Annotated in this window: 64 protein-coding genes, 4 tRNA genes and 2 pseudogenes; 23 read left to right on the top strand and 47 right to left on the bottom strand. The window is 40.8% G+C overall.

What is annotated here, in order from left to right; genetic code table 11:
* Nucleotides 1-225 precede the first annotated feature (225 nt).
* Complete coding sequence (locus tag KO534_RS00345; protein WP_215926012.1) at nucleotides 226-1,197, top strand: integron integrase; 972 nt, start codon at nucleotides 226-228, stop codon at nucleotides 1,195-1,197.
* Nucleotides 1,198-1,217: 20 nt separating this feature from the next.
* Here KO534_RS00345 and recD read toward each other — a convergent pair whose 3' ends face one another.
* The 3 genes from recD to recC all read right to left on the bottom strand — a co-directional run bounded on the left by recD (nucleotide 1,218) and on the right by recC (nucleotide 10,564).
* Entirely contained in the window at nucleotides 1,218-3,218 is a 2,001-nt protein-coding gene (gene recD / locus KO534_RS00340) for an exodeoxyribonuclease V subunit alpha (RefSeq protein ID WP_215926010.1), read from the bottom strand.
* A 6-nt stretch (nucleotides 3,219-3,224) separates the two neighbouring features.
* Nucleotides 3,225-7,025 (bottom strand): exodeoxyribonuclease V subunit beta, encoded by a 3,801-nt coding sequence (gene recB / locus KO534_RS00335; protein ID WP_215926022.1) that lies wholly within the window; start codon nucleotides 7,023-7,025, stop codon nucleotides 3,225-3,227.
* Between the two features lie 71 nt (nucleotides 7,026-7,096).
* Nucleotides 7,097-10,564 carry an exodeoxyribonuclease V subunit gamma gene (recC, locus tag KO534_RS00330; RefSeq protein WP_215926007.1) on the bottom strand — a complete coding sequence of 1,156 codons (3,468 nt, stop codon included), beginning with the start codon at nucleotides 10,562-10,564 and terminating at the stop codon, nucleotides 7,097-7,099.
* Nucleotides 10,565-10,657: 93 nt separating this feature from the next.
* On the opposite strand from recC, the gene ppk2 reads away from it, so the two are divergent.
* The 4 genes from ppk2 to KO534_RS00310 all read left to right on the top strand — a co-directional run bounded on the left by ppk2 (nucleotide 10,658) and on the right by KO534_RS00310 (nucleotide 13,844).
* Nucleotides 10,658-11,428, top strand: a complete 771-nt coding sequence (gene ppk2 / locus KO534_RS00325; protein WP_215926005.1) for a polyphosphate kinase 2 — start codon at nucleotides 10,658-10,660, stop codon at nucleotides 11,426-11,428.
* A 95-nt stretch (nucleotides 11,429-11,523) separates the two neighbouring features.
* Entirely contained in the window at nucleotides 11,524-12,330 is an 807-nt protein-coding gene (gene xthA, locus KO534_RS00320; protein ID WP_215926003.1) for an exodeoxyribonuclease III, read from the top strand.
* A gap of 17 nt (nucleotides 12,331-12,347) precedes the next feature.
* A complete protein-coding gene (locus KO534_RS00315) occupies nucleotides 12,348-13,010 on the top strand; it encodes an energy-coupling factor ABC transporter permease (protein WP_215926001.1) in 663 nt (220 codons plus the stop codon).
* A gap of 27 nt (nucleotides 13,011-13,037) precedes the next feature.
* Nucleotides 13,038-13,844 carry a sulfite exporter TauE/SafE family protein gene (locus tag KO534_RS00310; RefSeq protein ID WP_215925999.1) on the top strand — a complete coding sequence of 269 codons (807 nt, stop codon included), beginning with the start codon at nucleotides 13,038-13,040 and terminating at the stop codon, nucleotides 13,842-13,844.
* A gap of 52 nt (nucleotides 13,845-13,896) precedes the next feature.
* Here the strand turns inward: KO534_RS00310 and KO534_RS00305 are convergent, their stop codons facing one another.
* A complete protein-coding gene (locus tag KO534_RS00305; protein ID WP_215925997.1) occupies nucleotides 13,897-14,055 on the bottom strand; it encodes a YqaE/Pmp3 family membrane protein in 159 nt (52 codons plus the stop codon).
* 143 nt (nucleotides 14,056-14,198) lie between these two features.
* A complete protein-coding gene (locus KO534_RS00300) occupies nucleotides 14,199-14,429 on the bottom strand; it encodes an RNA-binding S4 domain-containing protein (protein ID WP_215925995.1) in 231 nt (76 codons plus the stop codon).
* Between the two features lie 240 nt (nucleotides 14,430-14,669).
* Here KO534_RS00300 and KO534_RS00295 point away from each other — a divergent pair, with 240 nt between their 5' ends.
* Entirely contained in the window at nucleotides 14,670-15,041 is a 372-nt protein-coding gene (locus KO534_RS00295; protein ID WP_215925993.1) for a glutathione S-transferase N-terminal domain-containing protein, read from the top strand.
* Nucleotides 15,042-15,049: 8 nt separating this feature from the next.
* Here the strand turns inward: KO534_RS00295 and KO534_RS00290 are convergent, their stop codons facing one another.
* The 7 genes from KO534_RS00290 to KO534_RS00260 form a co-directional block, all read right to left on the bottom strand.
* Nucleotides 15,050-16,291, bottom strand: coding sequence for a winged helix-turn-helix domain-containing protein (locus tag KO534_RS00290; protein WP_215925991.1), 1,242 nt, complete (start codon nucleotides 16,289-16,291; stop codon nucleotides 15,050-15,052).
* Nucleotides 16,269-16,931, bottom strand: a complete 663-nt coding sequence (locus KO534_RS00285) for an SDR family oxidoreductase (RefSeq protein WP_215925989.1) — start codon at nucleotides 16,929-16,931, stop codon at nucleotides 16,269-16,271. The genes KO534_RS00290 and KO534_RS00285 overlap by 23 nt, the downstream gene beginning before the upstream one ends.
* Before the next feature lie 9 nt (nucleotides 16,932-16,940).
* Nucleotides 16,941-17,696, bottom strand: coding sequence for a 3-deoxy-manno-octulosonate cytidylyltransferase (kdsB, locus tag KO534_RS00280; protein WP_215925987.1), 756 nt, complete (start codon nucleotides 17,694-17,696; stop codon nucleotides 16,941-16,943).
* A gap of 71 nt (nucleotides 17,697-17,767) precedes the next feature.
* On the bottom strand, nucleotides 17,768-17,980 hold the full coding sequence (locus tag KO534_RS00275) for a Trm112 family protein (RefSeq protein ID WP_215925985.1): 213 nt from the start codon (nucleotides 17,978-17,980) through the stop codon (nucleotides 17,768-17,770).
* The gene (gene lpxK / locus KO534_RS00270; RefSeq protein ID WP_354667890.1) at nucleotides 17,980-18,990 is read right to left on the bottom strand and encodes a tetraacyldisaccharide 4'-kinase; all 1,011 of its coding nucleotides are present in this window, start codon (nucleotides 18,988-18,990) and stop codon (nucleotides 17,980-17,982) included. Before lpxK ends, KO534_RS00275 begins: the two co-directional genes overlap by 1 nt.
* Entirely contained in the window at nucleotides 18,987-20,759 is a 1,773-nt protein-coding gene (gene msbA, locus KO534_RS00265) for a lipid A export permease/ATP-binding protein MsbA (protein WP_215925983.1), read from the bottom strand. The genes lpxK and msbA overlap by 4 nt, the downstream gene beginning before the upstream one ends.
* A 70-nt stretch (nucleotides 20,760-20,829) precedes the next feature.
* Complete coding sequence (locus KO534_RS00260; protein WP_215925981.1) at nucleotides 20,830-23,118, bottom strand: DNA internalization-related competence protein ComEC/Rec2; 2,289 nt, start codon at nucleotides 23,116-23,118, stop codon at nucleotides 20,830-20,832.
* A gap of 52 nt (nucleotides 23,119-23,170) precedes the next feature.
* On the opposite strand from KO534_RS00260, the gene KO534_RS00255 reads away from it, so the two are divergent.
* Entirely contained in the window at nucleotides 23,171-23,698 is a 528-nt protein-coding gene (locus KO534_RS00255) for a DUF2062 domain-containing protein (protein ID WP_215926018.1), read from the top strand.
* Between the two features lie 103 nt (nucleotides 23,699-23,801).
* Here the strand turns inward: KO534_RS00255 and KO534_RS00250 are convergent, their stop codons facing one another.
* Nucleotides 23,802-24,533, bottom strand: a complete 732-nt coding sequence (locus tag KO534_RS00250; protein WP_215925979.1) for a CPBP family intramembrane glutamic endopeptidase — start codon at nucleotides 24,531-24,533, stop codon at nucleotides 23,802-23,804.
* A gap of 115 nt (nucleotides 24,534-24,648) precedes the next feature.
* On the opposite strand from KO534_RS00250, the gene KO534_RS00245 reads away from it, so the two are divergent.
* Nucleotides 24,649-25,563: a LysR family transcriptional regulator gene (locus tag KO534_RS00245; RefSeq protein WP_215925977.1), complete on the top strand. Its 915-nt coding sequence runs from the start codon at nucleotides 24,649-24,651 to the stop codon at nucleotides 25,561-25,563.
* Nucleotides 25,564-25,599: 36 nt separating this feature from the next.
* Here KO534_RS00245 and KO534_RS00240 read toward each other — a convergent pair whose 3' ends face one another.
* Nucleotides 25,600-25,929, bottom strand: coding sequence for a DUF1801 domain-containing protein (locus tag KO534_RS00240; protein WP_252731838.1), 330 nt, complete (start codon nucleotides 25,927-25,929; stop codon nucleotides 25,600-25,602).
* Nucleotides 25,930-26,591: 662 nt separating this feature from the next.
* Here KO534_RS00240 and KO534_RS00235 point away from each other — a divergent pair.
* Nucleotides 26,592-28,949, top strand: coding sequence for a TonB-dependent receptor (locus tag KO534_RS00235; protein ID WP_215925975.1), 2,358 nt, complete (start codon nucleotides 26,592-26,594; stop codon nucleotides 28,947-28,949).
* 284 nt (nucleotides 28,950-29,233) lie between these two features.
* Nucleotides 29,234-31,534, top strand: a complete 2,301-nt coding sequence (locus KO534_RS00230; RefSeq protein ID WP_215925973.1) for a TonB-dependent receptor — start codon at nucleotides 29,234-29,236, stop codon at nucleotides 31,532-31,534.
* Between the two features lie 62 nt (nucleotides 31,535-31,596).
* Here KO534_RS00230 and KO534_RS00225 read toward each other — a convergent pair whose 3' ends face one another.
* From KO534_RS00225 to KO534_RS00205, 5 genes are all read right to left on the bottom strand, one after another.
* Entirely contained in the window at nucleotides 31,597-32,373 is a 777-nt protein-coding gene (locus tag KO534_RS00225; RefSeq protein ID WP_215925971.1) for a glutathione S-transferase N-terminal domain-containing protein, read from the bottom strand.
* A 115-nt stretch (nucleotides 32,374-32,488) separates the two neighbouring features.
* Nucleotides 32,489-33,583, bottom strand: a complete 1,095-nt coding sequence (locus tag KO534_RS00220) for a Gfo/Idh/MocA family protein (protein WP_215925968.1) — start codon at nucleotides 33,581-33,583, stop codon at nucleotides 32,489-32,491.
* Nucleotides 33,584-33,945: 362 nt separating this feature from the next.
* Nucleotides 33,946-35,526 (bottom strand): sensor domain-containing diguanylate cyclase, encoded by a 1,581-nt coding sequence (locus tag KO534_RS00215; protein WP_215925966.1) that lies wholly within the window; start codon nucleotides 35,524-35,526, stop codon nucleotides 33,946-33,948.
* A 230-nt stretch (nucleotides 35,527-35,756) separates the two neighbouring features.
* A complete protein-coding gene (locus tag KO534_RS00210) occupies nucleotides 35,757-38,798 on the bottom strand; it encodes an efflux RND transporter permease subunit (RefSeq protein WP_215925964.1) in 3,042 nt (1,013 codons plus the stop codon).
* On the bottom strand, nucleotides 38,798-39,844 hold the full coding sequence (locus KO534_RS00205) for an efflux RND transporter periplasmic adaptor subunit (protein ID WP_215925962.1): 1,047 nt from the start codon (nucleotides 39,842-39,844) through the stop codon (nucleotides 38,798-38,800). The genes KO534_RS00210 and KO534_RS00205 overlap by 1 nt, the downstream gene beginning before the upstream one ends.
* Before the next feature lie 145 nt (nucleotides 39,845-39,989).
* Here KO534_RS00205 and KO534_RS00200 point away from each other — a divergent pair, with 145 nt between their 5' ends.
* Nucleotides 39,990-40,568, top strand: a complete 579-nt coding sequence (locus tag KO534_RS00200; RefSeq protein ID WP_215925960.1) for a helix-turn-helix domain-containing protein — start codon at nucleotides 39,990-39,992, stop codon at nucleotides 40,566-40,568.
* Nucleotides 40,569-40,715: 147 nt separating this feature from the next.
* Here the strand turns inward: KO534_RS00200 and KO534_RS00195 are convergent, their stop codons facing one another.
* Nucleotides 40,716-42,329 (bottom strand): DUF6174 domain-containing protein, encoded by a 1,614-nt coding sequence (locus KO534_RS00195; protein WP_215925958.1) that lies wholly within the window; start codon nucleotides 42,327-42,329, stop codon nucleotides 40,716-40,718.
* Between the two features lie 305 nt (nucleotides 42,330-42,634).
* Nucleotides 42,635-44,818, bottom strand: coding sequence for a catalase/peroxidase HPI (gene katG, locus KO534_RS00190; RefSeq protein WP_215925956.1), 2,184 nt, complete (start codon nucleotides 44,816-44,818; stop codon nucleotides 42,635-42,637).
* Nucleotides 44,819-45,137: 319 nt separating this feature from the next.
* On the opposite strand from katG, the gene KO534_RS00185 reads away from it, so the two are divergent.
* Nucleotides 45,138-45,911, top strand: a complete 774-nt coding sequence (locus tag KO534_RS00185) for a substrate-binding periplasmic protein (protein ID WP_215925954.1) — start codon at nucleotides 45,138-45,140, stop codon at nucleotides 45,909-45,911.
* Nucleotides 45,912-45,984: 73 nt separating this feature from the next.
* Here the strand turns inward: KO534_RS00185 and KO534_RS00180 are convergent, their stop codons facing one another.
* Nucleotides 45,985-46,587, bottom strand: coding sequence for an HD-GYP domain-containing protein (locus tag KO534_RS00180; protein ID WP_215925952.1), 603 nt, complete (start codon nucleotides 46,585-46,587; stop codon nucleotides 45,985-45,987).
* 216 nt (nucleotides 46,588-46,803) lie between these two features.
* Between KO534_RS00180 and KO534_RS00175 the strand changes: the two genes are divergently transcribed.
* Nucleotides 46,804-48,366: an esterase-like activity of phytase family protein gene (locus KO534_RS00175; RefSeq protein ID WP_215925950.1), complete on the top strand. Its 1,563-nt coding sequence runs from the start codon at nucleotides 46,804-46,806 to the stop codon at nucleotides 48,364-48,366.
* 451 nt (nucleotides 48,367-48,817) lie between these two features.
* On the opposite strand, the gene KO534_RS00170 is transcribed toward KO534_RS00175, so the two are convergent.
* The 12 genes and pseudogenes from KO534_RS00170 to pbp4b form a co-directional block, all read right to left on the bottom strand.
* Nucleotides 48,818-48,904: transfer RNA gene (locus KO534_RS00170), tRNA-Leu, on the bottom strand.
* A gap of 46 nt (nucleotides 48,905-48,950) precedes the next feature.
* A tRNA-Cys gene (locus KO534_RS00165) sits at nucleotides 48,951-49,024 on the bottom strand.
* A 70-nt stretch (nucleotides 49,025-49,094) separates the two neighbouring features.
* Nucleotides 49,095-49,169, bottom strand: a tRNA-Gly gene (locus KO534_RS00160).
* 203 nt (nucleotides 49,170-49,372) lie between these two features.
* Nucleotides 49,373-49,936, bottom strand: a complete 564-nt coding sequence (gene pgsA, locus KO534_RS00155) for a CDP-diacylglycerol--glycerol-3-phosphate 3-phosphatidyltransferase (RefSeq protein WP_215925948.1) — start codon at nucleotides 49,934-49,936, stop codon at nucleotides 49,373-49,375.
* A gap of 79 nt (nucleotides 49,937-50,015) precedes the next feature.
* Complete coding sequence (gene uvrC, locus KO534_RS00150; protein WP_215925946.1) at nucleotides 50,016-51,848, bottom strand: excinuclease ABC subunit UvrC; 1,833 nt, start codon at nucleotides 51,846-51,848, stop codon at nucleotides 50,016-50,018.
* A gap of 14 nt (nucleotides 51,849-51,862) precedes the next feature.
* Nucleotides 51,863-52,507 (bottom strand): UvrY/SirA/GacA family response regulator transcription factor, encoded by a 645-nt coding sequence (gene uvrY, locus KO534_RS00145; RefSeq protein ID WP_215925944.1) that lies wholly within the window; start codon nucleotides 52,505-52,507, stop codon nucleotides 51,863-51,865.
* An 18-nt stretch (nucleotides 52,508-52,525) separates the two neighbouring features.
* Nucleotides 52,526-52,759: a hypothetical protein gene (locus tag KO534_RS00140; protein WP_215925942.1), complete on the bottom strand. Its 234-nt coding sequence runs from the start codon at nucleotides 52,757-52,759 to the stop codon at nucleotides 52,526-52,528.
* A gap of 369 nt (nucleotides 52,760-53,128) precedes the next feature.
* Complete coding sequence (locus tag KO534_RS00135; RefSeq protein WP_436836559.1) at nucleotides 53,129-54,352, bottom strand: exo-beta-N-acetylmuramidase NamZ family protein; 1,224 nt, start codon at nucleotides 54,350-54,352, stop codon at nucleotides 53,129-53,131.
* Nucleotides 54,353-54,395: 43 nt separating this feature from the next.
* The gene (gene murQ / locus KO534_RS23320) at nucleotides 54,396-55,397 is read right to left on the bottom strand and encodes an N-acetylmuramic acid 6-phosphate etherase (protein ID WP_436836560.1); all 1,002 of its coding nucleotides are present in this window, start codon (nucleotides 55,395-55,397) and stop codon (nucleotides 54,396-54,398) included.
* Nucleotides 55,398-55,487: 90 nt separating this feature from the next.
* A pseudogene (locus tag KO534_RS23315) lies at nucleotides 55,488-56,240 on the bottom strand (BadF/BadG/BcrA/BcrD ATPase family protein); the annotation flags it as partial.
* On the bottom strand, nucleotides 56,240-57,826 hold the full coding sequence (locus KO534_RS00125) for a sodium:solute symporter (protein ID WP_215925938.1): 1,587 nt from the start codon (nucleotides 57,824-57,826) through the stop codon (nucleotides 56,240-56,242). The gene KO534_RS00125 and the pseudogene KO534_RS23315, both read right to left, overlap by 1 nt.
* 215 nt (nucleotides 57,827-58,041) lie before the next feature.
* Nucleotides 58,042-60,489, bottom strand: a complete 2,448-nt coding sequence (pbp4b, locus tag KO534_RS00120; RefSeq protein WP_252731836.1) for a penicillin binding protein PBP4B — start codon at nucleotides 60,487-60,489, stop codon at nucleotides 58,042-58,044.
* 507 nt (nucleotides 60,490-60,996) lie between these two features.
* Between pbp4b and KO534_RS00115 the strand changes: the two genes are divergently transcribed.
* Nucleotides 60,997-63,978 carry a TonB-dependent receptor gene (locus tag KO534_RS00115; protein WP_215925936.1) on the top strand — a complete coding sequence of 994 codons (2,982 nt, stop codon included), beginning with the start codon at nucleotides 60,997-60,999 and terminating at the stop codon, nucleotides 63,976-63,978.
* Between the two features lie 70 nt (nucleotides 63,979-64,048).
* On the opposite strand, the gene KO534_RS00110 is transcribed toward KO534_RS00115, so the two are convergent.
* Nucleotides 64,049-65,095, bottom strand: coding sequence for a S66 peptidase family protein (locus KO534_RS00110; RefSeq protein WP_215925934.1), 1,047 nt, complete (start codon nucleotides 65,093-65,095; stop codon nucleotides 64,049-64,051).
* A 182-nt stretch (nucleotides 65,096-65,277) separates the two neighbouring features.
* Here KO534_RS00110 and KO534_RS00105 point away from each other — a divergent pair, with 182 nt between their 5' ends.
* The 3 genes from KO534_RS00105 to KO534_RS00095 all read left to right on the top strand — a co-directional run bounded on the left by KO534_RS00105 (nucleotide 65,278) and on the right by KO534_RS00095 (nucleotide 69,321).
* Entirely contained in the window at nucleotides 65,278-67,143 is a 1,866-nt protein-coding gene (locus KO534_RS00105; RefSeq protein WP_215925932.1) for a glycoside hydrolase family 3 protein, read from the top strand.
* A gap of 18 nt (nucleotides 67,144-67,161) precedes the next feature.
* Nucleotides 67,162-68,361 (top strand): acyltransferase family protein, encoded by a 1,200-nt coding sequence (locus KO534_RS00100; protein WP_215925930.1) that lies wholly within the window; start codon nucleotides 67,162-67,164, stop codon nucleotides 68,359-68,361.
* Nucleotides 68,362-68,469: 108 nt separating this feature from the next.
* The gene (locus KO534_RS00095; RefSeq protein ID WP_215925928.1) at nucleotides 68,470-69,321 is read left to right on the top strand and encodes a MurR/RpiR family transcriptional regulator; all 852 of its coding nucleotides are present in this window, start codon (nucleotides 68,470-68,472) and stop codon (nucleotides 69,319-69,321) included.
* On the opposite strand, the gene KO534_RS00090 is transcribed toward KO534_RS00095, so the two are convergent.
* From KO534_RS00090 to KO534_RS00065, 6 genes are all read right to left on the bottom strand, one after another.
* Nucleotides 69,318-70,088, bottom strand: coding sequence for a L,D-transpeptidase family protein (locus KO534_RS00090; protein WP_252731834.1), 771 nt, complete (start codon nucleotides 70,086-70,088; stop codon nucleotides 69,318-69,320). The genes KO534_RS00095 and KO534_RS00090 overlap by 4 nt on opposite strands.
* Nucleotides 70,085-71,194, bottom strand: a complete 1,110-nt coding sequence (locus KO534_RS00085) for a dipeptide epimerase (RefSeq protein WP_215925924.1) — start codon at nucleotides 71,192-71,194, stop codon at nucleotides 70,085-70,087. The genes KO534_RS00090 and KO534_RS00085 overlap by 4 nt, the downstream gene beginning before the upstream one ends.
* 14 nt (nucleotides 71,195-71,208) lie before the next feature.
* Nucleotides 71,209-72,600 (bottom strand): NlpC/P60 family protein, encoded by a 1,392-nt coding sequence (locus KO534_RS00080; protein WP_215925921.1) that lies wholly within the window; start codon nucleotides 72,598-72,600, stop codon nucleotides 71,209-71,211.
* Between the two features lie 96 nt (nucleotides 72,601-72,696).
* Entirely contained in the window at nucleotides 72,697-74,067 is a 1,371-nt protein-coding gene (locus KO534_RS00075; protein WP_215926024.1) for a hypothetical protein, read from the bottom strand.
* The gene (locus KO534_RS00070) at nucleotides 74,042-74,734 is read right to left on the bottom strand and encodes a M15 family metallopeptidase (RefSeq protein WP_215925919.1); all 693 of its coding nucleotides are present in this window, start codon (nucleotides 74,732-74,734) and stop codon (nucleotides 74,042-74,044) included. Before KO534_RS00070 ends, KO534_RS00075 begins: the two co-directional genes overlap by 26 nt.
* Before the next feature lie 388 nt (nucleotides 74,735-75,122).
* Nucleotides 75,123-75,214 (bottom strand) — tRNA-Ser (locus KO534_RS00065).
* 270 nt (nucleotides 75,215-75,484) lie between these two features.
* On the opposite strand from KO534_RS00065, the gene KO534_RS00060 reads away from it, so the two are divergent.
* From KO534_RS00060 to KO534_RS00035, 6 genes are all read left to right on the top strand, one after another.
* Nucleotides 75,485-76,153 carry a Bax inhibitor-1/YccA family protein gene (locus KO534_RS00060; protein WP_215925917.1) on the top strand — a complete coding sequence of 223 codons (669 nt, stop codon included), beginning with the start codon at nucleotides 75,485-75,487 and terminating at the stop codon, nucleotides 76,151-76,153.
* 84 nt (nucleotides 76,154-76,237) lie between these two features.
* A complete protein-coding gene (gene tusD / locus KO534_RS00055; RefSeq protein WP_215925915.1) occupies nucleotides 76,238-76,627 on the top strand; it encodes a sulfurtransferase complex subunit TusD in 390 nt (129 codons plus the stop codon).
* Nucleotides 76,624-76,989, top strand: a complete 366-nt coding sequence (gene tusC / locus KO534_RS00050; protein WP_215925913.1) for a sulfurtransferase complex subunit TusC — start codon at nucleotides 76,624-76,626, stop codon at nucleotides 76,987-76,989. Before tusD ends, tusC begins: the two co-directional genes overlap by 4 nt.
* Complete coding sequence (gene tusB / locus KO534_RS00045) at nucleotides 76,989-77,273, top strand: sulfurtransferase complex subunit TusB (RefSeq protein WP_215925911.1); 285 nt, start codon at nucleotides 76,989-76,991, stop codon at nucleotides 77,271-77,273. The genes tusC and tusB overlap by 1 nt, the downstream gene beginning before the upstream one ends.
* A 5-nt stretch (nucleotides 77,274-77,278) precedes the next feature.
* The gene (locus KO534_RS00040; RefSeq protein ID WP_215925909.1) at nucleotides 77,279-77,617 is read left to right on the top strand and encodes a TusE/DsrC/DsvC family sulfur relay protein; all 339 of its coding nucleotides are present in this window, start codon (nucleotides 77,279-77,281) and stop codon (nucleotides 77,615-77,617) included.
* A 294-nt stretch (nucleotides 77,618-77,911) separates the two neighbouring features.
* Nucleotides 77,912-78,529, top strand: a complete 618-nt coding sequence (locus KO534_RS00035) for a hypothetical protein (RefSeq protein ID WP_215925907.1) — start codon at nucleotides 77,912-77,914, stop codon at nucleotides 78,527-78,529.
* A gap of 141 nt (nucleotides 78,530-78,670) precedes the next feature.
* Here the strand turns inward: KO534_RS00035 and KO534_RS00030 are convergent.
* The 6 genes and pseudogenes from KO534_RS00030 to KO534_RS00005 all read right to left on the bottom strand — a co-directional run.
* Nucleotides 78,671-78,988 (bottom strand): annotated as a pseudogene (locus tag KO534_RS00030) (transposase); the annotation flags it as partial.
* A 283-nt stretch (nucleotides 78,989-79,271) separates the two neighbouring features.
* Complete coding sequence (locus KO534_RS00025; protein WP_215925905.1) at nucleotides 79,272-79,697, bottom strand: hypothetical protein; 426 nt, start codon at nucleotides 79,695-79,697, stop codon at nucleotides 79,272-79,274.
* Nucleotides 79,698-79,800: 103 nt separating this feature from the next.
* Nucleotides 79,801-80,226, bottom strand: a complete 426-nt coding sequence (locus KO534_RS00020; protein WP_215925903.1) for a hypothetical protein — start codon at nucleotides 80,224-80,226, stop codon at nucleotides 79,801-79,803.
* A gap of 113 nt (nucleotides 80,227-80,339) precedes the next feature.
* The gene (locus KO534_RS00015; protein WP_215925901.1) at nucleotides 80,340-80,732 is read right to left on the bottom strand and encodes a hypothetical protein; all 393 of its coding nucleotides are present in this window, start codon (nucleotides 80,730-80,732) and stop codon (nucleotides 80,340-80,342) included.
* A gap of 202 nt (nucleotides 80,733-80,934) precedes the next feature.
* On the bottom strand, nucleotides 80,935-81,699 hold the full coding sequence (locus tag KO534_RS00010; protein WP_215925899.1) for a hypothetical protein: 765 nt from the start codon (nucleotides 81,697-81,699) through the stop codon (nucleotides 80,935-80,937).
* Nucleotides 81,700-82,202: 503 nt separating this feature from the next.
* Complete coding sequence (locus tag KO534_RS00005) at nucleotides 82,203-82,655, bottom strand: nuclear transport factor 2 family protein (protein WP_215925897.1); 453 nt, start codon at nucleotides 82,653-82,655, stop codon at nucleotides 82,203-82,205.
* Nucleotides 82,656-82,728: the final 73 nt, after the last annotated feature.

Here is an 82,728-nt window from a genome sequence, read left to right as displayed (position 1 = left end):
TCAACAATATTAATCTCTTACAAAATGAGATGTTTAAACACGGCATTTTGTCGCATATATACATTCGTGATTTTTAACATGTTTCCTATGTCTTTGTATAGGTAAGTTTTCTTTTCGATTTCTATTAACACTTTTGTTGATATCCGACATTTTGCCAAGAACTTGCTGTTATGGGTGATAACAACTATAACTGTATAAATATACATATAAGATAAGGTACGATTTATGCCTAATTCACCCTCACCTTTTTTAACTATGTTCGCCGAAGAAATGTATAAAAAGCGTTATGCCAAACGCACAATAGAAACTTATATAAAGTGGGTCCGCAGTTTTATTCTTTTTCATAATAAACAACACCCATCCTATTTACATGACAACGAAGTAGAAGCATTTTTATCCCATTTAGTGCTCAATCAAGATTGCGCCGCCAATACTCAATCTTCAGCATTAAACGCATTGGTATTTTTATACCGAGATATCATAAAGCGGCCACTGACCTTAAAATTGAACTTTGTTAAAAGTAATAGGCAACAGAAACTGCCTGTAGTTTTAACAATTGATGAAACTCGTCGTTTTTTTGCAGTGATTAATGCGCGTCAAAAGCTTGCAGCTTCGATTTTATATGGCAGCGGTTTGCGTTTGATGGAATGTGTAAGGTTAAGAGTTCAAGATATCGATTTTGATTTTAAATCAATCAAAGTCTGGTTCGGTAAAGGCGGTAAACATCGAGTTGTCACTTTAGCTGATAATCTAATTCCTACACTTAGGCAACAAATATCACTGGTAAGACATTACCTAGAAGCTGACATACTTAACCCAGAGTTTGCAGGAGTCTGGTTACCTCATCGTTACAGAATAAAAAACCAATCGGCGAACAAAAATATCGGTTGGCAGTATCTTTTTCCATCCGCTCGATTATCGAAAGATCCTGAAAGTAAACTAATGCGTCGTCATCACATTGACGAATCAAGTGTACAAAGAGCTGTTCGAGATGCTGCACGTAAAGCGCAAATTGACAAAATAGTCACGCCGCACACCTTACGTCATTCCTTCGCTACTCACCTTTTACAATCAGGCGCAGACATTCGCACAGTGCAAGACCAACTAGGCCACGCCGACTTACGCACCACCCAAATCTATACTCATATTTTGCAACGCGGTGGAAATTCAGTAGTAAGTCCTTTATCTAGGTTATAACCCCATTTTTCCTGAAACCTTCACTCCAACAACCTTTCGGCCAATCCACTGCCCCGCAGACACTGCTGCCCCACACTCAAACTTAGTGCCTTACTCTCACCGTAAAGCGAAAACAATTTTTTAGCCCGAGTCAACCCCGTGTAAACCAACTCTCTATTAAGCCCACGCCCTTGATTGTTAGCGGTAATAGGTGGCAAACATAAATACACCGCTTCAAACTCGGACCCTTGGCTTTTATGAATAGTCATGGCGTATAAGGTTTCCAAACTAGGTAAGCGGCTAGGCAATAACCCACGCACGTCACCTTCGGGTGTCACAAACCACACTTTAGTTAAAGCCGAATTGTCAGGGTCTGGCATCACTATGCCTATGTCACCATTAAATAACTTAAGTTGATGATCATTTTTTGACAACATAACCGGACGCCCGATGTAGAAATCTCTACTGTTATCAATCAATCCTTGTTTATGGAGATCGTTCTCAATCAACGCATTTAACTGATTTACCCCCCAAAACCCGCTCTTTTGTGCACATAACACTTGTTGTTGATTTAAATAATTAAATGCCTGTTTAATTTCACCTTGATGTACAGCTTGAGTGTATTGTTGATAAATAGGTAACAAGTTAACAATCAACTCTTTGAGTACTTCGTTAGCGACTGTTTGTTGCGTAGTTTGTGTGGGTTGATACCAGTGAATATCAGTTAACATTTCGTTATTGAGTAACTCAAAGCACTGTGCAACCTGCCCTGCTTTGATGGTTTTGGCCAATTGACCGATACCACTGTTATCTTTAAATCTGTGGCTTTTAACTAGTTTCACAACATTATCGCGAATAACACTGTGTTGCTTAGCATCGGCAATGGTGGTTTCTGTGCTAGATAATGGGGCAACAGAGATTAAATTTGACAGTTGCTGCTGCATCATTTCACTGTATTTGCCTAGTGTTGCCTCTTCATTATCAATGTGAAAACTAGCGGCACAAATGTCAGATAACACACTCCCGGTTTCGACCGATGCCAGTTGATCTTGATCGCCTAACAATATGACTTGGGCATGGTTTGGTAATGCCTCGAATAATTTAGCCATAAGGGGCAAATCGACCATTGAGGCTTCGTCTAACACTAAAACATCTAAATGTAAGGGATGATTCGCATTGGCTTTAAAATAAGGACTTTGCGGCCTAGCGCCTAATAATCTGTGAATAGTTTGGCATTGTTCTGGTAGGTTTATTTGCAACGCGGGGGGTAATTTGAGTTTTGCTGCACTAATCGACTCGGTCAATCTAGCTGCCGCTTTCCCCGTCGGGGCCACAAGTTGAATGTTAAGACTCTTTGTTTTAACAGCACTGCCCTGAGCCGTCGCTAAACCTTGTAATAAGGCTAACAGTTTAGTCACTGTGGTCGTTTTACCCGTACCCGGCCCGCCTGTAATAAAGCTCAGAGATTGGCTGGCAGCTATACACACTGCTATTTTCTGCCAATCAAGTGAGGGGGTTTGGTTTACAATTTCCTGGTGTTTTTTAGGGGTATCAAACAAACTAAGTAATAATTGTTGCGCTTTAGGTAGTTCTAATTCGATTCTTTTTGCCGACTTTTCGCGAATAATAGCCGCCAATTGCGACTCGTACTGCCAATATCGCTGCAAATACAACTTACCGTTTTGTATTATCAGCGGTTTAACTTGTTGTTTATCTAACTTCACCAAATTTGTGGCCACGTTCACGTATGATTGCGACTTTTCGATGCTGTTTTCCATCATTTTTAATTCAGGAAAGACATAAATACCTAAAAACGGCTGACCTATCGCTTTTAAGTCAATACAGGTGTGTTGCGCTCCCGATTGGGCACTAACGTATGCTGCGAGTATGGTTAAACAATCTCGTTCTGGCGCGGCTAATGCTGCTTCTTCACCGTAGATGAAATCTGCAAAAGCGAGGTCAATCGCTCGAATTTTTGCCATTTTTAGCAATTGTTGTAGCGCGTTTTTTAGTGCTGGGTTAGTTAGGGTTTGCATTAACATTGCTTATTACCATAAATCCATTTGTTGCTGAGTCTGAGGCGCTTTATTAGGATGGCGCTCCTCACTTGACTGAAAGCCTTTGGTTTCACCCTTTATCGGTGGTTTGCCTGCAAACAAGTCATCTAATTCTTCGATCATTGCTTGTTCTGGTAATACAAAATACACACCATTACCTGGTATTGATTGGGTCATGCCGCGAATAAACAAATAATAAGCGCCTCCAATGTGAGTCGAATAGTCGTAATGACTTAACTTATATTTCAACCAACGATGTAACGCCAGAGTATATAAAATGGCTTGTAAGTGGTAATCGTGATCTGTCATGGCCAATTCCATAGCCGACTGGTGATAATCGTCATAACTATCGCCTAAATGGTTAGACTTGTAGTCTGCCACATAATACTTGCCGTCAAATTCGAACATTAGGTCGATAAAACCTTTAATCATGCCGTTAAGTTGTTCGAACTGATAGTCTCGCGAATATTGTTTAAAATACTGATTAATGATGTGATTAAAGTCGCTAACCTTTACTTGATGTAATGGCATGTGAAATTCCATTTCCACTTTTATTTGCTGAGGCGATAACTGGTCCAGAGCCAATGGCGCGTTTGAGGAGGTTGAGTCCACCGCTCCGAGGGTATTGTTCTGTGACAGTGCTGGGTCGCGAAACGGCGAAGCTAATACATCGGTTAGCCAGGTTTCGAGACAACCGTGCCACTGTTCGTCAATTCCAAACCAAGTCGATTGTTGCGTGATGATTTCACTTAATTGCCGTGGCTTTTGTAAATCGATGTGTTCTAACACGCCATGTAAAAACGACCCCGCATTGGCGCCGCGTTCAAAACTAAATGGACTGTGTTGCTCTGCTACCTCTTGCGGCAATTGTGGTACTAGCTCTTCTTCTTGAACGGTTGTTAAGAGGCTTGTGTCTTGACCTTCATCTTGCCCTGGCGCAGGCATATCTAAGTGTACTTGTTGACTACTGATAGCTGAATAACTGGTTAATCGCCAAGCTCTATCAACAGGTTTAGCAAGGGTTAAGGTCTTGAGCTCGATAGGCTGGATACTGGTAGTGTATGTATTTTCTTCACTTTGAAAAAGTTGAACTTGAGTAAAAGCCCGATAAGACATGTCGCAGTGATCCGCTAAGGCTTGAATACGCTGGGCTATGTGGTGATCGGTGATTGATTGTTGAGGATCAGCCTGTTCACTTTGACCTGCTTCAGTTTTTGCAGAAAGCAACAAACAACCTAGGGCTGATAGCCCAAACCCCGAAACTTTTTTGCTTTTACCTAATTGCACATTCCACACACCAATCGAGCAATAATACACCGCCCGCGTTACCGCTACGTAAAACAAACGAATGTCTTCTGCTAGTCGCTCAAAATCGGCTTTTTCGAGGTTTTGTTCCTTTTGTAAAAAATCAACTTCGAGTTGCTGTTGGTCGTTATGGTACAACGCTTGTTGTGCGGTTTTGTAGCTACTGGCAAAAGGAATAAAAACTAAATTAAACTCTAACCCCTTAGATGAGTGCAAGGTAATGATTTGCACTAAATTGGCGTCACTTTCCAAACGCATTTGTTGGCTGTCACTGTTATGGTCTGGCTCTAACAAACAACTTTCAAACCAGTGAATAAGTTGAGCTTCACCCACTAACTGCAAACTCTGTTGTTGCAGTAACTCGGTCAAATGGCGTAAATCTGTGACGCGCCTTAAACCATCGGCTTGATGTTTAATCAACCCTTGTTCTACATCAAAATACTGTAACACTTGGTTAATCGCTTTTATAACGCCTTGCTTTTGCCAAGTTTGATGCCAGTAATAACGTTGCTCTAACACATCTTGCCAACTGGATTCGTTGTTGAATAAATCATCCAACTGCTGGGCAGTAAAGGTAAACAACTCACTCATTAGCGCCGCTTTTAATAAACGTTCATCGGTAGGTTGGCTTAAGGCTTTAAGTAATCGAAATACATCTACGGCTATTTGCGTAGCAAATACACTCTTTCGGGCCAAGAACACACTGGCCACATTCACCCCAGCTAAAGCACTTTTAATCACTTGTGCTTCGTTTCGATTTCGCACTAACACGCAGCAGTCCCCAGCGGTAATAGCGCGGCCTTCAATTTGCGCTTGATTACTCTTGGCCAAGTGTAACCACTGAGCAATTTGATTGGCGGTGGCAATAGCGAGTTGCGAAGATGCATCGTTAGCCGATATTGGTAAGTTTTGCTCGCTACACAAGTGTTGAAAATCTAAACTTTCAATGACCTTACCTTGTACGGTTAAACCTGCAAAATCACGACCAGCTTCAACGGGGTAAAAAGGAATACTCCTTTCAAATAAAAAACCTTTACTGCTGCTTTGAAACAACTGGTTAATGGCATTAACTAGTTTCGGAGCCGAGCGGTAATTGGTGGCTAACGTAAAATGTCTGTCACTTGCTACCCATTCTTTGGCTTTGATATAGGTAAAAATATCGGCACCGCGAAACGCATAAATAGCTTGCTTGGGATCACCAATCATGATCCAACAAGGGGACTGCTGCTCTATCGGACTAATAGGGTACGACTCTGAATTTGCACCCTCCTCAGACACGCCATAGATACCTTGAAACACTTCGAATTGCACAGGATCGGTATCTTGAAATTCGTCTATTAAGGCGGCAGGAAAGTTTTTCCTAATGGTCGCAGCTAACGAGCCAGGTTGTTGTCTGCCCTGCTGTATTTTCTGATTGCCAGCTTGCACACTTAATGCTTGTTGCAACCCAGCTAATAAATCGTCTGGCGACAACAAGTGTAGCCTTTGTTTATGTGACTCAAGATTCGCCGACACTACCGACATAGCATGCTGACTGAAGGCTAACACTAAGTAATCTTGGCAATTAACAAGTTGTCTTTGTAGTTCTTCAAACTGGCTAAAATCTAAGTGAGATAAATCTTCACTGCCCTTTTTAGCGGCCTTTTGTATTTGTTCAGGCCCATAAAGTAACCAACCGGTTTTATCAAAATCAATTTGTAATGAATCGCTTTGACAAAAGACCTGCATATCTTGCAAGGTGCTCTGCTTTGCTAGTTTGGCTCGGCCATTTAAATTTGCCTTGCTAAGTTGCTGAGCAACATCATTCGACAGCCACCAGTTTTTAGTCAGTGTCACTTGTTTGGCATATCGCTCAACATTGGCAATAGCAGCGCCGATATCTTGTGTTTCAAAAGGTTTTGCGTGTTGGCTAAGCAAAGACCCAATATCTTTGAGCATGGCACTGGGCGTGGGCCAAAGCTTTAGCAACAATTCCAAGGTTTGCTGTGGCAAGGTCACCACATGCTTGCGCCAGTAATCTTCACTGGCCATTTGTAACCATTCGCTTTCATCCAGAATGAAGCTTTGTTCGTACATGGCACCACTTTCAAACGCATGCTCTGTCAATGCCTTGTGACAAAAGCCGTGAATGGTGTACACAGCGGCTTCATCCATTTGTTTACTGGCGAGTGCTAGCCGCTGACAATCTAATGTTATGTTGTTGCTTTGTTGGATAAGTTGCTGAATAAAGGGATCGTCACTGGTTTTAGCAAAAAACGCTAAATAGGCTTGGCGCAAACGTTGCCGTATACGCTCTTTTAGTTCTCCTGTGGCGGCATTGGTAAAGGTGACCACCAGTATTTGTTCGACTCCTAAGGGCTTACAACCGTGACCCAGTAACAACCGGATGTATAAATTGACAATAGTGTAAGTTTTACCCGTACCTGCACTGGCCTCAATTAACGATGCGCCGTACAAAGGGAAGGTTAAGGTATCCAGTGGCTGCATTTGCGGTGATGATATTGGGTTTATCTTGTTAGACATAGGGTTTTCATTAGCATCATTATCAAATAGCTGACTCATTTACTGTCTCCTAACTCAACCAAAGGTAACAGTAATTCATCGGCCACTTGACTGAATGGCTCGAAATGTACAGATAAATCAGGGCATACTCTTTGAATATGCGCTTCACTGCCCTCGCCTGCAGCAAAATCATTGCCATTGAATTCAGCAATAGTTTTAGTTAGGTCTTGGGTGTTGACCCATTGCCATGCCGCTTCGGGGTAAAAATGTAATAATTGGGTACTACCATTTTGCCAATACTTCAGCCAATGACCGAGTAATTGAATTGCTCGGTGTTGTTCAATACTAGGTAATGAATAAAGTTTATCGGTGCTAATAAAGTAGGCCTGACTCGCCTGATGACTGGTTCCTGATTTAGAGCCGTGTGCACACAAACACAGCCATTGCAGGTATAAAGCGATTCTGTCTTTTGCTCTTAGCTTGCCAGTACGCCATAGTATTAAGTTTCGCCCATCCAGATTACCGACACGGCCGGTTAACCTGATGTCGTTAATCAGTAATTCAATATCAAGACTTTCAGAGGTGTTATTCGATTCACTCACCTCACAAATTTGCTGTGCAAGCTGAGCACTTTGTTTAGTTAGCGGGCGCATGGCTAATGTACCCGTTTGCCCAGCAGGTAATTTGCCTTCAGCCTTTAGCTGCTCTAATAAGTTTGCATTGATCGCTCGTGTGTCTTTTAGCGGGCCTAGATGTTCAAGTTTTTCTGAGTCATCACTCTCGTCGGTATCTGAGCTAACAATATGCTCAAGGGAAACTTGCACCAATCGTTCATTTACTTGATATCTGTCTAAGCCGTCAAAAGCAAAAGGCTCTTCATCGCTATTTTGCTGACCTAATGGATAAAATCGCGTTTGCCAACGCTGTATAAAAAACGCTTTGGCTGGGTTTTGAAAAAACTGGATCAACTCCTCTAAATCAAGCTGTTTTGATTGTTCTGTCAAAGTCACTAAAGGCTCTGGGTTAAACAATAAATCAACGTAAGGTTGCTGAATTTGTTTGGCTATGGCTTGCTGTTTCTGATTAAAACTGATGTGACGCGTAGAATCATTTATAGATTGAGAATCCCTTTGATTAGTTTCGCTATTGACCTCGAAATAGGCCTCAGAAAAAGGCTGTAGTTTATGTTTGATCGTTAAGTATGTTAGCAAGTTCTTTTCGGTTGCTTCAGGAGCTAACCCTAACTGCCCAGTCAAACAAAAACCTTGTTGGCAATATTCGAGTAATTCACTGAGCAAAATTGAAGGAGCCAAAGGGCTATTGTCTTTTTGACTAAATCCTTGATAGCTAAAATACAACTGTTCTCGAGCCGATAATAACGCTTCTAAAAACAAGTATCGGTCGTCTAACCTGCGAGATCTGTCGCCCCGTTTAACCGGCGCAACACGCATTAAATCAAACCCCATAGGCACACTTTGCCTGGGGTAGTCGGCATCGTTCATGCCTAGTAGACATACCATTTTGAAAGGAATACTACGCATCGGCATTAAGGTACAAAAATTTACGTAGCCTGCTAAGAATCGTTGGCCGACGCCTTTTTCTTGTATATTTTGCTGTAACTCACTGACAAACACGTCTTGGTCAATATCATCTGTATATTGCTCAGTATGGACTAACATTTTTTCGAGAGTTTCTCTGAGCACTTGCATATCAGTTTGTTCGGTGTCGTCTGCTTCGTACAACTCAGACAATAAAACCAACCCTTGCTCAATTTTACCTTGTAGGTTTTGAGACTCTTGGCAAAAAGCTAATACCTTCAATAAGACTGCGGTAAATTGATAACACTTACCCAAAGCTACGGCTTGTTGACCTTCTATGTCTGCATAAGCCGAAACTGCTCCATAATTGCCTTGGTATAATTCAACGCTCGACATGGCATACCCGGCTAATAAACGCTGCAACCCAAACACCCAAGTATTTTGTTGTTCACTAGGCAGGTCCCAGCGCTGTTTGTCATTTTCGTCCCACCCCCAGCGCACCCCTGCATCGATTAACCAGTGTTGTAGCAACTCAAATTCTTGTGTGTCGATGGCGAATTTACGTTGAATCGCGGGTACTTCCAGTAAAGACAAGACTTCAGATAAAGTTAAACGACTTTGATGTAATTTCATCAATTGTAAAAAACTAGCTAACAGTGGCGAAACTTGGCCGACATTGCGATCTGATATGGCATAAGGTATCGATAATTGACTGTCAACGGCACCAAATACCCCTTCTATGAAAGGCGCGTAGGTCGCTACATCTGGCATCATCACTATCACATCTCCTGGATGCCAATGGGGATTGTCGTTAAAACGTTGCAATAATTGATCGTGTAATACTTCAAGCTCACGAACCTTTGAGTGGCAGGCGTGTATTTGCAACGAGATATCGGTTTCGGTTAGTTCAACTTTTGGGTACTGCTGCCCATTAGATAACAATTCGCTGGCGTCTAGTTCGTTAGCTGTTGCCCTAAACTGCAAGTTGTTGACGTCAGATTGGATATGCTCAAGTAAACTTGTAGCTTGGATATCAATAAAACAATCTTGCTGTTGTAACTCTAAGCCCAGCAACATATCTTGATAATCTCGACCTAACTTACCCCAAGATGCAAGCAGTGGATTGCCAATATCTAAAAAGTCCTCACCTTTCAAAGCTGCGTTATCAAGGGCCTTAAGCTGCGCTTTAGCCTGTGTTTTTTTATCGACAATATCGCCCCAGTAATGTTGGCTTGGGTTAAACCAAAAAATCAATACATCTCGTGATTCAGCAAGGGCACTGAGTACCTCTAGTTGCTGCATAGGCATGGCTGAAATGCCAAACACCATAAGGGGTTTTTGGTTGATTTTGTTATGAGGGCTACTGGCATTTTGCAAGGCTTCCAACAAAGTATGGTGCAGATTAGCCCTATGAAAACGCGATTCTCCCAAATTGTCAGAATGCTTTACTAAGGCTCGCCATAAAACAGGTTGCCAAGGATGAGACTCGCAAATTGATTTGTCGCTGCTATCAGGCAAGTCGTTTTGACCTGCTTCCCAATGTAAGATCCAGTCTGGGCGATAAACCAAATATTGGTCGTAGACGTCAGCAATTTTACAGGCCAATTGATACAACTTAAGGGGTTGGGATCCAGACAAATATTGTTTAATTGCCGTAAACTCCTCCTGTTGCAACATAGCAGGCAAAATCGACATGAGTTTCCATGTCATATTGGGTTTAGTAAAGGCTGATTGTTCGGGTAGGTCTGCTACATGTTGTTGATATAACTGCCAAATAAAACTTGATGGCAAAGGAAAGTCGATATTAGCTGCAATACCTAACTCCTCAGCTATTTGGATTTTTAACCACTGTGACATGCCTGGGCTTTGTACCAATATTTGCTCTGATTCAAATATTGAACTTCCCTGCTGTGCTGAATCCTGTAAACAACTAATTAAGCTTTCAGCTAAGCATTCCATTTTGTTGGACTGAACCAGATACAGCATAAATACGCTAGGCTTCTTGATGTGAATGATTGAGTGTTTTAGTCTATCAAACTTAAATTTAAAATACTTTTCTAACCAATATTTATCGAGTCCATGAATAAGTCTGAATATAAAAAACACTTAGATAGGTTACAAACCGAACTAGCCCACTTGCAGGAGTCGGTGCAACTTAACGGTCAGAAGATTGTGGTCATTTTCGAAGGTAGAGATGCTGCAGGTAAAGGGGGAGTAATTAAAACCATTACCGCCAAACTTAACCCTAGAATAGTGCGTATTGTTGCCTTAGGTAAACCCACTGAAAGAGAAACCACTCAGTGGTATTTTCAACGCTACGTGGCGCATTTGCCTGCAGCGGGTGAAATTGTGTTGTTTGATCGCAGTTGGTACAACCGCGCAGGTGTCGAGAAAGTCATGGGATTTTGTACTGAAAAAGAATACCAAGAATTTTTAGACACCTGTCCAGCCTTTGAAGACACATTAATAGCATCCGGTATTACCTTAATTAAATATTGGTTTTCAGTTTCAGATGAAGAGCAAGAAAAACGTTTTAACAAACGCTTGACTGATCCCATAAAACGTTGGAAGTTTTCGAATATGGACCTTGCCTCTCGAAGTAAGTGGGTGGAATATTCTCAAGCCAAAGACGCCATGTTTGCACATACCGACACCGAAAAAAGCCCATGGTTTGTCGTGGATGCTGATGACAAAAAAGCCGCCAGATTAAATTGTATTGACCACTTATTATCGAAAATTGATTATCAACCAATAACACACCCGAAAATAACATTGCCCGAAATCGATAAAAAAAATTACCAACGACCACCCCATAAACACCAAAGACACATTCCACAAAAATTTACCTAAATGCAGTTTAGCTTAGCAGCAGTTCTTGGTACCATGTTGTGCACTGGCAATATGTGTTGCCGAGCCTTTTTATTTATTTCCTTTGGATCCCTTTAATGAAAGTTATCTCTTTTAATATCAATGGCATACGTGCTCGCCTTCATCAATTGCAAGCATTAATCGACAAACATCAACCAGACATAATTGGCCTGCAGGAAATAAAAGTGCACAACGATCAATTCCCTGTCGCGGATGTCGAAGCCATGGGCTACCACGTTTATTTCCACGGCCAAAAAGGTCATTACGGCGTAGCTATGATGTGCAAAAAAGCGGCATTGGAGGTGCAATACGGTTTCCCTACTGATGACGAAGACGCGCAGCGTAGAATGATCATGGTAAGTTACCCCATGGAAAACGGCGAAACAGTACGAGTATTAAATGGTTATTTCCCGCAAGGTGAAAACCAAATGCACGAAACTAAATACCCAGCGAAACGAAAGTATTATCAAGATCTCATGGTTTACCTGAACGAATATCACACCCCTGATGAAAATGTGATTGTCATGGGCGATGTCAATATATCTCATACTGATTTAGATATTGGTATTGGTGAGCCAAATCGTAAACGTTGGTTGCAAACCAAAAAATGTAGCTTCTTACCCGAAGAGCGGGAATGGCTAAATACCCTTATTAACTGGGGATTTACCGATGGGTTTCGAGATATGTATCCGCAAGAGTCGCAAAAATATAGCTGGTTTGATTACCGCTCAAAAGGTTTTAACGATAATCGCGGACTGCGAATAGATTTAATTTTAGCGACCTCTAAGTTACACGCCAAGCTAATAGAGGCCGACGTAGACTATGAATTAAGAGGCATTGAAAAACCCTCTGATCATGCCCCAATATGGTCTGTGTTTAAGTAAACTAGGGTAAGATCATTGTGGAGCAAACTGCACATATTACTAACTTACAACTAGCCGCTATAGTAGTGAGTTTAGTGATTGGTTATTTAGTTACGAAAAAACTCATATTTTCGCGACTTCTATCAGATAAAAAATGCCAACACCTTGTGTTTGGTAGTGCCGCTAGCCTGTTTATTTTGTGGATGTTCAGAGCCGGTATTTACGAAGGGCTAACTGTGCATTTTTTATGGTTGTCTGCCCTTCCTTTGTTGTTAGGGTTTCGGTGGGCCATATTTAGTGCTTCGCTAGCACTACTGGGTGTTACCTTATTCGGCAAAGAGAGTGTCGATATGTTAGGGGTAAATTTCTTGTTAGGGGTTTTGGTCCCTATTGCCCTCACCTACGGAATTTATAGTTTTACTTTTCACAAGTTACCTAGGCACATTTTTATATACATTTTTCTTTGCGCCTTCATCCCTGGCGCTTTGTCGATAGGGTTAAAAATGTTGGTTTTAAGTGGCTACTTTTATCTTGATGGCTTATATACTTGGCAGATTATTCAAGACAATTATTTAGTTCTTAGTACCTTGATGCTATTTCCCGAAGCCATGTTTAACGGCATGACTATCACCCTATTGATAATCTACAAACCACAGTGGGTCTATACCTTTTACGATAAATTGTATTTAGATAAACAATAATCCCTAGGGACTCAACGAGACGTTTTAGTGACTACAGAATTTATCATTCAATTAGCGGTACTTGGTATGGTAGTAGGTTTTGCTGCTGGCTTATTGGGTGTCGGCGGCGGCGGTATATTAGTGCCTATGTTAACCACCATGTATTTGTCTGCCGACATTGTTCCTAGTCACGCTGTGCACCTTGCACTTGGCACCTCTATGGCTTCAATTATTACCACTACCTTCTCTAGCGCCTTTAGCCATTACAAAAATCATAACCTAGACTGGCACTATGTAAAATCAATGGTGCCCTTGATAATAGTGGGGGCCATATCTACCTCCTTTTTGGTTCCCATTATAAACACTACTGCCCTGGCGATATTCTTTTCACTGTTTATGTTGAGTATTTCCTTAAGGCTGTTTTTTAACAAACAACAAGTTCCAACCCAAAAATCCCACATACCGCCACAAGTAGCGGGCTTAGGAATTGGCAGTATTTCGACCTTAGTGGCAATTGGCGGCGCGGTGTTAAGCGTGCCTTATTTAATGAGTCGTGGAATCGAGATGAGACGTGCCATTGGAAGCTCAGCAGCAATTGGGTTTCCGATCGCTATTTCTGGCACTATTGGTTACGCCATTAACGGGCATATCAATGTGGAAGAGTTGGCCAATAATCAGGCGATCATTGGTTTTGTGCACATTCCTAGTGTCATTATTATTTCAATATGTGGTTTTATTATGGCGCCGCTTGGGGTGAAATTGTCGACTAGATTGCCAGTAATGGTACTTAAGAAGATATTTTCAGTGTTGTTAGTCTTATTAAGCGTAAGAATGTTATTGAATGTTTTACTGTAAGAATAAAACAGCAGCTCACGAATATCCGCAGCTGCCTCGTTATACCATCAAACTATTTGGTGCATACCCATAAAGCGTGAATTATGCCTGGTACATAAAATAATAAGCACAAAAGTATATTGATTAGTAAATCTTTACCTACGCCACTTTTTAGAAAGACCGCAATAGGTGGTAAAAATATAGCCAAAATAATCAGTATTAGTTTACTCATGGTGTTCCTCTTTTTTGTTTATTGTATTATTGAACTGGTTACATTCTGTTGGATTTTGTCCAAGTACACAATATCTAGATGTCGAAATGTTGTGCAGAGCTTATTTTTTGTACCTAAAAAAACATAGGATTACAGGGTAAAGCTCATTGCTTCAGAATCACCTTAAATCGTTCGCCTTCAAATTCGACAATGTCATCTGACATTATTTTTTTACGGCGTCTGGTTTCTATTTTGTCATTCACGGACACTCGTCCTTCATCGATAGCAATTTTTGCTTCGCCACCACTGGATACCAAGGCTTCAAATTTCAATATTTGATAAAGTGCTATGGGCTCCGCATATATTTCAATAGTTTTTGTTGTACTCTTTAACACTTTTTGTTTCGCCCTTATCTTTGTTTAGGTTCACTACCACAACTAATCTTTTAAATATTCGCAACGGATCTTATCAGTTACTTTATTCATGGACACTAGATACTGGTGCTAACTTTTATAGTTTAACATCCTGAATACCTTTGATTTTGATATACCCCGAGCCAGCAAAGTTTAAAGATGTACAGGTAAAGGTTATAATCGCGTTTGACTTTTATTTTCCATATTCACCGAGCTGTATAGATGAAACTATTGATTAACCTTATTCGTAACTTATTGGGTGGTTTAATTGCCGCAATTGACTTTGTCACCCGTGGTTCAAAACTAAAACGTAGTGCCCAAGCGCAACAACAAGTAGAGCTAGAATTACAAAAATTGTCTTTATATCAGTTTTTTGCGTGTCCGTTTTGCATCAAAACTCGTAGAGCCATGCATAAAATGAATCTGCCAATTGTTAAACGCAATGCCTCACAAGGCTCTCCTTTTAGAGAAGAGTTGCTTCGCGAAGGAGGCAAAGTGCAAACTCCGTGCTTACGTATTGAAAATGAAGACGGAACCCAATGGTTGTATGAATCTTCTGAAATTATTGCTTACCTTCAAAAGAGATTTGCCTAAAACCTAAATTAAAAGGCTTGCAGGCGTTTTTTAACGTCTGCTATTGTATTTCCCTGTAAGTAGACTTGACTCGTCACCTGACGAACTTGTATTTGATTTGCACTGTTAAATTCCATAAAACTTAGCAAGACTGGCTTCAATACCTCTATAAACTTTTCAGTTTTGTTGGTTTCTAAATGCAAATTTTGAATATATAGGACTTGGGTTTTACGATCTACCTTAGCGTCCATTCGCCCCACAAATTGCGCCCCCCATAACAAGGGTAAACTGAAGTAACCATACTGCCTTTTATGTGCTGGCACATAACATTCGATTTGATAATCAAAACCAAAGATATCGGAGAGTCGTTTGCGTTGGATCACTAGGTTATCGAATGGTGACAATATATGCACTTGATCGCGGCTAATCGAATGTTTCAGTAAGTCAGTGGCATTGGGGAGCGCATAATACGCTTTACCTCCAACAGTTATTGGCTGCAACTCTTTGTTTTCGAGCATTTGTTGGCAGGTTTCGGTTAGTTGACTGCGCATCCCTTTGCGTAAGTAACTAATTTGCTGGGCTGACGCAAAACCATGGGCACACAAATAACGCTCTATTAAATAACGCTCGTATTCTCTAACAGTAGGAACTGTGGTGTCTATTGAGGATGGTAACACTCGCTCAGTTAAATCATAAACCTTTTGAAAACCTAGCCTTTTTACAACCATTAACTCACCTTCAATAAAGAGTTGTTCTAAGGCCACTTTATCGGGTTTCCAATCCCACCAGCCACTACTCTTGTGGTTGCCTTTGTGTTCAAAATCGGCAGCACGCAGAGGACCTTCTTGCTTAATTCTTTGTAAGACTCGCTTTTCCGCAATAGGATTTTTATCGCGCCAATGTTTCTCGCCTGAAGCGACGGCGCGTTTTTTAGGTAATGAAAAACGGTAGTCTTGCATTGGCAGGTACGCAGCAGCATGGGACCAATATTCAAAGATTTGTTGCTGTGCAATGAGTTGTTCAAGAAATTCAGGTTGATAATTTTTAACGCGGCTCCACAAACAATGATGATGGGCCCGTTGGATCACTGAGATAGAATCTATCTGAACATAGCTGAGTTGTTTTAAGGTAGCGGTTACACCTGTGAGACCTTGCCCAAAGGGATTGTTTTTATGTAGCCCTTGACTAACAAGGGCTAACTTACAGGCCTGTTTCTGGGTGAGTTCAATAAGAGGTAAGATGACAAAGTTACCAAGGCAACACTTCGCCATTTGAATGCCAAAAGCTACCTGTATTGGTTAGGTTTAGCTCTTCAATTCGTTGCATCATTCGCTCTACGGCGACGCTACTAGCAATATCACCGCGATTATTCACCATATCGGTTTGCACGTAGCCAGGGTGTAACAGAGCAACCGCTACTTCTTGTGCCTTTAAATCATGAGCCAAGGACACTCCCGCTATATTTAAAGCAGCTTTAGACATACGATAACCATAACGTCCTCCAGAAGTATTGTCGGTTACCGACCCCATTCTGCTAGTAATTAATGCTACTTTTGCTCCCTTAACCAATTGTTGTCTAAGCATCTGAGTCACCAACAATGGCCCCATTGCGTTCACTCTAAATTGATACTCAAGGGTAATGGGTGACATATGTTCTAACGACTCGTTTGCCAATACTCCTGCGTTATTGATCAATAGATCGATTTTTAGATCACTAAGTGAAGACAGTGTTTTTTCTAGACACTCTGGGCTACCTACATCAACCTTATCTATCACCTTTGCATTCGATTGACTGAGTTCATCACTGGTATTACGACAAAGCCCATAAACTTTGTCTCCGTTGGCCAAGTATTGTTTTACAAACTCTAAACCAATACCTCGATTGGCTCCGGTTATCACGACAGTTGCCATAAAAATTCCTTATTTTTGACTCGCTATTAATTTTACCAAATCTTCTGGGGTGTCAATACCAATAGGTGGTGTGACTCTGGCTTCTTCCACATGTATTTTTTCACCATGCCACAACACTCGAAGTTGTTCGAGAGACTCTATTTGTTCAATACCAGAAGGAGACATATTCACATATTGTTTTATAAATCCGGCGCGATAGGCATAAATACCAATATGTCTAAAGTAAAAGTCACCTATTTCATCGATGCAATCAGAATCTAGAAAACGTGCTCTGTCATAAGGGACAGTCGATCGAGAAAAGTACATGGCATAACCTTGCTTATCCATCACCACTTTAACAGTATTAGGGTTAAAAGCGTCTTCAACATCGGTGATGCGAACTGCTAATGTCGCCATTTCAGCTTGTTGATGACTATGCAGATTCTCTGCTACCTGTAGGATATTCTCGGCGGGGATAAACGGCTCATCGCCTTGTACATTAACAACTAACTCATGGGACAACATGTTTTGTAAATCCACTACTTCCGCCAAACGTTCAGTGCCGGATTCGTGATGTGCGCCTGTCATACAATATTTACCACCAAAATCACTCACGGCTTTGGCAATTCTTACATCATCTGTAGCCACCACAATATTGCTGGCGCCAGACTCTTGCGCACGTTCATGTACATGTTGCACCATTGGTTTACCTTGTATTTCTACTAAAGGTTTGCCAGGAAAACGAGTAGAGGCGTAACGTGCAGGTATTATGACACTAAATTGCATACTTAAATCTCTTCAAAATATATAACCGTAGAAAGCTAAAACAACTTTATAAGATGCTATAAATATAAGGCCTACAAAAATGTTAAGTGTTTTAACAGCAGTTCCATTTCATCACTCGACACTTGTTTGGCTTCAGATTCCAATAGCACCGGAATATTTTCACGGATTGGATAAACTAAGCGGTCAAATTTACAGATAAGCTGAGCCTGCTCATTCTGGTACAATAATTTACCCTTACATACGGGGCAGGCTAAAATATCTAATAATTTTTTATCAAAGGCCATTATTTTCTCTTACTTTGTTTTTTATTCGCGGCAACAAGCTTTAATTTATGCAAAAGTTGCGATTCAAATTGTTTAGTTAAACTAGCACTAACAGGTAAATACCAGCAATCATCATGTGCTATCTGGGTACATTTTACAGCATCTTTTTCTGTCATTATCACAGGACCATCAGGTATATCACTTTCTCTAAAAACATGATGATCTACGAAACTAATTTGCTCCTTTATCTTGACTTGCTTTTTTTGTAAAAGAGAAAAAAAGCGCTGCGGGTTGCCAATTCCTGCTAGTGCAATGATTGGCAAAGTTAAACTTTTTATGGGTATACTTTTATTGGGGTTTTTGACATTTATTAGTCTCCCCGACTCTAGCGACATCAAATACTCAGCATTGATCACCGTACCACCGTTTAACACTAAAAAGTCGACTGCATTTAAACGCCAAATACCTTCACGTAAAGGGCCTGCGGGCAATAACAATTGATTACCACAACGTCGCTGACCATCCATCACTACAATTTCAATGTCTCGATTTAGGGCGTAATGTTGTAAACCGTCATCACAAATAATTACGTTGCATTTATGTTTATCTACAAGTTGCATCGCGCCTCTTGGACGATTGGGATCCACCACTAACGGACAATTAATATGGCGGCGCATTAATATTGCTTCATCCCCTGCCATCACCACGGAACTGTCGGCATCAACCGTCATTGGATAACTGGCTCCTTCTCCCCCATATCCTCGACTTAATACACCGGGGTAGTATCCCTCTTGCCTTAAACGTTTAGCTAAATAGACTACCAGAGGCGTTTTACCATTGCCCCCTACACTTATATTACCGACCACTATTACCGGGACAGAAATTTCACTAGATGACTTTAGTTTAAGTCGAAATAACCCCCTTCGTAACCCAGACAATCCCCAAAACAGGGCGGTCAACGGTAATAATAAGACTATAACGGGCCAGTGGTACCAACTAGGTGAATACCACATATTGTCTATCCAACTCACTTGACCACGGGCTCCTCACCAAACTGCATATTATACAACTGCGAATAGGCACCATTTTGAGCCAATAGACTGGGGTGATTACCTTGTTCGACAATTTCCCCAGCCTCAATCACTAAAATGGAGTCAGCATTTTCGATTGTCGATAATCTATGGGCTACTACAATACTGGTGCGGTTTTGTTGTAATTGATCGAGTGCATCTTGGATTAGCCTTTCAGACTCAGTATCCAAGGCAGAAGTGGCTTCATCTAATATTAAAATAGGCGCGTCTAATAACAACGCTCTAGCAATGGCTAAGCGCTGCCGCTGGCCGCCAGACAACATAAAGCCGTTTTCACCAACCACGGTATCTAAACCATCGGGTAATTGTTCCAAGAATTCTGTTACATGGGCCGTTTTCGCCGCCGCTAATATTTGTTCGCGACTAACGCTACTTTCTGAGCCATAGGCAATATTGTTGGCAATAGTGTCGTTAAATAACACAACATGTTGCGACACTAACGCAAATTGCCGACGTAAGTCTTTAAGAGGAATATCTCTTAACAACACCCCATCTAAACGTATTTCACCAGTTTGATTATCATAGAAGCGTGTAAGCAAACTCGATATTGTTGATTTACCGCTACCAGAACGTCCTACTAACGCGCAAGTCTCTCCGGGCTTAACTAAAAAAGACATATTGTTAAGGGCAGCGGCCTCTTTATTGGGATAATGGAAAGTCACATTATCAAACTCAATTTGGCCCTTTACACTGTCCACACGGTGAATACCTTTATCCGCTTCAACATCCTGATCTAACACTTCAAAAATACTTAGGCAGGCGGCCATGCCTCTTTGAAATTCACTATTAACAGTGGTGAGCTGCTTTAACGGCTTTAATAACATCGTCATAAATACAACGACGCTAACAAATACACCAGGCGTTAAAGACTCCACTAAATCTGGAAAACTAGCGACATACAGCACAACCGCTAATGCAATAGAGGCTATCACTTGGATTGAAGACACACTGAGAATTCTCGCCACTATTAATTTCATATTTTGCTGGCGATTATGGTTATTTCTATCTGCAAATCGTTTGTCTTCGAGGGTTTGCCCGCCAAACATCAAGACCACTTTGTGACCTTTAATCACTTGTTCGACTCCAGAGGTTAAATTCCCCATGGCGTCTTGAATACGTCGACTCACCACCCTAAAACGTTTGCTCACAACAGACACAATAACAGCCACCAAAGGACCGATTAATATAAAGATCAGTGACAACTGCCACGAATAATAAAACATCGCAATCAGCAAACCTATAACAAAGGCGCCATCCCTTACTAAGGTCAGTAGGGCTTTTCCAGCAGCATTCGAAACCTGCTCGGTATCGTAAATGACCTTAGATATTAACTTACCGGTCCCATGAGTATCATGAAAGGCTACGGGTAAATGAATATATTGATTAAAAAGCTGCTGGCGCATTTGCATTACTACGTTGTTTCCAATCCACGCCACTGTATATGTGCCAAGAAAATTAAGAATGCCCCGCAGAATAAAAATAGGCACGATAAAATAAGCCGCTAACCTCAGGTATTCATAGTTACCTTTTCCAAGGCTATCATCCACTATGGGTTTAAGTTGAGCCACCACTAAGACGTCTATCACTGAATAACCAATCATGCCAATCACTGCGATTAAGAACGCTAACTTGAAATTTTTGAGGTATACACGAAACCGTTTGAAAATGTTGCTTGGAACTTTATTGTCTAAATTGCTTTGTTTGCTCATTAAATGATAATTATCTGAAGAAGTTTAAATACCTTGGTAGTGTAACTGTTAGGGCCAAATTCCCCAACTATCAATCTGGTAATTTCTGTAATCCGAGCGAATTAGCGTACCAATAGGGATACATATCTTGTCTGAAGGTTTTTACTATAATAGGTGCCGACGAATTTGATTCAATAAAAAACGAGACTTGGCCTGATTGAGAAGTGCTAAATAACCTTGGTTCAGCGGACACTTTGTACCTGTTCACCACCTCTTGCCTTGGAAACCGCCAACGATTCATAAAGCCTTGGCTAAATATGACATATTCAGCCCCTACTGTACCTATAAACTCACTAGAGGACGAAGTATTACTGCCATGATGGGGAGCGAGTAAAATATCGGACTGTAATTGTTTTGGAAACATATTTACGAGCTGTTTTTCTATACCTGTATCAATATCGCCTGGCAATAAAACACTATGGAAATTATCAGATACTTTAATCACACAGGAACCGTTATTATCATTGTACTTATGGGCATCATCAGGCCAAAGCGCAGTAACGCGTAACCCTTGCCACTTTAAATTCAGACCTTTTTGACAGTGTGTTTTATTGGTTAACACCTGAGGCGGTTTGATACCTTTTAGTAACTGCGGCAAGCTGCCTGCATGGTCATTATCACCATGGCTAAGCAGCACAAAATCAACATTACTAGTTAATCCCCGTGCCTGTAAAAGTGGCAACAACACACTGTCTGCCATATTAAAACCTGATGGATAACTGGCGCCAACATCGTAAATTATCGCGCGGTTATTCTTAGTTATTAATACCGCTACTCCCTGCCCCACATCTAAAATATCTATCTGCCAAGTTTTCAGTTGTGGGGTAAATACATAGCTCGTTAGAGGTAACAAAAGTAGCCATAAGTATTTTTTATTCAACCAAAAACTCGGTAAACATAGGCATACCACAAATACGAACACCAAGAGCCACACTAGAGCCGGAAGTTTAGGTAAGTTGAAATAAGCGCCATTGAGAGTGAGTGCGAAATCAAGAAATCTTAGTCCGTACTCTATAATAAAATCCGCAGCCAAAAATAATTGCAATGCCCATTGAGGGTCAAACGCCAAACTAACGACCGCGGTGATACATATAGGAACTAAAATCATAGTGACTATAGGTACCGCTATTAAGTTAACTACAGGCGATACCAACGATACGTAGGAAAACTGCCAAGCCACTAAGGGCAGCATCAAAAGTGCCAAACATAGTTGAATTTTGAGCAAACCTAACAATAGAGCCATTAGCGAAAAGCCATCTTTGTTGCTTGGCCAGCGCCAAAATATAAAATAGATAATCAGCACCGCTGAAAAGCTCAACCAAAAACTAAGCCCGAACAGACTAAGTGGAAACATTAAAATAAAAGCACATAGGGCCCATAGAATCAGACTTTTGGGCCTCAGGCTTTTATTTCTCAAGAAAAACACAGAAAACAAAAGCAACATTAACCATGCTCGTAAAGTTGGCAACCCAAACCCTGCTAATGCGGAATAGCTTAGGGTAGTCAACAGGGTTAACAACATAGCTAAATTATGCAGATTGATAAAATGTAAAGAGTTATACCTACTAATCAATGCACCCGCTATCCAACCTATCAATACATAACTAAGACTCGCGACCAACGCCAAATGCAAACCTGATATAGCAATTAAATGTGCCACTCCAGTGTTTTGCACTAAAACCCAATCTGCCGGTTGCAATAATCCGCGATAACCAAAGGTAATGGCAGCAAGCCAAGCACTATTAGATAAATCAAACTCTAACATTTGATTTAGTAACCTTTGCCTAACGCTTTTATCATCCACCATCAGTTGATTTTCAGGGTGTGATTTAACGTAACCGGTGGCAACGATCCCTTCGCTCAACAACCATTGTTGATAGTTAAATCCCGCTTCGTTGGCTAAACCATGAGGCGGTTTGACTTTAGCGGTAAGTTTAACCTTTTGGCCCTGTTGTACTTGCCACCCAGGATTACGCCAATTTAGTCGGAATGTTCGCGAAAACATTAGCGCCTTACCTTCAATATGTGTGACCCGCAGATTAAAACGAATATTTTGATCTGCAATAACGACGCTCTTTACCTCGCCTATTATTTGTATTGCTCGACTAGTTTGTTCGGAAGATAGTTGCAAAGTGTATTGCCAATGCCCTACACTCGCCATCCAGACTATGCCGAGTAAAAAGCAACCTAGGTGTTGATATTTTCTTATTATTAGGCAAGTACAAAATAGTATTAATATAGTGATATCGATGGAAGGCAAACTAGTCCACAATAACGACGTGAACGAAGCGGCTATGAAACTGAGAAGTTTACTGTCCATTGTTACTGGTATATGCGATCCGTTGCTGCATGAAATTAAAGTATAGAGAACTATTCTGAAAAAGTTTATTAAGCGCTTTCTGCCTAGCCCCCAAAAAGTTAAAGACCAAAAAATTCTTTCTGTATTTGGTACTTTACTGCATGATCCTAATCTTTGGCATTTGAACCGACGCTCTGCATCTGGTGCCTTTGCAGTAGGTTTATTCTTTGCCTTTTGGCCAATACCTTTTCAAATGTGGTTAGCCGCAGCTATGGCAATTCCACTGCGAGTAAATTTGCCATTATCAGTGGCAACAGTATGGATCACTAATCCGTTTACTATGCCTCCTATTTTTTACGGCGCCTATTTAGTAGGCACAACTGTGCTGGGCTCACCAGAAAGAAAATTTACTTTTGAGCTAAATTGGGACTGGGTTGTTCAAAGTATTGAAACCATAGGTCCTGCATTTATCGTTGGATGTATAATTTGTTCTTTAGTATTTAGTGCCATCGGGTATGTTAGTTTAAATTATCTGTGGCGATTATCAGTCAAAAAGGCATGGAAACAGCGGATTCAGAAACGTTTTCCAACAACCAGATGATGCACAATCACTAGCTGCCAGACAACGGCCTAGAATATGTCCACGCTCTATTTTCAATTTACACGCGATTAATGTGATCATTAATTCCACACTATTAAAGTGATCAATGAGACTCACTTGGTAGAGTTTCGTCTAAGTGTTGCCCTGAATCATTTGAAAAAACAATGTAGGCCATTGCTCCACCATACATATCGAGCAAGGCATGCAGAATAATTGGAACAATAAGTGAGTCAGTAAAAAGATAAATCAACGCCATAGTTGCCCCCAGAATGGCCGTTCGTAAGATGTGAATCGGACCTTGGTATATATGTGGTAAACCAAACACAAGACTCGAAATGATTACGACCATATAGGTTGGAAAATAGCCCCCGAGCACCTGCATTAGATAACCTCGAAACAGAATTTCTTCACAAATACCCGCAGTAATAGATAATCCTAAAATGAAATAACGCGCCTCTCTAGAATTAGACGGCGTCATCCATCGAATATAGGCAAGTTGTTTTCTAATTGTTGAGTGTTCAGTAGTGTTGTTCTTGAGTTGTTTGAGTGAAAATAAAAAATATCCACAAAGCGCTAACACAGCCACGATACCAAGTAAATTAGCCAAGTCCATTTGCCATTTTAAACCAATGCTTTCTAATGAAATTGCGGTTTGGTTGATAAGCACCATCAAAACAATTACCGGTAAAATAAGATGTAACATCCAACTAACATACAAGCCAACACGCAGTGATGGCTGAGCAATAACGTTTTGTTTTTCTTTTTTATAAGTCAAAAAAATGTACAGGGGATTCAAGATGAAATACCCCCATAATAGATACTCTAGATATGTCATATTGTTTCCCACACCGATTCATTAATTATCTGAATCAAGTGTAAAGGGAAATCCAATACAAATTAATGGTATACTATTTTACATATTGTAAACTAAAAGATTATAAATAAATCTCATGTTTAAAACAGAAACCTTAATTGCCTTTACTCTTGTTGCTAAACACCGCAGCTTTACACTCGCAGCCAATGCGCAAGGGCAAACTCCTATGGCAATGAGTAAACAAGTTTCACAACTTGAAAAACGTTTGGCAGAACCCTTATTTGAACGCAGTACCAGAAAAATCAGATTGACTCAGTTTGGCCAAGAGTTTTTGCTTAGAGTACAAAAAATACTGGAACAACATGATGCTATGGCGCATTGGCTTGAGTCTCGGCAAGGAGAGTTTTCTGGTACGCTGAATGTGGTTTCTCAGTCATCCCAAACTTACGACGAAACCGTTTTCCCTTGGCTGGCAGAATTCCATCATTGTTATCCAAATATAGAACTCGTTTTTGAAGTACAAGAAAGCGTCATCGACATAGATAAAAACCCCTACGATATTTATTGGGGAATTGATGAATATTTAGGAATACAACACCCTTCGTTAAAACGCAGATCCCTTTGGAAAGCACAATTAGGTATATTTGCGTCCCCTGAATATCTAACTAAATTCGGCACCCCCAACTCACCTGACGAACTCAAAAACCACAAGGTAATTAGCCACCCACACAGCGATCCCAGTAATATTCTTATCGTTAATAAGGTCGCCAATAGTCAACAACATGAAATGGAATTTGTTGTCCTCGATGCGCCAATGAAAACAGTCTCAGGGCAATCAAAATTTGCGGTATCAGGCTTAGGGCTAGTCAACGCTTTAGTAGATAATAATGATATTAAAGCGTACCTCGCCAATGGTCAGTTATTACCTGTATTAGAAAAATACTGGTACTCGTCAGCGGAGATATATATCTATTATCATCAGGTTAAACTTGAGCAACCTAAGGTTCGGGCTTTTATTGACTTCTTTCTTTCAAAAAGAAAATATTGGTAACCTATTCGTTAATAGTAAGGATAATTACACCTATAGCTAAACATCAATAGGATATCGACGGGCCATTTCATCAAATGACTGTTGAATAAGTTTACTGAGAACGTGCTGATCGACATCGCTTAATTTATTAATATATAAACAAGATTTGCCAGTCTTATACTTACCAAGTTGTTGCAGTTGTTCTTCAAATTCATTGAATCCCACCATAATATACAATGCCAAGTTTTGTTTTCGTGGGGAAAAACCAGTGCGCATAAATTGATGCGTTTTTTTATCTGCCGTTTGGTAGCAATAGCGACCGTACCCAATGATGCTACTTCCCCAGAGCACAGCTTCACGCTTTGTTACTTTCGCAAAGATATCCAATCATTCAAAAGCATCAGCTCGACGTTGTGGGTGTGCTATTGTTTCAATAAAATCCAATGCACTCTTTTGTGTAGGTTGTGTTTTATTATCTGCCATGTACTTTCCGATTAATGCAGTAACAGCGCTATGAAATGATAGCACTTTTATTTCTAAACTAAGTGATTGTTAGCGGTATAATTATCCATTCATTATTCTAGTTCGCAATCGCGTTATTTATCCAAGTGAGTTATTGCAGCTTTAGGATAGCCATCTCCAACTACCCAATCTACAAAAATGCGTTGTTCAATTTGCTGTCGTTAAACTTGTGTTAAGGCCCCCAAATTCTCAATTAGGTGTTGGCTAAAGCTGACGCCTGAATTAGCTACCTAAATTCCACCTTGGTATAGTCGCCAATACAATAGTATGTTTGAGTAAAACACCAAGCGATAAAAAGTTAACTGCATAGGAAAACGTCCCCCCTATACCTTTAGTAATAGTTTAAAGAACCTGCTTACTCCCCAACTCAGTAAAATAAAGTTAATATTAACAATGAGTTAACAACAATCAAATTTTTCAATTTAATGCTATTGTCATATTAGTGTCATCGAAACGACTTACAAACCTCCTATTTTGGCGACCATCTAAAAGCACACTTTCGAATAAACGATGGGAAAATCGACAATATGAATAATAAAACCTTTACACCTGTTTTTAATCAACTTTCTTTGCTCATTGCCGCTTTATTAGGCACACCAGTCTTTGCTCAACAAACACCAGATAAAGAAATTGAGCAGATAACGGTCACTGCTCAAAAACGTGTTCAATCAATTCAAGATGTACCTGCCAGTATCAGTGCTTACAATGGTGATTTTTTGGAATCCATGGGAGTTGGTGAGCTAGATATGTTATCTGAAATCACTCCAGGACTTGTGATCCAAGAACAAAGCCCGAACAACCCAGGTTTTGTTATTCGAGGCATTACTTCAGATAGTGGCTCAGCGCAAGCAGCACCTCGCGTGTCTATTTATTATAACGGTGCGGATATCTCTCGCTCTCGGGGTTCCTATTTCGAAATGTTTGATATTGAGCGTATCGAAGTCGTGAAAGGCCCCCAGGCCACCCTGTTTGGCACAGCCGCTTCTGTTGGAGCTTTGAGTGTCATCACTAATAAGCCAGAAGAAGACTTTTCTTCTTCTATAACTTTAGGTTTAGGCAATTTTGCAGCTAAACAGGCTAAGGGGTATGTCACAGGCGGAAACGAAACCCTACAAGGCAGATTTGCCTTTAGTTACCGTCAACGAGATGGTTTTATTGAAAACAAAGCCGGAGACGCCGATTCACAAAATCCAAACGGTACTCATCAAGAAGATATGCATGGCATTGAACGTACTGCTTTTAGAGCTTCACTTCGCTTTACTCCAAATGAAAGCATTACAGCCGATTTAACCTTAACTCACGAAGAAAATGACGATACCGGCACTTCATTCAAAAATGGTATTTATGCGCCAACAGGCGGTGATACTAGCCCGTATACCTTTGTAGAAATGTCGGGCAGCCCATACTCTGCCGAGGTGCTTGGATCAGATAAACTAGGCGTAAAACGTGAAACAGATGACATTAATTTAACTGTCAATTGGGACCTATCTGAAAACCTTATGTTTACTTCAATCACCGCCACTCGTAGCTTCGATTCATTAGAAATATTTGATGGTGACGGTACCCAAGCGTGGTTTTTAGAATTTGCCGAAGACGCCGAAGGGGATCAGTTTAGCCAAGAGTTTAGATTACTGCACACTAGCGATAAACTTACTACCATTGCTGGTATCAGCTATTTTACCGAAGATGGTAATCAAGGTGTACCTTTTAGTACTGAGGAGTCAATCTACTTAAATTGTCTTAGCGCCTTAGGTACTGGTTTACCTTGTATTAATGGAGATGGCTCAGTCAACATACTCACTCCTGCTCTAACCGTTGGTGCCGCATCAGAATTACCTTACAGTGCATTGTTTAGCAATTTTGGCGAGTCTGATACCTTCTCCGTTTTTGCCGATTTTACTTATTCGGTTAGTGACAACCTTGAACTTACCGCAGGGCTACGTTATGTAACCGAAGATAAAACCAGTGGGTATAGCGCAGTTTCTCCCGACTCAGTCATTTTAACTAATGTGGGTGCTCCTGGACCGTTACTGCCAGTTGTCGACACAAATGGTGAAAAGTTTGAAGCAAGCGACACGTTTAACGATTGGTTGCCACGTTTTAACATCTTGTATAACTTAAACAAAAATACCAATCTCTACGCGACTATTTCTAAGGGTCGCCGTTCTGAAGTGCTAGATGTTAGTTCTCAAGCCGGCGAAAATGGAGCCATAGCAGATGTAACTTTAGTGCCAGCTGAAATCATCTGGAACTACGAAACAGGTGTCAAAGGTCAGGCTTTAGATCGTTCAATCACTTATTCTGCCTCAATATTCTATCAAGATTATTCAGATTTTCAGGTAACCCAGCAAGACGATGCAGGCAATTTTTTCACTGCCAATGCCGGTTCAGCCACCAACATTGGTGTTGAAACAGAGTTAAGAGCATTGTTAGGGGATTATTTCGACGTATTTGCTAATTTTGCTTACATTGACGCAGAAATTGACGACGACAGTGACAATGGTGACTTAGCCGGTAATCGATTCCGTCTACAACCAGAAGTGACGGTCAGTACAGGGATTTCATATAATCAACCGTTAACAGATAATCTAAGCTTAACAGGCTCTTTAGTATACAGCTGCCGCTCAGACATATTCTTTGAACCCGCTAATGCCCCGATTTCAGGATTAGATATTAGTGAAGACGCCATTAGTTTAGTCAATGCCCGAGTGGGTATCGCAAACGAAACAAACAGTTGGTCTGTCAGTTTGTTCGTCAGTAACTTATTTGACAAAGAATACTTAGTCGATGCGGGAAATACCGGTGGAAGTTTTGGCAACCCCACCTTTGTTGCCGGCCCACCTAGATTTGTAGGAATTGAATTTAATATGGCATTTGGTGACTAGAAACACAGATAACGAGTAATGGTAGCATTAGAGGCTAGCAATCGTATTTCGCTGGCCTCTTTTACAACTTTCTAAAACACTGCTTATTTTCACCCTAATACCAAGTCTAAAACGCGCAAGATCTAAAGTTAACCTAGCCAACTCCCAAACATAGTGCATTAAACAACAGCCACTCATACTCTGCTATAGTTGCATTAAATTGGTGCAAAAGACACTCAAACTAAGATATTCTCCTTCTCTGGCTAGACACATTAGCCTTTAATAATTAACGCAAAAGGACACTCATGAAAACATTAAAGAAAAGCGCCTTAGTCATTGCAATCCACGCAGCACTAATTAGCCAAGTCTCAATTGCACAAGAGGCCAAAGAAAGCGAGCGAGCTTTAGAGTCTATTACAGTGACGGCTCAAAAACGTACCCAAAGTATTCAAGAGGTGCCTATTTCTATCGCCACATTAAACGGGGAACAATTTGAAAGCATTTTTGCAGGTGGCGAAGACATCATAGCGTTAGCCGTTCGCGTACCTGGATTATATGCCGAAACATCAAATGGTCGAGTAGCCCCTCGTTTTTATATTCGCGGACTAGGCAACACAGATTTTGACCTAGCAGCATCACAACCGGTTTCTATTGTTATGGACGATGTCGTCAAAGAAAACGTAATATTGAAAAGTTTTCCGTTGTTTGATATCGAACAAGTAGAAGTGATTCGAGGTCCACAAGGTACCTTATTTGGACGCAACACTACAGCCGGCATAATCAAATTCGATTCGGTTAAACCAAGTGATGATTTTGATGCCTACGTTAAACTAGGTGTGGGTAATCTAGGCACCTTTAATATTGAAGGCGCGGTTGGCGGAAGCCTAGGAGAAGATCTTGCCGGGCGATTCTCTGTGTTATCACAAGACAGAGATGATTGGATTGATAATGCCTACACCGGGCAAAACGATGTTATTGGTGGCTTTGATGAAAAAGCCTGGCGTGGTCAATTGGCGTATCAGCCTTCTGATGATTTTTCGGCATTATTAAGTGTTCATGGACGTGAACTTGACGGAACGGCGTCGGTTTTTCGAGCCAATATCCTAACTCGTGGCAGTAATGATCTGAATCAAAACTTCGACCGCGACAAGGTTTATTACGATGGCGATATCGATGGGAATGGCGCGGATAATAACCCGCAAACTTATGAAAACTACGGCGCGTCTTTAAAACTGGAGTTTGGCCTAGAAGATATGAGTCTTACCAGCATCACTGCAATTGAAAACGCCGAAGGCTCAAGCCTAGGTGACATAGATGGTGGTGTAACATTAACCGAAGCCGCCGACATTAATGGCGATGGCACAACAGAATTAACTTACCCTGGTAATATTGCATTTAGTGCTGTGACTCAAGATAACTTGGATGATCTTGAACAGTTTACCCAAGAATTCCGCTTAGCCAGCGACACCAGTGACGCGCTTAGTTGGCAGGTAGGGGCTTTTTATTACGAATCGTCTTTCAACGTAACCAGTATTGACGGCTTTTATGGTGCCACCACAGTGTTTCATGACAACACCACTTGGGCAGTATTTGGGCAGACATCTTATGATGTCAACGAAAAATTAAACCTAACTGGTGGTGTACGTTATACCAAAGACGACAAATCACTGGTTGTAGGTGAGCAAAACGTAGATGGTTTTGCTGTAGTCATTGGTGCCGCTTCGGTTCAGGACTATGAAGATATTAACGTAGACGACGGCCAAGTCAGTTGGGAGCTTAGCGCCAACTACAAAGTTAACCAAAACACGTCATTGTTTACCAGAGTAGCCAACGGCTTTAGAGCCCAGACTATTCAAGGACGAGATGTAGCCTTTGAAGGCTCTCCTTCGGTTGCTGAATCTGAAACCATCAATTCCTTTGAAGTGGGTACTAAAACAGACTTATTAGACGATACCCTGCGCTTAAACGTAGCGGCTTTTTATTACGAAATTGATGACGTGCAATTTTCGGCCATTGGTGGTGGAGCCAATAATACCGCTCTGATTAATGCAGACCAAGGTGTGGGTTATGGTTTTGAAGTAGATGCACAATATCTAGTGACCGATAATTTAACCCTAACCGCTGGTTACAGTTACAACCATACCGAAATTAAAGATGATTCGTTAACGGTTTTACCTTGTGGTGCAAACCCAAGTTTCAACTTTACTGGTAACTGTACAGTGATTGATCCAACTGTTGATGGCTACAGAGTATCAATAGATGGCAATCCGTTCCCGCAAGCACCAGAAACCATCTTTAACTTCACCGCTCGCTACGCGTTTCCTGTTGGCGAAGATGCGGAGATTTCTATCTACACCGACTGGGCATTTCAAGGCAAAACAAATTTGTTTTTATATAGCTCACTTGAGTTTAAAACCAATGATAACTTTGAAGGTGGCCTAAGAATTTCTTATGAAAACTTTGCTGACGACTACAGCATTAGCCTATTCGGTCGTAACATTACTGATGAAGAAAATCTAAAAGGTGCGATAGATTTCAATAACTTAACAGGCATTGTTAATCAACCACGAATCTTTGGAATTGAAGCTAAAGTACGTTTTTATTAATTGCTGACCGCCTAAGTTAAAGGCGTCTTAGGACGCCTTTTGTCGTTCTTATGTGACAATATTTACTGGTTACTACCATAGGTAACCTGCAAGTATTCAACAATTTTTGTTGAATCAAACATGGCAACATTATTATTAGGATCGACCAAATAAGGGATTGCCATTTTCCCCTCTATGTTTTGTAGGTGCTTGCGATTAGAGAGTGCACTATTAGGCTTTATATTTAACGCGTCTCTGACTTGTGGTAATAACCATTCACCTAATTCAGTTCGACCACAACTCCGTAAAATATAAGGGATCTCTAACTCACACAAACATTCGCGCACAATACGTGCGTAGGGACTGGTTTCAAAACTGTATAATTCGAGTAATTGTTCAGGGGGCCGGGATGCCTTTTTGATTTGCCCTACCCCAAGTCGAGCCGTGTTAGCTACCATAGACGCCAGCTTTTGTAACTTTCCAAATTGCCATTTTAACGGTAAGGGTCGTTTGCCATAGGTTTCAAATAAGTATTTGATGATACTTAAGGATTCGTACATCTGAACACCAGTGTTAGGGTCGCTCAAGAAAGGAAACTGTGTCTTGCCTCCTGTTTCAAGCACCAACTCTCGATAGCGCGTTCCCAATTTAGGACAGGGATAAATTTCTGCATCTAAATCCAACTCAGTTAATGCTTCTCTAACCAATCTACAATAGGGGCAACCCTCAATGTCGAATAACATCAAAGCTACATCAGGCTTAACTGCTGCGGCTTTACTGCTAATTCCAGTTCCACTGCGTGCTAAAGAAACTAGCAGTGAACTCGCAAAATTAATTGGTTGTAGTTTTAAGTATTTCAAAGCAAGGCTCCCTGTAAATTCTAAAACGAATATACCAGTTACAGTGGAAACAATAAAAGTCACATATAACTTATCGGTACGAGTCTCAAATACTCAGCTAGCCAAATTTTTAAATTTATAAGTAGATGGTTTGACCTTTGGTGGCACTTTGTTTAGCGGCGTCCAAAATCTCCACTACCGTCATATTGTTTTCAAGGGCCGATAAATCTGTTGGCTTAACTTTTACTTTACCTTCAATTACCGCCTTAAGGTAACTAAAGCCGCTATTATAAGGACTTGCTAACCTTGGAAGTTTCTGTACTTTTTCATGATATTCGTCGTAGCCTTTAGCGATACGGACTCTAAGATTTTGACTATTATCTGAATACACTGCGCCCGTTAGTCCATAAATTTCCATATCTTTACGGCCCATGGGCCAATTCCAAGAAGCTTGTATCACGGTTTGCGAGGTTTCATAAGTGAGAATAATAGTCGCCTCGTCCTCTACATTGGGATTTACTTCTGGCTGCAATTGCTGCGTAACAGCTGTGACAGATAACGGCGTTTTGCCTTCCATTAGCCATGTAGACAGATTTGCGCCATAGCAACCAAAATCAATAATCACCCCTCCTCCATTTTGTACAGGGTCAAATAGCCAAGCCAAAAACTCGTCGTGTAAACCCAATTTAGCTGGGCCTTTATGTCCATCACGCACTATCAGTTTTCTTACTTCGCCTATCTCGCCACTTTTAACAATATCGTAGGCTTTATAGTTACTGGCATACCAAGAGGTTTCATAATTCGTCAGTAAATGTATACGATGCTTTTTAGCCAGTTTATACATTTTTTGAGCATGCTCACTATTAACCGCGAGCGGTTTTTCAACCATAACATGCACACCTAAAGGCGCCAGTGTTTCAACCACTTCTAAATGTTCATAGATACTACCAAATGCCACAGCGGCGCTGGGTTTCACCGTTTTCATCATGCTCTGCATGTCTGGATAAACTAGGCTCATCGCGAAGCCAAATTGTTTGGATAACCGTAAAGCAAGTTGTGTATCGGATTCAACCAACCCAACTATCTTTATTTCACCTCGTTGTTCACTCTCAAAAACCCAACCTAAGTGCACATGCGTCAGTCCAACTACCGCTATTGGTAGCGCGGACTCGGTACTTTTTACCTGAGAACATATTCCAATGAGTAAAAAGAGATACACTACTTTTTTCATTTTATACGCCTGTGTTCTTTTTGAAAAACATGACTTAGTTGTCTCTAAGGTTTGTTTTACTATTTGGCTATGTTACGAGAATAATATGATTTAGGTGGTGGGGTAAATATGCAAACGTATGTAGTGCAACGGCTATTATTTCATCTAAAAATAAAATAATGCCAATCCATCGTAATCTGGTATCACTCAAAACGCATATCAAGATGGATAACGATAAAACTGACGCGACTAAAACCAAGAAATCAAACAGAAAAATTAGCTAGTGGAACTAGAAATTGTGCCACACAAAGACAACAATCCAAGTTGCGGCGTTAAGAAAATCAGTCTTTAACTGCTTTAACTAATAACTGCAATGACCCTTGCTAATCTGATCCACCCTGTTCAATAACTAGCCTATTTCGGCCTTGTTGCTTGGCTTGGTACATAGCTTTATCTGCGCGGATCATCAAAGAGTCAAGGGTGTTATCGTTCAGATTTTGAAATGCTATACCTATACTGATAGAGGTGTTAATTTGGTTTTCATCCAACATTAATGGTGTCGTAACAGCTTTGATGACCTTCTTCGCCACTTTTTCAGCATATTCAATTGTCGCAATATCATCGAGCAAGATAGCAAACTCGTCACCACCCAATCGACTCAAACTATCGGTATCACGAATACATTTTTTAACTAGACCTGCTACTTCTACCAACAAAAGATCCCCAATATGGTGACCATAAGTATCATTAATTTGCTTAAAATTATCCAAATCCAAAAACAGCAATGCCATTTTTTTATGTTGGTCTCTTTTACTGTTATTTAGAGCGCGCTGTACCCTATCGTTAAACAATGACCGATTTGGCAGTTTGGTAAGGGGGTCATGCAATGCCATAAATTGTAAGTCTGCCCGAGCTTGCATCCTCTCGATAGCATTTCGGATATGTCTTGCGACAAAACATAACAATTGCTCGTCTTTTTTGGTGAAACCAATATTTTCTTTGTAACTTTGTACTACTACCACACCATGCAGAGGTGGATTACCAAACGGAACCCCTAACCACGCATAAGGCAAAGACCCTTTTATATAAACCTCGTTAGAATCAATCATGGATTGCATTTTCTGTTTACTTGCCAGTAGTGGTTTATTTGTATTTAACACGTAGCCAGTAATACTGGGCTTGTCTTTATCGAGTGGAATCACTTCATTAGGCGGCACTTCATCAACTTCATCTACAGCATAAGGCAAAGTGATAGCTTTCCCATCATCAATGACTAAGGCTACAAAAAAATTTGAAGCAAACATGAGTTTAGCGATGCTTTTATGAAGACGCTCATAAAACTCTTGCATATCTGATGTTTCAAAAATGAGCTCGGCAATTTCAAACAAAGTATCCTGAATTTTACCGCTATATTCCAGTTTCTCGATGGTTTGTTGTAGCTGTTCTATGGCGCTGTTCTTTTCTAGTTTGATGGCGGTAATAGAAGCGATTGCGTTTAAAGACTTTTGAGTTTGAGAAGAAAAATCAGCAATATTCCTACTGCCACAATAGATGACACCAAGTAATTTATCCCCTATCACTATGGGTACAACTATGGCGGACAAATGCTCAGAATTTTTTTGTACAAATTCAGGGTGAATAAGAAGGTTATCAATATTTTCAGTATGTAGCGATTTCGCTACTTTACCGATAAGTCCTTGGTCTAAACCAACCTCTATTAACTGATTGGCTTCGAGGGGCTTCGATTGTTTTTTTATAAAAGCCGTAGTCAGAGTAAGAATCTGTTTTGCGGGATCAAATGAATAGTATTCGATATCCTCGATATTGAGTTTATTGACCAATGTGTCAGATAAGTAACCGACAATTTCATGTTCTAAATTTGCGGGCAGGATGTCCATCAAATATTGATTCACAATTTTTAAGTGCTTATATTCGATTTCTAAATGATACTGCGCTTCTTTCATTATCCTTAAGCCCTTTGCCCTAATCTTAAACACTTAGATTTTTTACGTATTCTTACATTAAATCAAAGAATAAGCTCTAAACGCAAAAAAATATTAAACAGACAAGTAGCTTTACAATATACGTCCTTGTTATTTACAGCTGCAATATTTAAACAAATAACTAGTTAACTAGCTTGAGATAAACCAAACATTTATAAATGCTTAGACTATCCCAAGCTAGGCAATCCAGCTTAATCAGTCTTATACGGAATACGGTACAGCAGGCTATAGAACACTGGTACTGCAACTAAGGTTAACAAGGTAGCAAATGCCAAGCCCCCCATAATAGTCACCGACATATCTGCAAAGAAGGGATCAAACAATAAAGGAAGCACGCCTAAAATAGTGGTAATAGCGGCTAATGCTACCGGCCTTAAACGACTGACGCTTGCCTCAATCAACCCTTGTAATGGCGGTTTACCTTCAGCAATCTGCAGATCAATTTCTTCTAGCAGAACAATGGCATTTTTTATTAGCATGCCGAATAAGCTTAAAAAGCCTAACAATGACATAAAACCAAATGGCATATCTGCGGCCAACAAACCAGCCACAACGCCAACTATTGCCATGGGCACAATTAACCAAATAATCAAAGGTTGCCGTACCCGACCAAACAACACCACACTAATTAAAAACATCACTAAGAATCCCAGTGGCAAACCTTTTCCTAAGGCTTCTTGAGCTTCGTTAGCCGATTCATATTCACCACCAAACTCGATAGAGTACCCCATAGGTAGTTCAATATTTTCAATTTGGCCTTGTACCCGAGTAAACGCGGCACCTGCAGTTTCATCAGCCCCTGGCTCAGCAGAGACAGTAATCGTGCGCACGCGATCTCGACGTTGTATCAACAACTCTTCACTTTGATATTTAATATCACTAGAAACCTGCTGAAAAGGTATATAACGTCTTTGGCTGCTACTCCATACCATACTATTTTTTATATCGGACATGTCAGGCGTATCTTGGGTACGACTTTTTGCAATGATCGGATATAGATAGTCACCTGACTGTAACTGCCCAATTTGTAACCCACTACTAGCAAATTGAATAGCCTGTGAGAAATCCGAACGAGAGACACCAGCCAAACCTGCGGTTATCTCATCGTATTGCGGCGTTAATATTATGCCTTTTTCGCGCCAATCATCTCGTACACTGTCAATAAGCGAGTCGTCAAAATAGATATCTTTTACTTGTTGAGCAAGGTTTCTGAGAATAGTTGGATCGGGTCCAGAAATTCGAGTTTCTAACTTAGCCGGCGCCGCCGGACCAAACTGAATCACTTTAGGGTAAAAACGCCCATCAGGGTCAACTGACTTTAGTTTATCTGCTAAAGACTTCGCAGTAGCTGGAATATCTTCCGCGTTTGCAACCCTAACAAAAAACAATCCATAACTTTCGTTCGGCATTTCAGGGCCATATAGCAAAGTAAAACGCTCTGCTCCTCGCCCCACAAAACTTGCCACCGAAGTTACTGACTCATCATCTAATATGATTGATTCTCCTTTCATCATATTCTCTGCTGTGTTGCGTATATCCCTGTCTTGAGGGCTCCAATAATTAATAAAAAATACTGGAGCGTTAGAAGGTGGAAAAAAACCTTGTTTAATTAAACCAAAACTCGCATAGGCACTGATAGTAATGGCGATCAAAACAATCAAACTAATCCATCGATAACGCAGCGCTTGTTTCAGAAACGATAAGTAGCCTAGTGAAAAACCTGATAGTTTTGTTTCAGTTTCTTGTTGTTCACCAACTTTATAGAAGTAACGCCCTAACAAAGGTGTCAATGAAACCGCAAACACCCAACTAAGCATCAGTGAAATCAGTACTACTGCAAACAATGAAAACAAAAATTCACCGGTCGCGTCATCAGATAAACCAATACCCGAAAATGCCATAATACCAATGACGGTTGCGCCAAGTAACGGCCATTGGGTCCGTCTAACAATAAAACTGGCGGCCTCGATAGCTGATTTACCTTTTGCCATTCGCATCATCATGCCTTCTGCTACTACTATGGCATTATCCACTAACATACCCATTGCAATCACCATGGCTCCTAGCGAAATCCGCTGTAAGCGTAGGTCTGATAACCACATAAATAATACGGTACCCAACACGGTAATTAACAAAGTAACGCCCACTACCACTCCCGAGCGCCATCCCATAAATATGCACAACGCTAGGGTCACAACCAGTACAGACACTTCTAAATTAACAATAAAGCCATCAACAGCGGTTTCCACTATGCTGGCTTGGTCATACAAAGATTCAACTTCAATACCGGCAGGTAAGCTATGTAATAATTCATCAATTTTTTGATTAACTTTGTGACCCACATCCACAATGTTTACATCAAATTTGGCTGACACTGCAAAGGTGATGGCTTCTTCCCCGTTATAACGCATAGCACTGTCTGGAATTTCTACCGGCTGTATACTAATTTCAGCAATATCTTTTAATTTAATAGAGGCATTATTCCCCGGTAAAACTATGGGTAAGTTACGTATTTCTTGGAGCCTATTTGAGGAATCAGCAATAGATAATCTGACTTGTTTGCCTTCGACTAACAATCTACCACCACTAAACGGACGTAAATTATTATCTAAAAGCTGGGTAATATCAGGAAATGACAAACCTAAACCAGCAATTTGGAAAGTATCAAAAGTTGCCACAATCTCTTCTTGAAGAATGCCATTAACATCGACTTTAGCCACGCCGTCGATAGTTAACAATTCGCGGCGAATAATCCGCGAAAACTCTCTCACCTGATAAGGTGTAAAATCTGGGGCAGTTAATGCGTAATACAATCCAAATACATCACCAAAATCGTCAATGACTGCAGGTACTGTGGTACCTAATGGCAAGGATGACGTTAAATCACTCAATCGTTTTCTAAGCTCGTCCCAAATTTGTGGCAATTGGTCGGTGTCGTAATTATGTAAGACCTCAACTCTAATTTGTGACACACCCGGTTTACTGGTTGATTTCAGACGTCTTAATTGCGGCATTTTCTGCAAAGCAATTTCGATTTGTTCGGTAAGCTCTCTTTCTACTTTTTCCGCACTGGCGCCAGGATAATAGGTCATTATCATGGACTCTTTGATAGTAAACGCTGGATCTTCTAGACGCCCGATGTTCTCTAGTGCGACTAGCCCCCCCACAATACAAACTAAGGCAAGTAACCAAACGTTGACTGACTTTGTCAGTGAATAGCGAGCGATATCCATTACTGTTCGGCCTTATATTCTCTTACCATTAAACCTTCGCGCATATAGGTAATACCGGCTGCCACCACTTTATCGCCTTCAGATAAACCCTGGTCAACTATCGCAAATTTTCCAGACATACCGTTTACACTGACCTTGCGTTTGGTTACGATTTCTTGTTGTTCGTCAAACAACCATACGGCAAAACCAGTTTCGCCATCCCCAAATACTGCCGAAACAGGTACTGATGTAATTTTGTCGGTCGCTTTTTGGCTTTGTATGGTTACCATTGCTCTTGAGCCTGGGATCAGTAATGTTTCTTGAGCATTATCAATTGCAAAGGTTAGATTGTATGTCTGGGTAATAGGGTCTGGAATGGCTTCATGTTCTACATAGTGAATTTTAAAGGTTTGCTCTTCAATTCCAATGATACGAGCTGTGGCAATGACTTCGGTATTACCTTTATTCAAGGTCATTACACGTTCAGGTACATCAAAAGAAAAATACAACGATGAACGGTCTTGGATAGTGGCAACAGAATTTCCCACTTGTACATAACTGTCGTTTTCAATATATCTGTCAGACACGAAACCATCAAATGGCGCCGTAATTTTGGTATAACTCAAATCTTGTTTAGCGTTGTTTAGATCTAATAATGTAGTTTCGAACTGTGTTTTAGCATTGTCATAAGCACTCTGGGATACGCCACCTGTTTTATACAAAGACTTAATACGTTTTAAATCATTAGTCGCCAGTTCGTGTCGTACTTCTCGATCTTTTACTTTGCGTTCATAAGGAGCGGGATCGATCTGAGCCAAGACTTGTCCTTTTTGAACTTTTCGACCTTTTATTAAGTCAGTGGCGATTAAGCGCCCTGCCACTTCGAATTTAAGCTCTACATTTTTCACAGCTGAAACAACCGCTGGGAATTCATACACTTCACTACTTGGTTGTGCAGCCACTTCGAAAGTTTGCACCACTATTGGCGCCTTTTCTGGGTCGACCGCCGCTAACTCAGAACACCCCTGTAGTAGCAGTAATACACCTACACTGACCCACAATTTCATATTACTTCCTCAAAATACTTGAATAAAAATTAAACACACTAACACTTAGCGCCGCAATGTTAACACATTTACACAATGTGTAAACCATGTTGAAAAAATAGCGTCGTTATCGTAGACTATGTGCCAAGCTAAGAGGTGAACATTGATGTTAAATAGTACTCGAAAAATATTTGATACAGCCAAAGAGTGTTTTTTCCAACATGGTTATAGCGCTGCAAGTATTGCGATGATAAGTCGGTACTCAAAAGTGTCGCGGGTCACGATCCACAAACAGTTTTCTTCTAAAGAAATTTTGTTTAGAGCCTTTATTCAAAATTTTTTGCTCGAAAAAGACATACAAGTTCAAGCATATATAAATAGCCAAGGTCGCTTTTGGGAAGACACTTATGATTTTTTATCGCAACGTTGTACTGAAGTGTTTGAAAATATACCCAACGCGATCATTAAATCGGATTTATTTCTAGCTGGGCAATCTCATTGCGCGGACCTATTGGAACAAAACCGAATTAAAACCCAAGAGGCGATCCAAACTAAATTGAACCAAGCTATCGAAGATAATCAGTTGAGCCTGAGTGTTATAGGCTTAAGTACCTATGAATTTGCAAAAAATGTAGAATCAGTTGCTGAAGGTATTATGTTATCAAGCTCGGTTGATGATCCGAATGAAACGATGAGAACAACCCTGCGGATTTACCAAATAGCAAGTGAGGTCAACGACGCATAGCATATATTTTGAAACTGCAAAATGCTACGTGTAAGGTTACCGGCAATGCTAAGTAACAGACTCATTGTTAGTCAATGAATTAATCAAAAACTTAAGAATACTCACGTAGACGTATTCTCAATCTATCAATCAAAGCTATCAGTCAGATTAATCAGCTATTACAAAATTCAATCCTGAATCAGCACCCACTGTCATATTTAAGTCTGCATCATAAAAATTAAAAAATTGAATTTGCTCTAAGGTGGAAAAATAGCTCATTTCTTGCTGCATGATATTTTCTGGCTCAGTGCATGCTAATTCAGTGCTAACAATGTTAGAAATTGTCATGTTGTTCTTATTGTCTATTTCCAAGTCGCCACTGTATTCGTTGCAGCCGCCGAAACCACTTACTTGTAAATTTTGAACATCAATCGACAATGTTACACTACTATTTTCAATTATGGGTTGAGGTCCAGCGATACTATCAAAGGATGTTAATTCCCAGACAACATAATCAAATGCTGTTTGTGTGTTTTTAATCTGCAAATCTGACAAATTAATGTGTAACCCACCGTCTACAGCCAATTGTTCAAGGTCAATTTGCGCAGTTTCTGGGTAACCATATTCTTGGTTATAGCTAACATTAATTGAAATACCGTCAGCAATGGCTTTTTCAATTAAGGCAAACAAACCATCTACCGTTTTAATTTCTTGCTGAATTTCTTCAGATATTTCGTCACCTGAAACAGTATCAAATGCAGATACGACCTTATTGCCTAAAACATTCACTTCCATTTGAGATTGATATTCATCTTCACACTCACAAAATCGGTGACTTTGAATGGTATAGAATTGCCCCGAAAGACTGTCCCATTTTTTTTTAGCCGCTTGTAATGCACTTGTCTCATCTGATGGATTGACAACTATTGGATCAGTAACTGAATGTTGTTTGGCCACAAAATGTAAGCCCGAGTCCCCACCAACCACCATGGTTAACGTGGCTTGGTCAAATGAATAAAACTGCACCTGAGATAAAGTAGCAAAATAACTTTGCTCTTGTTGCATAACATCTTCTGGCTCAATACAAGCCATCTCTGTACTAACGATATTAGATATAGAGATATTGCTATTTTTTTCATCTAGTACCAAATCAGCACTATAGCTATTGCAGCCTCCTAAGCCACTTACTTGCATATTTTGCATATCAACCGAAAGTGAAATATTTGAACCATCGATAATGGGTCTTGGGCCAGCGATTGTAGTGAAAGACTCTACCACCCACGTGACCTTTTCCAATGCCAAGAGTGAGTCCTTTACTTCCAAATCTGATAAGGTGACAAACAAACCGCCATCAACAGCAAGCTGTTCAAGATCTATTTTCGCAGATTCAGGATAACCAAATTCTTCGTTATAAGTGACTTCAATCGACACCTCGTCTGCAATCGCTTTTTCAATTAACGCAAATAAGTCATCCACCGTTTGGATTTCTTGCTGCACTTCTGCAGAAATGGCTTGGTCTGACGCAATATCGTATGCGGACAGTATCAAATTGTCAGATACGCTGATTTCCATTTGTGACGACATCTCAGTTGCGCATTCACAAAAGCGTTGACTTTGAATGGTATAAAATTGGCCAGACTGGCTTTGCCACTTTGCCTTAGCGCTTTGCAATAATTCCAAATCAGACTCTGAATTATCGATTTCTTGTATAACCTGCATCTTATCGTCAGAGCTATTACACCCAGTGGTAGTCGCAAAAATAGCCAATAATAAAGGCAGCAAAATGAACTCTTTAACAGAAAACCTTAAATTATCTGAAAATCTAAAATTGCGTATTTTTGCCGAACTGGATAAACGAGTCATAGTAATAATGTTTTTATTTTAAGTTGTTCAATAATATAGCTTAACCTAATTTGTATTTCTGTAATCAATTGTAATCCTTATGTTAAATTACAATTGATTACAGCGCTTATCCTACTCCTAAAAATAAAAAAGCGCCTCAAATGAAGCGCTTATTATTATTTTCAATGTTTGATCTAAGCCTAGGTACTGACCTATCTCATTTTACCTATTTAAAAATGAGGCTTTTATTCAGCCAAATCAAAACGGTCTGCGTTCATCACTTTGTTCCAAGCTGACACAAAATCCGCAAGGAACTTTTCAGTTGAATCACTACTCGCATACACTTCAGCTATCGAACGCAAAATGGAGTTTGAACCAAATAGTAAGTCAACATCAGTTGCACTCCACTTAGCCGCTCCAGTCTTGCGATCATTACCCTGATATGCATTTTTACCGGTTTTGCTCCATTTAGTATTCATATCTAATAGGTTTACAAAAAAGTCATTGCTTAGGGTTTCAGGTTTATCCGTAAATACTCCGTTGCTTATTCCATTGGCATTAGCGTTTAGTACTCTTAATCCCCCTACAAGAACCGTCATTTCAGGCGCAGTTAGGTTAAGTAATTGCGCTCTGTCTACCAATAAATCTCCCGGTTCAAAACTAGTGTTAGTTGCAATGTAATTTCTAAAACCATCAGCAATAGGTTCGAGTACCGCTATAGATTCGATATCGGTTTGCTCTTGAAGAGCGTCGGTTCGTCCAGCTGAAAATGGAACGCTAATAGCACTACCTGCGTCTTTTGCCGCTTTTTCAATTGCTGCAGCCCCTGCTAGCACAATCAGATCGGCCAGTGACACTTTTTTACTACCAGAGTCCTTATTAAACTCAGCTTGCACTTCTTTGAGTGCTGTCAGAACTAATGCAAGTTGCGGTGGATTATTCACAGCCCAATCTTTTTGAGGAGCCAACGCAATGCGTGCGCCGTTGGCACCGCCACGCATATCACTGCCACGGAAAGTCGCGGCAGATGACCACGCCGTGTAGACTAACTGCTGAACAGTCAAACCTGTTGCCAATATTTTAGCTTTGAGCACTTCGACGTCGTTATCGTCAATCAATTCATGATCAACTTCTGGAATCGGATCTTGCCAAATCAAAGGTTCACTAGGCACCAATTTACCTAAACTACGCGAAAATGGTCCCATATCACGATGGGTTAGTTTGTACCATGCTCGTGAAAAAGCTTCGGCAAATTCTTGTGGATTTTTATGGAAACGACGAGAAATCTTGCCATACTCAGGGTCCATACGTAACGCCAAATCACTGGTAAACATAATAGGCTTATGTTTTTTACTACTATCATGGGCATCAGGTACATTTGCCGAAGAAGGATCTGTTGGAACCCATTGTATTGCACCAGCAGGACTCTTAACCATATCCCAATCATAACCAAATAAAATATCGAAATAGCTGTTGTCCCATTGGGTAGGCGTGTTGGTCCAAGCTCCTTCTAAACCGCTAGAGATAGTATCACCACCTATTCCACTTTTATGGGTACTTGTCCAGCCAAAGCCTTGCTCTTCAATACTTGCGCCTTCTGGTTCAGCACCAACTAGGCCTGCATCACCTGCTCCGTGGGCTTTACCAAAAGTATGACCACCTGCAATTAAGGCAACAGTTTCTTCGTCGTCCATCGCCATACGAGCGAAAGTTTCACGAATATCTCGAGCCGAACCTAAAACACTAGGTTCTCCGTTGGGACCTTCTGGGTTAACATAAATTAACCCCATCTGAACTGCCGCTAAGTTACCTTCGAGTTCACGGTCGCCTTTATAACGTTCATCATTCAACCACTCTCCTTCTGGTCCCCAGTAAATATCTTCTTCTGGCTCCCAAATGTCAGTGCGGCCGCCTGCAAACCCAAAGGTTTTTAGCCCCATTGATTCTAATGCAACGTTGCCAGTTAAAATGATCAAATCCGCCCAAGAAATTTTGCGCCCGTATTTTTGTTTAATCGGCCAAAGCAGTCGGCGGGCCTTATCTAAATTTACGTTATCGGGCCAACTATTAATTGGTGCAAAACGTTGATTACCTGTACCGGCACCACCTCGCCCATCTCCTGTTCGGTAAGTGCCAGCACTGTGCCAAGCCATTCGAATAAAAAACGGCCCGTAATGACCGTAATCTGCTGGCCACCAATCTTGTGAATCTGTCATGAGGGTATGTAAATCATCAATCACCGCGTCTAAATCCAGTGTTTTGAATTCTTCGGCATAATTAAAACTCTGCTCCATAGGACTGGATTCGCGAGTGTTTTGATGCAATATTTTGAGATTAACCTGATTTGGCCACCAATGTTCATTTTTTAACGGCTCAGGTTTATTTTTGCCGCCACTTCCCATTACTGGGCATTTATCTATATCACTCATATTATGAAGCTCCTGATGATGTTGTATGCACTTGATAAATTGGCACACCAAAATAATTCCCAATAAATGTAGCACTAATTGTGAACCATGCTCTAATGAAGGATATTGATTGCACTGATAGTTAAGTTCAATCGAAAAAAACAAGGGTAGATTTTTAGACCAATATGGGCGTGCTAAAGTATTACTTTATTTGAATCTCGGCTCATGTAAATATTGCCATTAAGAACTTTCACTCAGTACAGCTACTTTGTATGGTTTTCCATCAAAATAAATGAGCACGTAAATTGATCATATAAAGAGTGGATTAAAGGGAGTTAGAATGAAGTTTATATCAGTAATATTGATGATTTGTATCACTGCAACGCTCTCCAATTATGTGTTCGCCAAAGACTTTGTGGCCCACTGTCGCGACTACCCGCCTGATTTATATTTTCAAAACGATAAATGTTTAGGGGCTGTTCCCGAATTGGTAAATGATATTTTTAACGAGCTTGGCCACAATATTATTTGGATAAAAGCCCCCTGGTTGCGCTCCCTAAAAGACGCCAAAGAAGGCAGAGTTGATATTCTAATACGTCACTCCATGACGCCAGAACGAGAGAAGTTTTTAGCACCAATTAAATACGAGGATCGAGTTCGAAAACTCTCATTTTTTAAGTCTCCCGCGTTAAAATCAGACATCACCTCCTATGATGATTTACAAAAAGTGGTGGTGGGCGCTATTCACGGTGTTTTTTACTCTCCTAAATTTGCAAGAATGGATAAAAGAAGGGTCATTTTTGTTGAAGAAACCGAACAATTGGTATCGATGCTGGCACTGAGCCGTATCGATATTGCCGTTTCGTCAGAATCTCACAATAAAGAAATGTTCGAAGGCAAATTCGAAAAAAGTCACTTTACTGAAACTTTTTATAATCCTCACTACATTAGTATTCCTAAAAACTCTGCGGCCATGCAGTATTATGACGAGGTAGCCAACCTAATGGCCAAGTACATTGAACTCAATAAGATTGAACCGTATTTTGAAAAACATAATCTAAAGATGCAAAAGTTAGAAACTGAGAGTAATCATCAAATATTGACTGATAAGTAAAATCACTCAAGCGAACCACCAGTATAAGTGAGCCGTGTTTGTGGGTGAGATAAGGTCGTTCTAACCCTATTTTCTAGGGCACAATTTCAATAGCTGCATATAAACGGCTACCACCATCTGATACGATTTTACGGAATGCTTCACTCACACTTTTGTCGTACAAATGTGCATGAGTGTGTAATTCGTCAAGTACGCTCTCTAACCCTAGTGCCCCTCTATAAGGTCTCGGGTTGATCATAGAATCCGCTAAATCTGCAACGGCCAAAATTCGAGCACCTAAGCAAATTTGCTCTGCGATCAATCCTTTGGGATAACCACTGCCGTCCATTTTTTCGTGGTGTTGTAAAACCATATCTAACACAGGCCAAGGAAATTCAATGCCTTCTAATAACTCTTGTGCTCGACTGGCATGGGTTTTTATCAACGAAAATTCCTCATCATTCAACTTCCCACTCTTTGTCAATAATTCATTAGGGATAGCTGATTTACCGATATCATGGATTTGCCCAGCAATACGTATCCCCTCAACTTCAAATGCACTCAAACCTAACTGCTGTGCTATCAAACGAGCGATAACAGCAACATTATTTTGATGGTGAGCAGTATAATCATCGTTAACAGCCAAAATTGAAGAAATACTATTAATTAATTGGTACAAAAAAACATCACGTTTCATACTATTTTCCATAACTTTGTTTTTTTGCTAACTGAATAAAATCGAGAAAAAAGCTTAAGTTACAATAGTCCACATATCAAACTATTTGAATTCACCTGCCTTTCATTCTAACCACTTCTAGCCTATCCAATAATAAAACCGTCATAAATGCGTAATAGATCTGTTACATAGCATCACTAATATTTTGTAGTTTTAAACAAACACGGGAATAATAACATGTATAAAAAAGGAATAATTTCGTTGAGCGTAGTCGCTCTTTTGACCGCTTGTTCTGGCGATGATGGTGCTGATGGCACCAATGGTGAAAATGGCAGCAACGGCCTGAATAGTTTAGTTAATCATCAAACTCTAGCGTTTGGAAGCAGTGATTGTTCTTTTGGTGGACTCAAAATCACATCAGGTTTAGATGCTGATGCAGATGGCACCTTAGCTGAGAGCGAAATTGAAAACACCACTTTTGATTGCGAAGCCAATACAGTTGGCACAACTGGATCACGTTTACCCTATTCAGTGCTGCGTAGTGATATAGAAGACGGTGCCAAACCAGGCGCAAACTTTGAAATACGCAATGGGGGCTACGGCTCAGATATGGTTAAGCATCCTAGCAACGCTAACCAATTTTACGCACTCACCGACCGAGGACCTAACGCGAGCTATACTGGCGATTTAGGCACAGGTAAGGTGTTCCCTGTCGCCGACTACACACCGCGTATTGGGCTATTTGAAATTCAAGACAATGGCGATGTAAAAATCATCGAAGAGATTTTACTTAAGCGACCCAATGGTACCTTAATTACCGGTTTACCTAACAGCTCAGCACTAGGTGGCACTGGTGAAACCCCATATGCAGTGTTAAGCGATGGTACAGTTGAAGTGCTGCGTGAAGACATGTCGCAAGCTTATGATGCCACCAACAACCCTATATTACTTGATGACTATGGATTAGATGGCGAGGGTTTAGTAGCCTTGTCTGACGGCACTTTTTGGGTCAGTGACGAATATGGTCCTCACATGGTTCACTTTGACATAGACGGAACAGAAATTGACCGCATTAACGCCTTTGAAAATGATAATCGTGTCACCTTCAATCTACCGGCAGAATTTGCTAATCGCCGTGCTAACCGTGGTATGGAAGGTTTGGCAATTACACCTGACGAAAAGACCCTTGTTGGTATTATGCAATCGACTATGTATAACCCAAGTAGTGCAGTTAAAGCGTTAGACATAGTACGTATCGTGACGGTAGATACAGAAACAGGCAGCGTTTCACAATACCTATACCAACAAGAAAAAGCTCAAAACTCTCAATCTGGCATCTTTGCCCTGAGTGCCACTGAATTTGTGGTAATTGAACGTGATGGCGCTTTTTACGCATCTAATACGGATGCGATGAAACACCTATATAAAATAGACATTAGTGGCGCTACGGATGTTGAAACCATTGCGGATACAGGCGCCTGGATCCAAGACGCAGACTTAGGTTTAACCAAAGACGGGCAAACCCTAGAAGAAGTAGTCTTAAACGAAGGTTGGGATGGATTAACGAACATCACCCCTGTTACTAAAACCTTAGTGGCTGATTTAGTATCTGAAGTACAATACCCTCACGACAAGTTAGAAGGCATGTGGCTGATTAACGAATCAACTATAGGCGTTATTAACGACGACGACTTTGCTACTTGGGCCTCTGGTGGTGTGTTAGAGCAAAAATATTTGGATGCGGGTCAAACCGTAATTGATGCCAATACTCTCTATATTATTGAAAACCTAGAGTTTTAAAACAAAACTCTAAATCAAGCTGTAGCGATATATTACCGGCTAGCCGAAATGTATCGCTATAGCGTTGATTGAGTAATATCGTTGAGAAGAATTTCACTATTTCGACGTTGACGCCTTGGTATACAAACTATCACCATCCCCCCTTTTCTTGCCTCATTTCTATCATTTCAAATCACTGTGCGATCTGCAGGTAGATATACTTTCTATAGAATCAGGAGGTTGCAACAAGAACAGTACTATGGCAAAACGTGTTTCCAATTAATTGTTAGCTTTGGCGATTTGCTATTCCACCAACTAATGCTTGGGGGTAAATAGATTGCGAATAATGATAAAAGAAACGAATAGCTTTGGAATTAACGAAACAATTAATAGAGATTTAAAAATATTTGAAGTATTAGTCTGAACTAGAAAAGTGTACATATTGTTTCCTTGATTCAAGGAAATCAAGAAATGGTGCCCAGGGCCGGACTTGAACCGGCACGTCCTTACGAACGAGGGATTTTAAATCCCTTGTGTCTACCAATTTCACCACCCGGGCATCGAGAGGTACTTGTATTGCTACAAGCTGGTATTGCTAATGTACATGGAGGCGGAACCCGGAGTCGAACCGAGATACACGGATTTGCAATCCGCTGCATAGCCATTCTGCCATTCCGCCATTCCGCTATATACGTGTTGTAAAATAATTATCTCTATTTTACGCAAATTCTTCAATTAAATAAAGAACTTGGAGCGGGAAACGAGATTCGAACTCGCGACCCCAACCTTGGCAAGGTTGTGCTCTACCACTGAGCTATTCCCGCACTTTTTACTTCTTTAAGTTATTGCTAACTTGTTTCAGATTAAGTTGTCTTGCTAGTGTTTCGCTTGACTCCCTAAAACTGAGGCTGCATTCTACATTCAAAGTATTATGTGTCAACAATAAAAATTAGGTTTTTGAACTGACTGATTGAATTTTGACTTAAACGCGCTAATTTTAATCAAAACCTCCAAAATTAATGTCTAACTACGTATTTTTTTGATCGTCCCATGCCGCTTTGGTGTAAACCAGCATCGACCAAAATGACAGCACTGCCGCAAAATATAATAAAATATATCCCAAAGACACCCAATAAATTCTGATCCCCATAAAATATTCCATTTCTGACAACAGACCAATTAACGCTAACATTTGCGCCATGGTTTTAGCTTTACCCGCAAATGACACTTTGACCAGATCTTGTTTGCCTTGTTGACCCATCCATTCTCGAAGCGCTGAAATATATATTTCCCGAGACATTAATAATATGGCGGGAATGGTTATCCATATATCGTCATAACTATGGGTAATGAGTAACAATGCGGCGGCAACAATTAACTTGTCGGCCACTGGGTCCAAAAATGCGCCAAATGCCGTAGTTTGATTTAGTTTTCTAGCGAGGTAACCGTCAAACCAGTCGGTTATTGCGGCAAACCAAAAAATAAATGCTCCCGCTTGATGTGCCCATTTCCATTCTAAAAAATAGACAACAACAAATACGGGTATAAGCAACACTCTGACAATGGTAATGATATTAGGAATAGTCCACATTTAATCTTTGTATTTCCTGTAATCGGTTTAGGTTTTAATTCGAGACTATTAACCCACATGCAGCGGATTATTTCAAAGCTCAATTGTGAATATGATCGTAAATAGTCTCAGCTAGCTCTTCGCTAATTCCTGGTACGTTAGCAATTTCACCTTTACTTGCTTGTAATACGCCATGCAAACCTCCCATATACTTGAGAAGGCTTTGCCTTCGTTTTGCCCCTACTCCTGGAATAGACTGCAGTTTAGAAGTGTTTTTCTCCTTTTTACGTCTTTGCCTGTGCCCTGCTATTGCGAAACGGTGCGCTTCATCACGAATATGTTGTATTAAATGTAAAGCCGCGCAATCTGCTGCCATCGGAATAGTGGCACGACTGCCCGCCATTATAAGGGTTTCTAAGCCAGCTTTGCGGCTAGTTCCCTTCGCTACACCTATCAAAGTGGGTTTTTTGGGTTGTTTCCAATCATTGAAGTAAGTCTCGGCTTGAGTGAGTTGCCCTTTTCCGCCGTCAATAAATAAAATATCGGGGATTTTACTCGGGTCTTTTACATCTCGATAGCGTCGTTCTAGTGCTTGCGCCATAGCGGCGTAATCGTCCCCTGGTGTAATCCCTTCAATATTGTAGCGTCGGTAATCGGTTTTATAAGGCCCTTCCCTATTAAACACCACACATGATGCGACAGTTTGTTGCCCAGACGTGTGGCTGATATCAAAACACTCCATACGTTGTATAGGCTGCTCAAACTCTAAAATTTGTTCTAATTCAATATAGCGGGCAAATACCGACTTTTGGTGACTCTGTTTGGATTCTAATGCAGTTTCAGCATTAGTGTTGGCTAGGTCAAGATAGCGGCGTTTTTCGTCACGTACACCTTTATAAAATTGAATCTTACGAGCCGCTTCTTTTGTTAACAATGCCTCAATAGCAGATTGTTCGTCTAATTCACATGGGATCACTATTTGCTGTGGAATGATTTTATTGCCAGCAAGATAAAACTGTAAGATAAAAGATTGAAACACTTCAGCGTCACTCGACTCTGCGGGCACTTTAGGATGAAAACTTTTACTTCCAAGTAATTTATTGTCGCGTATAAACAGTCCTTGAATGCTGGCTATACCATTGCGATATGCAAAACCAAACACATCCATCTCTTGTTGATTACCACTGACCCACTGTTGCTCTTGCACCTTGTTTAAAGCACCAATCTGGTCACGATAACGCGCTGCGGCTTCAAACCTAAGTTCGCTACTAGCTTGTTCCATTTTAGTGACCAAAGAGTCAATCACCTGTTTATTTTTGCCTTTTAAAAATAGTCGCGCAAATTGCACTTGTTGTGAATATTCTTCATCAGTCACTAACCCCTCAACACAGGGGCCTGCACAGCGTTGTAATTGATATTGTAAACAAGGTCGGGTGCGTGCGCGGTAATAGCTGTCTTCACATTGGCGAATAGGAAACAATCGTTGCATAGTGCTTAAACTCTCGCGCACGGCCCAAGCACTAGGATAAGGTCCAAAATACTCGCCCTTGAGCTTTTTGGGGCCACGGTGATTGCTTAATCGAGGGTGTAAATGATCAGATAAAAAGATAAAGGGATAGGACTTGTCATCTCTAAGTAATACGTTGTAACGAGGTTTGTATTTTTTTATGTAGTTATTTTCGAGAATAAACGCTTCTGCTTCACTATGAACTACGGTGACATCCATATTGCGGATTTGTTTAACTAACGACCGAGTTTTAATGCTGTCGACGTTGCTACGAAAATAACTCGCCACACGTTTCTTTAAGTTTTTGGCTTTGCCTACATAAATCACATCCTCGTTGTGATTATACATGCGATAAACACCTGGTTGGTTAGTCAGGTTTTTAAGAAAGGCTTGGTAATCAAATGATTCGTCTGGACTGATACTCATTACAATAGGTAGATTTACAAATGATCTGATGAAATAAGTTTATTTCTCAATGCTAGATGGGTCAGCTCAACGTCAGTACTCACCTTGAGTTTTTCAAACATTCGATAACGATAGGTATTCACTGTTTTAGCGCTGATGTTCAGAGAAACCGCAATATCTGGTACTTTGGCCCCTTTGGTCAACATTAAGGTAATTTCTAGCTCTCGCTCTGACAATTGATCGAAAGGATTGCTATCGTTTAAGTTAAGCTGCCCTAGAGCAATCTGTTGAGCGATGTCGGGGGAGACATACTTTTGACCCGCCGCCACTTTATAGATGGCTTTGATCATTTCTTGTGGATCAGAGTCTTTAGTCAAATAACCAAACGCCCCCATTTGCATGACTTTAGCCGGAATAGGGTTTTCTTTGTGAACTGATAACACTATGACTCGGGTATTTTCAGAGAATCGTAAAATTTGTTTAGTGGCTTCCAAGCCACCAATCCCCGGCATGCTCATATCCATTAACACTATGTCTGGTGCATTATTACGACAATATTTAACCGCATCTTCACCATTGGTGGCTTCGCCTACAACATTAAAGTTATCTACGTCTTCTAAAATACGGCGAATACCGGTTCTGACTAATTCATGGTCATCAACTAATAGCAGTTTAATCAAGGTAAGATCTCTTTAATTCTAACGGTAAAAATGTGTACTGAGTCTATTCCAACCTTGGATCGTGTCAGCTAATCCTTGTCCAATATTATACGCATAACACTGTTTAATCTGGCATCGAATCACCCATCTGTTTTGACAGTTAGCAATTGCCAATGGTTTAGTGGGTTTACCACCACAACGACAGCTAACTGGCATCTCGGTGACAGTTTTTTCAATCTCAGATTGTTTGGTTTTTCCTTTGAGCAGGAGCATATTTATCTGTGAACAATACTATCTATAAACCAGAGCATAAAGGATTACATTGCAAAACCATACTGAAACTCGTGATATCTCACCTCGACAGGCTAACTTTTAACCAGACAGACACGTTTAAACCCACATCTTAAGCTGTGTTTTTTACATAATACAACAATAGTGATGGGTAAAACGAAGAGCCGTTTAAAAAGAGTGTTTTAGGATGTTATCTATTTTTAACTGCATTTTAGGCGAATATACACCCTAAATCATCCAGTTCTGTTAATAGCACTTATAATAATATTGATAATATTGCAGCACAAACAGTCACACTGTATCTGTTTATATGTAAAAGAAGTTAACCGGCTAAATATTGCTTAACCTGAGTTACTTATATAACAAATACGGCGCCCGTTGCTGTTTAAAAGAGACTAAGTCTGCTTGCCAAGAATATTGAATGGTCTGTAGCGCCTGACCTGATAACATGGCTTTTCTGAGCTTGTCTGTACCACTCAACTTATCCATAAACGACGCGCGTTCAAAAAACGTTGCGTCTTGCTGTTTAAAAGCTTGATACCACTGATAAAATACATTCAAATCAAAACCTTGAATACTGGCAGTTCTAAGATCTTGCCCGGTAACTTGAACACCTTGTAGTTTAGGATTGTTTGTCACGCCACTAATAGCAATTGGCGTAAACTGAAAATGTCCAATATTGACTTTATCATGCCCCACTACTTGAAAGGGGTATGGTGTCCCCCTTCCTATACTTATAGGTGTCGCCTCAAATAGACACAGAGACGGATACAGTGCAATGGCTTGAGCGTTAGGCAAGTTAGGGCTAGGAGCAATCGGCAGTATATAAGTATCTTTTCTTTCGTATTCCTTTACTGGGATCACGGTTAACTTTAAGTCGTAGTCAAAGTCAGCGAGTGTTGAATTGATACTCAACCATCCTTCACCGAGGATCATCAGCGCTAATTCTCCCACTGTCATACCATGACTAAGAGGAATGGGATGCATTCCTACAAATGAACGAAACGCATCTTCAAGAATAGGACCGTCGACATAGGCGATATTAGGATTGGGGCGATCTAGCACTAAAAACTCCACCTCATTTTCTGAGGCAGCCTGCATCATATAATGCATTGAGCTTATGTAAGTATAAAAACGCACGCCTACATCTTGAATATCAAAAATAATCACATCAAGTTGCGACATGATTTCATCTGCAGGTTTTTTGTCTTTACCATAAATCGACACGATATTAATTCCAGTCACCGGGTCGACACTTGATTTAACGATCTCACCCGCACCATGATTTCCGCGAAAACCGTGCTCGGGTGCAAAAATAGCAGTCACATTGAAGTCGTTTTTTCGCAAAAAATCAACTAGATGCACCTCACCAATAGTCGAGGTTTGATTAACCACTACACCAATTCGTTTGCCTTGTAGCTGTGGGAAATACCTAGCAGTTTGCGCAGCCCCTACTTGCGATGCATGAATAACCTTAGCTGTTGCATCAGTGCTTTGCGACAAACACCATAGTGCAATAACCATAAACGCAAACTTAAGGATGATAACTTTGGACGCGACACACTGTTGATTCATATTCATGCTCGTTTTTAATAAAGTAAAATTGACCGCGCTAATCCTAGGTATTTAAAGCCGCCACAGAACGACGCAAAAAACCGTCATTTTGTTGCAAGATTTTTCGTCCTAAATGTGGCTCAACACCCGTTAAAATATGCAAGATAGAAAGCTTTACCATAAAGTTAGTCTTTTTCAACGCTTGTTCTGCGGTATAGGCGTCAACCTGCGTTGCCTGCATCACAATACGAATTGCTCGCATATGTAATTTCTTATTGCTGGCACTGACATCAACCATCAAATTCTCGTAACTTTTTCCTGAACGGATCATACTGGCGGTAGTGATCATATTTAATACTAATTTTTGTGCAGTACCGGATTTCATTCGAGTAGAACCAGTCAAGACTTCGGGGCCTACCACTGGACAAATAGCAATGTCGGCATGTTTGTCTATCTCAGAACCTGGGTTACAACTCAGACTGACAGTTTTCGCCCCTATGCTCTTGGCATAGTCCAAGGAACCAATGACATAAGGGGTGCGGCCACTTGCAGCAATTCCCACTAATACATCTTTGTCACAGAATTGAATATGCTTAAGATCATCAATGCCCATTTGCGGATCATCCTCTGCTCCTTCTACCGCTTTAAGAATCGCCTTATTGCCACCTGCGATTAGCCCAACGACTTGTTCTGATGGAATACTAAAGGTTGGCGGACATTCAACCGCATCTAAGATCCCCAACCGTCCACTTGTACCAGCACCGATATACACAAGTCGACCACCCACCTTAAACGCTTCCACAACGGCTTCAACTGCTTCACTAATGGGTTCAATACATTTTTCTATCGCTAATGGGACTTTTCGATCCTCATTATTAATTTGCGTTAGAATTTGTTTACTGTCCATCAAATCAATATCCATGGTATCTGGATTACGCCCTTCAGATACCATGCTATCCAATTGATTTAATAATGAATAATCACTTTCATCTGTAAATTGATTCGACGATTCGCTGTGATCGTTATCTACTTTTGATTGTACATTGTCACTATTCTTTTTCGCCAAAATACAGGCACCGTCTAGGGCGGTACCGGATGATAAAACACAAAACTCAGCAATTTCGGGTGATAGATATTTAAGCGTAGGCTGAGCTAAACCACCCAATAAAACAACGGCAGATAGTGACTCTTTTCTAGTCGTTAAAATTAGCGCTTCACATGCCCGAGTGTGTTTATCGACTACCTGTTTCGCTGCATCACAACTATCGGCTAAATCAAATACTATCGGGCACATTTCAGCAAACATTTTAGGCGACGCTTTACGCAGCCAATTCGCCACATCCTCTTGGCTTTTACCAATATGCGATAACACTTGTTGCGATAGTGAGCTTACAGGTTTACCTTCATTATCGTAATCATCTAGTAGGATTTGAACCGCACTAAAGCCCAATTGTGCCCCGCCACCGTGGTCTCCAATTGGAAATCCCCAACCACCATAATAATGCTCGTTATAATCTGCATCTAACCGCGCCCCTACCGAGCCCGTACCAAGAGCAACAACACTAATTGGTGCCGCATGGTTGGCACCGTACAAAGAGGTTTTAGCGTCATTGCAAACCATCAATGAGGCAAATGTAATCGGCATAACATGCTGCAACTTTTCGGCTTGATGTGCAACGCCTCCGCCTGCCACTCCCACCACTACTGAAACCTGTTCAGCCTTACAATCAAAAGCCGTCATCAATTGTAATAGAATAGAGATAATGGTCTCTCTAGCAGAATCAAAGTCGTTGGTTAACGAAGACGGCCCACCTTTTACTTCAAACTGTTCGCCACTTTGTAAATTTTGAATACGACCGTAAGTTTTTGTGCCGCCACCATCGACACCAATAATATATTCACACGACATTATACGATCACCTTAGAGAGTTGCTGTTCATCTGATTGTTTCTTCCCTGAAATACACACTAAAAATGAAATAAAGGTTCCAATACATAACTGCCAAGTGAAGCCTAAATCAAAATGATGCTGCGCAGGCAATACTGATTGAATAATATAAGGTTGAAAAATTAAAGGAACACAAAAGCCACATATTAGTGCCCATAAAACTGTGGTTTGGTTGCCTCGTTTTGTAAATATGGCCGCCGCAAATACGCCCAGCAATCCACTATAGGAAAACACCATCACGCTTAAAGCAAACGCAAGCAAAGGTGTGTCACTAAATTGTTGCCAAAAATAGCAAAGAATAGCCATTGCACCCAATACTAATGCTACGCTAGCCATGGCCACTTGCCCTGCTCGCACAAAATGTTTATCTGAATGGTGTTTTTTTCGTTTTAATGTCCAAGGACGATAAATATCCTGCACTAACACTGAGGCCATTGAATTCAATCCAGAATTTAAGGTTGAAAGGGCGGCAGCAATTACACCAATAGTCACAAAACCTCGCACTCCGGCTGGCATCTCATTAAGTACGTAATACATAAAAATGGTGACTTTTTCTCCTGAAAAAGTTTGATTTACAGCGCCGGCTTCACCGCCCAGCATCAAATCAGGGCGCTGGTAAAACACATAAAGCAAAAGACCAATGGCGATAAACAACAACATCACGGGGATCACTAACACCACTGACAACAACAAAGAGCGCCCACCTTCTTTAGCATTCTTACAAGTTAAAACGCGCTGGGTCATATCTTGGTCTAGACCAAAAGCGGCAATATTTAATAATACAAACCCGGTCAGTGCCGACCACATGTTAAATACACCCGCCGAACTAAAATCCAGAGCCCAGTTAAAAATTGTTAACTTAGACTTTTCATCGCCACCAGGGTTATCTAGCACCGCCCATATTTCGCTGAAATCGGCAGGAATAGAAACCAGTAAGAAATAAATCACTAAAAACGCAGCGGTGACATAAACCACACATTGGATCACATCACTGTAAATAACAGTTCTGATGCCACCAATAACCGAATACCCTAGCCCTACAGCCACCAGTATAAAAGTGGCAGAAATGACACTACCGGCAGCAATATCACCGAATAAAATCATTGAGACTGCGATTGCAGCCATATAAAGACGCGCACCGCTGGCAAATATTCTGCCAAATAAATACAAACATCCGGCCTGTTTCTTGGCTGATTCGCCAAATTGACTTTCTAGCAATTCATAAACGGTAGAGACTTTGTTTTCATAAAATCGCGGGATAAAATAACGCATCACCAAAATAGCAGCGATAAAAGCCCCTACATTGGTTGCCAAATAAGACAGGTCTGAGCGATAACCTTGGTCTGGACCGCCCAAAAAAGTAGCAGCAGATTGCGATGTAGCCAATACAGATATCGCAACCAACCAAACTGGCATTTGGTTACCGCCCAAAAAATAATCTTTAGTATTGGCAGACTTTTGACGATTGAAGTACCAACCGGTGACCAAAAGTAACCCTACATAACTTGCAAATACAATCCAATCAGCAAGAGCAAACTGTGCCCCCATAAAGATACGCCTTATTTAAAATTATTCTTAATTATGATGCTAAATGCCAAAATCCATTCTCCAATTAGAATATACAATTCATAATAAGATGCAAATTAATAATAATTTATTTAAAACAATCACTCTCATTAACATCAATAAAATTCCGGTTTTAAGTGCTTGGACAATCCTCAAAAGGCTTACATCCCCCTGAAAAATCGAAATTTTTTCGTATTTCAATTATTCAAAACAGCTTCATAAACCAGAGAAACGACACTGCCATATTTACCCGTTTCGAATTTTTTACCTTCAAATTCGTAATGTTTATCATCCCCCACAATCTGAGTGTGGCGAGCATTAGTAAGCAGAATAATCGCCAAATCATGTTGCGGATCAATTACAGTAACTGTACCGGTCCAACCTGTATGCCCGTATGCAGAAGGGCTAGCGTAAGGCCCAAAATGCCATTTAAGGTTGCCATTACTGGCGCGTCGCCAACCTAATCCAAAAGTACCATCACCTTCATCGGGTTTAACAAAGAGATCTAATACCCCTTGCTTGACCACTTGTTTTTCGCCATAGCCGCCACGGTTTAGCAATAATTGCGTCAATACACCTATTTCTTTGGCTGTAGAGAAAAGCCCTGCATGGCCGGCAACCCCTCCTAAGGAGTAAAATGCTTTTTCATCATGCACTTCTCCTTGCAACACATACTTACGAATATTGTCGTGCTCGACACGTTTTCCGCGACTGGTTCCGTGAATTTCAGTGGCGGCAAATTGCTGCTTGCTAAACCCCTTTTGCAAAGGATTAAACACCGTATTGGTTAATCCAAGAGGGCGATAAATTTGCTGTTCAACATAGCCATCCAGCGATGTGCCAGTAATGCGTTCAACTAACATTCCTAACAACATATAATCGGTGTCGCTATACATACGTTTGCTGTTACGGCTCGCAGCAAAAGGGACCTTGGTTAATAATAATCGTTTGGTACGTTCAGTATTTTGTGAGTAAAAGTTAGGGCCTAGATTGTTGTCTTTGGTAAAAAAACGAACTTGCGGCGCATACCCAGCGGTATGTGTCAGTAAATCTTCAACCAGGCGAGTTTCACGGCCTTGTCCTCGGTATTCTGGTAAATAAAAACCAACCGGCTTAGTCACATCCAGTTTTTTTTCACTCATTAACTTCATTAATGCCAAGTTAGTCGCAAACATTTTAGTATTTGAAGCTAAATCAAATATTGTATCTGTGGTCATTGGCACCGGTTGTGCCAATGACTCGCCACCATCGGCATATTGCCGGGCCACGCCATAGGCGCTATGTTTAAGAATTTGTCCATCCTTAATCACCATTAAAACCGCGCCAGGGAATCCTTGTTGAATGTCTTTATTAATCAGTTCATCTACCGCCAAAAACCGTTTGGTGTTTTTAGCGGTGACATCTATCAACGTAGGATACGGGATCCTAATATTCAGACTGGCACCTTCAGGCAAGATATTTTCTACTCGCAGCGTGTTTTCTTTATTACGAGTGCGGCGCGACAAACTATATTGATAACGTTGATAGGGTTTAAAGGGCTGGGTAATATTAAGTTTCTGACCATTAACAAACACGTCAGCTGTCTCAGCATCAACATTATCAATGATGATTTCCCCTTTACCTTGATAAGCTTTAAATACAGCTCGATCGTTGACCAACTGCCGTGTACTGCGGTTGACTTCTGGGAAGACTGTATCTATTTGACCATGATTCAAGTTCACCACTGCAACAGGTTTGACGATTTGTTCTTTTTTGTATGCTGTCATCAAGCGCTGAAGTTTGTTGGGGAAATATTTGTCTACTAAGGCAAATAGTGCCGCAGCTGTTTTACTGTCGGGTTGACCGGTAACTGTCCAAGGTAAAAAATGCATTTGAAATGCAGACATAGTGTCCAGCGTCGATTGATCAAGCTGCCCTGTTTCAGTTACACCATAGCCATAAACACGCAGTGCCCGCTGTACTAGCGCTAAACTTGGTGGTGCATCATTAAACATCTGCCAATAATGGTTAATTGTATCGTTATCGTACCAAGCACCAATTCCTGCTTTATAGAGTTGATACCAAGGGAAACGCGGGCCGGGATCATTTTTACGGCTTGGTGCAATATCTGAATGCCCGACTACACCCGTTGGGCTAATATCAGGATTACGCTCAAGAATCTGCTTGGATAATTCAATAAGCAATTCAATTTGTTTAGGGTCGTAATCAGGGAACAAACATAGCCTGTTTACGCCATGCTCAGTCTTAGGCGCGTTACTAGTCGATTTAGCCCGCTGACAACTGGGAACATTGACTATTTCAATGCCAATAGACTGATCATTGAGTTCCTCCCGCCCTTGCCAAAAGCTATTTCCAGCGTGCCACGCACGTTCGTCTTCATCAACCAACTGCAAAATTTTTAATTTGTCTTCTGGGTAAGACGTATCAAAACGTTCGGGAATTAAATAATGAGAGCTCAAGCCGCCTTCATCCACTAAGGCTGTGACCGACTTTTCATAATCAATTGCAGTAAAATGCATGACTAGGAATTTTACTCGATGGCTATAGTTGTGAGATTGCATTTTTTCAATGGGAAGCAAACTACAACTTAGCAATGAAGTCCCTAGACCAACATGAACCAATATTCTTTTCCAATGCCATTGCATAAACTTACCTTGCTAATAATTAACAGTTTTGGTTTGCATTTTTGAATAATTTAACTTTGATTAAACTACCATTAACGAATAACTATCTTCTATACTCGTAACAAAATTAAATGAATCTACTGCAAATTATTCAGGGCTAAAATTTAAATAATCTAGCGTCAATCGATTCAAAGCAAACAAAAACGGGGACTGTACGTTACTGTAATATTTAGAATTTTATAACACTACTACTAAAAAAGGTAAATTATTACAAAATATTGGAATAAAAAGAAAATTTTATTCTTGACGTCCTAACCCATAATTTGGTAAACATTAGGTGTTCTGCTCGAAGTCATCAGTCTTACAAGAATGTTTGTACCAGAACTCTTAGTAGCAATGTCACTTATTATCAATAAATAAAAACAGGTGAGAACATATGTCAACACAACATACAACTATTTTAGAACGGCGCTCACATCAGGCTGTCGGAAGAAAATTAGGGTTTCATACCTTACTAAGGGGAACATCATGAAATATGCTTTGCGATCCTTTTCACTATTTGCATTGCTTCTATTAGGAATGAACGCAAATGCAGCACAGGTAGGTGAAATTGTAGGGAAAATAACTGGGCCGGACGGTTTACCAGTTGAAGGCGTGATGATCGAAGCTAAAGGTGATGTATTACCTAGAGCCCGAAAATCTACATCCAATGCCAATGGTAGTTACCGTCTACAACTTTTACCGCCAGGTAATTACGTAATAACCTTTACTTCAGCTAATAATCAGTCGGAAACTATCAACACTTCTGTGCTGCTTGAGCAGAAAAAGACACTTGACTTTCAACTAGGCTCTACCAACACAGAACAAATAGTGGTTTATGGGCAAGCTTTAACCACTTCAACCAATGCTTCACTGGGTAACTCACTTAATTCAGACGCTTTAGATGTGCTACCGACCGCTGTTGAATACAGCTCGTTACTGCGTTTAATGCCTGGTGTTCAAGTCACCTCTGACAGTGTACGTGGTCCAAGTGCAGGTGCAAGCGGCCAGGATAACGGCTACAAAATGGATGGCGCGAACCTTTCTACTCCTTTGTTTGGTTTTTTAGCTTCGTCCCCATCAACCCATGACATTGCACACGTATCTGTCGAGCGTGGCGGTGCTAGAGCTGTCGGATTTAATCGAAATGCTGGCGTAACTTTAAATACTGAAAGTAAATCAGGAACCGATGAATTTAAGGGTGATATTACTTATCGTCTGCAAAAAGGTTCTTGGCAAGCAGATGACGAAGACGGTCTAAGTACAGAGGACGACATCGCTTACATCACTTTAGGAGCAGGTGGACCACTTATTGAAGACCAACTCTATTTTTACGGTTCGTATTACACACGTGACGATTCAAAAGAAAGTGGCACAAACGCTCGAGGCGATCTTCCTGATATTACCAATGAGCGTGAAGAATACTTCGGTAAGTTAACATGGACGCCAATTGATGACGTTTTGATTAATGCTAGTTATCGAAGTTCTGAAGTGACCACCACTAACCAAGAAATATACGAAAATAATCCGGCATCTACAGCAAAAGACGGTGTTGACGAATTTGAAGTATTGGTGATTGATGGGTCATGGATCATTAATGACGATACCACTTTCAACATGTCTTATGCAGACAGTAAACAATCGGCTGGTTCGTTCCCAATTACAAATCTAGGATTTAGTGGCCAGTCAGGTAGTTCATTGGATCTTTCAGATTTAGCGTCACAGGGTTACTTTACCGTGCCAGACCTTGAAATCAGAACCGGTGCTGACGCTAATGAACAAGCGTTAATCGATGCCTACAATGCTGGCGCAGCCCCTCTTATCGCTCAATATGGTATCAACGGTGAAGCTCTTGGTAGTGTAGGTGCTGCTTCGACTATTAATGATAACGCTTATTTGGGTAAAACCATTGAAATGTCGTTAAATCACGTTATGGATATTGGCAATACGTCACATGAACTTCATTTTGGTATTCAACAAGAAGAAGGATCTGAAGAGCTGTTTCGTGTATCTAATGGCTGGGGATCCATTGCGTATTGGGGTGGCATAGACTACGACGATGGCGGCATTGTTGCACCCGATGGCGATCCCGTTCCAGTGGGTACTGCTTATAGAGCAACAGTGCAAACCCGTGGCTTCGATGCAGGTGGCTTAACTGGTCCACTGGTTTCAGCATCTAAATCAATAAACATTGCTGTAAACGACACCATATATTGGGACGATTTTACCTTTGATGTAGGCTTTTTGCTGAGCCAAGATGAGATAATTGGTCAAGGGTTACGTCGTGCCGACACAACCTCTGGCTGGGAAGAAGCACGCGGTCAGTCCTACGTAATGAAAAAAATTGGCTTCAGTGAAACCTTCCAACCGCGCTTAACTGTAACTTGGGACTACAGTCCCGATGCTTCAGCATTCGTAAGCTTTGCAAGATACAATCCGTCGGTCAGCTCTCTTGCTCGCGCGGCCTCTTGGGATCGAAGTACTGGTGGCAGTACTACTTGGGTTTACTTTGATGAAAACGGCAGTTTCCTTGACTCTCAAACCAATGTTTCATCTACAGGAAAGCTCTTTGCTGAAGACCTAAACCCAAGAACAGTACAAGAGTTTATTGTGGGTCACCAAACAGCATTCCAAGACAACTGGACTATTCGTAACCACCTTCGCTATCGTCGTACTTGGAACTATTGGGAAGATACTAACAACAACTCTCGAATCACTTATGATTGCGCCTACTACCAAGACCTTTATGCTGGGTTTGAAGATTTGTATCCAGACTTGGTTGCTGATGCGGCCAATTGTAAATTTGACTCACCAGACCCAAAAGATCTCTATATTCCAGTTAACAACCTGACTGGAGAGGATACATACGTTATTGCTCAGCTAGAAGGGGCTTATACAAAGTATCTAGAAGCGAGTATGGAAGTCGACTATCAGTCTGAGAACTTCTTTTCTACCTCGTCAATAGTCTGGAGTCATTATTATGGCAATTTTGACCAAGATGGAACCACTCGTTTCAACAATGACCAAGCTACATTCATTGGGTCTTCGAATATTGGAGACAGCTATTACGGGCAATTATGGGGTAGCTACACTAATGGTAATTTACGAGCAAACCGTCCTTGGCAAGTTAAAAGCTACGGTGCCTACAATTTTCCGTGGAATGCATCGCTTGGTTACTTGGCTTACTGGCAATCTGGTCACACTTGGGCGCATCAATGGGCAAGCACTCAGTATTTGGAGCCCCGTGGTAGCCGCAACACACCAAGTCACTGGCAGTTGGATTTGAATTACACTCAGAAATTTGATATTTCAGGAAGATACGGATTTAATCTTCGTGTAGACGTATTCAATGTCTTTGACAAACAAACTGGTTATAACCCTCAACCACGCTACAGCGATTCAGCGTTAGGTGAATACCGTAGCCATGAAAATCCACGTCGTGTTCAACTGACGGCAGCATTTACCTTCTAAAGGATTAATGTGAGTAAATTTAGCCCCGCAAAGTGAATACTTTGAGGGGCTTTTTTATGTCTATTTTTGATTAACTCACCGGTGATTCCAACAACCTCAGGCTTCCTTGATCCGCATTGAGTTCTACCTTAACCCCAACAGGTAAAATATTATTATCGCGCACATGACCAAACTGCCCGCCCATATAAGTAGGAATGCCGAGTGGTTTAAAATAGTGTTCCAATATTTGTAGTAACGTAAAACCGCCGTACCCTTTTTCAGGATCACAATCGCTACATTGCCCAAAAGCGACGCCAGCCAACTGTTCAAGTTTTCCTGCGAGCTGTAGGGTAGATAAATAACGGTCTATGCGATAAATAGACTCATCAACATCTTCTAAAAATAGTATTTTATCCTGCATATCGGGTAAATAAGGGGTGCCAACCATACTGGTTAATACAGTCAAATTGCCACCAATCAAGCGCCCTGTTGCGACACCAGAGTTGATGACTTGAATACGATTTCTGCGTTGTGTAAGCGCTTTTTGGTCTTTGTCTGCTTGGTTTTTAATCGTAAATTCGCCACCGTCAAAAATCATTCTACGCAGTTGTTGAGCTTGATCTTGGCCCCAATAAGAAACGCCAACAGGGCCATGGAAAGAAACCAAACCGGTACGCTGATAAATGCTATTTAAAAGCGTAGTAATATCACTGTAACCCATTAACACCTTAGGATTTTTAGCTATCAAATCGAAATCGAGAAATGGCAAGATGCGATTACAACCCCAACCTCCTCTTATTGCAAAAATGCCTTTGACTTGTGGCGTAGCAAACGCATCATTAATATCAGACGCTCTGTCTTGATCCTTGCCTGCAAAGTATCCATCTCTGTCCAAAACATGTTTACCTACAGTAACGTTTAAGCCCATTGCCTGAAAAGACTCAACCGCAATATCCAACTCCACTTTTTGACTTAACGCACCAGCAGGTGCCACCAAGACTATAGTGTCACCTTGTTTAAGACGTTTCGGAAACACCACTGGGTTGGCTTCACTACTGAGGCTTGTTGCCGCAAGTAGTGATGATTGGCTGAGTAACACGCCTAAACTTGAGGCTTTAACAAAGGTTCTGCGATCCATTTTTGGCTCCTAGTATGTATTGAGATGTCTAGTTGCGAATAGTATAAATGACAACCAGTGCAGTAATAAATAATTCTTATTATTTTTTATTTTAGTAATAATCTAACTATCATTTTATATTGCACTTAGGTACATTATTGTAACTAATGAACAATTATTAACTTTGTATTTAAGGATCATAGATGGGGAATTTTTCACGAAAACATGGCTGGATACTGGGGCTTGTTTTCCTCACCGTTTCTTGTGCAACAGTCAAACCGCTTGATCCTAAGTTGCAACAATTAGTCGCTCAAAAATTAATGATTGATATTCGCTATTTTTGCGACGAATTAGCTGAAGGAAAACACTGCACTAATGCGGTGACTAAGCTACCAAAAGAATTATCAGACCTCATTGCAGATACTGGTGTTGGTGGTGTCATTTTATTTGCCGAAAACCTGCAAGATATCCCACAAATGGTGGCATTGAATAAAGATCTTCAAAACGCCGCTAAAGCACAAGGTCATCCCCAGTTACTGATTGCAGTCGATCAAGAAGGTGGTCGCGTGATGCGTTTGCCAAAACATTTAGGCACAGGTTTCAGTGGCAATATGGCTATTGGCGCAACGGCTGATAAACATGGAACATTTTTCGCTACACAATCTGGGGCAATAATTGGCAAGGAACTGGCTGCGTTAGGCATGAACGTTAATTTTGCGCCAACGGTTGATGTAAATGTGAACCCTGAAAACCCGGTAATCAACGTTCGGTCATTTGGTGAATCTGCGCAACAAGTGGCTGAGTTAGGGTTAGCACAAGTCAACGCGATGCAAGCGCAAGGGGTGATAGCTGCGATGAAACACTTCCCCGGACACGGTGATACCAGTGTAGATAGTCATACCGGCCTGCCGCGAGTCGAGCACGATATAGAAACAATAACTAGCGTTGACCTTAAACCTTTTCAACATGCGATCAACCATGGCGCGCCCGGAATGATCATGACCGCGCATATTCAATATCCGCAATTAGATGCCACTGAATTTAAAGCCAAAGACGGCAGCAGCACTATATTACCGGCAACTATGTCGCGAAAGATACTGACTGAGCAATTGCGTCAAAAAATGGGATTTAAAGGGGTGATTGTTACCGACGCTTTAAATATGGCTGGCATCGCTCAGTATTTCGATCAAACAGAAGCGGTTATCCAAACATTTGATGCGGGTGCCGATATCGCGTTAATGCCAATGCCAATAAGATCTCCTAAGGATTTTAAAAAATTGAAACGTTTAATACGCGATGTTAGTTACACCATACAATCCGGGCGTCTAAAGCAAAACGAAATGTCGCAATCTGTAGCGCGAATACAACAGTTGCGTAGTGATTTTGATATACAGAAGCTTATCCCTGATGATGTGACTAAAGCCAGTGAATTGGCCGCCAATGTCTTAGGCAATAAAGAACACCGTGACATTGAACAACAATTAGCGAATGCCGCAATAGTCAACATCAAGAATGACAGTGTGTTCCCATTATCGGATGAGATTAAAAGAATTCACATGAATATGCCCGATAAAGCCAAATGTATGGCACTTACCTTGGCCTTAAAAAGTCGCCGCCCAGATTTATCTATTAGTTGCGCCAGTATGGCGAGTGCCACAAACATGAGTCAAATCAATAACAGCGAAAGTGCAGACTTAGTGATTTTGGCCGATATTTCGCCTCGTCAAAGTATGGCTGAACTTGGAGGAATGGATGACATCACACGTTGGCAACAACGTCCTTCCCAAGAAAATCAATCACAGAGGTTACTATCGTTAACTCAACAAGCAAAAGCCTCAGATAAAAAAACCTTGTTTATAAGTTTACGCACGCCTTATAACGTATCGGAGTACGCCCCCTATTCTGACGCGATTTTGGCAACCTTTGCCTATAACCTGCACCCTAACAGCTATGTTGACGATTATGGTAGATATATCACCGAGTACGGCGGAGCGTCGTTTAATGCAATTGCCGATATCCTAACAGGAAAGTTACTGCCAACGGGTAAACTTCCGGTGACTATCCACTAAGGAAACTAAGGAATAAATATGCGCGCTATTGTACAACACTGTGAGAGTATAATTAGTCAGCTCCCCAAGCACCGTTTGTTAGCCATTGACGCACTGCGGGGGATCACTATTACAGCCATGATTTTAGTGAATAATCCTGGTAGTTGGTCGCATATTTATAGCCCCTTAAAACACGCAAATTGGCATGGCTGGACCCTAACCGACCTGATCTTTCCGTTTTTTGTATTTATTGTGGGAATTTCGATTCATATCTCAATCAGTCGTCAACTAACTAGTGGTACAGCAAAGTCGCATATAATTAAACATGCTGCCATTAGGATGATAAAACTGATTCTTTTGGGATGGTTTCTGGCGTTGTTTTACTACAATTTTACCCAGCCAGATTACCATTGGTTTGAGCAACGATTAAGCTCAATGCGATTTATGGGAGTATTGCAGCGCATTGGATTGGTTTATTTTATCTGTGTAATACTGGCGTTGTATTGCGATACCCTTGCCCGTGTATTGGCTTTTATAGGAATTTTAATTGGCTATTGGCTAGCTTTAGTCTTTATCCCCTACTCTGATTCAAGTGGTAACGTCTACACAGGTCTATTGGAATACGGTAATAGCCTAAGCGCATGGCTAGATAACGCAGTGTTCCCAAGTAAACATTTATATTACGGCCAAGCCACTCCATTTGCTTTCGATCCTGAAGGGCTTTTGAGTACCCTACCCGCGATCGCTACTTGTCTATCGGGCATAGTGGTAGGTCAATGGTTAATGTTGACTACAAAAACCACACAATTCAAATCCATGGTATTAGTCGCTATTGGATTGCTGTTGGTCGTTTTCGGTGAAGTGACAGGCCTTTATTTCCCTATCAACAAAGCACTCTGGACGTCTAGCTACGTGTTACTTTCTAGCGGATATGCCTTTGTGGCACTGGGAATACTGATGTGGATTGTCGATGTGCGAGAAACTAAAAATTGGACTGCTCCCTTTATCGTTTTTGGAGCAAATAGCATCGCATTTTTTATGTTTGCCGGAATAGTAGCGCGAATATTAATTATGATACCCGTGGCTGAATCCAGTTTAAAAGGTTGGCTCTATCACACCCTGTATCAACCACTATTAGGCAACATGAATGGGTCTCTTGGGTTCGCTATTAGCTTTTTGATTGTTTCCTATTTGGTGATGTTATGGATGTATCGCAAGGGTATTTTTTGGAAAGTGTAAATAAATTGCCATAAATACTCAAAGTTACTGGAAACAAATTGAGTTTTAATGCTATAAAGTTTCGAATAATTTATTACAAATATAATAATAATTAAGTTTAGGGACAAGATGTCAACATTTACAAAAATCAAAGCCATTCGCGGTTCACTTTCACGCAGTGAAACTAAATTAGCCGACTTTACGTTAAATTCGCCTAATGCGATCCGTGATTTATCCTCGAGCGAACTGGCAAGAGTTGCCAGTATTAGTCAATCAAGTGTAGTGAAGTTTACTCAAAAACTGGGATACAAAGGTTACCCAGCGTTTAAATTAGCGGTAATTGATGCCTTAAATGATAAAGGTGGCGAGCCACTTTTACATGGAAAGATCACCTTGAGTGATAGCCTATCTGAAATTGCTGAAAAGTTACTGATTAGTAAAATGGCAGTTCTCACAGAAACTAAGAACTTGAATGAAGCGGAAGCCTTCGAAAATGCCGTTAAACTGCTTAAATCCGCCAAGCGAATTTTGATTTCTGGTTTAGGTGGTTCGGCATTAGTGGGTAAAGACTTTTCCTATAAACTTCAAAAGTTGGGTATGTCTGCAATTGCTGAACCTGATGGTCATGCCCAATTAGCCTACGTAGCGACTTTTGGTAAAGATGATCTTGTGTTTGCGATCAGTGAATCAGGTAAAACTCGGGAAGTCGAACAAGTGGTAATTCAAGCCAAGAAAAGTGGAAGTCAGGTTATCAGTGTCACTAAATACGGCGATACCCCTGTTTCTGACCAAGCTGATGTGAAATTATATTCTGTGGCTGAAGATGAATCTCACCGTTTGTCATCTATTTTGGCGCGAACTGCACAAGAGTTTGTTATCGATATTTTGTTTATTGCGATAACCCAATCCTCCCGACAAGGCCGTAAGTTACTCGAAAAAACCAACGAAGCGGTAAGTGGTTATCGCAATCAAGACGCCTAAGGTAACTTAGGCAGTCCCCAAGATTTTTGTTTCGCTAAATACTCATTTCTAGGTAACGCAACGTATAGCGGTTGTTGGCTTTGGTCGAGCCAATTCAACAATGAATCGATTTGATTTTCTTGCATTGAGGTACACCCCGCGGTTGGACTTTCGGGTCCTCGCCATAAATGTACAAAGATACAACTACCAGCGCCAGATATGTTATCGGGGTTGTGGTTAATCACTAAGCCCTTTTTATATAAATCATCGTTGTTAAATAGGTCACGGCGCATAGCTTCGCTTGAGCCTTTAGTTGCTGACTCGCCTACCACTTTTTGGTCGACTATTTGGTTGTATAAAGGAGAGGCGTTGACATCCATACAATAATTACTCGACTGCATTTGTGAATATGGCATATTCGTCGCGACCTCAGGTAAATAACCAAAGGCGGTGCCAAAGTGGAATATGCCAGCAGGTGCTTTACCATCCCCTTCTTTTTTGTGATAGCCCTGTTGTTTAGGATGTAAGCCAATTCCCCAAGCTAAACCCGTTCTACCTAAATTAACGGGCACCGTTTCGCCAATAGCTTGCCACTTGCTCTGATGCTTCTCAAAACGATAGAGTTGTGCCATCTTGGCATTCCAATCATCAGAAACAACTAGAACAACTTGCTTTACTTGTGGATTAGCCAAAAACTCCCCTTGCTCTGACATCTTTTTACCTTCTGCCCCTACCTTGGCCACAGCCAAAAAGGTAATCGCCATTAAAATTACTGTACGCTTAATCATTCCCATACTCCGTTAACTAAAGGTTGCAACTGCTCAATAGATTGAATGCCTAACCCCGCCCCCTCACCTAAAGTGATGGTTGCACCATTAAAATTCACACCACCTTGCACTGGATCAAACTTTCCTAGTGCGGGTCCATCAAGGTCAATTTTATTGATGATATTGGCTTTAGCACTTGCTAAATGGGCTGCTGCAGAGACCCCAATACTGCCTTCAAGCATACAGCCAATCATACATTCAACATTATATATACTGGCAATGTCGGCAATTTTTATGGCATGACTCAAACCTGCAGTTTTCATCAATTTAATATTAATAATATCTGCCGCCCCGGTTTGAATAAGCTCAATCACTTGTTTGGGCGAAAAAGCACTTTCATCAGCCATTACTGGTGTTGAAACCTGTTGAGTGACGTAACGCATGCCCGCAATATCATTGGCATGCACTGGTTGCTCAATCAATTCTAATTGCACGCCAGCTTGTTCCAATTGCCCTAGAGCAAAAACAGTTTGTTTTGCAGTCCAACCTTGATTGACATCTAATCGAAGCTGCACTTGATTTCCTACGGCCTGATAAATGGCTTTAACACGCTCGATATCCATATGAATATCTTTGCCAATCTTAATTTTTAGAATGTCGAAACCTTGCTCAATCGCCAACTGGCAATCCTTGAGCATTTTATCAATGTCATCGACACTGATAGTGACGTCTGTCTGCAGTTGTGAATTTCCGCCTCCTAGGGCTTGGTATAAAGGTTTATCTAACCACTTACCCCATAAGTCGTATAGTGCAATTTCAACCGCTGCTTTAGCGCTATTATTGTTAACCATAGCACCATGAACTCGACATAAAATTTGGTTAAAGTTTTCGACTTCCATGCCTATGATTTGTGGCTTAATCACATGTTCAATTGCATATATAATTGAACCATGAGTATCCCCGGTAATTACTGGGGTTGATGGCGCGGCACCATAACCAATTTGGCCGCAACTGGTTTCAATGATGACGACTAGGTCTTCAATATTATTGACTGTGCGCATTGCGGTTTTAAAGGGGGTTATTAGCGGCACCACCAATTTAGCGAAACGTATTTGACTAATTTTCATCGATGCTCTCAATATCAGTTAGCTTGACTAAGACGAATACGTTTAATGTTATAAACACGGTCCAAATAACTAGTATTCGCAGACAATTGTAAGGGTAATAAAGGAGTAACCGAAACACCGTTTAAGGTTCCACGATAAAAATTGCCTTGTGGGTCCTTATAACCTAAGCCTTTAACATCATGAATAACGTAAGGTTTACCTTGCTCTTCTCCAAGATAAATCATTACATGGCCCGGGATATAAATTAAATCCCCCACCTGCATTTCTTTGACTGCGGGCATCTTAACTTCAGACTTTTGCTGCTTATTAAAACGTGTATTCATGCCGTATTTAGCCGATCCTTGCTGACCGGAATTACGGGGCATCAGTAACCCAAATGTTTTGTATATCTCACCCACAAAGCCGGTGCAATCTCGAGCATTGTAATCATGCCCCCAACCGTAACGCTCTCCTAAAAACTTAAATCCTTGGGCGATGATATTTTCGCTAGTCATAGGTAAATAACCTTGATGCATATCATGATGCCGCGCAATCAACGCCTGACTAAAGCTCAAACTACCGTCTTCCTCTCGTACCGGGAGAGAAACCACATAGGAAGCGTATGGGTTTTGGCCATGAATTTGATTGATGTTTTTTGAAAGCGTGACTAGAGGTAAACGTAATCCCATATCCAACTGCACTTCGGAAATTTTTGGCTGGTTAGGTACATAATTGGTTGTGACTTTACTCCCAGTGACCACCACAAAAGTCTCTGCGTCACGAAATTCAAGGATTTGCGCTTTGTTGCCAATAGCGACCGCTGCTTTCGGGATCCATGCTAAATAGTGATAGTGTTGTGCCAAGTACCACTGTTTGTCAGCGCTTTCATGTAATACCGCTAACACATCACCTGGAAAAACGCCGGTTTCTTGAAAGCGGTCTAAATCAGTATCCATTTGCTGATTAAACACACGGTCATAGGTAGGAAAGGTGCGCATGACCGCGCGCGAAACAACCATGGCGTACTTAACATCATTATCTGATTTTAGTACTGTTTTATTCAGGTTCGCAGTATATTTTTCGAAATCTTCAGAGCCTAGCTTAGTGCCGTCAGCATAAAATCTAGCACTGGTGGGGACCTTACTGGTGGCTTCAATCTTCTTAAGCAGCGCTTTTTGACTTAACTGTTTTGGGGTACTCAGAGGGTCAACAACATGAGGGTTAGTTTCTATAAGCTGCTTATTAAACTGAGCAATTTCATTTGGCTGCATTAACACTTTGTTAGGTGTTTTAAGTTTATTAAGCCAGTGCGCAGGTGACATATGAGCATATTCAACTCCAATCACATCTGAATGCCATGTTGCTGATTCTTTAGCACACACAAACAAGCTGCTCAGCGCCAATAGACTCACTAAAATATACCTCATTCAATTTTCCTCTAGTATTCATTCTTTAATCTTCCCAAACTCATCCATTTCAACATTTGGTCTTGGTACTAACCACCGCACTAGCCAATAAAAATATTAGTGAGGTTGTAGGTTAAGTAATTGTGCCACAGACTCATCTAGCAACAGTTGCATCTTAAGGCCTGCGTAAAACACGCTTTTTTGTGTATTACCTGGGTAGGATGTTTGCGCCGAAATAGTAAACTCGCGGCCACCTTGATAGCCAGGCAAACAAACATGGGCTAAGACCACGTTTTCACCAGTGCCCCGCGTTTCGCTGGGCCCCCACCCTATTTTTTGCCAAATTCGCCACTGCCCGTTTGTCGCCTCGTCGAGCACTAATTTACTATTATGTACGTTCTCATTGGCGTTCTCATTGGCAATGGTCTTAGCGATGGCATCAAGTAACATTCGACTGATGCCTTGTAACATTCCCCCTACCTGATGGCGGTTGTCACTATGACCCGAGCCATAAAATAATACTTCTACATCTTTAGCTATTAAGTTGGGCAATCGAGTTTGTGCTACTCGCTCGTGGCTTGCGAGTCGTTTTAACCATTCGGCTTGAGACAAGGTTGTCATGGGTTTATTGCCGGTTAATCCACAAGAATCACAACGATAACTTTGATAACCAGGATCATCACTGCTTTTAGCGAATGCTGACACTTCCATTTTTTTATTCACGTCTAGGTCACGCCAAAAAGGTTTAGAAGGTGAAAAAGCTTTGGTTCCGTAAGCACCACGAAATCGAATATTCTTATTGTTAAGTTTCAACCATTTATCATGAAAAAGAGCGGTTGCTTCATCTCGACCAATCACATTCAAAAAATAGGTAGCAATGGCATTAGAATCACCATCGGCTTTACCAAAAGACTCGTAACTATTAATACTGGTAATCAAATCTGCTAAATGCACATCACCCGCATAACTATTTGCGCCTATACCCAATGTGCGCATTTTTGATATAGCGGCAGTAAATGCCTGAATTTTTGACGAACTCCAAGGCTCGTATAATTCGTCATAAGTGTTGGCATTGGCTAGATATCGAAAACCTAAAGCAGTGTTTTGTTTTTTCGCAAAATCAATAGCCAAGACTCTTCCGAAAGATTTCGGCGCCTTAAAATATTGCCAATCTGCAGCAATTCTTTGTTGCCAATGATCGCTGTTGTAGTTGACTTGCTGCGCGGTTTTATACTCTGCTCCATGTATACCTTTGCCTACTGCACAACTAATGTATGGGTCATTCAAATCTGCAGGCATAGCTGGCTCAGCGCTCATAACATTGGTATAGAAGCTTTGCACAGCTACATTGTGTAATGTGGTTTCGATTTCAGATGCGGCACTTACATTTAGCTGCAATCCGAATAATAAAGCCGTAAGTCTTAGACTTAGCATTCGCATTTTATGCACGCAGTTTGGGTTGTTACTTAGCGGGGTATGGCTGAACATCGAAGTTCCAATAGTCTGTCTGTGGATCTGATTTATGGGTAAAGTGCCACCACTCCATCGGATAATCGTTGAAACCGTTTTCTAGCATAATCTGCTTTAACACTAGTCGGTTTTCTAATTGGGTCTTGGTGATTAAATCTGAATGGGTATTGGATATAGAGTCAAAAAAATCGAAAGGCGCGCCCATATCCATCTCGGAGTATTCGCCAGATTCATTCAACACTTCAATTGTTAAATCCGCTGTAAAGCCACGACTATGACCTGAACGCTCTGCTATATATCCGCCTTTTAGATCTAGTTTTTTTAAATTGGGGTAATAATCTTGTTTGGTTGTTTGATCATTTTTATCATCCACCCATCTCATAAAATGGTCTACGGCCTTTTCTGGACGATAACAGTCAAAAATTTTAAGACGCATCTTGTCTTTGAGTAATTGGCTATTCACAACGCTTAAAGCTTTAGCCGCCCGACGTTCAATAATACATAACGGCGCTTTGTACCCCGTTACGGGCAAGCCTACAAAATTGTTGTTGGTTGCATAACGAATATCGTAGTTCGCAGTGGGCAAATAATCGTTTAACACCACAAACTGCTCTGGAAGCTTAGTTTTGCTATAAACAGAAACCGAAACCGAAACCAACAGTAATAAAGGAATTATTTTATTCATAGTTTCATCCAAATATTGACCCGTTAAAAATACACTCGCTATAAAATATATAATTCCATAAAAAACGAATATTTGGAATTGTATATTACAATATCAGAGAAACAATCAAAATACTCGCCACAGTTATCACAATAAACCATAAACGGCAGTCAGTATTCGTTAATGAACTGTAATGGTTATATTTATCACACCTAGAAATCAGCGTACTTCAAGCCCAATAACTCTATCGTGAGTGTTGATAAATTTATGTTGAGGAAATCTGACATTCAAAAATGGTGAGATAAACAGCATGAAAACGGCAATAAGATTGTGTTTACTGCCGTTTGATAGATAGCAATAAACGATCAGGCAATAAAAAACCCGCAACAAGTGCGGGTTTCTTGTAATATGGCGGATAGCGAGGGATTCGAACCCCCGGTAGGTTTGACCCTACGTCTGATTTCAAGTCAGGTGCATTAAACCGAGCTCTGCCAGCTATCCTAATTGTTCTACAAAACTTGGTGGCTAAGCAATGCTTGTTTGCCTCCCCGAATTGAGGATGCGAATATTAGTGACGTTTTAAAGGCTTGTAAAGCCCTAATTTAACAAATTGTTCTGTTTGATTATTGTTTGAACGTATTGCGCGCATTTACATCAAGTTACGTATTAGAATAATAATTAAATACGGTATTACTTGAAAAAGTGAACCAAACACCATACAAAGACACTATAAATAAACAATTAGTTTTAACTTATCTTTTGGAGATGACAATGGAACAAAGAACTATCTATAGTAGTGCCGGTCAAGCGTCTGCATTACAAACCAATAAAGTACTTAGAAATACGTACATGTTATTGGCGATGACATTAACGTTCAGCGCAATTTGTGCCGGTATTGCCATGTCAATTGGACTGGGCCAAGGCGCAGCCATGATGATGAGTATTGGTGCCTTAGTGATGATATTTTTCCTCAATAAAGCAGCACAAAGCTCAATGGGTATTGTATTTGTGTTTGTGTTTACTGGTTTATTGGGTGCTTCCTTAGGTCCAATGTTAAACTACTACGCCGGCTTTGCAGGTGGGGCGAGTTTAATTATGCAAGCCTTTGGTACCACTGCATTAGTATTTTTTGGTTTATCGGGTTACGTACTCACCACTAAGAAAGATTTCTCCTTTATGGGTGGTTTCTTATTAGTTGGTTTAATTGTGGCTGTCGTGGCTTCAATTGCTAACATATTTTTAGGTATTCCAGCACTAAGCTTAGCGGTAAGTGCTGCCATAGTATTTATTATGTCTGGCTTTATCTTGTATGATACTAGCCGTATTATTAACGGTGGCGAAACTAACTATATCCGCGCTACAGTTTCTATGTACTTGAATATCTACAACTTATTCACCTCTATCTTACACCTACTAGGTGCTTTTGGTGGAGATGATTAATTCACTTATGAATTGAGTTTTGATGCGCCTCAGCTTTGCTGGGGCGTTTTTTTATCAATCATTTTTATGATACATTGCCGCACTATGTCATCTTTTACTTTATTAGTTACATCCGCTCCTTTTTCTCAACAAAACGCCTATAGCGCCTATCGTTTTGCGAATGCCGCTGTGCAATCAAAACATAAAGTTAACGGAATATTTTTTTATCAAAGCGGTACTATCAATGGGTCAAATTTACAGATTACCCCTTCAGATGAATTTGACTTATTTAACGCTTGGAAAACACTGTCACAGCAATACCAGGTGCCTTTAATGGTTTGTGTCAGTGCAGCAAGTAAAAGAGGCATCACGTCAACTGAGGATGCCCGCGATGCTGACAATCCACATTTTAGTTTAAGCGCCCCTTTTGAATCAGTGGGTTTGGGTGACTTAGCCAATTTGATTAACAACAGTGATCGGTTGATTCAATTTTGAGCCAGACTAATAAGATAGCCATCGTTAACAAATCGGCGCCGTACGGGAGCTCAAATGGTCAAGAAAGCCTAGATATGGCTTTAGCCATGAGTAATTTCGCTCAAGAAGTAAGTTTATTTTTTATTGAAGACGGGGTGCTGCAGTTATTGGATACGCAGCGACCAACAGCAATTGACGCTAAGGCATATCACAAAACCTTTAAAGCTCTAGAATTTTACGATATCGAGAATATCTACGTGTGTAAGCAAAGCTTGGCACAACGCGGTATCGATAGCTCTCAATTGTGTATTACTACAACATTGATTGAAACTACCGAATTACCTGAGCTATTAGCTTCACAACAACAAGTGATGTGTTTTTAATGATCCTACATAAAGTAGCCTCTAGCCCTTTTAGTCATCGAGCATTAGATCACTGCCTACAAAGAATTCATGCGACTGATGGTCTACTACTGACCCAAGACGCGGTTTATGGTTTGATGGATAAAGAATTAAGTACAAAGTTACAACAACTAGAAGCGGTATTTGTGCTTAAAGAAGATGCTGAAGCCCGCGGTATTGAAATAGAGCCTAGTACCATTCAACTCATCAACTACGAACAGTTTGTGGAATTGTGTTTGAAATATGAAAAAGTAATAAGCTGGTAAAAACAATGGAATATCACTTCGAATTTTCAGGCAAAAATATTGCCACCGACAAAGCCGGATATTTGTTAAATGTGGAAGATTGGCAAACAGACATGGCCCCTACTCTGGCGCAAACTGAAAATATTCAGCTAACTGATAACCACTGGGAAGTAGTCAAGTTTGTGCGCCAATTTTACCTTGAATTTAATACCAGCCCAGCGATGCGAGCATTAGTCAAAGCTATGGCCAATGAATTTGGTCCAGAGAAAGGCAACAGCCGTTATTTGTTTAAGTTATTTCCTAAAGGGCCTGCTAAACAAGCCACAAAAATAGCGGGTTTACCTAAACCTGCTAAATGTTTGTAATCGACAAACAAATAACAGCGGCCAAAAATGAGATACTCAAGCTAAAAAAAGAAGATTAGAGAGGAATTTTCTTAATTCAATATTTCAAATTAATTTATTAAGCTCCTTTTCAACTTTTACCCCTTGTATAAGCCTTCCATACACAATAATTAGCTAATCGTTAGGTAATTCTCATGTTCAGTATTGGAATTCCAACTAGTATGTTCAAGAAAAGTGATAATGAATACCATTAGTTATTTTATAGTCTGTTTTCTGATTTCAAGGTCTGGAAACTTTTAAGAAAAGAGTCGTAATATGGATGCGAAAGTAGAATTGGATACAATTGTTAATTTTTTCCGAAGAGGGCTGCCAGCCTTGCCTAAGCGTATGGATAGAAAGCTTGATTCAGGAATAATAAACGGATTAATGGTAAACAAAGAACGATTTCAATTGATTGATCAAAAAAGAAGTGGAACCTATAGCTGGGGATCTGCTGATCACATGCATGTACTCGAAAAAAATGTGGACTTTACTAAGGTGAATTTCGTTCGGCGCAAGCTTATCACCTTTGGAAAGAATTATAAAAACGAAACTTTTCGTAAATCTATCAATCAGGAATTGGCGGGCGGCGGTGAAAGTAATCCAATTCTTACTACCTTACTAGGACTAGCGATGGGAGTAGTGGGCGTAGGCGTTGCCGGTTTGGTCTATACAGGTTTCAGTACCGCATTGTCCTTTGCCCCTAATTATTCACAGCCAGCGAGAGTAAGAGATGGTGATGAAATTCACCATATTGAAATAATTGGGATGTATAAAGGTAAACTCTACCATGTTGAATTAATTGTCTTGATCGACCCTTTTAGAGTGAAGGCTGAACGAGATATCAAACAATGGATCATTCATGATTCACGCCGCAAGGTAACCATCAAGTAATTCTAAAATAACCCGAAAACGAAAGGAACACTTCGAGCCATCAACCATAATGGTTTTTGACTTGTAACGTGGTTGAATAGATACGACCACCCCAGTTAAGACATAATAGCCCTAACTGGACAGTCACGATAATTTAGCCGTTTGAGTCAATAGCGTGCCTTGATACAGTTGGTGCCAACGTCTTATAACCTCTTCTGTAGACCAACTTTCAGCTGAGTCTTTATCCACACACAGCACCACATGAGTATGATTACTCATCACTGCATACGCACATATATCAATTGAAAACACCGAAGACAAAAACAACAAACGCTCTTCTACCCACCCTCGGCGATGCTCATAACTCCGCCCCGTAAATTTATCCTCACCACACAAAAAAGAACGACGAACACAACGAGAAACACAATGGTAATAAGGGGTATCGATTAAACTGATTTGGTTTTTACGTGGCTGAGGCATAACAGACCATCCGTGGTTGTTTGAGTGCCTTAAAGTTTAGTTCATGTAGGCTGTTTTTGTTGTTTTTTAGAATGGGTGTCTTATTTGTGTTTTTTATTTGTGTTATTGTGTTTATTTGTAATTCCAATTCAAGTACATTTGCAAAAGAATAAATCGGTAAACAAAAAATCAAACCTAGTATGAATCGCTTCATGAAGTTCACCTGCATGTATAACACCCCAAGCAGCGGAAAACACGAACGCTTTGGCGCAGCCAGTGAGTGGTTTTCCGATGACTTGGCTTGTTATACGGCACGTTTAAAGTAGCCAATGCTAAAATACAAACTTACAATAAATAAGCTAGTTAGATAGCTAAACGCTAGCCAAGGATAAGCAACATCCTCGAAACAATAACTGTATTGAATTGTTCTAGTTGCTTCGCCGCACTCAATGTTTGTAAAGACTGCTTTAGCTAAAAAAACACACGCTGAAGTAAATGCAACTAAACAAAAAAGATAAATTAAAAAATTTATCTGAGTTGCAAACCAGTAGATTCCAAAAGCTATTCCAATGACTGGAACAGTATCAGCAAAAGCACCTTTGGCGTAGGCATAAACAGTTACGGCAGCAATAACTAAAATCAAACCAGCAAAGCCTATCCAAGTCCCTAAAAATTCAAACTTTGAATCCCCGTGGTCAGCTAACTTAATTTTTACTTTATAGCGCTGCATGTTTGTCTCGCCGTATAACGCTTAAGCTAAACAGAAAACGCGAGCGCTTTGGGCGAAGCCCAGCGAGTGGTTTTCTGTTTTGAGCTTTTTGTTATGTGACATATTACGACCAATAAACTTTTATAAACACAATTGAAGTCTGCCAATCAATTTGGATTTTAGCATATTGAGCGCCATCCTTTTCAGGGTGTAATTCATATGTAGTAACTCCATTATTTTCGACTATTTGTGCTGAATTTACCGAGGGTAGCGATAAAGTTATCCATTTTTTAATAGCATCGTTAGTATTACTGAATTCAAGCTCGAAGCCTCGACTAAAAAAGCCCCCAGTAACATCTATTCTTACAATATCAGTATCGGTAGGTAAATCAGCTGTTCTTGACCAGTTAAGCGCGGTTTCTATAGCTTCTTGGCGATGCCAAGGTAATAAAACGTTGTTGAAGTAAGCTACAGCTAAAAACGAGAACCAAAGAGCTCCTAGTAATAAAGCTATCAACGTATATTTAAGAATAGTACGAGTATTAATCATCTAAGTCACATAACGCTTTGCCAAAGGGCAAATGCGAACGTTTTTGGGCGAAGCCCAGTGAGTATTTGTCCCAGCCGCGTTTTTTGCGGCGAATTTAGGCAACTTGTCAGGCATTACCCAGCACGAACTGTATGTTTTATTTCATTTTTATCAATAAACTCATAAAGAAGCCAGCCTAACTTCACCGTACGCAATTCAGATTGAATTGCGGCGCAGTTTGAATATTTGGCTACAACTTTATAAGTGAAATCGCCCGGTTCTTCATATGGAGGACGAACATAAATATAAGCTTCTGCACCATTAGGAGCGACGGCACCATCGTAGTCGATTTGTTCATTTTGAACCGAAATTGATTGATGCTTAGTTTCAATAATATATTGAGGTTCTTCGCACTTACTATTGTCTAAAATTCTAATCGTATAACTTGTAGGACTAGATGTATTAGACGACCATATAAAAAGAAATGCAGTCAGCATGCCTAATAAAAAAACTATCAAATTTCTCATAAGTAATCGGTATGCCTAACGCTAAAGATCAGCTGCAATTGCAAAAGACGCGAGGCTTGGCGTAGCCAAACGACTGCCTTTTGCAATTGTCAGCTGCATCTTTTTGTTAGGCATTTATACGCTCCACTATACGAATCTCTATCCAAAAGTATTTCAAACGCTTGCGGGCATCAGCCGTCACTTATTTTTGGTGTAAGCGGTTTTAGTTGTGCGCTACTAATACATTGTCAATGGCAGCCATCGCTCGCTCTCCCGCTCGAACCTGTGCATCGAGGTCGCCCGGAACTGCCGTAACATCGCCAGCCCATTCTGTAAGAGACAGCTGGATTTGCGGATGATTGATTATTGTTGTGACTGCGCTTTTCGCTACGTCATCGGAAACACCTCTTGGGCAATCCAACGCATACGATTCGTACCCGTCAATCAATTGATGGCAATTCGTCCAGTAGGACTCCTGAGCTTCAACCGGAATCATCTGGCGCACAAGGGACCGGTATGCGGGCTTATCAATCATAGCTTGCACAATTTGTTGATTCTGTGCGTAAAAAGCCTCTACTGCCTCAACAATTGACCTTGCACTAGGAAGTCCGAGACGGCGCATTTCATCATAAGTCGTTCTTGGGATGCTCATACCCTGCCATTGCGACGCATGCATAAAATCGACGAGGACTGGCCAACAGTCACTATCACATGGAGTGTCGCTGGCGAGAAATAACAGCGTTCGCTTGCCGGCTGCTGCGGCTTGCGCATAGCCGTGCCCTCTGTTGTTAGAAAGCTGAATTGCATCCTCGATCTCTGACTTGAGCTCTACGAGCAATTCAAGCTCTCGCGCCTTGAATGCTCTAGAGTCATTCCAATTTGCTACCTGAATACCTATAAATACGCCAACGACAACGATTACGAAATCGATGCCGACGGCAAACCAATTTTGAACTTTGACGTGCAGGGTAAGTCGGCGAAGTAACATGGTTTCGGAGTCCTATTCATTTGGCGTTCAACGGGTTTAGAACGGCTACTTTGGGTCGCTAGGAGTCTAACCCTAGCAGATGGCAATATGCATGCCTAACGCTTCGAATATGCGGCGCGCGCTGTTTGCGCGTCGGCCCTAATTTGTTTGTTAGCAGCCGCATTGCGTGCTGCTGTTTGAATTGATTGATGGCCTAACAAACTGTTACTACCTTGTGTAAATGTGGATGCTGCATTGTCCGTTGCCTTAACTTTGCCAGTAATTGATGATTTATATTGCCAGAACTTACCAGTTACGTGAACCTTTTTTACCGACCGTGACCAACTAAAAAAGCTAACGGCTTTGCACACCACTTGCAGGTAGCCAACTGAAAATACACATTGGCATGCTAAAGCCTTTATAACGGGCGGACTGCGCAGCAGGCCGTCCAGCACCAAGTGCGTTCGTTGATAAACTTGTTACGTGACTCCTTCACTGCGTCTTGTAAATAGTTTTCTAAGAAATTAATTATTACTAACAGGAGCATCGGCATCTTGTGCGGCTATCATTTGCCAGCTTCCATTTCGTCTAACCCAAACATCTGTCCAAACCCAGCGGCCGGTAGACCCATCTTTTTTCACCCATGTTTCATCGCCGTGAGCGACAGCTGTTTCGCCATAGAATGAAACTTTGATATTGTTTATATTATTTGAAACATAGACTTTAGATGGACCAGTTTCATTTATTCTATCCTTTTTTCCATATCTATCTCCGTTCGGTTCAGTACCCGTAAAGTCTTCAGCAAAATAAATTTTACGTTGAGACTTATCCCCGGTTACAACTGTGTTTGCCCAATCAGTTGCACATTCAATTATATATTTTTCAGCTTTAGCATATTCTTCATCAGTTAAGGTCGCTGCAATTGCTCCATTCAGACAAAAAGAAAGCACCACGGTTATAAGAGTCAATAATTTCATATCTTTTCCTTTTTTTTGTAAAGTTTAGGTATAACCCATAATTACAGAGTCACGTAACGCCTCAAAGCACAGG

The organism is Paraglaciecola arctica, from assembly GCF_018861065.1.
Taxonomy (GTDB): domain Bacteria; phylum Pseudomonadota; class Gammaproteobacteria; order Enterobacterales; family Alteromonadaceae; genus Paraglaciecola; species Paraglaciecola arctica_B.
This window is presented reverse-complemented; position numbering and strand designations above follow the sequence as displayed.

Coding starts and splice junctions, on each gene's coding strand:
- KO534_RS00345 (WP_215926012.1), top strand. CDS start 226: ATGCCTAATTCACCCTCACCTTTTTTAACTATGTTCGCCGAAGAAATG.
- recD (WP_215926010.1), bottom strand. CDS start 3,218: ATGTTAATGCAAACCCTAACTAACCCAGCACTAAAAAACGCGCTACAA.
- recB (WP_215926022.1), bottom strand. CDS start 7,025: ATGCAGCCACTGGATACCTTAACCTTCCCTTTGTACGGCGCATCGTTA.
- recC (WP_215926007.1), bottom strand. CDS start 10,564: ATGCTGTATCTGGTTCAGTCCAACAAAATGGAATGCTTAGCTGAAAGC.
- ppk2 (WP_215926005.1), top strand. CDS start 10,658: ATGAATAAGTCTGAATATAAAAAACACTTAGATAGGTTACAAACCGAA.
- xthA (WP_215926003.1), top strand. CDS start 11,524: ATGAAAGTTATCTCTTTTAATATCAATGGCATACGTGCTCGCCTTCAT.
- KO534_RS00305 (WP_215925997.1), bottom strand. CDS start 14,055: ATGAGTAAACTAATACTGATTATTTTGGCTATATTTTTACCACCTATT.
- KO534_RS00295 (WP_215925993.1), top strand. CDS start 14,670: ATGAAACTATTGATTAACCTTATTCGTAACTTATTGGGTGGTTTAATT.
- KO534_RS00290 (WP_215925991.1), bottom strand. CDS start 16,291: ATGGCGAAGTGTTGCCTTGGTAACTTTGTCATCTTACCTCTTATTGAA.
- KO534_RS00285 (WP_215925989.1), bottom strand. CDS start 16,931: ATGGCAACTGTCGTGATAACCGGAGCCAATCGAGGTATTGGTTTAGAG.
- kdsB (WP_215925987.1), bottom strand. CDS start 17,696: ATGCAATTTAGTGTCATAATACCTGCACGTTACGCCTCTACTCGTTTT.
- KO534_RS00275 (WP_215925985.1), bottom strand. CDS start 17,980: ATGGCCTTTGATAAAAAATTATTAGATATTTTAGCCTGCCCCGTATGT.
- msbA (WP_215925983.1), bottom strand. CDS start 20,759: ATGAGCAAACAAAGCAATTTAGACAATAAAGTTCCAAGCAACATTTTC.
- KO534_RS00260 (WP_215925981.1), bottom strand. CDS start 23,118: ATGGACAGTAAACTTCTCAGTTTCATAGCCGCTTCGTTCACGTCGTTA.
- KO534_RS00250 (WP_215925979.1), bottom strand. CDS start 24,533: ATGACATATCTAGAGTATCTATTATGGGGGTATTTCATCTTGAATCCC.
- KO534_RS00245 (WP_215925977.1), top strand. CDS start 24,649: ATGTTTAAAACAGAAACCTTAATTGCCTTTACTCTTGTTGCTAAACAC.
- KO534_RS00235 (WP_215925975.1), top strand. CDS start 26,592: ATGAATAATAAAACCTTTACACCTGTTTTTAATCAACTTTCTTTGCTC.
- KO534_RS00230 (WP_215925973.1), top strand. CDS start 29,234: ATGAAAACATTAAAGAAAAGCGCCTTAGTCATTGCAATCCACGCAGCA.
- KO534_RS00220 (WP_215925968.1), bottom strand. CDS start 33,583: ATGAAAAAAGTAGTGTATCTCTTTTTACTCATTGGAATATGTTCTCAG.
- KO534_RS00215 (WP_215925966.1), bottom strand. CDS start 35,526: ATGAAAGAAGCGCAGTATCATTTAGAAATCGAATATAAGCACTTAAAA.
- KO534_RS00210 (WP_215925964.1), bottom strand. CDS start 38,798: ATGGATATCGCTCGCTATTCACTGACAAAGTCAGTCAACGTTTGGTTA.
- KO534_RS00205 (WP_215925962.1), bottom strand. CDS start 39,844: ATGAAATTGTGGGTCAGTGTAGGTGTATTACTGCTACTACAGGGGTGT.
- KO534_RS00200 (WP_215925960.1), top strand. CDS start 39,990: ATGTTAAATAGTACTCGAAAAATATTTGATACAGCCAAAGAGTGTTTT.
- katG (WP_215925956.1), bottom strand. CDS start 44,818: ATGAGTGATATAGATAAATGCCCAGTAATGGGAAGTGGCGGCAAAAAT.
- KO534_RS00185 (WP_215925954.1), top strand. CDS start 45,138: ATGAAGTTTATATCAGTAATATTGATGATTTGTATCACTGCAACGCTC.
- KO534_RS00180 (WP_215925952.1), bottom strand. CDS start 46,587: ATGAAACGTGATGTTTTTTTGTACCAATTAATTAATAGTATTTCTTCA.
- KO534_RS00175 (WP_215925950.1), top strand. CDS start 46,804: ATGTATAAAAAAGGAATAATTTCGTTGAGCGTAGTCGCTCTTTTGACC.
- pgsA (WP_215925948.1), bottom strand. CDS start 49,936: ATGTGGACTATTCCTAATATCATTACCATTGTCAGAGTGTTGCTTATA.
- uvrC (WP_215925946.1), bottom strand. CDS start 51,848: ATGAGTATCAGTCCAGACGAATCATTTGATTACCAAGCCTTTCTTAAA.
- KO534_RS00140 (WP_215925942.1), bottom strand. CDS start 52,759: ATGCTCCTGCTCAAAGGAAAAACCAAACAATCTGAGATTGAAAAAACT.
- KO534_RS00135 (WP_436836559.1), bottom strand. CDS start 54,352: ATGAATCAACAGTGTGTCGCGTCCAAAGTTATCATCCTTAAGTTTGCG.
- KO534_RS00125 (WP_215925938.1), bottom strand. CDS start 57,826: ATGGGGGCACAGTTTGCTCTTGCTGATTGGATTGTATTTGCAAGTTAT.
- pbp4b (WP_252731836.1), bottom strand. CDS start 60,489: ATGCAATGGCATTGGAAAAGAATATTGGTTCATGTTGGTCTAGGGACT.
- KO534_RS00115 (WP_215925936.1), top strand. CDS start 60,997: ATGAAATATGCTTTGCGATCCTTTTCACTATTTGCATTGCTTCTATTA.
- KO534_RS00110 (WP_215925934.1), bottom strand. CDS start 65,095: ATGGATCGCAGAACCTTTGTTAAAGCCTCAAGTTTAGGCGTGTTACTC.
- KO534_RS00105 (WP_215925932.1), top strand. CDS start 65,278: ATGGGGAATTTTTCACGAAAACATGGCTGGATACTGGGGCTTGTTTTC.
- KO534_RS00100 (WP_215925930.1), top strand. CDS start 67,162: ATGCGCGCTATTGTACAACACTGTGAGAGTATAATTAGTCAGCTCCCC.
- KO534_RS00095 (WP_215925928.1), top strand. CDS start 68,470: ATGTCAACATTTACAAAAATCAAAGCCATTCGCGGTTCACTTTCACGC.
- KO534_RS00090 (WP_252731834.1), bottom strand. CDS start 70,088: ATGATTAAGCGTACAGTAATTTTAATGGCGATTACCTTTTTGGCTGTG.
- KO534_RS00085 (WP_215925924.1), bottom strand. CDS start 71,194: ATGAAAATTAGTCAAATACGTTTCGCTAAATTGGTGGTGCCGCTAATA.
- KO534_RS00080 (WP_215925921.1), bottom strand. CDS start 72,600: ATGAGGTATATTTTAGTGAGTCTATTGGCGCTGAGCAGCTTGTTTGTG.
- KO534_RS00075 (WP_215926024.1), bottom strand. CDS start 74,067: ATGTTCAGCCATACCCCGCTAAGTAACAACCCAAACTGCGTGCATAAA.
- KO534_RS00070 (WP_215925919.1), bottom strand. CDS start 74,734: ATGAATAAAATAATTCCTTTATTACTGTTGGTTTCGGTTTCGGTTTCT.
- KO534_RS00060 (WP_215925917.1), top strand. CDS start 75,485: ATGGAACAAAGAACTATCTATAGTAGTGCCGGTCAAGCGTCTGCATTA.
- tusD (WP_215925915.1), top strand. CDS start 76,238: ATGTCATCTTTTACTTTATTAGTTACATCCGCTCCTTTTTCTCAACAA.
- tusB (WP_215925911.1), top strand. CDS start 76,989: ATGATCCTACATAAAGTAGCCTCTAGCCCTTTTAGTCATCGAGCATTA.
- KO534_RS00040 (WP_215925909.1), top strand. CDS start 77,279: ATGGAATATCACTTCGAATTTTCAGGCAAAAATATTGCCACCGACAAA.
- KO534_RS00035 (WP_215925907.1), top strand. CDS start 77,912: ATGGATGCGAAAGTAGAATTGGATACAATTGTTAATTTTTTCCGAAGA.
- KO534_RS00025 (WP_215925905.1), bottom strand. CDS start 79,697: ATGCAGCGCTATAAAGTAAAAATTAAGTTAGCTGACCACGGGGATTCA.
- KO534_RS00020 (WP_215925903.1), bottom strand. CDS start 80,226: ATGATTAATACTCGTACTATTCTTAAATATACGTTGATAGCTTTATTA.
- KO534_RS00015 (WP_215925901.1), bottom strand. CDS start 80,732: ATGAGAAATTTGATAGTTTTTTTATTAGGCATGCTGACTGCATTTCTT.
- KO534_RS00010 (WP_215925899.1), bottom strand. CDS start 81,699: ATGTTACTTCGCCGACTTACCCTGCACGTCAAAGTTCAAAATTGGTTT.
- KO534_RS00005 (WP_215925897.1), bottom strand. CDS start 82,655: ATGAAATTATTGACTCTTATAACCGTGGTGCTTTCTTTTTGTCTGAAT.